Annotated in this window: 112 protein-coding genes and 1 pseudogene (1 of these 113 running past the window's edge); 51 read left to right on the plus strand and 62 right to left on the minus strand. The window is 70.3% G+C overall.

All coding sequences use genetic code 11. The features are described from left to right. The first annotated feature begins 56 nt into the window (after window positions 1–56). The gene (locus tag K1T35_RS17695; protein ID WP_220261227.1) at window positions 57–1391 is read left to right on the plus strand and encodes a hypothetical protein; all 1335 of its coding nucleotides are present in this window, start codon (window positions 57–59) and stop codon (window positions 1389–1391) included. 6 nt (window positions 1392–1397) lie between these two features. Next, window positions 1398–2291 carry an HAD family phosphatase gene (locus K1T35_RS17700; RefSeq protein ID WP_220261228.1) on the plus strand — a complete coding sequence of 298 codons (894 nt, stop codon included), beginning with the start codon at window positions 1398–1400 and terminating at the stop codon, window positions 2289–2291. A 7-nt stretch (window positions 2292–2298) separates the two neighbouring features. Here K1T35_RS17700 and K1T35_RS17705 read toward each other — a convergent pair whose 3' ends face one another. Next, window positions 2299–4017: a SulP family inorganic anion transporter gene (locus K1T35_RS17705; protein WP_220261229.1), complete on the minus strand. Its 1719-nt coding sequence runs from the start codon at window positions 4015–4017 to the stop codon at window positions 2299–2301. A gap of 210 nt (window positions 4018–4227) precedes the next feature. Here K1T35_RS17705 and K1T35_RS17710 point away from each other — a divergent pair, with 210 nt between their 5' ends. Together K1T35_RS17710 and K1T35_RS17715 are read left to right on the plus strand one after the other, a co-directional pair. Further along, entirely contained in the window at window positions 4228–6585 is a 2358-nt protein-coding gene (locus tag K1T35_RS17710; RefSeq protein ID WP_220261230.1) for an arylsulfatase, read from the plus strand. Between the two features lie 143 nt (window positions 6586–6728). After that, on the plus strand, window positions 6729–6935 hold the full coding sequence (locus tag K1T35_RS17715; RefSeq protein ID WP_220261231.1) for a hypothetical protein: 207 nt from the start codon (window positions 6729–6731) through the stop codon (window positions 6933–6935). Window positions 6936–6980: 45 nt separating this feature from the next. Here K1T35_RS17715 and K1T35_RS17720 read toward each other — a convergent pair whose 3' ends face one another. The 3 genes from K1T35_RS17720 to K1T35_RS17730 all read right to left on the minus strand — a co-directional run bounded on the left by K1T35_RS17720 (window position 6981) and on the right by K1T35_RS17730 (window position 8587). Next, window positions 6981–7385 (minus strand): hypothetical protein, encoded by a 405-nt coding sequence (locus K1T35_RS17720; RefSeq protein WP_220261232.1) that lies wholly within the window; start codon window positions 7383–7385, stop codon window positions 6981–6983. A gap of 161 nt (window positions 7386–7546) precedes the next feature. Continuing rightward, the gene (locus K1T35_RS17725; RefSeq protein WP_220261233.1) at window positions 7547–7990 is read right to left on the minus strand and encodes an SHOCT domain-containing protein; all 444 of its coding nucleotides are present in this window, start codon (window positions 7988–7990) and stop codon (window positions 7547–7549) included. Window positions 7991–8137: 147 nt separating this feature from the next. Next, entirely contained in the window at window positions 8138–8587 is a 450-nt protein-coding gene (locus K1T35_RS17730; protein ID WP_220261234.1) for a hypothetical protein, read from the minus strand. Window positions 8588–8868: 281 nt separating this feature from the next. On the opposite strand from K1T35_RS17730, the gene K1T35_RS17735 reads away from it, so the two are divergent. Next, window positions 8869–9393: an NUDIX domain-containing protein gene (locus tag K1T35_RS17735; RefSeq protein ID WP_220261235.1), complete on the plus strand. Its 525-nt coding sequence runs from the start codon at window positions 8869–8871 to the stop codon at window positions 9391–9393. A gap of 49 nt (window positions 9394–9442) precedes the next feature. Next, the gene (locus tag K1T35_RS17740) at window positions 9443–10885 is read left to right on the plus strand and encodes a DUF2252 domain-containing protein (protein ID WP_220261236.1); all 1443 of its coding nucleotides are present in this window, start codon (window positions 9443–9445) and stop codon (window positions 10883–10885) included. Here the strand turns inward: K1T35_RS17740 and K1T35_RS17745 are convergent. Further along, window positions 10825–13518: a LuxR C-terminal-related transcriptional regulator gene (locus K1T35_RS17745; RefSeq protein ID WP_220261237.1), complete on the minus strand. Its 2694-nt coding sequence runs from the start codon at window positions 13516–13518 to the stop codon at window positions 10825–10827. The two genes, K1T35_RS17740 and K1T35_RS17745, sit on opposite strands and share 61 nt — an antisense overlap. A 571-nt stretch (window positions 13519–14089) precedes the next feature. Between K1T35_RS17745 and K1T35_RS17750 the strand changes: the two genes are divergently transcribed. Next, window positions 14090–14296, plus strand: a complete 207-nt coding sequence (locus K1T35_RS17750) for a hypothetical protein (RefSeq protein WP_220261238.1) — start codon at window positions 14090–14092, stop codon at window positions 14294–14296. Window positions 14297–14502: 206 nt separating this feature from the next. Here K1T35_RS17750 and K1T35_RS17755 read toward each other — a convergent pair whose 3' ends face one another. After that, complete coding sequence (locus K1T35_RS17755) at window positions 14503–14766, minus strand: hypothetical protein (RefSeq protein ID WP_220261239.1); 264 nt, start codon at window positions 14764–14766, stop codon at window positions 14503–14505. Between the two features lie 212 nt (window positions 14767–14978). Here K1T35_RS17755 and K1T35_RS17760 point away from each other — a divergent pair, with 212 nt between their 5' ends. Further along, complete coding sequence (locus tag K1T35_RS17760; protein WP_220261240.1) at window positions 14979–15260, plus strand: hypothetical protein; 282 nt, start codon at window positions 14979–14981, stop codon at window positions 15258–15260. Window positions 15261–15270: 10 nt separating this feature from the next. Here the strand turns inward: K1T35_RS17760 and K1T35_RS17765 are convergent, their stop codons facing one another. Both K1T35_RS17765 and K1T35_RS17770 read right to left on the minus strand, forming a co-directional pair. Beyond that, complete coding sequence (locus tag K1T35_RS17765; protein WP_220261241.1) at window positions 15271–17865, minus strand: hypothetical protein; 2595 nt, start codon at window positions 17863–17865, stop codon at window positions 15271–15273. Window positions 17866–18283: 418 nt separating this feature from the next. Then, window positions 18284–18892 (minus strand): hypothetical protein, encoded by a 609-nt coding sequence (locus K1T35_RS17770; protein ID WP_220261242.1) that lies wholly within the window; start codon window positions 18890–18892, stop codon window positions 18284–18286. 370 nt (window positions 18893–19262) lie between these two features. Between K1T35_RS17770 and K1T35_RS17775 the strand changes: the two genes are divergently transcribed. Beyond that, window positions 19263–19730, plus strand: a complete 468-nt coding sequence (locus K1T35_RS17775; RefSeq protein WP_220261243.1) for a DUF6069 family protein — start codon at window positions 19263–19265, stop codon at window positions 19728–19730. Between the two features lie 107 nt (window positions 19731–19837). Next, window positions 19838–20455 (plus strand): HdeD family acid-resistance protein, encoded by a 618-nt coding sequence (locus K1T35_RS17780; protein WP_220261244.1) that lies wholly within the window; start codon window positions 19838–19840, stop codon window positions 20453–20455. A 190-nt stretch (window positions 20456–20645) separates the two neighbouring features. On the opposite strand, the gene K1T35_RS17790 is transcribed toward K1T35_RS17780, so the two are convergent. After that, window positions 20646–21038: a helix-turn-helix domain-containing protein gene (locus K1T35_RS17790; protein WP_220261245.1), complete on the minus strand. Its 393-nt coding sequence runs from the start codon at window positions 21036–21038 to the stop codon at window positions 20646–20648. A gap of 165 nt (window positions 21039–21203) precedes the next feature. Here K1T35_RS17790 and K1T35_RS17795 point away from each other — a divergent pair, with 165 nt between their 5' ends. Next, window positions 21204–23174, plus strand: coding sequence for a 3-oxoacyl-[acyl-carrier-protein] synthase III C-terminal domain-containing protein (locus tag K1T35_RS17795; protein ID WP_220261246.1), 1971 nt, complete (start codon window positions 21204–21206; stop codon window positions 23172–23174). A gap of 18 nt (window positions 23175–23192) precedes the next feature. Here the strand turns inward: K1T35_RS17795 and K1T35_RS17800 are convergent, their stop codons facing one another. The 12 genes and pseudogenes from K1T35_RS17800 to K1T35_RS17855 all read right to left on the minus strand — a co-directional run bounded on the left by K1T35_RS17800 (window position 23193) and on the right by K1T35_RS17855 (window position 38557). Continuing rightward, entirely contained in the window at window positions 23193–23930 is a 738-nt protein-coding gene (locus K1T35_RS17800; protein ID WP_370645399.1) for a response regulator, read from the minus strand. Between the two features lie 126 nt (window positions 23931–24056). Continuing rightward, window positions 24057–24932, minus strand: coding sequence for an acyl-CoA thioesterase II (locus tag K1T35_RS17805; protein WP_255622605.1), 876 nt, complete (start codon window positions 24930–24932; stop codon window positions 24057–24059). Window positions 24933–24961: 29 nt separating this feature from the next. Further along, window positions 24962–25879 (minus strand): annotated as a pseudogene (lipA, locus tag K1T35_RS17810) (lipoyl synthase); the annotation flags it as partial. After that, window positions 25876–26739 carry an IclR family transcriptional regulator gene (locus K1T35_RS17815; protein WP_220261249.1) on the minus strand — a complete coding sequence of 288 codons (864 nt, stop codon included), beginning with the start codon at window positions 26737–26739 and terminating at the stop codon, window positions 25876–25878. The pseudogene lipA and the gene K1T35_RS17815, both read right to left, overlap by 4 nt. A 9-nt stretch (window positions 26740–26748) precedes the next feature. Then, window positions 26749–27483: a beta-ketoacyl-ACP reductase gene (locus tag K1T35_RS17820; RefSeq protein WP_220261250.1), complete on the minus strand. Its 735-nt coding sequence runs from the start codon at window positions 27481–27483 to the stop codon at window positions 26749–26751. A 31-nt stretch (window positions 27484–27514) separates the two neighbouring features. Beyond that, complete coding sequence (locus K1T35_RS17825) at window positions 27515–28699, minus strand: acetyl-CoA C-acetyltransferase (RefSeq protein WP_220261251.1); 1185 nt, start codon at window positions 28697–28699, stop codon at window positions 27515–27517. A gap of 22 nt (window positions 28700–28721) precedes the next feature. Next, window positions 28722–30464: an NAD-dependent malic enzyme gene (locus K1T35_RS17830; protein ID WP_255622103.1), complete on the minus strand. Its 1743-nt coding sequence runs from the start codon at window positions 30462–30464 to the stop codon at window positions 28722–28724. After that, complete coding sequence (gene lpdA, locus K1T35_RS17835) at window positions 30461–32509, minus strand: dihydrolipoyl dehydrogenase (protein WP_370645401.1); 2049 nt, start codon at window positions 32507–32509, stop codon at window positions 30461–30463. The genes K1T35_RS17830 and lpdA overlap by 4 nt, the downstream gene beginning before the upstream one ends. Continuing rightward, the gene (gene aceF, locus K1T35_RS17840) at window positions 32506–33783 is read right to left on the minus strand and encodes a dihydrolipoyllysine-residue acetyltransferase (RefSeq protein ID WP_220261252.1); all 1278 of its coding nucleotides are present in this window, start codon (window positions 33781–33783) and stop codon (window positions 32506–32508) included. The genes lpdA and aceF overlap by 4 nt, the downstream gene beginning before the upstream one ends. A gap of 33 nt (window positions 33784–33816) precedes the next feature. Then, entirely contained in the window at window positions 33817–36498 is a 2682-nt protein-coding gene (gene aceE, locus K1T35_RS17845) for a pyruvate dehydrogenase (acetyl-transferring), homodimeric type (RefSeq protein WP_220261253.1), read from the minus strand. A gap of 54 nt (window positions 36499–36552) precedes the next feature. After that, window positions 36553–37935: a cation:dicarboxylate symporter family transporter gene (locus K1T35_RS17850; RefSeq protein WP_220261254.1), complete on the minus strand. Its 1383-nt coding sequence runs from the start codon at window positions 37933–37935 to the stop codon at window positions 36553–36555. A 226-nt stretch (window positions 37936–38161) separates the two neighbouring features. Next, window positions 38162–38557, minus strand: a complete 396-nt coding sequence (locus K1T35_RS17855; protein ID WP_220261255.1) for a hypothetical protein — start codon at window positions 38555–38557, stop codon at window positions 38162–38164. A gap of 196 nt (window positions 38558–38753) precedes the next feature. On the opposite strand from K1T35_RS17855, the gene K1T35_RS17860 reads away from it, so the two are divergent. Beyond that, window positions 38754–39968, plus strand: coding sequence for an alpha/beta fold hydrolase (locus K1T35_RS17860; protein WP_220261256.1), 1215 nt, complete (start codon window positions 38754–38756; stop codon window positions 39966–39968). Window positions 39969–40140: 172 nt separating this feature from the next. On the opposite strand, the gene K1T35_RS17865 is transcribed toward K1T35_RS17860, so the two are convergent. Then, window positions 40141–40761 carry a class I SAM-dependent methyltransferase gene (locus K1T35_RS17865; protein WP_220261257.1) on the minus strand — a complete coding sequence of 207 codons (621 nt, stop codon included), beginning with the start codon at window positions 40759–40761 and terminating at the stop codon, window positions 40141–40143. Window positions 40762–40927: 166 nt separating this feature from the next. Here K1T35_RS17865 and K1T35_RS17870 point away from each other — a divergent pair, with 166 nt between their 5' ends. Then, the gene (locus K1T35_RS17870; protein ID WP_220261258.1) at window positions 40928–41806 is read left to right on the plus strand and encodes an alpha/beta fold hydrolase; all 879 of its coding nucleotides are present in this window, start codon (window positions 40928–40930) and stop codon (window positions 41804–41806) included. 3 nt (window positions 41807–41809) lie between these two features. Here the strand turns inward: K1T35_RS17870 and K1T35_RS17875 are convergent, their stop codons facing one another. From K1T35_RS17875 to K1T35_RS17905, 7 genes are all read right to left on the minus strand, one after another. Continuing rightward, window positions 41810–42376 (minus strand): hypothetical protein, encoded by a 567-nt coding sequence (locus tag K1T35_RS17875; RefSeq protein WP_220261259.1) that lies wholly within the window; start codon window positions 42374–42376, stop codon window positions 41810–41812. Between the two features lie 33 nt (window positions 42377–42409). Then, window positions 42410–44134 (minus strand): alpha/beta hydrolase, encoded by a 1725-nt coding sequence (locus tag K1T35_RS17880; RefSeq protein WP_220261260.1) that lies wholly within the window; start codon window positions 44132–44134, stop codon window positions 42410–42412. A 75-nt stretch (window positions 44135–44209) separates the two neighbouring features. After that, the gene (locus K1T35_RS17885; protein WP_220261261.1) at window positions 44210–45565 is read right to left on the minus strand and encodes an NAD(P)/FAD-dependent oxidoreductase; all 1356 of its coding nucleotides are present in this window, start codon (window positions 45563–45565) and stop codon (window positions 44210–44212) included. 107 nt (window positions 45566–45672) lie between these two features. Further along, complete coding sequence (locus K1T35_RS17890) at window positions 45673–45960, minus strand: hypothetical protein (protein WP_220261262.1); 288 nt, start codon at window positions 45958–45960, stop codon at window positions 45673–45675. Between the two features lie 13 nt (window positions 45961–45973). Beyond that, window positions 45974–46342: a hypothetical protein gene (locus K1T35_RS17895; RefSeq protein WP_220261263.1), complete on the minus strand. Its 369-nt coding sequence runs from the start codon at window positions 46340–46342 to the stop codon at window positions 45974–45976. Window positions 46343–46467: 125 nt separating this feature from the next. Further along, entirely contained in the window at window positions 46468–47517 is a 1050-nt protein-coding gene (locus tag K1T35_RS17900) for a cytochrome d ubiquinol oxidase subunit II (protein WP_220261264.1), read from the minus strand. Next, window positions 47514–48872 carry a cytochrome ubiquinol oxidase subunit I gene (locus K1T35_RS17905; protein ID WP_255622110.1) on the minus strand — a complete coding sequence of 453 codons (1359 nt, stop codon included), beginning with the start codon at window positions 48870–48872 and terminating at the stop codon, window positions 47514–47516. Before K1T35_RS17905 ends, K1T35_RS17900 begins: the two co-directional genes overlap by 4 nt. Before the next feature lie 141 nt (window positions 48873–49013). On the opposite strand from K1T35_RS17905, the gene K1T35_RS17910 reads away from it, so the two are divergent. Further along, window positions 49014–49409 (plus strand): CopG family transcriptional regulator, encoded by a 396-nt coding sequence (locus tag K1T35_RS17910; RefSeq protein WP_255622112.1) that lies wholly within the window; start codon window positions 49014–49016, stop codon window positions 49407–49409. A gap of 20 nt (window positions 49410–49429) precedes the next feature. Next, the gene (locus K1T35_RS17915) at window positions 49430–50503 is read left to right on the plus strand and encodes a PHB depolymerase family esterase (protein WP_220261267.1); all 1074 of its coding nucleotides are present in this window, start codon (window positions 49430–49432) and stop codon (window positions 50501–50503) included. Between the two features lie 10 nt (window positions 50504–50513). Here K1T35_RS17915 and K1T35_RS17920 read toward each other — a convergent pair whose 3' ends face one another. The 3 genes from K1T35_RS17920 to K1T35_RS17930 all read right to left on the minus strand — a co-directional run bounded on the left by K1T35_RS17920 (window position 50514) and on the right by K1T35_RS17930 (window position 51757). Then, window positions 50514–50993 (minus strand): pyridoxamine 5'-phosphate oxidase family protein, encoded by a 480-nt coding sequence (locus tag K1T35_RS17920; RefSeq protein ID WP_220261268.1) that lies wholly within the window; start codon window positions 50991–50993, stop codon window positions 50514–50516. Window positions 50994–51039: 46 nt separating this feature from the next. Further along, window positions 51040–51192 (minus strand): hypothetical protein, encoded by a 153-nt coding sequence (locus tag K1T35_RS48920; RefSeq protein WP_255622115.1) that lies wholly within the window; start codon window positions 51190–51192, stop codon window positions 51040–51042. Window positions 51193–51280: 88 nt separating this feature from the next. Continuing rightward, window positions 51281–51757 (minus strand): helix-turn-helix domain-containing protein, encoded by a 477-nt coding sequence (locus K1T35_RS17930; RefSeq protein WP_220261269.1) that lies wholly within the window; start codon window positions 51755–51757, stop codon window positions 51281–51283. 252 nt (window positions 51758–52009) lie between these two features. Between K1T35_RS17930 and K1T35_RS17935 the strand changes: the two genes are divergently transcribed. Next, a complete protein-coding gene (locus K1T35_RS17935; RefSeq protein ID WP_370645511.1) occupies window positions 52010–53158 on the plus strand; it encodes an epoxide hydrolase family protein in 1149 nt (382 codons plus the stop codon). Between the two features lie 101 nt (window positions 53159–53259). Beyond that, on the plus strand, window positions 53260–53613 hold the full coding sequence (locus K1T35_RS17940; RefSeq protein ID WP_220261271.1) for a VOC family protein: 354 nt from the start codon (window positions 53260–53262) through the stop codon (window positions 53611–53613). A 339-nt stretch (window positions 53614–53952) separates the two neighbouring features. Here the strand turns inward: K1T35_RS17940 and K1T35_RS17945 are convergent, their stop codons facing one another. Both K1T35_RS17945 and K1T35_RS17950 read right to left on the minus strand, forming a co-directional pair. Further along, window positions 53953–55179 carry a hypothetical protein gene (locus K1T35_RS17945; protein ID WP_220261272.1) on the minus strand — a complete coding sequence of 409 codons (1227 nt, stop codon included), beginning with the start codon at window positions 55177–55179 and terminating at the stop codon, window positions 53953–53955. After that, window positions 55176–55781, minus strand: coding sequence for an RNA polymerase sigma factor (locus tag K1T35_RS17950; protein WP_220261273.1), 606 nt, complete (start codon window positions 55779–55781; stop codon window positions 55176–55178). The genes K1T35_RS17945 and K1T35_RS17950 overlap by 4 nt, the downstream gene beginning before the upstream one ends. A gap of 161 nt (window positions 55782–55942) precedes the next feature. On the opposite strand from K1T35_RS17950, the gene K1T35_RS17955 reads away from it, so the two are divergent. From K1T35_RS17955 to K1T35_RS17965, 3 genes are all read left to right on the plus strand, one after another. Beyond that, window positions 55943–56476 (plus strand): aldehyde dehydrogenase family protein, encoded by a 534-nt coding sequence (locus K1T35_RS17955; protein ID WP_220261274.1) that lies wholly within the window; start codon window positions 55943–55945, stop codon window positions 56474–56476. A gap of 328 nt (window positions 56477–56804) precedes the next feature. Beyond that, window positions 56805–57137 (plus strand): helix-turn-helix transcriptional regulator, encoded by a 333-nt coding sequence (locus K1T35_RS17960; RefSeq protein ID WP_255622120.1) that lies wholly within the window; start codon window positions 56805–56807, stop codon window positions 57135–57137. Further along, window positions 57134–57619 carry an SRPBCC family protein gene (locus K1T35_RS17965; RefSeq protein WP_220261275.1) on the plus strand — a complete coding sequence of 162 codons (486 nt, stop codon included), beginning with the start codon at window positions 57134–57136 and terminating at the stop codon, window positions 57617–57619. The genes K1T35_RS17960 and K1T35_RS17965 overlap by 4 nt, the downstream gene beginning before the upstream one ends. A gap of 329 nt (window positions 57620–57948) precedes the next feature. Here the strand turns inward: K1T35_RS17965 and K1T35_RS17970 are convergent, their stop codons facing one another. Beyond that, window positions 57949–58944 carry an N-acetyltransferase gene (locus K1T35_RS17970; protein WP_220261276.1) on the minus strand — a complete coding sequence of 332 codons (996 nt, stop codon included), beginning with the start codon at window positions 58942–58944 and terminating at the stop codon, window positions 57949–57951. Window positions 58945–59027: 83 nt separating this feature from the next. Between K1T35_RS17970 and K1T35_RS17975 the strand changes: the two genes are divergently transcribed. Then, window positions 59028–60404: an NAD(P)/FAD-dependent oxidoreductase gene (locus tag K1T35_RS17975; RefSeq protein WP_220261277.1), complete on the plus strand. Its 1377-nt coding sequence runs from the start codon at window positions 59028–59030 to the stop codon at window positions 60402–60404. A 101-nt stretch (window positions 60405–60505) separates the two neighbouring features. On the opposite strand, the gene K1T35_RS17980 is transcribed toward K1T35_RS17975, so the two are convergent. Further along, complete coding sequence (locus K1T35_RS17980; protein WP_220261278.1) at window positions 60506–61147, minus strand: hypothetical protein; 642 nt, start codon at window positions 61145–61147, stop codon at window positions 60506–60508. A 192-nt stretch (window positions 61148–61339) separates the two neighbouring features. Here K1T35_RS17980 and K1T35_RS17985 point away from each other — a divergent pair, with 192 nt between their 5' ends. Beyond that, on the plus strand, window positions 61340–62002 hold the full coding sequence (locus K1T35_RS17985) for a DUF3159 domain-containing protein (protein ID WP_220261279.1): 663 nt from the start codon (window positions 61340–61342) through the stop codon (window positions 62000–62002). A gap of 123 nt (window positions 62003–62125) precedes the next feature. Here the strand turns inward: K1T35_RS17985 and K1T35_RS17990 are convergent, their stop codons facing one another. The 5 genes from K1T35_RS17990 to K1T35_RS18010 form a co-directional block, all read right to left on the minus strand. Then, window positions 62126–63919: an alpha/beta fold hydrolase gene (locus K1T35_RS17990; RefSeq protein ID WP_220261280.1), complete on the minus strand. Its 1794-nt coding sequence runs from the start codon at window positions 63917–63919 to the stop codon at window positions 62126–62128. Between the two features lie 388 nt (window positions 63920–64307). Further along, window positions 64308–65018 carry an NADPH-dependent F420 reductase gene (locus K1T35_RS17995; RefSeq protein ID WP_255622124.1) on the minus strand — a complete coding sequence of 237 codons (711 nt, stop codon included), beginning with the start codon at window positions 65016–65018 and terminating at the stop codon, window positions 64308–64310. Next, on the minus strand, window positions 65015–66052 hold the full coding sequence (locus K1T35_RS18000; protein WP_220261281.1) for an LLM class flavin-dependent oxidoreductase: 1038 nt from the start codon (window positions 66050–66052) through the stop codon (window positions 65015–65017). The genes K1T35_RS17995 and K1T35_RS18000 overlap by 4 nt, the downstream gene beginning before the upstream one ends. A 153-nt stretch (window positions 66053–66205) precedes the next feature. Further along, window positions 66206–66391 carry a hypothetical protein gene (locus K1T35_RS18005; protein WP_220261282.1) on the minus strand — a complete coding sequence of 62 codons (186 nt, stop codon included), beginning with the start codon at window positions 66389–66391 and terminating at the stop codon, window positions 66206–66208. Next, on the minus strand, window positions 66388–66882 hold the full coding sequence (locus tag K1T35_RS18010) for a carboxymuconolactone decarboxylase family protein (protein WP_255622125.1): 495 nt from the start codon (window positions 66880–66882) through the stop codon (window positions 66388–66390). The genes K1T35_RS18005 and K1T35_RS18010 overlap by 4 nt, the downstream gene beginning before the upstream one ends. A 153-nt stretch (window positions 66883–67035) precedes the next feature. Here K1T35_RS18010 and K1T35_RS18015 point away from each other — a divergent pair, with 153 nt between their 5' ends. Beyond that, window positions 67036–67680 carry an SDR family NAD(P)-dependent oxidoreductase gene (locus tag K1T35_RS18015; RefSeq protein WP_255622126.1) on the plus strand — a complete coding sequence of 215 codons (645 nt, stop codon included), beginning with the start codon at window positions 67036–67038 and terminating at the stop codon, window positions 67678–67680. Window positions 67681–67830: 150 nt separating this feature from the next. Here the strand turns inward: K1T35_RS18015 and K1T35_RS18020 are convergent, their stop codons facing one another. Further along, window positions 67831–68742, minus strand: a complete 912-nt coding sequence (locus tag K1T35_RS18020) for an alpha/beta hydrolase (RefSeq protein WP_220261284.1) — start codon at window positions 68740–68742, stop codon at window positions 67831–67833. A 109-nt stretch (window positions 68743–68851) separates the two neighbouring features. Here K1T35_RS18020 and K1T35_RS18025 point away from each other — a divergent pair, with 109 nt between their 5' ends. Beyond that, window positions 68852–69268 carry a MarR family winged helix-turn-helix transcriptional regulator gene (locus tag K1T35_RS18025; protein ID WP_220261285.1) on the plus strand — a complete coding sequence of 139 codons (417 nt, stop codon included), beginning with the start codon at window positions 68852–68854 and terminating at the stop codon, window positions 69266–69268. A gap of 14 nt (window positions 69269–69282) precedes the next feature. On the opposite strand, the gene K1T35_RS18030 is transcribed toward K1T35_RS18025, so the two are convergent. Together K1T35_RS18030 and K1T35_RS49630 are read right to left on the minus strand one after the other, a co-directional pair. Then, the gene (locus tag K1T35_RS18030; RefSeq protein ID WP_255622127.1) at window positions 69283–71205 is read right to left on the minus strand and encodes a S9 family peptidase; all 1923 of its coding nucleotides are present in this window, start codon (window positions 71203–71205) and stop codon (window positions 69283–69285) included. 295 nt (window positions 71206–71500) lie between these two features. Beyond that, window positions 71501–71707: an alpha/beta fold hydrolase gene (locus K1T35_RS49630; RefSeq protein WP_304940858.1), complete on the minus strand. Its 207-nt coding sequence runs from the start codon at window positions 71705–71707 to the stop codon at window positions 71501–71503. Between the two features lie 81 nt (window positions 71708–71788). On the opposite strand from K1T35_RS49630, the gene K1T35_RS18040 reads away from it, so the two are divergent. Both K1T35_RS18040 and K1T35_RS18045 read left to right on the plus strand, forming a co-directional pair. Continuing rightward, window positions 71789–72625, plus strand: coding sequence for an NAD-binding protein (locus tag K1T35_RS18040; RefSeq protein WP_220261287.1), 837 nt, complete (start codon window positions 71789–71791; stop codon window positions 72623–72625). Next, a complete protein-coding gene (locus K1T35_RS18045) occupies window positions 72622–73347 on the plus strand; it encodes a MerR family transcriptional regulator (protein ID WP_220261288.1) in 726 nt (241 codons plus the stop codon). Before K1T35_RS18040 ends, K1T35_RS18045 begins: the two co-directional genes overlap by 4 nt. A 79-nt stretch (window positions 73348–73426) precedes the next feature. On the opposite strand, the gene K1T35_RS18050 is transcribed toward K1T35_RS18045, so the two are convergent. Then, window positions 73427–74173, minus strand: a complete 747-nt coding sequence (locus K1T35_RS18050; protein WP_220261289.1) for an SDR family NAD(P)-dependent oxidoreductase — start codon at window positions 74171–74173, stop codon at window positions 73427–73429. 59 nt (window positions 74174–74232) lie between these two features. Continuing rightward, window positions 74233–74970: an SDR family NAD(P)-dependent oxidoreductase gene (locus tag K1T35_RS18055; RefSeq protein WP_220261290.1), complete on the minus strand. Its 738-nt coding sequence runs from the start codon at window positions 74968–74970 to the stop codon at window positions 74233–74235. A 93-nt stretch (window positions 74971–75063) separates the two neighbouring features. Between K1T35_RS18055 and K1T35_RS18060 the strand changes: the two genes are divergently transcribed. Then, on the plus strand, window positions 75064–75672 hold the full coding sequence (locus K1T35_RS18060; protein WP_220261291.1) for a TetR/AcrR family transcriptional regulator: 609 nt from the start codon (window positions 75064–75066) through the stop codon (window positions 75670–75672). A gap of 38 nt (window positions 75673–75710) precedes the next feature. On the opposite strand, the gene K1T35_RS18065 is transcribed toward K1T35_RS18060, so the two are convergent. After that, window positions 75711–75944: a hypothetical protein gene (locus tag K1T35_RS18065; RefSeq protein WP_220261292.1), complete on the minus strand. Its 234-nt coding sequence runs from the start codon at window positions 75942–75944 to the stop codon at window positions 75711–75713. Window positions 75945–75958: 14 nt separating this feature from the next. Further along, window positions 75959–76120 carry a hypothetical protein gene (locus tag K1T35_RS18070; RefSeq protein ID WP_220261293.1) on the minus strand — a complete coding sequence of 54 codons (162 nt, stop codon included), beginning with the start codon at window positions 76118–76120 and terminating at the stop codon, window positions 75959–75961. Window positions 76121–76269: 149 nt separating this feature from the next. On the opposite strand from K1T35_RS18070, the gene K1T35_RS18075 reads away from it, so the two are divergent. From K1T35_RS18075 to K1T35_RS18090, 4 genes are all read left to right on the plus strand, one after another. After that, window positions 76270–76434 carry a hypothetical protein gene (locus K1T35_RS18075; protein ID WP_220261294.1) on the plus strand — a complete coding sequence of 55 codons (165 nt, stop codon included), beginning with the start codon at window positions 76270–76272 and terminating at the stop codon, window positions 76432–76434. Between the two features lie 224 nt (window positions 76435–76658). Further along, window positions 76659–77240: a DUF1772 domain-containing protein gene (locus tag K1T35_RS18080; protein WP_220261295.1), complete on the plus strand. Its 582-nt coding sequence runs from the start codon at window positions 76659–76661 to the stop codon at window positions 77238–77240. A gap of 29 nt (window positions 77241–77269) precedes the next feature. Beyond that, complete coding sequence (locus tag K1T35_RS18085) at window positions 77270–77491, plus strand: NAD(P)H-binding protein (RefSeq protein WP_220261296.1); 222 nt, start codon at window positions 77270–77272, stop codon at window positions 77489–77491. Window positions 77492–77512: 21 nt separating this feature from the next. Continuing rightward, on the plus strand, window positions 77513–78046 hold the full coding sequence (locus K1T35_RS18090) for a DoxX family protein (protein WP_220261297.1): 534 nt from the start codon (window positions 77513–77515) through the stop codon (window positions 78044–78046). Window positions 78047–79493: 1447 nt separating this feature from the next. On the opposite strand, the gene K1T35_RS18095 is transcribed toward K1T35_RS18090, so the two are convergent. Beyond that, window positions 79494–80072, minus strand: coding sequence for a phosphatase PAP2 family protein (locus K1T35_RS18095; RefSeq protein WP_220261298.1), 579 nt, complete (start codon window positions 80070–80072; stop codon window positions 79494–79496). A 340-nt stretch (window positions 80073–80412) separates the two neighbouring features. Between K1T35_RS18095 and K1T35_RS18100 the strand changes: the two genes are divergently transcribed. After that, window positions 80413–81219, plus strand: coding sequence for an SAM-dependent methyltransferase (locus K1T35_RS18100; RefSeq protein ID WP_220261299.1), 807 nt, complete (start codon window positions 80413–80415; stop codon window positions 81217–81219). A 164-nt stretch (window positions 81220–81383) separates the two neighbouring features. Here K1T35_RS18100 and K1T35_RS18105 read toward each other — a convergent pair whose 3' ends face one another. Both K1T35_RS18105 and K1T35_RS18110 read right to left on the minus strand, forming a co-directional pair. Further along, on the minus strand, window positions 81384–81767 hold the full coding sequence (locus K1T35_RS18105; RefSeq protein WP_220261300.1) for a DUF742 domain-containing protein: 384 nt from the start codon (window positions 81765–81767) through the stop codon (window positions 81384–81386). A gap of 28 nt (window positions 81768–81795) precedes the next feature. Then, on the minus strand, window positions 81796–83751 hold the full coding sequence (locus tag K1T35_RS18110; protein WP_220261301.1) for a sensor histidine kinase KdpD: 1956 nt from the start codon (window positions 83749–83751) through the stop codon (window positions 81796–81798). A 387-nt stretch (window positions 83752–84138) separates the two neighbouring features. Between K1T35_RS18110 and K1T35_RS18115 the strand changes: the two genes are divergently transcribed. From K1T35_RS18115 to K1T35_RS18125, 3 genes are read left to right on the plus strand one after another with little or no spacing between them, the layout of a single operon-like run. Beyond that, the gene (locus tag K1T35_RS18115) at window positions 84139–84954 is read left to right on the plus strand and encodes an oxidoreductase (RefSeq protein ID WP_220261302.1); all 816 of its coding nucleotides are present in this window, start codon (window positions 84139–84141) and stop codon (window positions 84952–84954) included. A gap of 50 nt (window positions 84955–85004) precedes the next feature. Beyond that, entirely contained in the window at window positions 85005–85676 is a 672-nt protein-coding gene (locus K1T35_RS18120) for a TetR/AcrR family transcriptional regulator (RefSeq protein WP_255622131.1), read from the plus strand. Next, a complete protein-coding gene (locus K1T35_RS18125; RefSeq protein ID WP_220261303.1) occupies window positions 85669–86577 on the plus strand; it encodes an alpha/beta hydrolase in 909 nt (302 codons plus the stop codon). Before K1T35_RS18120 ends, K1T35_RS18125 begins: the two co-directional genes overlap by 8 nt. Window positions 86578–86661: 84 nt before the next feature. Here the strand turns inward: K1T35_RS18125 and K1T35_RS18130 are convergent, their stop codons facing one another. Then, a complete protein-coding gene (locus K1T35_RS18130; RefSeq protein ID WP_220261304.1) occupies window positions 86662–87435 on the minus strand; it encodes a hypothetical protein in 774 nt (257 codons plus the stop codon). 245 nt (window positions 87436–87680) lie between these two features. On the opposite strand from K1T35_RS18130, the gene K1T35_RS18135 reads away from it, so the two are divergent. The 4 genes from K1T35_RS18135 to K1T35_RS18145 all read left to right on the plus strand — a co-directional run bounded on the left by K1T35_RS18135 (window position 87681) and on the right by K1T35_RS18145 (window position 90846). Beyond that, entirely contained in the window at window positions 87681–88325 is a 645-nt protein-coding gene (locus K1T35_RS18135; RefSeq protein ID WP_220261305.1) for a hypothetical protein, read from the plus strand. A gap of 580 nt (window positions 88326–88905) precedes the next feature. Continuing rightward, a complete protein-coding gene (locus tag K1T35_RS48925) occupies window positions 88906–89040 on the plus strand; it encodes a hypothetical protein (protein WP_255622133.1) in 135 nt (44 codons plus the stop codon). Window positions 89041–89366: 326 nt separating this feature from the next. Then, window positions 89367–90011, plus strand: coding sequence for a GPP34 family phosphoprotein (locus K1T35_RS18140; protein WP_220261306.1), 645 nt, complete (start codon window positions 89367–89369; stop codon window positions 90009–90011). A 10-nt stretch (window positions 90012–90021) separates the two neighbouring features. After that, window positions 90022–90846 (plus strand): tetratricopeptide repeat protein, encoded by an 825-nt coding sequence (locus tag K1T35_RS18145; RefSeq protein ID WP_220261307.1) that lies wholly within the window; start codon window positions 90022–90024, stop codon window positions 90844–90846. 27 nt (window positions 90847–90873) lie between these two features. Here the strand turns inward: K1T35_RS18145 and fabG are convergent, their stop codons facing one another. From fabG to K1T35_RS18165, 4 genes are read right to left on the minus strand one after another with little or no spacing between them, the layout of a single operon-like run. Then, window positions 90874–91653: a 3-oxoacyl-ACP reductase FabG gene (gene fabG, locus K1T35_RS18150; RefSeq protein WP_220261308.1), complete on the minus strand. Its 780-nt coding sequence runs from the start codon at window positions 91651–91653 to the stop codon at window positions 90874–90876. A gap of 6 nt (window positions 91654–91659) precedes the next feature. Beyond that, window positions 91660–92811 (minus strand): phosphotransferase enzyme family protein, encoded by a 1152-nt coding sequence (locus K1T35_RS18155; RefSeq protein WP_220261309.1) that lies wholly within the window; start codon window positions 92809–92811, stop codon window positions 91660–91662. Next, a complete protein-coding gene (locus K1T35_RS18160; RefSeq protein ID WP_220261310.1) occupies window positions 92808–94181 on the minus strand; it encodes an aldehyde dehydrogenase family protein in 1374 nt (457 codons plus the stop codon). Before K1T35_RS18160 ends, K1T35_RS18155 begins: the two co-directional genes overlap by 4 nt. Then, window positions 94178–95464 carry an aspartate aminotransferase family protein gene (locus K1T35_RS18165; RefSeq protein WP_220261311.1) on the minus strand — a complete coding sequence of 429 codons (1287 nt, stop codon included), beginning with the start codon at window positions 95462–95464 and terminating at the stop codon, window positions 94178–94180. The genes K1T35_RS18160 and K1T35_RS18165 overlap by 4 nt, the downstream gene beginning before the upstream one ends. A 349-nt stretch (window positions 95465–95813) precedes the next feature. Here K1T35_RS18165 and K1T35_RS18170 point away from each other — a divergent pair, with 349 nt between their 5' ends. Beyond that, entirely contained in the window at window positions 95814–97331 is a 1518-nt protein-coding gene (locus K1T35_RS18170; RefSeq protein ID WP_220261312.1) for an APC family permease, read from the plus strand. Window positions 97332–97380: 49 nt separating this feature from the next. Here the strand turns inward: K1T35_RS18170 and K1T35_RS18175 are convergent, their stop codons facing one another. From K1T35_RS18175 to K1T35_RS18185, 3 genes are all read right to left on the minus strand, one after another. Beyond that, window positions 97381–97779, minus strand: a complete 399-nt coding sequence (locus K1T35_RS18175) for a cupin domain-containing protein (RefSeq protein ID WP_220261313.1) — start codon at window positions 97777–97779, stop codon at window positions 97381–97383. 12 nt (window positions 97780–97791) lie between these two features. After that, window positions 97792–98637, minus strand: coding sequence for an aldo/keto reductase (locus K1T35_RS18180; protein ID WP_220262683.1), 846 nt, complete (start codon window positions 98635–98637; stop codon window positions 97792–97794). Between the two features lie 135 nt (window positions 98638–98772). Beyond that, entirely contained in the window at window positions 98773–99663 is an 891-nt protein-coding gene (locus K1T35_RS18185) for a helix-turn-helix transcriptional regulator (protein WP_220261314.1), read from the minus strand. Window positions 99664–99763: 100 nt separating this feature from the next. Between K1T35_RS18185 and K1T35_RS18190 the strand changes: the two genes are divergently transcribed. The 3 genes from K1T35_RS18190 (at window position 99764) to K1T35_RS18200 (ending at window position 102051) form a co-directional block, all read left to right on the plus strand. Then, window positions 99764–100156, plus strand: coding sequence for a DUF2255 family protein (locus tag K1T35_RS18190; protein WP_220261315.1), 393 nt, complete (start codon window positions 99764–99766; stop codon window positions 100154–100156). After that, window positions 100149–100589: a hypothetical protein gene (locus tag K1T35_RS18195; RefSeq protein WP_255622136.1), complete on the plus strand. Its 441-nt coding sequence runs from the start codon at window positions 100149–100151 to the stop codon at window positions 100587–100589. Before K1T35_RS18190 ends, K1T35_RS18195 begins: the two co-directional genes overlap by 8 nt. A 142-nt stretch (window positions 100590–100731) precedes the next feature. Beyond that, on the plus strand, window positions 100732–102051 hold the full coding sequence (locus tag K1T35_RS18200) for an FAD-dependent oxidoreductase (protein WP_220262685.1): 1320 nt from the start codon (window positions 100732–100734) through the stop codon (window positions 102049–102051). Window positions 102052–102110: 59 nt separating this feature from the next. Here K1T35_RS18200 and K1T35_RS18205 read toward each other — a convergent pair whose 3' ends face one another. Beyond that, complete coding sequence (locus K1T35_RS18205; protein WP_220261316.1) at window positions 102111–102704, minus strand: AAA family ATPase; 594 nt, start codon at window positions 102702–102704, stop codon at window positions 102111–102113. Further along, window positions 102701–103396, minus strand: coding sequence for a bifunctional 4-hydroxy-2-oxoglutarate aldolase/2-dehydro-3-deoxy-phosphogluconate aldolase (locus K1T35_RS18210; RefSeq protein ID WP_220261317.1), 696 nt, complete (start codon window positions 103394–103396; stop codon window positions 102701–102703). The genes K1T35_RS18205 and K1T35_RS18210 overlap by 4 nt, the downstream gene beginning before the upstream one ends. Between K1T35_RS18210 and K1T35_RS18215 the strand changes: the two genes are divergently transcribed. The 7 genes from K1T35_RS18215 (at window position 103395) to K1T35_RS18245 (ending at window position 110363) form a co-directional block, all read left to right on the plus strand. Continuing rightward, window positions 103395–104552 carry a Gfo/Idh/MocA family protein gene (locus K1T35_RS18215; RefSeq protein WP_255622138.1) on the plus strand — a complete coding sequence of 386 codons (1158 nt, stop codon included), beginning with the start codon at window positions 103395–103397 and terminating at the stop codon, window positions 104550–104552. The two genes, K1T35_RS18210 and K1T35_RS18215, sit on opposite strands and share 2 nt — an antisense overlap. After that, the gene (locus K1T35_RS18220) at window positions 104545–105531 is read left to right on the plus strand and encodes a LacI family DNA-binding transcriptional regulator (protein ID WP_220261319.1); all 987 of its coding nucleotides are present in this window, start codon (window positions 104545–104547) and stop codon (window positions 105529–105531) included. The genes K1T35_RS18215 and K1T35_RS18220 overlap by 8 nt, the downstream gene beginning before the upstream one ends. Then, window positions 105531–106100 carry a VOC family protein gene (locus K1T35_RS18225; protein WP_220261320.1) on the plus strand — a complete coding sequence of 190 codons (570 nt, stop codon included), beginning with the start codon at window positions 105531–105533 and terminating at the stop codon, window positions 106098–106100. Before K1T35_RS18220 ends, K1T35_RS18225 begins: the two co-directional genes overlap by 1 nt. 2 nt (window positions 106101–106102) lie before the next feature. After that, window positions 106103–107005: a sugar phosphate isomerase/epimerase gene (locus K1T35_RS18230; protein ID WP_220261321.1), complete on the plus strand. Its 903-nt coding sequence runs from the start codon at window positions 106103–106105 to the stop codon at window positions 107003–107005. Continuing rightward, on the plus strand, window positions 107002–108015 hold the full coding sequence (locus K1T35_RS18235) for a Gfo/Idh/MocA family protein (protein ID WP_220261322.1): 1014 nt from the start codon (window positions 107002–107004) through the stop codon (window positions 108013–108015). Before K1T35_RS18230 ends, K1T35_RS18235 begins: the two co-directional genes overlap by 4 nt. A 106-nt stretch (window positions 108016–108121) precedes the next feature. Then, window positions 108122–109543, plus strand: a complete 1422-nt coding sequence (locus K1T35_RS18240; protein WP_220261323.1) for an MFS transporter — start codon at window positions 108122–108124, stop codon at window positions 109541–109543. Between the two features lie 70 nt (window positions 109544–109613). Next, entirely contained in the window at window positions 109614–110363 is a 750-nt protein-coding gene (locus K1T35_RS18245) for an SDR family NAD(P)-dependent oxidoreductase (protein WP_220261324.1), read from the plus strand. A 33-nt stretch (window positions 110364–110396) separates the two neighbouring features. On the opposite strand, the gene K1T35_RS18250 is transcribed toward K1T35_RS18245, so the two are convergent. After that, entirely contained in the window at window positions 110397–110765 is a 369-nt protein-coding gene (locus K1T35_RS18250) for a helix-turn-helix domain-containing protein (RefSeq protein ID WP_255622141.1), read from the minus strand. A gap of 86 nt (window positions 110766–110851) precedes the next feature. On the opposite strand from K1T35_RS18250, the gene K1T35_RS18255 reads away from it, so the two are divergent. After that, window positions 110852–111133: the 5' portion of a nuclear transport factor 2 family protein gene (locus K1T35_RS18255; RefSeq protein ID WP_220261326.1), read on the plus strand. 129 nt of this gene lie beyond the right edge of the window; the window shows 282 of its 411 coding nt (coding positions 1–282); its start codon is at window positions 110852–110854; its stop codon lies beyond the right edge, outside the window.

A 111133-nucleotide genomic window follows, 5' to 3' on the forward strand; every position in this document is an offset into this window, starting at 1 on the left:
ACAAGGCGTCGACGGACGAGCGTCCAGCCGTCGTCGATGCTGCGGAGGTACCGGAGATGTCCCAGGTGCAGGGCCGCGAGATCCCGCCCGACGAGGTCCGGGCCGCGTTGACAACCGACGAACGCGCCGAGCTCGCGCGGTTGCGGGAGGAGAACTCGGCGCTGCGCACCCGGCCGCGCCCCCCGCGTCGGCGCATCCGCTGGCGGTCGGTGATCGCCGTCGTGCTGCTCGTCCTGGGCTGCGCGCTGGCGCCGGTGGCGCTCGTCGCGGTATGGACCGAGCAGGAGGTTTCCGACACCGACCAGTTCGTCGAGACCGTCGGGCCGCTGGCCGCTGATCCCGCGGTGCAGGAGGCCCTGACGAACCGGATCACGACCACGGTCTTCGAGCACGTCGACGTGCAGGCGCTGGCGAACGAGGCGATCGACGCGCTCGCGGTTCAGGGCCTGCCACCCCTGCTCGTGCAGCGGCTGCACGCCCTGACCCCGACGATTGCGGCGGCGACCACCAGCTTCGTGCGGGAGAAGGTGGGCGAGGTGGTGGCGAGCCCGCGCTTCGAGGCGGCGTGGGACCAGGCCGTTCGGGTGGCCCACCAGCAGGCCGTCACAGTGCTCTCGGGCGACAGCCGGGCGATCGCGGTGCAGGGCGACACCGTGTACCTGGATCTCGCGCCGTTCATCGACGCGGCGAAGGAGCGACTGAGCGCGGAGGGCCTGACCGCCGTCGACATGGTCCCCGAGGTGCACCCGACGATCGCGCTCGCTCCGGCCGACCAGCTGGTGCGCGCGCAGACGGCCTACAGCGCGCTGGGCTCCCTCGCGAGCGTGCTGCCGTGGATCACACTGCTGCTGCTTGCGGTGGGCGTGTACCTCGTGCGGGTGCGGATGCGGGCGGTGGTCGCCGCCGGCCTGGGCGTCGCGCTGGCGCTGGTCGTGCTCGCGGCCGGGCTGCTCGTGGCGCGCGGACTGCTGGTCGGTGCCGTCCCGCCGGCCGGAGCGCCGGCTGCCGCGTCGGGTTTCGACATCGTCGTGGGGTCCCTGCGCACCGCCGGGCGATCGCTGCTCGTCCTGGCCTTGGTCGTGGCACTGTGTGCCTTCCTGGCCGGCCCGGCGGCGACGGCCGTCGGCGTCCGCCGGTGGGCAGCCGGACTGCTGAACCGGATCCGGGTCGGCCCGTCCTCGACCGGCGCGATCGGCACCTGGGCCCACGCCCATGTGCGCGGCTTGCGGATCGGGGCGGTCGCACTCGCCGCGCTGGTGTTCGTCTTCCTCGACCAGCCCACCGGGGTCACGATCCTCATCATCGCCGCGGTGTTGCTCGGCGTGCTCGGAGTGATCGAGTTCCTGGGCCGTCCGGCTCCGGTGGCGTCCGCTCCGGGAACGGGGAGCTGACCGACGATGCTGCAGAGCTGGAACGACGGCCCTGCCAGGCAGGCCGTGCTGGAGTTCCTGCGGACGGTGACCGACGACGGGCCGGGCCGGGTGGTGGCGGCGGACCGCGTCGCCACGTTCGACAACGACGGCACGCTGTGGTGCGAGCAGCCGCTCCCTCCGCAGTTCGACTTCGTGCTGCGGCGGTGGGCGGCCACGGCTGCGGCCGATCCGTCGAAGAGGTACGTGGAGCCCTACCGGGCCGCCATCGAACGGGACGGGGAATGGTTGCGCGACTACGAGCACCACGTCCCCGAGCTGCTGCAGGGCATGGCAGAGGCGTTCACCGGCACGACGCCCGAGCGGTTCGAGGAGATCGTGCGGCGCTTCTTCGCCGAGGTCAGCCACCCCGACCTCGGGGTGCCCTACGAGCAGGTCTGCTACCAGCCGATGCGAGAGCTGCTGGACCTGCTGGCCGGGCACGAGTTCCGGGTGTTCATCGCCTCGGGTGGGGGCCGCGACTTCATGCGCGTGATCTCCGAACCGGTGTACGGCATCCTCCGCGAGCGCGTCATCGGCACGGCTCCCGACTACGAGTACCGCGACGGCCTGCTCTACCGGCTGCCGACCCTGCTCGGCGGGGTGGACGACGGTCCCGGCAAGCCGGTGCACATCTTCCACCAGATCGGTCGGCCTCCGCTGTTCGCGGCCGGCAATGCCGACGGGGACGTCGAGATGCTCCGCTCCGCGCGGTTCGCCCTCCTGGTCCACCACGACGACGCCAAACGCGAGTACGCCTACGACGCCAAGGCGGAGCGCGCACTCGCCACCGCCGCACGGGACGGATGGACGGTTGTCAGCATGCGGGATGACTGGGCGACGGTGTTCCCGACGGCACCCGTGGAGGCTGCGGCGACCTGAGCTGTGGTCAGCTCGTCATGGTCCGGTTCCGGCGCACGAAGTCGGCGGCGGCGTCGCGGATCTGGAAGTGGAAGGCGTCCGGTCCGAGCCGCTCGTCCAACCCGAGCCGGCGCATGGTGGTGCGGAGCGAGGTGCGCACGCGGGCGAGCACCATGCGCACTCCGCGATCGTCGAGAGCGTCGAGGAGCTCGTCGAGCGTCTCGGCTCCCGTGATGTCCATGTCGACGATGCCCTCGGCGTCGAGCACGACCTCGCGGACCGGTGGGTCGGACTCGTCGACGAGCCGGAGGACCTGCTCGCGCAGCACGTCGGCGTTGGCGAAGAAGAGCGGTGCGTCGAAGCGGTAGACGAGCAGGCCGGGGACGGTCCGGGTGCCGTCGTGGTTGTCGGTGCTGCGCCACATCGCGCGGCCGGCGACCCGGCCGAGCACAGCTGTGTGTGGCATGACCGCTCGCCGCAGTACCTCGAGCAGCGACACCGCGACCCCGACGCCGATGCCCGGCAGCACCCCGACGATCAGCACGCCCGCGGCGGTGACCGCCGCGAGCACGAAGTCGCTGCGGCGCACCCGCCACAGCCGGCGAAGGCCGGTGACGTCGATCATCCTGGCCGCCGCCGCGAGCACGACCGCGCCGAGCGCCGCCTGCGGCAGGAACCGGAACACCGGCGTCAGCACCACCAGCGTCAGGGCCGTGAGCCCGGCGGCAACCAGGTTCGCCATCTGCGACCGGGCGCCCGTGTCGGCCACCACGAAGCTGCGGGAGTCGCTCGCGTTGGCCGGGAAGCCCTGGAGCAGTCCCGATCCGGCGCACGACGCCGCGAGCCCGAGGAACTCGCGCCGGCCCGACACCCGCTCGCGGTCGCGCCGGGCAAGGGCACCGGCGGTGAGCACGCTGCTGGCGAACACGAGCACGGCGATGCTCGCGCCGGCCCCGAGCAGATCGACGACGTCGGCGGGGGTGATCCGAGGAAGCGTGGGGACGGGAACACCGGAGGGCACCGCGCCGATCACGGGCACCCGGCCCTCCCAGCCGGCGATGGCCACGACCGTGGTGGCCGATGCGATCGCGAGGAGGATGCCCGGAACCCGGGGTGCCCACCGGAGCAGCGCGACCACGACGACGAGGGTCGCGACGCCGATGAGTAGCGCCCACGGGTTCATCGCCGGGAGACCGGCCACCACCTCGGCAAGCTTCTGCCACCAGTGCACGCCCGGCGTCGAGACGGCGAAGATCTTGCCGAGCTGGCTGGCGCCGATCACGACTGCCGAGCCCGTCAGGTACCCGGCCAGCACGGGTGTGGACAGCAGCCGGGCCGCGACGGACAGCCGGAGCAGTGCGCCCAGCAGCAGGAACCCCGCCACGACGAGGGAGAGCAGCGCGGCGAGTGATTCCGCCCGCTCGGGCGCGTCCGCGACGAGGCCGCCGATGTACGCAGCGGTGACGATCGCGACCGCGGACTCCGGTCCGATGTGGACGTAGCGGCTGCCTCCCAGGAGCGGGTAGAGCAGCAGCGCACCGAGCGCGGTGTAGAGGCCGGTCACGGGCGACAGACCGGCGAGCTCGCCGTAGGCCAGCCCCTGCGGCACGAGTACCGCCCAGACCGCAAGTCCGGCGACGAGGTCGGGGCGCAGCCACGACCGCCGGTACTGCATCAGCTCGGCCGCACCGGGCAAGACGCGGTGCAGCCATGCCCGGGGGCGGGAGTCCGGCGCGCCGGCGCTCATCCGCCTACCGCCTTGGTGCCCGCGTCCACGCTGCCGACCGTGGACCACCGGCCTCGGGGCAGCACCACCTTCGGCGGATGACCCGGGCCGGAGCGCGCCGAAGGGCGGTGGCTAGGGCAATGGCCAGGGCATCACGGCGCGTCCGTCATCCGTCCCGGGTGATGTGGCTGGAGCCACCACTGGGCGACCGTCGACGGAAAGGAGGGTGTCATGACCCAGCCATTTCGCGGTGTGGTGAACCTGGACATTCGGGACTCGGTGCCGGACTGGGGGCCGTACCAGCAGCCAACAGCCCCGCCGGGCACGCCGAACGTGGTGTTCATCGTGCTCGACGATGTCGGGTTCGGCGCGTTGAGCTGTTACGGCGGAATGATCGAGACCCCGAACATCGACCGGATCGCGGACAACGGGCTCCGCTACACCCAGTGGCACACCACGGCGCTGTGCTCACCGACCCGCGCGTGTCTGTTGACCGGGCGCAACCACACGACGAACGGGATGGCCTGCATCACCGAGGGGGCGGTCGGCTTCCCGAACGGCAACGGCCACATCCCGCCGCAGTGCGCGACCCTGGCCGAGATGCTGATCGAACGCGGGTTCAGCACGGCGGCGGTCGGCAAATGGCATCTCACCGCCGAGGACGAGATGAACCTGGCCTCGACCAAGCGGAACTGGCCGGTCGGGCGCGGCTTCGAGCGCTTCTACGGGTTTCTCGGAGCCGAGACCAGCCAGTGGTATCCCGACCTGGTCCACGACAACCACCCGACGGATCCCCCCGCCACGCCGGAGCAGGGCTACCACCTCAGCGTCGACCTCACCGACAAGGCGATCGAGTTCATCGACGACGTCAAGGCGATCGCTCCGGACCGCCCGGTGTTCCTGTACTACGCGCCCGGTTGTGCGCACGCCCCGCACCACGTTCCGGGGGAGTGGGTGCAGCGGTACCGCGGCCGGTTCGACGTCGGCTACGAGCGGGCCCGGGAGACCATCCTGGCCAGGCAGAAGGAGTTGGGCGTCGTCCCGGCGGGCACGGACCTGCCGCCGATCAACCCGATCGGAACGGCGGACATCCGGAGCGGTCCGGACGATCTGCCGTTCCCGGCGCTGGACTACACGAAGCCATGGGCCGGCCTCTCCGCCGACGAGCAGCGGCTGTTCGCCCGGATGGCAGAGGTGTACGCCGGGTTCCTCTCCCACGCCGACGCGCAGATCGGGCGGCTGCTGGACTACCTGGCCGAGATCGGCCAGCTCGACAACACGATCATCATGCTGGTCTCGGACAACGGGGCCAGCGGGGAAGGCGGCCCGAACGGCTCCGTCAACGAGATGAAGTTCTTCAACGGGATCCCCGACGACATGGCCTCCAACATGGCCATGCTCGACGAGCTGGGTGGCCCGAAGACCTACAACCACTACCCGACCGGGTGGGCGATGGCGTTCAACACGCCGTTCAAGATGTGGAAGCGGTACTCCTTCAACGGCGGCACGTGCGACCCGTGCATCATCTCCTGGCCCGCGGGCATGGGCGGCCGGGGTGGGCTCCGAGACCAGTACCACCACGCCATCGACCTCGTGCCGACGGTGCTGGACTGCCTCGGGATCGCCCAACCCGACTCGGTCAAGGGATTCACCCAGGTGCCGGTCCAGGGCGTGAGCATGCGCTACAGCTTCGACACGGCCACCATCCCCACGGCCAGGAACACGCAGTTCTACTCGATGCTGGGCACCCGCGCGCTGTGGCACGACGGGTGGAAGGCCGTCACCACCCACCCGGCGATCAGCGGCTGGGGCCACTTCGCGCAGGACACATGGGAGCTCTACAACACCGAGACCGACCGCTCCGAGCTGCACGACATCGCCGCCGAGCATCCGGAGAAGCTCGCCGACCTGATCGGGCTGTGGTTCTACGAGGCCGGCGTCAACCACGCATTCCCGCTCGACGACCGGTCCGCCCTGGAAATCTTCCTCTCGCCCCGCCCGCAGCAGGTGGCCCCGCGCGCCCGCTACGTCTACCGGCCCGGCGGCGCCGAGATTCCCGAGTCGGTCGCGGTCAACCTCCGCAACCGGGCCTACACCATCGGTGCGCATGTGGACATTCCGCAGCCGGGCGCGCGGGGCGTGCTGTTCTCCCATGGCAGCCGGTTCGGCGGCCACGCGCTGTACGTCAAGGACAACCGGCTGTGCTACGTCTACAACTTCGTCGGACAGAACGAGCAGAAGATCGTTGCCACCGAGGATCTACCCATCGGTGAGAACCAGCTCCTGTCCGCCAGCTTCGACAAGTCCGGCGAGCAGCCCAAGGGCGTCGCGCAGGGAACCCTTTCCCTGTACTACGGCGACCGCCTCGTCGGCGAAGGGAAGATCCAGACCCAACCCGGCAAGTTCTCCCTCGCCGGTGAGGGCCTCAACGTCGGCCGCGACACCGGCGAGCCCGTCACCGCCGACTATCCAGGCACCGCGCCGTGGGCATTCAGCGGTGGCACCCTGCACCGCGTGGCCGTGGATGTCAGCGGGCAGCCCTACATCGACCTGGAACGCGAAGCGGCTGCCATGCTCGCCCGCGAATAGCTGCAGGGCGTTCACCCGCGCGCCGGGGCGATCTTCGGCCACTCCACCCGGGCCGGGCGATGTTCCGTTCGGCAGGCGGGCGCAGGGTGCCCGGGTGGCCGACGATCGATGTCGGCCGCCGGCCCGCGACCCGAGATGAGGCGATGGCGATGATGCACTACGAGTTCCGGGTGGAAGGTCGGCTGACGGACGAGGCCATGGCCGCGTTCGGCGACATGCGGATCACCGAGGTTCCACCGGAGACGGTCATCGACGGTGAGGTGCTCGACGAGTCGCACCTGCACGGCATCATCGTCCAGCTCCAGGCGCTCGGGATCACCGTGGTTGCGGCGCATCCGATTCCCGAGTAGCGGCGGTACCGATGTCGTGGTGAGGGTGCGGTCTTTCCAGGCTCGTCAGTGCAGGGCGTACTTCAGCCCGATGATGGCAACGCCGAGCAGGGCGGTCCCGGCCGCCCAGCCCAGAGCGGCAGCGACCGGGGCGCCGGAGCGGCGCGCGGCCTCGTAGCCGAGGCCGGCGAGCAACGCGGTGGACAGCCCCAGTGCCGCCAGCACCGCGTTCCGCAGCTCCGCACCGAGCGCCGACGCCGCGAGCAGCACGATCACCGGAGCGTAGGAGGACTGCAGCATCGGCCAACCGCGCCGCAGTGCAGCGACGACGCGGCTCCGGTCGGGTGCAGGCCCGTGCACTCCGGAGCCGAGTACCTCGGCGTAGCGCTCGGTCAGCCAGTAGACGAACAGCGTGGCGACGACGGCGATCACGACCTGGCCGAAAGAGCCGTGCAGGCTTGCAGCCACCATCACCGCAGACCCCACCACGGTGCCGTTGACGGCATCGGCCAGCTCCCGCTCGTCGGTCCACCTGGAGCGGAGCCGACCGACCGATCGCCGTACTGCTCCTCCGGCCTCGCTCGCACCGGCGCGCCGCTCATCGGCGGCACGCCGGTGTCGCGGTGGTTCCATCACGTGGTGGAGGCGGCCGCTTGCTGGTCGCGGCGCGCCTGAGCAGCCTGCACCGGGCCGTGGCTCAGTACCTTGGCCTTGGCCTGCTCGAACTCCTCGGCCGAGATCGTGCCCCGGTCTCGCAGGCCGGCGAGCTTGGTGAGTTCGTCGGCCGTGCTCGTCGTGCCGGCCCCGGCGGTCTCCCGGACGTACTGCCCGAACGCCTGCTCGTTGCGCTGGGCCTGAGCCCGAGCGCGCTCGTTCATCGAGCGGCCGCGAGCGATCAGGTAGACGAGGGCACCCAGCCAAGGCACAACGACCAAGAACAGGATCCAGAGCGCCTTGCCCCAGCCGGACAGCTCGTGGTCCCGGAAGATGTCGCCGAAAATCGAGATCAGCAGCCATATCCACGTGAAGAGAATCATGAACCAGAAGATGGATACGATCACGTCCCACAAAGGCATCTCGATCTCCTCGATCCGTGCCTGGGGCCACCGCTACAGGCGCGGGGGCCACCGCCGATCGGTCAACGGTCGGCCCCAGGCATCTGACAGGCATCACCCGCCGCAGATGAGCGAGCTGGTCCAGCGCCGGTCAGTCGTTCGTGGTCTTCAGTTCGTGCTCTTCAGCTCGCGCCCGTGCACCACGATGGCGTAGATCACGATGACGTCGATCGCGATGACGATGGTCGACCACACCGGGTACGCGGAGATGAAGACGAGGTTCAGGATTGCGCTGACCATCGCGATCGCGATACCGGCCACGCGGGCGAAGGTGTTGCCGACCATGAGCCCGAACCCGACGGCGACCGCGGCGGCGCCGAGGATGAGATGCGTCCAGCCCCAGGTGTTGTAGTCGACGTTCACCACGAGCCCATTGGGGCGAACCAGGTAGAACCCGTCGTTGAACAGCGCGACGAGCCCCTCGATCGCCTGGAAGAAGCCGAGCATGATCAGCATGATCCCGGCGAAGGCAACCCAGCCCGCCCAGCCGGTGACCTCCGTGTCTGGTGAGTAGTAGTCCTCGTGCGAGTTGCCGCTCGTACGGGAAATCTCTGTCATGACGTCTCCCTCGTAAGGCCGAACCCGCGTCGGCACGTGCCAGCTCGCCGCGACCGTCGACGACTGGATCGATCGTGGCCCCGGGTTCGCGACGAGACCTCACCTGCCTGGGGTGATGGCTGTCGGACGTCGAGATCGGCCGCACCGTGCTGCTCCCCGTCCCGAACTCACGTCCGGAGTGACTCTCACCCCCCGTGGGCGATGCCATCTGTCCCGCCCCTACGGAACCGTCGCTGGCGACCGCGACCGGCGGTCCGGGCACCGGGAGACGGGAGGTAGCGATGACGCGGACGGACGTGGCGGCTGGGAGCGGGCGGACCGGCCTCAGGGCCGTCCGGAGGGTGCATTTCCGTGACCCCGAGGCCCCGGCGGCCACCGTCGTGACGCCGTCGGTATTCGTTGCGGTTCGCGAGGAGCAGGGCCATCTGCTGCTGGTGAGACGCCGCGACAGCGGTGCGTGGGAGCTGCCCGGGGGCCGCGTCGATGTCGGGGAGAGCGCCGTCGAGGCGGCGGTGCGCGAGACGGCTGAGGAGGCGGGCCTGCGGGTGCGGATCACCGGGCTGGTCGGGTTGTTCACCGACCCGGCACACGTTGTCGAGGCGGCGATGGGCGACGAGATCCGCCAGCAGTTCGTGTTGTGCTTCCACGGCTGGGCCGTGTGGGGACGTCCCCACCCCGACGGGCACGAGACCATCGACGCCGCTTGGTTCGCCCCCGCCGCCGTCGAGGCGCTGACGCTCGAGCCCGGGGCCCGCCGGTGGATCCACCACGCGCTCGCCGGGGCGAGCGAGCCACACCTCGAATGAGCTCGTCGCCGATGAGCACGCAGTCCGCGGTGCCGAGGAGGAACCAGCGATGACCCAGGTGACACCGCGACGCGGCCGGTCCCGGCGGGCCGACGAGGGGCCCCGCCCGACCCGGGAACAGCGGGTGGCGCTGGGGAGGGCGGCCCGGGCGGAGGTGCCGAGGTCCAGCCACGCGGAGTTCACACCAGGGGCCCAACGGCCCGACCCGGTGACGTTGCTGGAGGGCCAAGGTGCCGCTCGCGTGCCTGAGCTCCTGCCCATCCGGTACGGGCGGATGGCCGTCTCCGCCTTCACCTACTTCCGGGGCGCCGCCCTGCCCATGGCGAACGATCTCGAGGGCACCCCGCGGACCGGGCTCACCGTCCAGGCCTGCGGCGACGCCCACCTGGCCAACTTCGGGCTGTTCGCCTCGCCCGAGCGGAAGCTCGTCTTCGACATCAACGACTTCGACGAGACCCTGCCCGGGCCGTGGGAGTGGGACGTCAAGCGGCTCGCCGCCAGTCTGGAGATCGCCGGGCGGGACAACGGGTTCGCCACCAAGGAACGCAGGGCGATCGTCCTTGCGGCGGTGTCGGCGTACCGCAGCGCGATGCGGGACTTCGCCGGGCGCACCTCGCTCGAGGTCTGGTATGCCCACATCGACGAGTCCGCCATTCAGAAAAGATTCGCTCGGGACCTCAGCGCGCAGCGCCGCCGCGTGCTCGCGCGCGGCCTCGCCAAGGCGAGGACCAAGGACAACCTGGGGGCGCTCGACCGCTTCGTCGGCGTCGACGGCGGACGGCCGCGGATCATCGGTGACCCGCCGCTGATCGTGCCCCTACGCGACCTCTCGGGCGTGGCGCTGGACCCGGCCGAGGCGGAGCGACAGCTGCGCGGCGTGCTCGACTCCTACCGGACGACGCTGGAACCGGAGCGGCGGGCGCTGCTGGACCAGTATCAGCTCGTGGACTTCGCCCGCAAGGTCGTCGGCGTCGGCAGCGTGGGCACCCGTTCCTGGATGGCGTTCCTCGTCGGCGACGACGAGCTTGACCCGCTGTTCCTGCAGGCCAAGGAGGCGGGCCCGTCGGTGTTGGAGGGGTTCGCCGGACGTAGCGAGTACGACAACGCGGGCCAGCGGGTCGTCGTCGGGCAGCGGCTCATGCAGGCGGTGAGTGACATCTTCCTCGGCTGGGTCCGCGTACAGGGGTTCGACGGACAGACCAGGGACTTCTACCTGCGGCAGCTGCGGGACTGGAAGGGCTCGGCCGAGATCGGCGAGATGGTCCCGACGGGCATGCGGGCGTACGGCGAGCTGTGCGGCTGGACCCTCGCCCGTGCGCACGCCCGCACCGGGGATCGCGTCGCGATCGCTGCCTACCTCGGCTCCGGTCCGGCATTCGATCAGGCCATCCGGGATTTCGCCGCCGTCTACGCCGACCGGAACGAGCGCGATCACCGGTCGCTGGTGGACGCCATCGCGTCCGGGCGGATCAGCGCCGAATCCGGCCTGTAGCTGCGTGCGGACACGTCGTCCCGCCGCACGCTCCTGAGCAGCCCGTGTTCGTGGGCGGACAGCACGGCCAGTCGCCTGCTGCTCACACCGAGCTTGGTGTAGATCGACCTCACGTGGCTCTTCACGGTGTTCACCGAGACGGTGAGGTCGGCGGCGATCTCATCCAGTGACAGGAGGGACGGGAGCAGCCCGAGCACCGTGAGCTCCCGCTCGCTCAGCAGGACCTGTCGTGTCCCATGACCTACGCCTGCGGCGAGCGCACGCTCCGCGAACGCGTCCGAGGCACCGAAGCTACCGTGCTGGTGCACGAGGAGCTCGCGGATGCCTGGCCCGGCGTGCGTGAACGGCCGGAGGGCGTCGAGCGGCTCGGCGAGGGCCAGGGCGCTCTGCAGGGCCCGGCGGGCGGCCGGTCGTTCTCCGGCGGTGACGGCGAGCGATGTCTCCAGCAGCCACGCTTCCACCAGGCTCTGGGGGAGCAGCGCAGTCGTGGCTCCCTCCAGCACCGGCCGGAGCAGCGACCGCGCGTGCTCGCCGCGGCTGCTCGCCGCATCGGCCCACGCACGCATCATCAGCAGCTCGCCATTCTCGCCGGTGCGGTTGGCCAACCAACCGAGTACTGTCCGCGCCGCCGCGGAGTGCCCGAGCAGCAGCGCCGCGTGGAACTCCAGCATCGCGAGCGCGGCAACCTGCTCCGGACCCGCCGGGAGGTCGCCGAACTCCGAGCGCGCCTGCTGCAGCTCGGCCAGCCCACCGGCCCTGTCTCCGCGGTCGAAGGACGCAGCACCATGAACGGCCTGCAGGGCGAACCTCAGCTGGGGAGGCGACGTTGCCGCACCCACCGCGAGGCCCTCGGTCGCGAGGCGCTCGGCCTCCGCGATCTCCGTTCGCAGGAGCGCGGAATAGGCCAGCATCGCCGTGGCGGCGCCGGACCACGCCGAGCACTCCCAGCCGTGTTCGACCGCGGCGGCAGCGGCCTCGATGCTCATCGTCCGCATCGTCTGGATGTCGCCCGTCGCGCCCGCAACGGCGCCCAGGAGGGCGAGGCACTGCATCGTCAGGTAGTCGAAGCCGTGGCTGCGGCTCAGGAGCAGCGCGGCTTCGAACTCCTCGCGTGCCCCGGCCCGGTCGTCCCTCTCGAGTCGAGCCGTGCCGCGGCTCAGTCGGGCGAGTGCCTCCAGCTCGGGTTCGACGGGCAGCTCGTCGATGACGCCGATGGCAGGGGAGGGCGAAGACGCGGCCGGTTCGACGACACCGGCGGTGAGCTGCTCGGCCACCGCGCGCAACACGGCCAGTTCAGCCGGGCCGTCGGCCGTCCACGACTGCCGGGCGCGGCGCAGATCCCCGCGAGCTGCAGGGAGCTCCCCGGCCTCGAGGTGGGCAACCGCCGAGGTCAGAGCCAGCCAGGGATCCGTGGCGACGGCCTGCCCGCCGGCGCTCGCGAGGGCGCGCCGCAGCGGCTCGTGGTCCCCGGCCAGGATCAGCGGAACGGCGAATCGGTGCAGCAGGTCTGCCAACAGCTCGGAGTCGTGGCTCTGCGCTGCGTGGTCAAGGGCTTGGACCGGTTCGGGCCGCCCCGCCCACCAGCGGGCGGCAACGCCGTGCAGCTCGGCTGCCCGCTTCAGCCCTTGTCGCCGGAGATCGGCGAGCAGGTGTGTGCGCAGGAGCTCCTGGACGGTGTAGGCATCGCGCTGCCGACCGATGGGCGACAGCAGGGAGGTCCGGTGCTCGAGCCCATCGAGCACGCTGCCGGCGTCCTCCCGCCCTGACAGCTCAGCGGCGAGCCCGGTCGGAACCAGTTCGCTGATGCTGATCACCCGCAGGAACTCCTGCACGTCCTCGGGCAGGTCGGAGAGGACCTCACCGACGAGATAGTCGGCGACGGAGCGTTCGTCGCCGGAGAACTGGGTCAGGAACCCGTCCCGATCCGTGGACGTGGCCACACCGAACGCGGCCAGGCGCAGCCCGGCCGCCCACCCCCCGGTGCGCTGGTGCAGGAGGGCGACCTGCGCGGGCACGAGGCACAGCCCCGACTTCTCGAGCAGCGCTGCCGTCTCGGGCAGTGAGAAGCGCAGCTGCGCGGCGCGCAGCTCGCGGAGCCGGCCCGCAAGGCGCAGCCGCGGAAGGGACAGCGGGGGATCGAGTCGGCTGGAGAGGACGAGCTGCATGCCGGCCGGGTGGCTCCGGGTCAAGATCTGGACGCCGTGCTGGGCCTCGGGATCGACCAGCTCGTGCACGTCGTCGAGGATCAACCGGATCGGTCGGGGCACTGCCTCGACGGCGTCGACGAGCTCCGCGAGGAACTCCGGCTGCGCATCCACCCGCCAGGCCCACCGGTCGTGCAGTCGACTGGAACCGGGGACCGATGGGCCTGCGGCGAGAGCTGCCACGATCGACGCCCACAACCTCCTCGGGTCGTTGTCGTCGCGGCCGAGGCTCACCCACGCGGTGTCCGCCGCCGTGCTCGCGCGCGACCAGTCCGCCAGCAGCAGAGTCTTGCCGTAACCGGCGGGGGCGCAGACGAGCGTCACGTCAGTGGTCGCGCCCGCATCGAGGGCCGCACGGAGAGCCGTCCGCACAACGAACCCCGGAGGAAGCGGCGGAATCGTGATCTTGGCGTGCGGAACGGGTGCCACGGCGATCAATCCCCCTCCGTTCGTCGGCCACCAAATGCTCGTGCGTTCGCCTCCTGCGGCGACCGGATTGGTCCACCCGGGAGGTCGGCAAAGGCATTTGGTCTATATGTGGAGTCCGGTCAGCCTATGGGCGGGGTCCGGGTCCAGGGCCTCCGGCCGAAGAGCAATCACGATAGGGTCATCGAGCGGCAGTGTCCAGGGCGCCGAACAGGCATGATCCGCCTCGAATGGGGGCTGAACGTAGCCTGGCCGGGCTCGTCCGGTGGGGAATACGTGGCGGGCCTGGAAGGTCCGTCCGTCCGTCCGTCGATTTCTCGACCCATGCTGGCCGCGGGTGCGGTCCAGCATCGAGATCCGATAATTCAACGCCGACTTCGTGCGGCCGGCGACACGAACATCAATTCGCTCCCGACGGGTACTGGCTGTCGACTTGAGACGATGGGGAATCGAGGCCTCGAACGGTCGAGCGGAACTCCCGCGCCCGCACTCATCCGGGCGGGGCGATGCCGGGTGGGATTCGCCGGGCGAGGCTGGGTGCGCCCGGCGCGGGCGAAAGGAGGCGAGGCCGACGATGGCTACCGCGCGGTACGAGGTCCGGGTGAACGGTCGCCTCTCGGAGCGTGCCCAAGGCGCGTTCTGCACGATGGACGTCCGTCCCGTCCCTCCACAGACGATCATGTTCGGGGAGCTGAGCGGGCAGTCCGACCTGTGTGATCTGCTCGCGCTCTGCAGCGCCATGGGGCTGGAGGTGGTCTCCCTGCAGCGTTTGCCGGGCTGACCGTGACTCGCTTCCATTCCGACTGCTGGGCGGTCACCCGCAGTGGATGAGGCGGTGGAGCCGGCATCGGATGCATGGGACGTGCTGGCGGAGATTCCCAACGGCTCGGCGGCGGCGCTGGTCCTGCTCGAGCGCAGGAGGCAGCGGAGCTGCACGCTCTCGAGACGCCCGCCGTCGGCGCCACGTCCGACGGGGCCGGTCCACCGTCAGTCCGCGAACCAGACCTCCGCGAGGTCCGCGGTGGCGAGACCCTGCTCGTGAGCAATCCGCGCGAGCGCCTCCGCCAGTCCGAGTGACAGCGCCACAGTGAAGTCGCAGAGTCCGGCCGGGCCCTCGTCCCGGGCGATCTGGTCCACCAGATTCCGCAGGACGGCCAGTCCTCGTTCGTAGCTGTGGTCGTCGGACAGCAATGCGCGCATGGCCTCGAGCACGTTCCGTTGGGAATGCGCTTCTGGGGGCGGGTGACTCACGCTCGTGCTCCTCGAGCCGACGGCGAGGGCGCCATGCCGCCCTCTCCCGGGTGGCCGTGGTGACTCTAGTCCGCGTGGATGAGCTGTTCTCCACCCCTCTGGACGGATGAGGACTCCGTTCGTGGGTACCCTGGGCCAGAGGTCCCGGAGCCGCGGAGTTGCGGCCACACGGTCGGAGCTAAGCCTAGGGTCGGGCCGCGGAGGAGCACCGCGTGAACGAGGACAGGACGGGCCGAGGCGAATCCGTCGACCTCTATACCCGAAGGCGGGCCTACGAGCTGGTACGAGCCGTGCTGTCCCACGACAACGACCAGGAGCAAGGAATATCCGCGGCGCGCAGCGTCGCTGCTGCCGTGCTCGCCGAGGCCGGAACCGACAGCGTGGCCGACGTCGCCGTCGATCTGTCGATGAGGCTCGCGTCTGCACTCGAACGGATCGCGGCCGACCAGGGGTTGGCCGCGGTCGACCTCGCCGAAGTGTGGTTCGTGGACTGAGCGCGACAGTTCAGCGGAGAATGCCGCGCTCGAAGGCCGCCGTCACCGCGGTCCGCCTGCTGCTCACCCTGAGCTTGCGGTAGATCATCCGCAGCCGAGCCTGCGCCTCATCGATCGGGACGTCCAGCTCGTCGGCGATCTGCTCCATCGACAGCGGTGACGAGAGCAGCGCGATCACCCGTCGCTCAGCAGCGTCGAGACGTGTGATCCGTCGATCTTGACGATGTCCTGCGGCGAGTGCTCGCGCTGCGAACGGCTCGGCCGCGGCGGAGCGGGCGATGTGGCTGCCGAGTAACTCGCGGGCTTCTGCCTCGGCCAGTGCGAACGGCCGTACGACGTCCAGCGACGCGCCTGAGGAGAGGGCGGTCCGCAGCGCGTGTCTTGCGGTGCGCACCTCGCCACCGGCGACGTCGATGCTGGCCTCCACCAGCAGCGCCTCGACGAAGGTGTGCGGCAGGACCGAGGGGACGGTGCCGGCGAGGATGGGCTCCACATCCGCTCGGGCGGACTGGCTCCGCCCAGCCGACAGCTCGTCCCATGCCCGCATGAGCAGCACTTCTCCCGGCATGCCAATGCGGTCGGAGAGCCAGTCGGCGACGGCGCGGGCGTCGTCCGGCCGGCCGAGCACGACCGCGGCGTGGTGTTCCAGCACCGCCAGTGAGGCTGCCTGCTCGGCGCTCAACGGGATCGCACCGAAGTCGGCCCTCGCTTGCTGCATCTGCTGCAGCCCCTCGTGATGCCGACCCGAGTCGAAGAGCGCTGCGCCGTGCACGGCCCGCAGTGCACACTCCAGGCGCGGCCGGAGCGCGGTCCCGCCTCGCTGCAGCCCTTCACTCGCGTAGCGGCGCGCCTCGGCCGGCTCTGCCCGCATCAGTGCGGAGTAGGCGAGCATCCATCGAGCGGTGGCCGACCAGGGCGACCGATCCCATCCGCGAGCGGCCGCAACCTCGAGTGCTCCGGTCGCGGCGGCCGTCATCGCCCGGTAGTTCCCAGCGACACCCGCGACCCCGGCGAGCAGCGCCGAGCACTGCATCTCGAGGTAGCGGAAGCCGTGCCGGCGGGCGAGCTCGAGCGCGTCCTCCAGCGCCGCGGAGGCCGCCGTCGGGTCAGCGTCGGTGAGCAAGCGCCGGCCGCCGACGCTCACGAGAGCCAGAGCACGCCACTCCGGGGCGTCGAACCGTCTCTGCTCCTCGTCGAGTGGGTGGGGATCGGCCGCGAGGTCGGCAGCGGATGCCGAGTCGAACAGTTCGGCGATGGAGCGGAGGACTGCGAGCCGGGGGTCGGGCTCGGTGGGGAACAGCTCGCCGGCGCGCCGGAGGTCGGCCTCGGCCCCCTTCGCGTCCCCGTCCTCGATGCGGATCAGCGCGGAGCACAGTGTGAGCCACGGATCGTCGGCGACGACTCGTTCGCCGAGTTCGGACAGTGCCCGGCGAAGCTCGCGGTGGTGGCCGGTCGCCATGAGCGCCGCCGCGCACCGATGCACCAGTTCGACGAGCAGTCGGTCGTCGGCTGCCCGGACGGCGTGGGCCGTCGCGGCGACGGGATCGCCCTGCGCCATCCACCATCGCGCCGCCCGGGCGTGGAGATCCGCATGCTCCTCCGTCGGCCTCGAATGCTCGGCCCGCAGGAGCGCCGCCACCAGCGGGTGGACGGTGAACGGCGCGGCAGTTGTGCGGACCGGCACGACGAGCCCTGTCTCATGGGCCAGCCGGTCCAGGAGCGGGCCTGCGTCCCGTCGGCCTGTGAGAGCGGCCGCCAACGCGGCGGGAATCGGTCCGCCAATGCTGATGGCCGACAGCACCTCCCGATCAGCGCCCGGGAGTGTGGCGAGAAGCTCGCCGACGAGGAAGTCGGCAGTTGGGCGAGTGTTCGTCGCGAACCGCTGCAGGAACTCGTGCGGATCGGCGCCGCCGCGCAGGGCGGCACCGCTCAGACGGATACCCTCGGGCGAGCCGTGGGTGCTGCCGTGTACCTCGTTGACCTGCGCAGGAGTCAGTCGAAGGCCCAAGCGGCGCAGGAGCGCACCGGCCTCCTCCACGGTGAAGCGCAGCTGGTCGACGCGAACCTCGCGCAGGTTGCCTCCGGATCGAAGCTCGCCCAGCGACAGCGGCGAGTCCGAGCGACTGCACACCAGCAGGCGCAGCCCGGCAGGCCGGGCGACCAGGAGCGACTCCAGACCCTTCAGCGTGGCTGGAGCGACGAGTTCGTGGACGTCGTGGAGGACCAGCGTGATCCGCACTGGCAGTGCGTCGATCGCCTCGACGACATCGGTCACGAACCCGGACCTGGCCCACGACGCGGGTGCCGCGCGGCAGAGCTCGTGGAGCCCGCTGTCCGCGGGCACGACGCGGCAGGCCTCGATGGCACTGAGGACAGTCAGCCAGAATCGGGCCGGGTCGTCGTCGGCCCGGTGAACGTCGGCCCAGGCGACCGCGGTACCCGCCGCGTCCGCAGACCGGGCCCAGTGCGCCAGCAGCGCGGTCTTACCGAATCCGGCCGGGGCGCAGACGAGCACTGCCCGGTCACCGCCGTCGTCATCCAGCGCGGCGAGCAGCCGTGGGCGAGGAACGAACGGCTCCGGGAGTACCGGAACCGACCTGCTCACGTCCGCAATCGGCACAATGCCCCCCTCCGGTCCCCCCGGGTTTCGCGTCAGGAAGAGTCGCTCCGATCGGAACGACCTGGGCTCCTCCCGTCGGTATGAAGCATGGACGATCGACTAAGGGGATACGGAGCTCCTTCCGTCGTGCACCGCATCGCGCCCGGCGTCTGCGTCGAGCGTGAGGTGGACAACCCACGCCGCGGGGCGCTTACCAGGCAGTCGGAGTGCACCTCCCGGGCAGCGCCAAGGGGACCGCCGCCCGCGGAAACGCCGTGCCGTCGCCATGGCCCCCTGCTGCGCTAGGGACGACCGAGTCAACTCGCGCCGCGACACGACGGCTAGAGCCATTCGTACTCTCCGCGCCAGGCCCACTCGGCGCAGTCCCGCGCTACGGCTGCTGATGCAGTTGTCGGGCGGTTCGCTACGCGCCGACACCGGGCGCCTGTCTGGCAGCCAGCAGCTCGACGAGCCGCGTGCCTGCGTAGCGGTCGCCGGCGTCGGCGAGCGCCTGCAGTTCGGCGACGGACGTGTGATCGCCGCGTTCGATGAGTAGGCGGACCAGCAGGGTCGCGGCGTAGCTGTTGCCGGCTTCCGCGCGGGCGCGAAGCTCCGTAGCCGCCTGCTCGTCGCCCTGGTAGAAGAGCAGCCCTACCAGTTGCTCTTCGGCATAGCCGTTACCGGCCTCGGCGTAGGTTCGCAGTTCCGGCACGGCCTCCGGATCGCCGGGGTCAATCAGCCACTCGACCACCAGGTCCTGCGCATAGCGATCCCCTCTGTGCGCTCGTGCCCGCACCGCCTGGGCCGTCTCAGGATCGCTCATCGCGACCAGGACCTCGGTCGCGTACTCGTCGCCGTGACCGGCGAGAGCCCTCAGTCCCGCCATGGCCTCGTCATCACCCCGGTCGACCAGTAGCTCGACCCGCCGTTCCGCTGCTGTCTCCTCCTCGAACTCGCGGATTCGCCCTCGGCGGCCTCCGCGCTCTTCCTGGGGGTTTGTCCGACTCGCCATCAAGTGGTCAGCCTTCGGCACCCTGGAACAGTGCGGATCACCTGCGCGAGGTGATTTGGCCCCGCCGCATGTCTCGGACGGGTTCGCCGAGCGCGCGCTCACCGCGGGTCGTCGCCGCGCGCGGCAGCGGCAGACGATCCTCAGCAAACGGGAGCTCACCGTGCTCAGGCTGCTCCCGCCGCTGTTGTCGCGGGACGAGATCGCCGACGACCTCGCACGGCCTGCTCACGACCAGCCTGCGCCAAGGATGACGGACGGACTGCGGTTTGGCGGTCACCCTCATCAGGTGAGGTGCTCGCAAGCCTCGGTGCCTAGCGTCCGGCCGACCCAGATCCCGTGAGACGGCGGGGTGGGAAGCCGCGCGACGTCGCACTACTGGGACGGAGGAACGATGAGCCCACCGGATAGGCGAGCCGAGCCGCGGGTCTTCGTCAACTCTGCCCGACTCTGGTCCGGCGGAGTGGCGACCGCGGTCGTGGCCGCGCTCGTCGCGCTGGTCGGCGTGCTGATCGGCAACGGCGCCCTGGACCTGAACATGACCGTGCCACCGCTGCTGCCGCTAGGCGGCTCGTTCGCCGTGAACTACGCGATCACCGCGGCCGTACTGGCGCTGGCCGCCACCGGGCTCGCACACCTGCTTGCGGTGACAGCGCCGCGTCCACACTCGTTCTTCGCCTGGATCGTCGGGCTCGCGACCGTGGTGGGGGTCGTGCTGCCGTTCGCCATCGGCGGCACGCTGAGCGGGAGCGTGGCGACTGCCGTCGTCGACCTCGTCATCGGTCTGTGCATCCTCAGCCTCATCTCGTCCGTCCTGTCGAGGACGACCCGGATCGGGTGGGGCAGCGAATTGACCGGCTGACAATGCCGACACTCGTACGGCCTGAATGCGCCGCGTCACCCGGTTCGGGCGAGGCGGACCGGGTCGCCGCAGTGGACGGCTCACGGCGACGACGGCCAGGAGGAGCCATGAGCGCACACGCGCCGGACGAAACAGCGGCGGTGCGGGGTCTCTCGCAGATCGCGGATTCGCCGGGCCTGCTGCTCGGCTCCGGAGCGCTGAGCGTCCTCATCGGCGTGCTCGTCCTCGCGTGGCCCGGCGCCACGATCGTGGTCATCGCGTGGCTGTTCGCGGTGCAACTGCTCGTCGCCGGCATGTTGCAGCTGGTGTCGGCCTTCTCGGCCGGCCGCGGACCCGGAGCTCGCGTGCTGTCCGTGATGCTCGGGGCGTTGTCGATCCTGGTCGGGTTGCTGTGCCTGCGGTCGACGTTGCAGACCGCGCTGCTCCTCGGGCTGGTCATCGGGGCGTTGTGGGTGGTGCAGGGCGTCGCCGGTGTCGTGAACGCCATCGGCTCGGAACGAGGGGCGGAACGCGGCTGGGGGATCGCCTCCGGCGTCCTGTCGGTGATCGGCGGTGCCGTCGTACTGGTCTATCCGGGCACGAGCCTCGCCGTTCTGACCTGGCTGTTCGGGATCGTGCTCGTGGTACTCGGCGCCGTGCTCGTCATGCAGGGCTTCGCGGCTCGACGCGCCTATACCGCTGACCCGGAGCAGGCCGGCGCGAACCCGGCGGGATCCGGCCCCTGAAGGAGGCACGCGCGGCGGGCTCGCCGTCCAATCCCACGACATCCGGGGCACGCTGCTGTAGTTGTGGTCGGAGTGCCAGATGTCGCCGTCCCAGACCCCCGAGCAGCGCCGGAGCTTCGTGATGCTGCAGATGTGACGATCGATCCCCGTCGCCCTGCTGCATCACCGCGTTCGCCGCCTGGCCGACGAGTCAGTCGCCCTTGACGAAGCTGTGGTAGACGCTCAGCAGAGCCGCCCGCTGTTCCGCTGACAGGCGCGGATCTGACCGGATGGCCTCCTCGGTGCTGCTGGCGCTCGGCGAAGCGGAGGTCGGTGACCCGGTGGCCCAGCCGGCCTGCCCGAGCAACTGCTCGGTGGACAGCTGCAGCGCGTCCGCGATCTTCTGCAGCACCTTGAGCGAGGGCTGGTGGAGCCCGCGCTCGACTTGACTCAGGTAGGCGTTGGACACGCTCGTCATCGCTGCCATCTCGCGCAGCGACAGCTTCGCGAGCTGGCGCTGTGCCCGGATGAACTCGCCAAGGGCGTTCATCGAGGCCGACCACCCGACCTCACGGGGGTCGGGGTCCTCACCGGCGGAGCTCATGCCTCCATCATGACGCCAGACGTTCGCCGGAACGGCACCGCATGGCCCAGAGGGGGCCTCACCGTGGCAGCAGGGGCGCGGGCACTGGCCGTCCCCCGCTCGCCGGTTGTGCGGCGGAGGGTATGGCGAGTTGGGTGGGACCGGCTACCGGCGAGGAGGTCTGCGGTGAAGCCGTTCGTCCTGAACCGGCACGGGCGGATCGTGATCCCGGCGACCTTCCTCGGTGCGCTCGACTTCTCCGCGATCGACACGCTCGAGCAGCTGACGAGCGTGATCGGGCGGGACTTCGAGGCGAAGGCGCCGACCGGCGCGGACATCCTCGCCCGCATCGAGTCCGCGGCCTACCCGAATCGGTTCGCGCTGCTGCGTGACCTCGGGCAGAACCTGTATTGGGTCAACCGATACGCGCTGCCGATGCTCGACAAACGCCCAACCCGCTGGCGCGACCTGCCGCGGGGGCGCGCCGACGTGTTCCTGCCCCTGCTCACGCCGTGGGAGGACGGCGATCGGAAGGTCGCGGCGGTGGAGCGCGCCTACGCCGAGCTACCCGCAGCGTGGGACACCGGGGCGGAGGATCGGATCTTCGCGCTGCTCTTCGACGTCTTCCGGCACAAGCGCCACCACGCCACCGAGCTGCCCCCGATCCCACTGACCGTCGCCGAGATGCTGGCCACGCCGGAGGCGCTGACCCTCGTCCTGCCCCACCACGACCCCGACTACCGGGTGTTCGGGCTCGACGAGATCATCGACGCCGCCGAGGACGTGCCCGAGCTCGAGGCGCTCACGCGGTGGGCGATGGTGCTGCACAACCAGCACCCCTGGGAACGGGCGGAGGCCGCGCTGCGCCCGGTCGGCGAGATCCGGGACGACGAGTTCGTGATCGCCCTGCATCCGCGTGACCGCGAGGTGGCGGCGTTCATCGATCGGGTGCGGGCGGCCGCGCGGCCGCGCCGGCCGCCATCGGTCGAGGCGGCGAGCGCGCCGCCCGTCGAGGCGCGGCCGCCTGTCCGGCCCTATCCGCCCCTGCGGGTGCGCGAGGTGTTCGGTGTGCTGCCGCGGCTCGAGGCGTTGTCCGTCGTTCGGGGGGAGCACATCTGCACGAACGCCGACGTCATCCGCAGCTCCAGCTTCTCCTGGTCGCCGATGAGCGCCGAGGAGATCAGAGCGAAGACCGGGATCGAGCAGCGGCGCTACTCCGTCCGCAGGATCGAGGAGCTGGCGTTCGATGCGGCGCAGGTGGCGTTGTCGCACGCGGGGCGGGCGCCGGAGGACATCGGCGCGGTGATCGTCGCCACCTGCACGAGCGACCGGCTGATCCCGTCGATCGCGTGCTGGCTCTCCGGCGAGCTGGGGATGCTGCAGACCCACGCGTCGGTCGATCTGGTCGCGGCCTGCGCCGGCCTGCCCTACGGCCTCGCGGAGGCGGTCCGGCTGCTGCAGGAGGTGCAGCGTCCGGTGCTGCTGGTCTGCGCCGAGAAGTTCTCCGACAAGATCGGCGCGATCCGGACGTCGCGCATGATCTTCGGTGACGGCGCGTCCGCGATCGTCGTCGGGCCTGCGGAGCCGGGCTCGGCCGGCGACGTGCACGTGCTGCAGACCTACGCCGGTGGGCCAGCGAGTGAGGTCAACTCGATCATCTGGCCGAACCCGGCGTTCGACAACGACGTCACCGTCTACGGCCCCGAGGTCAAGTCGCTGGTTCGGCGCTACCTGGACCAGATGATCTCCGAGCTCGGGGAGCAGCGCGACCCGGACGCGCCCGGCCGGTCGGTGCTGGACGGCATCGAGCTGATCGTCCCGCACCAGGCGAACAAGACGATGGTCGTGGACCTCGCCCGCAAAGCGGGCCTGGCCGCGGAGCAGCTCTACTTCAACATCGCCACTATGGGCAACGTGTCCGCCGCGAGCATCCCCATCGCATTGCACGACGCCGTCCGCGACGGCGTGATCCCCCGCCCGACCAGGGTGTTCGCCCCCGGTTTCGGTGCCGGCGCCGTTGGGGGCTATGCCGTCATGACGGTCGACCCTGCGATCGTTGCCCCAGAGTTCGAGACAGGCGCGGTGGCGGTGTCCCACCCGCTGCGGGCACCGGCGACGACCACGAGCGAGGATGTCCGCGTCGCGTTCGGCGAGTGACGGCGCGACGGTCAGTCGTCAGAGTGGTCGGTCCTGATCCACCCGCGGCTCGTGTCGTTCGGCCGGCTCGCCGTGATCGGATGGACGCAACCGGTACTCCATCTCCGGACGACCTGCGCCTCCATACCGAGCGCCGCGGACGACGATTCCGCATGCGTGGAGGTACTCGAGGTAGCGGCGCGCTGTGACGCGCGAGGTACCCGACGAGTCCGCGACCTCCACCGCAGACGCGCCGGTGGCGGGCCCTGCCTGCTCCAGTGCCGATACGACCGCGCGCAACGACTCGGGGCTGATGCCCTTGGGGAGGTCGTCGCCACCGATACCACCACGAGGCCCGCGCAGCAGTTGATCGATCTCGTGCTGGGCGAGACGGTGTTCGTCCTCGGGCAGCGCCGACCGGTACCGGTGATAACGCTCGAGCCTCTGCCGAACGGTCGCGAAGGTGAAGGGTTTGAGCAGGTACTGGGTTGCCCCGAAGGACGCGGCAGCCCGTACGACGGACAGGTCACGAGCGCGGGTCACGGCGACGACGTCGGCCATGTTGCCGGTCCAGCGCATCCGGCGGAGTACTTCCAGACCAGACATGTCCGGCAGATAGATGTCCATCATGACCAGGTCCACTCGGTCGCTCGACAACCGCTGCAGGGCTTCGGCGCCGGTCCGGACGTACCCCGCCACAGCGAAGCCCTTCACCTGCTCGACGTACCGCACGAGTGCCTCACCGGCAGTGGGCTCGTCCTCCACGACCAGAACCATGATCACTTCTGGCCTCCCTCGTCGTCCTGCACAATCCTCCGCCACGGAGGGCAGCAGGGCGACCCCGGCTGGCGGGAATCGGGGATGGGGGCACGCCCGACCAGCTCGCACGGCTGGTGGCCTCGATCAGATTCTGCGCTCCCGGATGAGCCCTTCTTGGACAACCGATATCGCCAGGTGACCGTCGCGACGGTAGATGTGGCCGCGCGCCAGACCCCGGGCCCCTGACGACGCGGGTGCCTCCTGCACGTAGAGCAGCCAGTCGTCGGCACGGAACGGCGCGTGGAACCACATGGCGTGGTCGAGGCTCGCTCCCGTGACGGTGTCCTCGGCCCATGCCAGGCGCTGGGCGAGCAGCACGGAGTCGAGCAGCGTCATGTCGCTTGCGTAGGCCGCGGCACACACGTGCAGCAGGGGATCGTCCGGCAGCGGACCGGACGCGCGCATCCAGACCATCGTGCTGGTGTCGGTCGGCGCCTCCGGGTCACGCGCCGCCCACGGTGGGTCGCCGATGTAGCGCACCTCGATCGGCCGCGGCCGGAGCCAGCGGGCCGGAACCCGATCACCGAACTCGCGGAGGCGCTCCTGCCACAAGGGCACGCTCTCGGGAGGTGGTGCGTCCGGCATCGTGAACTGGTGCTCGGCGCCGTCCTCGACGATGTGGAACGACGCGGACAGCGTGAAGATCGCACGCCCGTGCTGAACGGCAACGACGCGGCGGGTGCTGAAGGAGCGCCCGTCACGGATCCGGTCGACGGTGTAGACGATCGGGATGCTGGGATCCCCGGGACGCAGGAAGTAGGCGTGCAGCGAATGCACCGGGCGCCCCTCCGGCACCGTGCGGCCCGCCGCGACAAGTGCCTGGCCTGCGACCTGACCCCCGAACACACGCTGGAGGTCCTCGTCGGGACTCAGTCCCCGGAAGATGTCCACCTCGAGTTGTTCGAGGCTGAGGATGTCCGTGATCAGCGGTGGCGGCTGTTCGTCCACGAGTTCGTCGATCTCGTGCGCTGTCCCGGTCACCGGGGAACCCTCCTGGCCTGAGCTTGGGCGTAGAGCCGGCCGGCCCGGTAGGACGAGCGCACCAGCGGCCCGGCCATCACGCCCGCGAAGCCGATCTCCTCGGCGGTCTTCGAGTGCTCGACGAACTCCTCGGGCTTGACCCAGCGCTCCACCGGGTGGTGGCGGGCGGAGGGGCGCAGGTACTGGGTGATCGTGATGATCTCGCAGCCGGCTTCGTGCAGGTCGTGCAGCGCGGCGGTGACCTCGTCGGGGGTCTCGCCCATGCCGAGGATCAGGTTCGACTTGGTGACCAGTCCCGCCGACCGCGCCTTGGTGATTACCTGCAGGGAGCGGTCGTAGCGGAACGCGGGACGGATCCGCTTGAAGATCCGCGGCACCGTCTCGAGGTTGTGCGCGAGCACCTCGGGGTGTGCGCCGAACACCTCGGCGAGCTGGTCGTCCTTCGAGTTGAAGTCGGGGATCAGCAGCTCGACGCCGGTGCCGGGGTTGAGTTTGTGGATCTGGCGGACGGTCTCGGCGTAGAGCCACGCACCGCCGTCCTCGAGGTCGTCGCGGGCGACGCCGGTGACGGTGGAGTAGCGCAGCCCCATGGTGCGCACGGATTCGGCGACGCGCCGGGGCTCGTCGCGGTCGAGCTCGGCGGGCTTGCCGGTGTCGATCTGGCAGAAGTCGCAGCGGCGGGTGCATTGCTCGCCCCCGATGAGGAAGGTGGCCTCCCGGTCCTCCCAGCATTCGTAGATGTTGGGGCAGCCGGCCTCCTCGCACACGGTGTGCAGGCCGCCGGAGCGTACGAGCGATTTGAGCTCGGTGTACTGGGGTCCGGTGCGGGCCTTCGTACGGATCCACGGCGGCTTGCGCTCGATCGGGGTCTCGCTGTTGCGGACCTCCAAGCGCAGCAGCTTGCGACCGGACGCCGTGCTACTCATCCGGCCGCCTCCGGTTCGCTCCAGCTCAACGCCGCGCTCGTCGGATCGGCACGCCACCGCAGCGGCGACGGGCCTGACCCGGTGGGCAGGGCCCCCTGGGTCGAGGCGAGCTGGCGGGACAGGCCGCGCGCGGCGACGACCAGGAGGGGACGGGCGTCGTGCAGTGCGTGCTCGAGGTCGTCGACCGCGAGCTCGAGCGCCCCCACGACACCGCCTTGGGGGCCGAACACCGGCACGGCGACAGCGCACTCACCCTTTCGCAGTTCCCATCGAGAGGTGGCCATTCCCTTCCTCCTGGCCGCCGCGAGAGCCGCGTGCAACTGCCACACCGTGGTGAGCGTCTGCGGTGTGTACGAGGGGAGCCCGCGATCGGCCACCTCCTGCACGACAGGCGGCGGAGCATGCGCCAGCAATGCCTTGCCCAGGGCGGTGGCGTGCGCCGGCAGGATCGCCAGGCCCGACGAACACCGAGCGCCTCCCGGGCCGGCAGCACGCTCGAGGTAGGAGACGCCGAGCTCGTTCCACACCCCGAACCGTGCTCTGGACCCGGATGCGATCCCCAGGTCCTCCAGGACCAGGCTCACCTGCGAACGTGCGTGCGCGGCCCGTTCCCACGACCCGACGAGACCTCGCAGCGCGCGGCAGACCGTGTAGGCGCCGTCGCCGTTGCGCACCAGGAGCCGGCCTTCGACGAGCTCGCCCAGTAGCCGGTGGGTCGTGGAAACGGGGAGACCCGTCCGGCGTGCGACGTCGGTCAACGTCAGGCCGGGTCCACCGGAGACCTCCAGCACGATGGCGGCGATCTTTCCCGAGGCGGAGCGCCGCCGCCCGGTGACGGCGCTCCCCGCCTCAGGCCTCATGCCGTGGCCTCACATGTACTGCCCGCCGTTGACGGAGTAGACCTGCCCCGTGATGAAGGCGGATTCCGGATCGGCGAGGAACTCGACGACCCGCGCGACCTCGTCGGCGTCGCCGAGGCGTCCCACCGGGATCTTGGCGACGACCTTGTCCAGGGCCTCCTTCGGGACGGCGGCGACCATCTCGGTGGCGATGTAGCCGGGGGCCACCGAGTTGACGGTGATGCCCTTGCGGGCGGTCTCCTGGGCGAGGCTCATCGTCAGCCCGAACAGGCCGGACTTCGCCGCGGCGTAGTTGGCCTGCCCGATGTTGCCGGACTCGCCGATGATCGAGCTGATGTTGATGATCCGGCCGGAACCGCGGTCGAGCATGTGCTGCAGCACCGCTCGGATCAGGTAGAACGCCCCTGAGAGGTTGACGTGGACGACCCGGTCCCAGTCCTCCACCGACATCTTGCGCACGGTCTTGTCCGCGGTGATGCCGGCGTTGTTGACCAGGATGTCGAGGCGACCGTGGGTCTCGCAGACCTCTCTGATCACCCGCTCGCAGTCCTCGTGGGACCCGATGTTGCCCTGGTGCGCCGTGGAGCCGGGGTGCTGCTCGCAGAAGCGGTCCGCCGCCTCCTTGTCCCGGGAGTAGCCGGCCGCCACCGTCACGCCCCGCGCGGCGAGCCGATCGCTGATCGCCGCACCGATGCCCCGGATCCCACCGGTCACGAGCGCGACCTGCCCCGTCATGTCTGCCATGGAAGAGTCCTTTCGGGTTGGTGGTTCCGGGTCAGGACGACACGCGCAGGACGAGGGCCTCGCCCTGGCCGCCGCCGCCGCACAGGCCGGCGGCGCCGACCCCGCCGCCGCGGCGGCCGAGCTCGAGCGCCAGGTGCAGGGCGAGGCGGGCGCCGGATGCCCCGACCGGGTGGCCCATGGCGATCGCTCCGCCGTTGACGTTGACGATGTCGGGGCTGATGCCGAGGTCGCGCATCGACTGGATGGCCACCGATGCGAACGCCTCGTTGATCTCGAACAGGTCCACGTCGCCCGGCGCGAGGCCTTCGCGCCCGAGCGCCTTCGCGATCGCGTTGGAGGGCTGGGACAGCAGCGACGGGTCCGGGCCTGCGACGACGCCGTGGGCGCCGATCTCGGCGAGGATCGGGGCGCCGAGCTCCTCGGCCTTGGCCCGGCTCATGACGATGACGGCGGCGGCGCCGTCGGAGATCTGGGAGGCCGAGCCCGCGGTGACGGTGCCGTCGGCCGCGAACGCCGGACGGAGCTTCGCCAGGCTCTGGGCGGTGGTGTCGGCGCGCACGCCCTCGTCCTCGCTGACCACCAGGGGGTCGCCCCTGCGCTGCGGCACCTCGACCTTGACGATCTCGTCCTCGAACAGACCGTTCTTCCCGGCGGCGGTGGCGCGCTGGTGCGACATCGCCGCGAACTCGTCCTGCTCCTCGCGGGTGAGGTTCTTCGCCTTGTTGTAGTAGTCGGTCGCGGCGCCCATGCCGAGCTCGTCGAACGCGCAGAACAGGGCGTCGTGCGCGGTCGCGTCGATCAGCTTGGCGTCGCCGTAGCGGTAGCCGGAGCGCGCGCCCGGCTGCAGGTACGGGCCGCTCGTCATGGACTCCATGCCGCCCGCCACGACCACGTCGAACTCGCCGTAGCCGATGAGCTGGTCGGCCATCGCGATCGCGTTCAGCCCGGACAGGCACACCTTGTTGACGGTGAGCGCGGGTACGGACATCGGGATGCCGCCCTTGACGGCGGCCTGCCGGGCGGTGATCTGACCCGCGCCAGCCTGGATGACGTGACCCATGATCACGTAGTCGACCTGGTCGCCGCTGATCCCGGCCCTGCTCATGGCCTCCTTGATCGCGAAGCCGCCCAGATCCATGGCAGAGAAGTTCTTCAGCGCCCCGGAGAGCTTCCCGATCGGGGTGCGGGCACCGCCGACGATGACTGATCCTGACATGACGAACCTTCCTGCTGGGTCTTCAGATGACTTCGATGCGCGGGTACTCGGGCCGCCACATGGCCTCGTGCACCTGCTGGATCGGATCGGTGACCGGTTTCTGCGCGACCCCGTCCTCGGTAGCGGCGACGGCGACCGCGACCCCGACGGCGGCCGACACCTGGCGGAGGTCGTCCACCGGCGGCAGCAGTGGGGAACCGGGCCTGGTGGCGTCGGAGAGCGACGCGACGGCGTCGGCGACCGCGGCCAGCATCCGGTCGGTGATCCGGCTGGCGCGCGCAACGGTGACCCCGAGCCCGAGGCCGGGGAAGACGAGCGCATTGTTGGCCTGGCCGATCTGATAGCGCACGTCGCCGTGCGGCACCGGATCGAACGGGCTCCCGGTGGCGATCAGTGCTCGGCCGTCGGTCCACCGGATGAGGTCCTCGGGCACGGCCTCGCAGTTGGACGTGGGGTTCGACAGCGGCATGATGATCGGCCGCGTCACGTGCTGGGCCATCTCGCGGACGATGGCCTCGGTGAACGCACCACCCTGGGTCGAGGTCCCGATCAGCATCGTCGGGCGGGCCCGCGCGACGACGTCGGCCAGCCTGATGCCGTCGGAGCCCGGGCTCGCCCATCCGGCGACCTCGGCGGTCGGACGGGCGTAGGGGACCTGGAAGTCGTACAGCTTGTCGGCGCGGTCCTCGGTGAGCAGGCCGGACCGGCCCAGCGCCCAGAACCGCCGGGTGGCCTCCTCGTGGGAGAGCCCCTCCCGGACCATCTGATCACGCATCACGTCGGCGATGCCGATGCCGGCGGTGCCGGCGCCGTGGATGACCACGCGCTGGTCACGCAATCGGGTTCCGGACGCCTTCACGGCCGCGACGGCCCCGGCCAGCACGACGGCCGCGGTGCCCTGGATGTCGTCGTTGAAGGTGCAGACCTGGTTGGCGTACCGCTCCAGGATGCGGCGCGCGTTGCTGGTGCCGAAGTCCTCCCAGTGCAGCATCGCGTGCGGGAAGAGCTTCGTGACCGCGGTGACGTACGCGTCGATCAGGTCGTCGTAGCGCTGGTCGCGCACGCGGGCGTGCCGCACGCCGAGGTACATGTCGTCGTTGAGCAGCTGGAGGTTGTCGGTGCCCACGTCCAGCACCACCGGGAGCACCCGCCGCGGATGGATGCCCGCCGCCGCGGTGTAGAGCGCGAGCTTCCCGATGGAGATCTCGATGCCGCCGATTCCCTGGTCGCCGATGCCGAGGATGCCCTCGGAGTCGGTGGCGACGAGCAGGTCGACGTCGTCGGGGCCCAGCCCTGCATTGACCAGCGAGGCCTCGACGTCCTCCGGGTGGTCGACGGACAGGTAGACGGCCCTGCGCGGCCGGCGGAACTCGTTGCTGAACCGCTGGATCGCAAGCCCGACGGTCGGCGTGTAGACGACGGGCAGCATCTCCGAGATGTGCTCCGACAGCAGCCGGTAGAACAGCACCTCGTTGCGGTCCCGCAGGTTGGCCAGGTACACCCAGCGGCGCAGGTCGGTCGTCTGCGCCTTGTACTGCGCGTAGACCCGCCGGAGCTGGCCGTCGAGGGTCGAGACGCCCGTGGGCAGCAGCCCGACGAGCCCGAGCTGGTGGCGTTCCTCGTTCGTGAACGCGGTGCCCCGGTTGATGGTCGGCGAGGAGAGCACGGCCGTTCCCCTCGCGCGGACGCGGGCGACGATCCCCTCGTCGGTCCGTACGAGCTCGTAGGCGTCCTCGGCCATGTCCTTCCCTCCCGGGCGGGTCACTTCTTCGGCTTCTTCGGCATGTACAGGTCGGTGATCGTTCCTTCGAACGCCTCGGCCGCCATGGCGACGGTCTCCGACAAGGTCGGGTGCGGGTGGATCGTGAGCCCGATGTCGGCGGCATCCGCGCCCAGCTCGATGGCCAGCGCCGCCTCGGCGATGAGGTCGCCCGCATTGGGGCCGACGATCCCGCAGCCGATCAGGCGGCCCGTGGACTCGTCGAACAGGACCTTGGTCATCCCCTCGTCGCGCCCGAGCGACAGCGACCGGCCGCTGGCCATCCACGGGAAGACGCCCTTGCCGTACTTGACTCCCGCAGCCTTGGCCTCGTTCTCCGTGACGCCGACCCAGGCGACCTCAGGGTCGGTGTAGGCGACCGACGGGATGACGGTCGCGTCGAAGTAGCTGTTGTGGCCCGCGGTGACCTCGGCGGCGACCTTGCCCTCGTGCGTGGCCTTGTGCGCCAGCATCGGCTGTCCGACGACGTCGCCGATCGCGAAGATGTGCGGCAGGTTGGTGCGCAGCTGCTTGTCGACCTTGATGAAGCCCCGCTCGTCGACCAGCACTCCCGCGTTCTCGGCGCCGATCACCCGGCCGTTGGGCCGACGCCCGACGGCGACGAGGACCTTGTCGAACACGGCGGTCTCCGGGGCGGTGCCGCCCTCGAAGCGCACGGTGAGCCCGTCCGGTCCCGCCTCGACGGCGGTCACCTTGGTCTTCAGCCAGATGGCCTCGTACTGCTTGGTGATCCGCTTGGTCAGCGGCTTGACGATGTCGGCGTCCGCACCGGGGATCAGCTGGTCCATGAGCTCGACGACGCTCACCTTCGAGCCCAGCTCGTGGTAGACGGTGGCCATCTCCAGCCCGATGATCCCGCCGCCGAGCACGAGCAGCCGCTCCGGAACCCCGTCGAGCTCCAATGCGCCGGTGGAGTCGATCACCCGCGGGTCGTCGTGCGGGACGAACGGCAGCGTCACCGGCTCCGACCCGGCCGCGATGATCGCCTGGTCGAAGCTCACGGTCTTCGTCGAGCCGTCCGCGGCGGTCACCTCGACCTGGTTCATCGAGGTGAAGACGCCGGTCCCGACCATCGTGGTGACCTTGCGTTGCTTCGCAAGGCCGGTCAGGCCCCCGGTCAGCCGGGAGACCACGCCGTCCTTCCAGCTCCGCAGCGCGTCGACGTCGATCGTCGGGGCGGTGAACGACACGCCGTGCGCCGACATCTCCTTGGTCTCGGCGATCACCTTCGCCGCGTGCAGCAGCGCCTTCGACGGGATGCAGCCCACGTTGAGGCAGACCCCGCCCATCGGGCCCCGGCTGTCGACGAGGACGACCTGTTTGCCCAGGTCGGCCGCCCGGAAGGCCGCGGTGTAGCCGCCCGGACCGGCCCCGAGCACGAGGACCTCGGCGTGGACGTCGCCGCGCGCCGTGGACGGCGGGCGCGCGGCCGGTGCCGCGACCTCGGCGACCGGCGCCCGCTCCCCGGTCTGCAGGTCGAGGATCGGAGTACCGGCGGAGACCGTGTCGCCGACTCCCACCTTGACCGCGGCCACGGTGCCCGCCGCCGGAGCGGGGACGTCCATGGTCGCCTTGTCGGACTCCAGCGTGAGCAACGGATCCTCGGCGGCCACGGTGTCGCCCACGGCGACGTGCACCTCGATCACCGGCACGTTGTCGAAGCTGCCGATGTCGGGGACCGTGACCTCGATCTGGTCGTACACCCCGCTGGGCGAGCCCCAGTCGGCCGGACCTTGCGCCTGGGGATGTCCGCCTTCGTGCACGCGCTCCTTCGGCGGCGTACCCGGCGCCCCGGCGGCGTCGATCACCACGATGACGCTGCCCTGGGACAGCTGGTCGCCCACCGCGACCCGCAGCTCGGCGACCGTGCCGGCGACCGGCGCCGGCACGTCCATCGTCGCCTTGTCCGACTCGAGCGTGATCAGCGGGTCGTCGACGGCGACGACATCGCCGGGCGCGACGTGGATCTCGATCACCGGCACGTCGTTGAAATCGCCGATGTCCGGAACCTGGATCTCCTGGGAGGTCACAGCAGCAGCCTCCGGTCGTCCTCCAGCAGATGGCACAGGTGCCGGGTGAACCGGGCGGCGAGCGCCCCGTCGATCACCCGGTGGTCGTAGGACACCGCGAGCGGCAGGATGTTGCGCGGCACGAACTCCGTGCCGTTCCAGACCGGCTTCATGGCCGACCGGACCACGCCGAGGATGGCGACCTCCGGCGCGTTGACGATCGGGGTGAACCCGGTGCCGCCGATGCCGCCGAGGCTGGAGATCGTGAACGTGCCGCCCTGCATGTCGCCGGGGGCGAGCTTGCCGTCGCGGGCCTTGGCCGAGATCGAGCCGAACTCGCGGGACAGCTCGATGATCCCCTTGCGGTCGGCGTCCTTCACGACCGGGACGACCAGGCCGTCCGGGGTGTCCACCGCGATGCCGATGTTGTAGTAGCCCTTGAGGATCAGGCTGTCCTTCTCCGGCGCCAGCGAGCTGTTGAACTCCGGGAACTTCTTCAGCGCGGCCACGCACGCCTTGACCAGGAACGCCAGCAACGTCACGCGGTAGGGGTCCTTCTCGCCCTTCGCGGCGGTGTCGAGCTCCTTGCGGTAGCGGTCGAGCTCGGTGATATCGGCCTCGTCGTGGTGGGTCACGTGCGGGACGTTCAGCCATGACCGGTGCAGGAACGGCCCGGAGACCTTCTTGATCCGGCTCAAGGGCTTCGTCTCGACCGGACCGAACTTCGAGAAGTCTTGGGCGGGGATCTCCGGGATTCCCGTCCCCGCGGCCGCGGGCGCCGCGGCCGGCGCCGCTGCCGGGCCCTTCATGAACGCCAGCAGGTCCTGCTTGGTGATCCGGCCCTTCGGGCCGGTGGCGCCGACCTCGGCGAGGTCGATGCCCAGCTCGCGGGCCATCCGCCGCACGCTCGGCCCCGCGTGCATGCCGGGCGGGGCGCCGCCCGGGGCCGCGGGCGGCGCTGCGGGTGACGCGGGTGCCGCGACCGGTGCTCGAGCCGCCGCAGGCGGCGGTTCCTGCTGCTCCACCAGCGACGGTGGGGTGGTGACCGCCCCGTCCCCGGGCTGCAGGAGCAGGATCGGGCTGCCCTCGCTCACTGTGTCGCCGACCTTGACCAGCACCTCGGCCACCGACCCCGATGCGGGCGCGGGGACGTCCATGGTGGCCTTGTCCGACTCCAGGGTGACCAGCGGATCTTCGGCGTTGACCTTGTCGCCCGGATTGACGTGTACCTCGATGATGGGGACGTCGTCGAAACTGCCGATGTCCGGCACCTTGACCTCGGTCGGGGCTGTCATGTTTTCGGCTCCTCCTCGATCTGAACCGGGTCGTCAGGCGCGCGCGGGCTCGGTCTTGTCCGGGTCGATGCCGTACTTGGCGATGGCATCGGCGGCGGTGGACGCCGGGACGGTGCCGTCCGCCGCAAGCGACGAGAGCGCAGCGAGGACGACGTGGTGGCGGTCGACCTCGAAGTGGCTGCGCAGGGCGCGCCGGTAGTCCGACCGGCCGAATCCGTCGGTGCCCAGCACGGTGTAGCGCCGCTGCACATCGGGGCGGATCTGCTCGGCATAGGCGCGCATGTAGTCGGTGGCGGCGACCACCGGCCCGTCCGGGCGCCCGCCGAGCGACTCTTCGACGAAGCTCCGCCGCGGTTCCTCGGTGGGGTGCAGCATGTTCCACCGCGTCGCGGCGATGCCGTCGCGGCCGAGCTCGGTGAAGCTGGGGCAGCTCCAGACGTCGGCGGCGACGCCGAAGTCCTGCTCGAGCAGCTCGGCGGCCGCGATCACCTCGCGCAGGATCGTGCCGCTGCCGAGCAGCTGTACCCGCGGGGCCGTCTTACGTCCCTTTTTCGCGGCCTGCCCCTCCCGGAACAGGTACATCCCCCGCAGGATGCCTTCCCGAACCTCGTCCTCCCGGCCCTCCGGCATGCCGGGGTGCGGGTAGTTCTCGTTCATGACGGTGAGGTAGTAGAAGACGTCCTCCTGCTCGGCGTACATGCGCCGCAGGCCGTCCTGGACGATCACCGCGACCTCGTGGCCGAAGGTCGGGTCGTAGGAGACGCAGTTGGGGATGGTGGCCGACAGCAGGTGGCTGTGGCCGTCCTCGTGCTGGAGCCCCTCCCCGTTGAGCGTGGTGCGCCCCGCGGTGCCGCCGACGAGGAACCCGCGGGCCCGGGAGTCGCCTGCCGCCCAGGCCAGGTCGCCAACCCGCTGGAACCCGAACATCGAGTAGTAGACGTAGAAGGGGATCATCGGCGTATCGGACACGCTGTAGGAGGTGGCCGCCGCGATCCAGGAGGACATCGCCCCCGCCTCGTTGATCCCCTCCTGGAGGACCTGGCCGGACTTGTCCTCCTTGTAGAACATCAGCTGCTTCGCGTCCTCGGGCTGGTAGAGCTGCCCGACCTGGGAGAAGATCCCGAACTGGCGGAACATCCCCTCCATCCCGAAGGTGCGTGACTCGTCGGGGACGATCGGCACGATGTGACGGCCGATCGCCTTGTCCCGCAGCAGCGTGGTCAGGACCCGGACGAACGCCATGGTCGTGGAGATCTCGCGATCGCCGGTGGGTTTGAGCACGGCGTCGAACGCTGACAGCTCCGGCACCGGAAGGGGCCGGGACGTCCGGCGGCGGGCGGGCAGCGAGCCGCCCAGCGCGGCCCGCCGCTCCTGCAGGTAGGCCTGTTCCCGGCTGCCCTCGGGCAGCTTCACGAACGGCACCTCGGCGATGCGCTCGTCGGGCACGTCGATGCCGAAGCGGTCGCGGAACGCGCGCAGCACGTCCTCGCCCATCTTCTTCTGCTGGTGCGTGATGTTCTGGCCCTCGCCGGCCTCGCCCATCCCGTAGCCCTTGACCGTCTTGGCCAGGATCACCGTCGGCTGGTCGGTGTGGTGCACCGCCGAGTGGTACGCGGCGTAGACCTTCGACGGGTCGTGCCCGCCGCGGGTGAGGGCCCAGATCTGGTCGTCGGACATGTCGGCGACCAGGTCGAGCAGCTCGGGATACTTGCCGAAGAAGTGCTGGCGGACGTAGGCGCCGTTCTTGGACTTGAAGTCCTGGTACTCGCCGTCGACGCACTCCTCCATGCGCTTCAGCAGCAGCCCGGACTTGTCCGCCGCGATCAGCGGGTCCCAGCTGGAGCCCCAGATCACCTTCAGCACGTTCCACCCGGCGCCGCGGAAAATGCCCTCCAGCTCCTGGATGATCTTCCCGTTGCCGCGGACCGGGCCGTCGAGGCGCTGCAGGTTGCAGTTCACGACGAAGATCAGGTTGTCGAGCCGCTCCCGGCCGGCCAGCGAGATGGCGCCCAGCGACTCCGGCTCGTCCATCTCGCCGTCGCCGAGGAACGCCCACACGTGCCGGTTGGCGGTCTCGGCCAGCCCGCGGTTCTGCAGGTACTTGAGGAACCGCGCCTGGTAGATCGCCATCAGCGGGCCGAGCCCCATCGACACCGTGGGGAACTGCCAGTAGTCGGGCATCAGCCACGGGTGCGGGTACGACGACAACCCGCCACCGCCGACCTCCTGCCGGAAGCGCAGCAGCTGCTCCTCGGACAGCCGGCCTTCCAGGAAGGAGCGGGCATAGATGCCGGGGGAGGAGTGTCCCTGTACGAACACCAGGTCGCCGCCGTGCCCGTCGGACGGGGCGTGCCAGAAGTGCTGGAACCCCGTGTCGTAGAGGGTGGCGGCCGACTGGAAGCTCGCGATGTGCCCGCCGAGCTCCGAGGACTCCTTGTTGGCCCGCAGCACGATCGCCACCGCGTTCCATCGGACGAGCGAGCGGATCCGGTGCTCGATCTCGCGGTCACCCGGGTGCCGCGGCTCCTTGTGCGGCGGGATCGTGTTCAGGTAGGGCGTGTTCGCCGAGTACGGGACCGGCGCGCCGCCCCGACGGGCCTCGCCGATCAGCTCCTCGAGCAGGAACCCCGCGCGGTCCGCTCCCTCGAACTCCAGCACCGAGTCGAACGCGTCGCGCCACTCGCGGGTCTCCACCGGATCCAGATCGCCGAGCATCTGCTGTCTCTTCCCCTTCTGCGAACCCCGAGGGCGTGCGGATCGAGTCGTGTGTCAGGCGTGGTGTGCTCCCTCGCCGTGATGAGCGGCGACCGGGTGCCCCGGCAGCGCGCGTTCGTGCAGCTCGGGCGGCTCCTCGTCGTCGATCATGGTCATCTCGTCGAACGGGTCCTCGCCGCTGAGCACGCGGTTGGCCTGATCCGGGTCGAACTCGCCGACCCACTTGCCGATCAGCACGGTGGCGACGGCGTTGCCGGAGAAGTTGGTGACCGCGCGGGCCTCGGACATGAACCGGTCGATGCCGACGATCAGTCCGACGCCCTCGACGAGGTCGGGGCGGTGGGCGCCGAGACCGCCCGCGAGGGTGGCCAGGCCGGCGCCGGTGACACCCGCGGCACCCTTCGACGCGATGATCATGAAGAGCAGCAGGGAGATCTGCTCGCCGATCGACAGCGGCGTGCCCATCGCCTCGGCGATGAACAGCGAGGCCATCGTGAGGTAGATCGCCGTCCCGTCCAGGTTGAACGAGTAGCCGGTGGGCACCGTGATGCCGACGACCGGCCGGGAGACGCCGAGGTGCTCCATCTTCGCGATCAGCCGCGGCAACGCCGACTCCGACGACGAGGTGGAGACGATGAGCAGGTACTCGCGGGTCAGGTAGCGGATCAACGAGAAGATGCTCATCCCGGCGCCGAAGCGCAGGATCACGCCGAGGACGACGACGATGAAGATCAGACAGGTGATGTAGAAGGCGAGCATGATCTGCCCGAGTGCGGCGAGGGCGGCCCAGCCGGTCTCGCCGACCACCGCCGCGATGGCGCCGAAGGCGCCGATCGGCGCCAGCCACATGATCATCGAGAGGACCCGGAACACGAGCCGCTCGAAGTGCTTGATGCCGCGCAGGATCGCCTGGCCGGACTGGCCGAGGGCCTGCACGGCGAACCCGATGAGCAGCGCCACGAACAGGGTCTGGAGCACGGACTCCCCGACCAGGGGCGACACCAGCGTGGTCGGGATGATCCCCAGCAGGAACTCGGTGGTCGACTCCGCCTCCGCCGCGGGCGCGTTCCCGCGAATCGCGGCGAGGTTCATGCCCGCCCCCGGCTCGAGCAGGTTGCCGACGATCAGCCCGATGACCAGGGCGAACGTCGACATGACGATGAAGTAGAGCAACGCCAACCCGCCGACCTTGCCGACCTTCGCCGCCTGGCGGATCGAGCCGACGCCGAGCACGATCGTGCAGAAGATGACCGGGCTGATCATCATCTTGATCAGGTTGACGAACCCGGTGCCGACCGGCTTGAGCGCCTTCCCCACGTCCGGCGCCAGGATGCCGACGGCGATGCCGAGGACCACCGCGACGATCACGGCGACGTAGAGGTAGTGGGTGCGATCACGCCGCGCTGAGGCGTGCTGGGCGGTGGCTGAATCGGACATGAGCCCTAGCCCTCCCGGAACCGACGACCTTGTCGGTGTTGCGTAACGAAGCCGTAACTCCGGGAAGCATGCGCTGGCGTGTGGCGCAGGTCACGATTGTGTTCATTCTGTCCACGCGGCAGACGGGTGGTCCTCGGCGCGGAGCGGCCCACCGAAACGCCGACGACCCCGCAGGCCGGTTGGCCTTCGGGGTCGTCGGGGTCTTGCGGTGCGGTTGTGCTGTGCGTCAGCTCTTGGTGCGCGGCGCGCGGGCCGGCTTGGCGGCCTCGGTGCTCGCCTCGGTCGCCTCCGCCACGTTCTCGGCGGCCTCCACCGTCTGCGCCGAGACCTTCCGCGCGGTGCGCACGGCCTGCTCGGTGACGGCCTCGGTGGCCTGGGCGCTCGCATTCAGAACGGTGTGTGCGAGCTGGCGCTGGGCGGCCAGCACCTTCTCGGCCGCGTCGAAGGCCTGGTCGACGCTGCTGTCGACGAAGGCGCGCAGGTCGGGCAGCTTGTCCGGGCCGCCGGCCGCGAACGAGCCAGTGGCACTCTGCACGGCGTCGGCCCATGTGCGGACGGCAGTGGCGACCGCCTCCTGACCGCGGCGGGTCAGGTCCAGGATCTGCTCGGTCGGTGCGGTCATCGGTTCTCACTCCCATGGATTGGCGATGCGATAACCAAACTAGGCACGAGCGTTAAGTATGTCAATCAGCGCTGGTCGTGACGCTCGTCTCGGCGCCGCTGGCCGAGCCAGCAGTTGCGCAGCCGAATCCGCGCCTTACCGTTACCGGCGGGTAGGCGCGACCACGGGGGTCGCGGCCGGCACCAGGAGGTCGTCCATGACCAGCTCCCCTCCGCGCTCCCACACCCAGCACATGGCGTTCCTCGCCGGAGCGGCCGCGGTCAACGCGGTGCACAGCCTCGCCGAGATCACCCGCGCGAGCGGCAACCTGTTCGCGGGCACGCTCGCAGGCACGGCGACCCGCGCCGCCCACCCGGTCGGCCTTGTCACCCACGGCGTCCGGTGGGTGGGCACCATGGCGCAGCGCCGGCAGCCCGAGTGGCACCTGCCGCACCGCACCGTGCTCCGTACGCCGTTCGCGCACGTCCACGACTTCTCGCCCGCAGGCGCCGACCATGGTGTCGTGCCGACGCTCGTGCTGCCCCCGCAGGCCGGCCACTCCTCGCACGTGGTCGACTTCGCTCCCGGCCAGAGCCAGCTCGCCGTGATCCTCGACGCCGGCCTCACCCGGCTGTACGCCATGGAATGGCGGGCCGCCACCGCTGAGACCCGGGATGTGACGATCACCGACTACCTCGATGTCGTGGATCGCGCGATCGTGCTGGCCGGTGGGCGGGTCAACCTCGTCGGCGACTGCCAGGGCGGCTGGCTCGCGGCCATCTACGCCGCGCTGCACCCCGAGCGGGTCCACACGCTGACCCTCGCAGGCGCTCCGATCGACTTCCACGCAGGCGAGTCGGTGATCGCCGCATCCACCAGGGTTCTCACGCATGGGCTGGGCATGGCGCCCTACCGCGCCCTGGTGGCCCTGAACGGCGGCAACATGTCCGGCCGCGCGGTGCTCGCGAACTTCATCGCGATGCAGCCGCAGGCGGAGATCGGGCGCCAGCTGCAGCTGCTCGCGCACCTCGACGACCCCGCGCACGTCGAGCGCTACCGGGTGTTCGAGGACTGGTTCAAGCACACCCAGGACATCCCCGGCGCGTTCTACCTGTGGCTCGTCGAGCACCTGTTCCACGGCAACGAGCTGATCGACGGGCGGCTCATCGTCGCCGGCTGTCGCGCCGATCTCGCGAACATCACCTGCCCGCTGTTCCTGCTCGCCGGCGCCCGTGACCACATCACCCCGCCACCGCAGCTCTTCGCCGCAGCAGATGTGGTGGGCACCCCGCCGAGTGACGTCGTGCAGCGGACCGCGGAGGGCGGGCACCTCGGGCTGTTCACCGGCAGCCGGGCGCTGGAGGACGACTGGCCGGTCCTGATGGCCGACGTGTACGCCCACAGCACCAGCGGGCTGGCGCGCGGGGCCTAGATGCGTCCGGTGGTCGAGTAGGGCCGGCGCCCAGCTCTCCCGGTGGTCGAGTAGGGCCGGCGCTCCAGCGCCGGCCCGTATCGAGACCACCACCCCGTAGACCGGCATGTGGTCTCGATACGCGCCGGCCCTGGCGGGCCGGCGCTACTCGACCACCGGAAGAGGGCCGGCGCTACTCGACCCGCGGGTAGACGGACCCACCGGCATCCCAGCCTCCGCCCATGGCGACCTCGTTCACCACGAGGTCGGGCACCCGTTCGGCGAGCAGGGTCCACGGCCTGTCGAACCCGGCGAAGTCGCGGACGTACGGGGTGTGCAGCGCGAGCACCCCGGCGTTCACGGCGAACGCCCATGGCGGCGCCCACTTGCCCCCTCCCGCGGCGACCCCGCGGCGGACGTGCGCGAGAACGTGATCGAGCGCCGCGGCGGATTGGATGATGTCGTGCACGGCGCAGAACAGGGCATGATCGACCGTCGGCAGCTCGGCGTCCTCGATCGCGGATTCGACGAGCTCCACGTTGCGCCAACCGCGTGCCGACGCCCGCTCGGCGGCGAGCGCGAGCATCTCCGGTGAGGCGTCAACGCCCACGACCGCGCCAGCGGGACCGACCCGCTCCAGCAGGAACGGGAAGCACAGGCCCGTGCCGCAACCGACGTCGAGCACCACGTCACCCTGCTGCAGGGGCAGCCACTCGACGATGCGCCGCCGGTAGGTGTCGAACCCCCTCGTCCTCGAGTCGTAGAGCGGAGCCTCATTGCTGTACGCGGGCGCGACAGAACCGGTCCCGGGCATGGATCACCTCGGATACGAGATTGGGGACCGGCCCATGGTGGTCGGCGCCGCCCTTGAACGGAACCCCGTGGCGCGATTCCCGGCAGCAGGGTTTCGCCGGAAGATCACGCCGGGTAACAAGGATGAAATGCTCGGCGACATCCGGGCACCAGCCCAGGAGGTCGCCGTGGACCGGAGCAGCCCGACGGCCCTGCCCCCGGTTCGGACGCGCGTGCTGGACCTCCCGGGGCGCGGCCGCACGGTCGTCGAGGACGCCCCCGGTCCGCCCGGTGCCCCCACGCTCGTCCTCCTGCACGGGGTGACGCTCACGGCGGAGCTCAACTGGGGCGGGATCGTCGAACCGCTCCGCGCCGGCTACCGCGTCGTCATGTTCGACCTCCGCGGGCACGGGAAGGGCGTCCGCACCTCGGACTTCCGGCTGGAGGACTGCGCGGACGACGTCGCCGCCGTGGCCGCGGAGCTCGGCATCGAACGGCTGATCGCGGTGGGCTACTCGATGGGAGGGCTCGTCGCGCAGCTGCTGTGGCGTCGCCACCCCGGGCTCGTCTCGGGGCTCGTCCTCTGTTCGACCGCGCGCAACGTCTCCGGATCGCCCTGGGAACGGACCACAGCGCTCACCCTCCCGTTCCTGGTGGCCGGGGCGGCATGGATGCCTGCCCTGCACGTCCTGCGCGCCGACGTGATCGGCGCAGGGCTGCTCGACCACGGGATCGATCCGGCCGACCGGCGGTGGGCGCTGTCGCAGATGCGGCGGACCAGCCTGCTCGACGCCCTCGCGGCCGTGCGGTCGGTGGCGGTCTTCACGTCCCACGCCTGGATCGGCAGCGTCGACGTGCCGTCCGCGGTGGTCGTAACCCGGCACGACCGCGTGGTTCACCCACGCCGCCAGCACAAGCTCGCGCTGGCGCTGCCCGGCAGCACGGTGGTGGAGATCGACGGCGGCCACGACGTGTTCCTCGAGGCACCCGCCCGCCTCGCCGCCGCCGTCGAGGCGGCATGCGTCGCGGTGAGTGCGGGTGCGGGCGACCGGGCCGTCGGCGCGTGACCACTAGCTCTCCGCGCTGATCAACCCGAGGACCTCGGCCCGCCAGTCCGTGTAGGACTCGTCGGTGTCCGCGGCGGCGAGCGCCTCCCACCTCGGGTTGCGGCCGAGGGCGGTCAGCGCGATCTCCTTCGCCGACGAGGTCGGGCTCAGCACGTCGACCCGCAACCCGTCCGGGGCGTCTGCCCGTGCGGCGTGGCCGAGGACCCGTACCAGTGCCCTGCGGGCCGTGGCTTCGTCCTCCGTGGAGACCTCCGGCGGCAACGCGCCCGTGACGAACGTGATCCGCGCGTTCGGCACGAGGGACGGCAGCACGGCAGCGACCGCGGTGAACCTGGCGAGGATCCCTCCGGAGATGTAGTGGCGGACCCGCTCGACGGCGCTGTCCCCCTCCACCGTGAACTTCGCCGGCAGCTGGACGTACCCGTCGAACGCACGTGGGCCTGCGTCGGCGCAGACCTGGGGGAGCGCGGCGACATCGTCGACCTCGACGGCCTCCGCCCCCTCCGCGCGGAGCGCGGCGGCGAGATCTGCGGCCAGTTCGGCCTTTCCGGAGACCAGGAAGCGGGGCATGGGCGTCCTTTCGACGGAGCCGGTCGGCGCCGGTCAGGTCAGGATGTAGGTGCCCGGGCCGTCGCCCAGAACAGGGTGGGTCGTGCTGCCCATGGCCGGCGGGTTCTGCAGCGGGCCGGAGTGCTCGTCGGACCAGCGGGCCCAGTCGTCCCACCAGGAGCCGCTGCGGCGCTCGGCCCCGCTGCGCCACGCCGCGGCCGTCGGGGGTGCCTGCTCGCCCTCGGCCACCTGGTACCACGCCTTCGGCCCGGGCGGGTTGACGATGCCGGCGATGTGCCCGCCGCTGCTGAGCACGAACCGCACGGTGCCGCTGACCAGGCCGGTGGTCTTGTACGACGCCTCCCACGGCACGATGTGGTCGTTGATCGCGCTGACGACGTAGGTCGGGGACTTGATCGCGCTGAGGTCGATCACGCGCCCTCCCACCTGCAGCGTGCCCGCGGCCAGCTTGTTCTCGACATAGAAGTTGCGCAGGTAGAACGCGTGCATCGCGGCGGGCATGCGGGTGCTGTCGGCGTTCCAGGACAGGATGTCGAACGCCGGCGGGTCCTGGCCCATCAGCCAGTTGGACACCACGTAGTTGAAGATGAGGTCGTTGGCGCGCAGGACGTCGAACGTGCCGGCCATCGACCGGCCCTCGAGCACACCCGAGCGGCGCATCTTCCGCTCCAACCGGTCCACCGTGCGCCGGTCGGTGAACGTGCCCAGCGCGCCGGGCTCGCTGTAGTCGAGCATGGTGTTGAGCAGCGTCAGGGTGCCGATCCGGGACTCACCGGCCTGGCGCAGGTACGCGTCGGTGATCGCGGTGAGGGCGCCGCCGAGGCAGAGCCCTGCCATGTCGATGGTCTCGGCCCCGGTGATCTCCTGGATGACGTCGAGCGCGGTGTGCGGGCCGTGCACGAGGTAGTCGTCCATCGAGACGCCGGACATCTCTGCCGACGGGTTCCGGTAGCTGATCGCGAACACCGTGCGGCCGTGCTGCACCGCCCACTCGATGAAGCTGCGCCCGGGGGACAGGTCCATGACGTAGTACTTGTTGATCCAGGGCGGGCTGCACAGCAGCGGTGTGGCGCGCACCTGCTCCGTCTGCGGTTCGTACTGCAGCAGCTCCATCAGGTCGTTGCGGTAGACCACACGCGACGGCGTGATCGCGAGGTCGCGCCCGACCTGGAACGCCGCGGCGTCCACCTGGCGGGGGCGGCCCTCGTTGTTGACCAGGTCGTCGACGAAGTTGCGTAGGCCCTTGGCCAGGCTCGCCCCTGCCGTGTCGTAGGCCCGCTTCAGCGCCGCCGGGTTCGTCAGGAGGAAGTTCGTCGGCGCGAGGGCGTCGAGCAGCAGATCGGTGGCCATCGCGGCCTTGCGGGCGGTGTCGTCGTCCAGTCCTGCGGTGCCGACGACGTCACGGGCGAACCTGCAGGCCGCGAGGTAGGTCTGCCGCACGGTGAAGTAGGCGGGGCTGGCCGACCATGCGGGGTCGGCGAAGCGTCGGTCCTTCGCGTCGACCGGCAGCGGCGGCTCGGCCTCGGTTCCCAGCCAGCGGGTAGCGGCCACCAGCGGGATCCGCGTGAGATCCCCCATGAGCCGCAAGGCGGCGCCCGCCGGACCGACCGGGCGGGCAAGGCTCGCCGCCACGGCGCGGGTGAGCGCTTCGCCGAAGCCGGCGGCATCCAGGTCCTCGAAAAGATCCGATTCCGGACCCAGCACGCTCGCGGCGCGCTCGGCGACGTCCAGTGGCGACGTGGGCAGCTCCTCGGCCATACCCCATCGTCTCGTCAGATCCTCGGCGCCTGCTACTCCTCCCGCTGGCCGGAAACATCGACGGTGATCCGCCCGCTACCCCGCCCGGTGAACCGGCGGCCGGATCGCCGGGGGAGTGGGAGCCTCCCGGTGCGCCTGCTCGTGCGCCTCCTCGAAGGTGATGAGCCGGTGTCCGCGGTTCTTGGACAGCACCATCCCCCGCATCCAGGTGTAGAGCGTCCCCAGTCGATTGCCCCAGCCGATCAGGTACAGGACGTGAACCATGGCCCACATGACGTAGGCGAGCCACCCCGTGACCTTCATGCCGAACGCGTCGGCGACGGCGGAGTTGTAGCCGATGGTGGCCATGCTGCCCTTGTCGAGGTAGCGGAAGGGCGTGATCTTCTCGTCGCCCGCGAGCCGGGCCTTGATCACCTTCCCGACGTACTTGCCCTCCTGCATCGCAGGCTGCGCCACGCCGGGTAGCCCGTTCAGCGACACCATGTCGCCGATCGCGAACACCTCGGGGTGTCCGGGCAGCGTGCAGTCGGGGTTCACCGCGATCCGCCCGGCCCGATCGGTCTCCGCGCCTGCCCGCTCGGCGAGCATGCGGGCGAGCGGTGAGGCCTGCACGCCCGCCGCCCAGATGTGGGTGTGCGTGCGGATCATCTCCTCGACGCCGTCGGAGCCCCGCACCGTGACCGACTCGTCATCCATCGCGACAGCGAGCGTGCCGGTGCGGATCTCCACTCCCATCTTCTCCAGGCGGCGGTGCGTGTAGCGCTGCAGCTTCGGCGCGAACGGGGGCAGCACGGCGGGCGCACCCTCGAGCAGCAGGATCCGCGCCTCTGTCGTGTCCACCGACCGGTAGTCGCGGGGCAACACCATGTGGGCGAGCTCCGCGACCTGACCCGCGAGCTCGACGCCGGTGGGGCCCGCGCCGATCACCACGAACGTGAGCCACTCGGCCCGTTCCCGCGGGTCGGTGACGATCTCCGCCATCTCGAACGCGGAGAGGATGTGGTCGCGCAGGAGCCGCGCGTCCTCGATCGTCTTCATCCCGGGCGCGAACTCGGCCCAATCGTCGCGGCCGAAGTAGGAGTGCGTCGCGCCGGCCGCGACGACGAGCGTGTCGTAGGGCAGCTCGAGCATCCGCCCGTCAGGGCCCTCGGCCAGCACCACCCGCCGCTCCAGGTCGAGCTCGCGGACGCACGCGAGCAGCGCGCGGGCGTTGCGCTGCTTGGAGATCACGCTGCGCAGCGAGGGCGCGATCAGGCCGGGCGGCAGGATCCCGGCCGCGACCTGGTAGAGCAACGGCTGGAACAGGTGGTGGTTGGTCCGGTCGACCACCGTGACGTCCACGTCCGCGTGCTCGAGCGCGCGCACGGCGTTCAGCCCGCCGAAGCCGCCGCCGACGACCACCACCCGGTGCCGACCAGTGCGCGTCGTCACGGGGCCACCTCCCGTCTCCGGTGTGCGACCACCCGCGAGTCGTACCGAGCCATCGTCGTACCGCCCTGCCGGCGACGGGACGGCTTCCTGCCCGGCGGAAGGCCGGATCAGCTCTTGAGCTGCTCCCGCAGACTCGTGAAGAACACCTCCGACGTCTCCCGGACGAAGTTGGCGTGGGTGGTCGCGAGCGTCGCCGCCCAGTCCGCCCCGGTCCCCTTAGCCCCCTTCGCGGCCTGCTCCTCGAGGTCGAGCATGTTCTTGAGAACGCGCTCGTAGCCCTCGAGCCAGGCAAGGCCGTTCTTCTTGGCTTGATCGACGACCTGCTCGCTGAGCTCGCGAACACGCTTCGCGGCGGCCTCCATGTCGCGGGCGGCGTCCGATCCGGGCTCGCTCATGCCGGTACTCCTCTCATCCTTCTGTTCCGTGCCTCCGCGGTTGCGAAGGCGGTCTGTCACGGGGAGGCGACCAGAAGCCGCCGAGCGCGCGCTCCAGCTCGGACCAGGTCCTCGTCCACTCCTGCAGCGGGCGCAGGCTCGCCTCCAGAGCGCCGAGCTGCTCGTCGAACGTGGCGAGCTGCGCCTGCAGGGCCCGCACCTGCGTGCGACGGGCCGCGAGGTCGTCGAGGACGGCCTCGATCTGCCGGGCGGAAGCGGCGGCCGGTGAGCCGGACAGGTCCGGCAGCACCGGCGTGGGCATCGAACCGGCCGCGGCGGTCCAGCCACTCATCACGCGGTCGGCGGCCTCCCGCAGCGCCTTGGCGAGTTCCACGGCGTCCACGCGAACCTCCGATCGAGGGCCGGGGTGGGTGCATCAAGGGGCTACCCTGACCCTGGTCGCCTGCAACTGGCGGAGTTCCCGCTCTGCGGAACCGCTGTGCCCACCCCGACGAAGCTGATCACCAGCTAGGCGGCGCCCGTTCGCCGGAGCGGCGCCGATCCAGGGTGCTCCGGATGCGCGCGCTGGAAGAGCACGTAGAGGTAGATCAGCGCGGGCACGAGTACGACGCCGCCGACCACCAGGGCGACGAGCATCGCCACGAGCGTCGGTGTGCCGCGGGCCGCCTGGTCGATCGTGAGCGCGGGCGGAAGTACGTACGGGTACTGCGCCGCGGCCCAGCCGACGAGAACCGTGGCCACCGCGAGCGCCGAGGCGAGCCGTGCGAGGACGAAGCGGCGCACGGCGAGCAGCCCGATCGCGGCGACGCCAGCCAGCACCGACACGACGAGCACCGGCAGAGCCCTTCCGGTCAACCCGTCGAACAGCGCAGGCGCGTCGGCGCGCAGCACGAGCAGGCCGCCGAGCCCGACCGCCCCGGTCACGGCCGCCGCGACGAGCGCGCGGGCGCGGAACTGGTCGGCGAGGTCGGGCGCCCCTTCCCGGCGAGCGTCGCCGCAGAGGAACACTGCCGCCAGGTACGCGCAGACCAGCACCGCCATGGCGCCACCGAGCGTCGACGTCGGGTTGAGCCACGACGTGACCACGTCACCGGCCGCGATGCCCGGCGGCACCCGCCCGGATGCGACGCCGCCGACGACCGCGCCCAGGAAGAACGGCGTGACCAGCGACGACAGCGCGAACGCGGCACCGAAGAAGCGGCGCATGGGAAGGGTCGTGACGCTCTTGCGGAACGCGAACGCCGCGCCCCTGGCGATCATCCCGAAGGCGGCGAGCGTCAGCGGGATGTACAACGTGGTGACGACGGCGGCGAACGCGCCGGAGAACGCCGTCCACAGCACGACGAGCACGAAGATCAGCCAGACGTGGTTGGCCTCCCACACCGGTCCGAGGGAGTGCTCGATGAGCTCGCGCTGGCGCCGCCCGCGTCGGGTGCCGCCCGCCAGGAGGTCCCAGATGCCGGCGCCGAAGTCGGCTCCGCCGAAGAGGCCGTAGGCGATCAGCCCGACGAACATGACGCCGAGCAACACCTCGGGCAGCACCGAGTCCGGGGTCATCCGACCCGGGCCTCGACGTCCTGCGGTGCGGGCGTGTCGTGTCTCCCGGCGAGCCGGCGCAGGACGATCACCGTGAACACCGTGAGCACGGCGTAGATCGCCACGACGGCGAACAGGCCGAGGTAAAGGCCGGGGGCCGGGCTCACCGCGTCGGCGGTCCGCATGATCCCGTAGACGATCCAGGGCTGCCTGCCCACTTCGGTGGTGATCCAGCCCGCCTGCATCGCGACGACGGCGGCGACCCCCGAGACCGCCACCGCGCGCAGGAACCAGGCAGTTGCGGGGATGCGTCTGCGCCGCCACCACACCAGGCCGAACCACGCGGCGAGCGCCAGCAGCGCCGAGCCGATGCCGACCATCGCGTTGTAGGCGAGGTGCACGACGTTCACCGGCGGCCGCTGGTCCGGCGGGACCTCCTCAAGCCCCGGCACCACCCCGTTCGGATCATGGTGGATGAGCAGCGAGAGCCCGTACGGGATCTCCAGCGCGTAGTGCAGCTCGTCGTCGACATAGATCCCACCGAGGGAGAGCCCGGCGCCCGCCTTCGTCTCGTACAGCGCCTCCATCGCGGCGAGCTTGGCCGGCTGGTTGGCCGCCACGGTGTTCGCGATCCAGTCGCCGACACCGATCTGCACGGGCGTGGCGATCGCGGCCACCGTCAGCGGGATGAGCAGGCCGAAGCGGTGGTAGCGGTCGCGCCGCCCGCGCAGCATCCCGACCGCGTACACGGACGCCACCAGGAACCCGGTGACCATGAACGCGGCCAGCCACATGTGCACGAACTGCGGCCACGTGGACGGCCCGAACATCGCGGCCCACGGCCGGGCGTCGACGACGTTCCCGGCGGCGTCGAGCCGGAAGCCGGTCGGGTTGTTCATCCAGGCGTTCGCGGAGATGACGAAGAACGCGCCCGCGATCCCGGAGACGATCATCGGGACGGCGCTGAGCATGTGGGCCCGCGGCGACATCCGATCCCAGCCGAAGAGGTAGATGCCGACGAAGATCGCCTCGATGAAGAAGGCGAAGCCCTCCAACACGAAGGGGAAGCCGAACACCTCGCCGAAGCGGTCCATCAGCCCGGGCCAGAGGATGCCCATCTCGAACGACAGCAGGGTTCCCGACACCGCTCCCGCCGCGAACAGCACGCCCATCGCCTTCGCCCAGGTGTGCGCGAGCTCGGTGAGCGTGGGGTTGCCGCGCCGGTAACCGCGCCACTCCGCGAACACGACGATCGCCGGGAAGGCGATGCCGAAGCAGGCGAAGACGATGTGCCAGCCGAGGGACAGCGCCATCTGCAGGCGTGCCGGGAAGAGGTTCTCCGCCGCGCCTGCCAGCACGAGTTCCACGGCGTCCACGCGAACCTCCCATCGAGGGCCCGGGGTGCGTGCAGGTTGGGATCTACCCTGATCCCGGTCGATCCTAACTGGCGGAGTTCCCGCTCGATGGAACCACCGCCATCCCTTGCCCATCCCACGGGATGGTGCCAGGCTGGTGGCGTGGCCGAGGTGGACCGGAGCGAGAAGATCACCATCAACGTGGGGCTCGTCGACCTCGGGCAGATCGATCTCCTCGTCGAAGAGGGCTTCTACGCCAACCGCACGGACTTCATCCGCACGGCTATCCGGCGCCAGCTCGAGAGCCGATCGGATGCCGTGGCCGACACGGTCGCGCGCAGGACCCTGACCCTCGGGACGCGGCATCTCAGGCGCAGCGAGCTCGAGCAGCTCCGTGACACCGGTCGCATGATCGAGCTCCGCGTCCTGGGGCTCGCTACCGTGGCCGATGACGTCGATCCCGAGCTCGCGCTGGCAACGATCGCGTCGGTCGAGGTCCTCGGGGCGTTCCGCGCCCCGCGTGCCGTCAGGGCCGCGCTCGCCGCGCGCATCGTCTGACCCCACGCGAGAGGACCGTCATGGACCCCGACAAGAGCGCTGGCATGGCTTCGGCGCTGCGGCTCACCCGTGAAGGACGCCTGAAGGAAGCGGTCGACGTCATCCAGCGCACCCTCGGCGGGCCCGTCCCGCCGCCGACCGGGGCCGCGCAGCCTGGGACCGGGCCGCCGCCGACCGCCGCTCCCGAACCGCCCTGGCTGGCGACCCGCCTGCGCCGGCGTCTCTCCCGGGATCGCCCCGGAGCCGGGACGCAGCGCCTGACTCACACCGAGGCGGCCGGTACCCGCACCTTCGACCTCTACGTCCCGAGCCGCCCGGTCCGCGGGCCCCTGCCGCTCGTGGTCATGCTGCACGGCGGCTCGCAGGACGCCGCGGACTTCGCCGCAGGCACCCGGATGAACGACCTCGCCGAGCGGCACGGACTGCTCGTGGCCTACCCCGAGCAGTCGAAGGCCGCCAACAACGGCGGCTTCTGGAACTGGTTCTCCCCTCGGGACCAGAGCGCCGGATCCGGTGAGCCGTCCATCCTCGCCGGGCTCACCCGGAGGGTCGTCGCCGAGCACGGCGCCGACCCGGATCGGGTCTATGTGGCGGGTCTCTCGGCGGGCGGCGCCATGGCCGCGGTGATGGCCGCCACCTACCCGGACCTGTACGCCGCGGTCGGGGTCCACTCGGGCGTTGCCTACCGAGCCGCCCGCGACGTGGGCTCTGCGCTCGTCGCCATGCGCACGGGTGGCACGCCCGGCCCGGGTGGCGACGTGCCGCTGATCGTCTTCCACGGCGACGCCGACACCCGCGTGGCCCCGATCAACGCGCAGCGCCTCGTCGCGGCCCGGGTCGCCGCGGCGGGCACGACGTGCAGCACATCGGAGAGTGCCCGCCCTTCCGAAGCCGGCCGCCGGCCTTACACACGCACCGTTGTCCGTGACGCGAACGGCACGGTCGTCGCCGAGTCCTGGCTCGTCCACGGCTCGGGGCACGCCTGGTCTGGCGGCGCGCCCGACGGCTCCCACACCGACCCGGACGGCCCCGACGCCTCGGCGGAGATGGTCCGGTTCTTCCTCGACCACTCGAGGGACGGAACTGGATCCTGATTCTCGGGACTTACTGCGCCTTGATCAGTTCCTCCACGTAGCCCGGAAGACGGGTCTCGAAATCTATGATTTTGGCCCAGGTTGGCGTGATGCGGATGAGTGCCATCTGCTTGTAGAGGCCACGTGCTCCGGCTTCCCATTCCGGCATGCGCTCATTGCCAACAAATCGCCGTGCGGACTCGATGAATTCGTCAGGTACGCCATCGACGGTCTCGAGTGTCGCCTCGCCCCGTACCAGGAGGATGTTCGGCGGAAAGTCTTCAGTGTCGATCGTCAACGCCACCTTCGGGTTGACGGAGAGGGCTTTCACCTTCGGGGCGTTAGGAGGGGAAGCCATGACGAAGACGTCGCCGTTCCAGATGTAGCCGATAGGGACGACCCGTGGTGAGCCGTCCTTCGCCGTGTAGGCAAGGCGAGCGTGAATTGGCGCTTGGATCAGTGTTCGTGCCACCCGATCATTCATGAGCTCACGGGCCTCTGTCTGGTTCATATGAATCCCCTTGCGTTCCTTGCGACGATGTATCGCGTCGACAATTTCAGTGATAACCCTGAGAATTTCCGCGTCGGCGGCGCTGGATCGTCTCGGCGATGCGCTTGCCCGTCGGCGTACCCTCGGCGAGCAGGGTGCGGACCAGCGCCAGGCCGATCCCCTTGCTGCCACCGGTGACGATTGCCGTCTTCCCGGTCAATTTGCAGATCCACTATTTCTCTCCTTTCAAGGGCCGCAACGAGAGTTGTGGAGGGCTGAGGCAACGGATCTCCGAATGGCGCCGGAGGTCAGGCGTTCCGGGGTATGCGTTCGGGGGGCATGCCGGGGCCGATCGTCGCCTGGATCTCGGCCGGGTCGTCGACGCGACCGCAGTGGGGGCACGCCGTCTGATGGCTGATCCCAGCGCCGCACACCGAGTGGGTGTAGAGGATCGGTGGCTCCCCGTCGGTCGCCCACCGGTCGCCCCACGCGGAGAGGGCGACGAGTGCGGGCGCGAGGGCGCGCCCCTTGTCGGTCAGCAGGTACTCGTACAGCGCAGGCTGCTCGGAGTACCTGTGGCGGCGCATGATCCCGGTCTCGACGAAGCCGTCGAGGCGAGTCTTGAGGATGTTGGTCGCGATGCCGAGGCTGCGCTGGAAGTCGCTGTAGCGGGTGGCCCCCGCGAACAGGGCGTCGCGCACGATCAGCAGACTCCAGCGTTCGCCGATCACCTCCAGGGAGCGGGCGATCGAACACACCTGTGAGTCGTAGGACTTCCCCAGCATGCTCCCAGCCTACCGGCGGGACTTGCGTCATGAAAGCGGCTTCCCTAGGTTCACTTGCATGACGCAAGCTGACGGGACCCGGCCAAGGCGCTGGAGCGCGAGCACGCCGCCATCGCCGGCTCCGCCGGTACGCAGACCTGCTGCTGCGACGGCTCGCCCGCCGAGGCGAGCCCGGCGAGGACGACCACACCCCCGCCGGTCCTCGATCGCCCGCTCCCACGAAGGACAGCTACCCGCATGAGAACCGGAACGGTGCAGATTCGCGACTTCGAGGTAGAGATCACCGGCGCGCAGATCGCCGATCTGCGCGACCGCCTGGCCCGTACCCGCTGGCCGGAGCCGGAGACAGTGGACGACTGGACGCAGGGCATCCCACTGAGCTACACGCGTGAGCTGTGCGAGTACTGGGCGAACGAGTACGACATGCAGCGGTTGGCCGCTCGGCTGAACGCGTTCCCGCAGTTCCACGCCACAATCGGCGGTCTAGGTATCCACTTCCTGCATGTTCGCTCCCCGCACGAGAAAGCTCGTCCGCTGATCATGACACACGGCTGGCCGGGCTCGGTCGTGGAATTCCTCGACGTGATCGGCCCCCTTACCGACCCCGAGGCGCACGGCGGCTCAGCGGCCGACGCGTTCCATGTGGTGATCCCCGCGCTGCCCGGATTCGGATTCAGCGACAAGCCGTCCCGGACCGGTACCGGGATCGAGCGGATCGCCAGCACCTGGCACGAGTTGATGGGCCACCTCGGATACCCGCGTTACTACGCGCAAGGCGGTGACTGGGGCTCGGCGGTGACCACCGCAATGGCCGTACGAGCCCCCAATGGCCTGCTGGGGGTGCACCTGAACGTCGCGCTGGTCTCACCGGAGGCGCTCCATCAGCTTGGCGAGCCGACCGAGCAGGAGCAGGAGATGCTCGCCAGGGCGCAGCGATTCTGGGCCGAGGAGAACGGCTACTCCGCCGAGCAGGCCACCCGTCCGCAGACGATCGGGTACCCGCTCGCCGACTCCCCGGTCGGCCAGCTTGCTTGGGTCGTGGAGAAGTTCTACGCCTGGACCGACTGCGACGGTCACCCGGAGAAGGCCGTGTCGCGGGACAACCTGCTGGACAACGTCATGATGTACTGGCTGACGAACAGCGCCGCCTCATCAGCCCGGATGTACTGGGAGAACGCCCAGTACCTCAACGCTGAGCCTGCACGACCGGTGCGGATCCCAACCGCCTACACGCAGTTCCCCGAGGAGATCTTCGCGTTCAGCGAGCGTTGGCTGAGGACGCGGTTCAGCGACCTGCGCTACTACCACGCCGCCGCGCGTGGCGGGCACTTCGCGGCCTTCGAACAGCCCGAGATCTTCGCCCGTGAGGTTCGCACCGGCATCGCGTCACTGGTGGCGTGAAGTGAATCGATTGCGGTAGGCCGCTCACCACTCCGACCATGCAGGTCCGACAAAGCGCGAGGGTGAGTACCGCAGTTCGCATACCGACAAGGAGAACTGAAATGACCACATCCAAGCCCCGCAGCATCCTTCTCGGCACGACCCAGCCTGCGGAACTGCGTGACTGGTACCGCAGGGCGATTGCACCGGGACATGAGGGGGACGGGCCCATCGATCTCGGCGGGTTCCTGCTGGTCATCGAGAAGCGTGCCGACGTAGCCGCGAAGAACAACGAGCCAGGCCGAATGATCCTCAACTTCCACGTCGACGACTTCGACGCCGTCGAGGCGCAGCTTCGGGCGGCAGGCGTGCAGTGGCTGGTTCCTGTCGCGGATCGCCCCTCCGGCCGCTTCGGGACATTCGCCGATCCGGATGGGAACTACCTCCAGATCATCCAGTTCAAGAAGGACGCCTGAGCGTGCCTATGTGACCGCGGTGTCGGCGTGATCACTGTGGGCTGACCAGCACCACCACCCGCACCGCCGCCACCTCGTCCGTCCCCACGGTCGCAGGCCGATCCCGGCGTCCGGGTTCGCGACCCTCACGGTGGCTGGGATCGCAAGGTGGCTTTGCCCCGGGTCAACCGGAGCAAAGTCACCTTGCTGTGGGTGCTGGACCGGGGCATGGACACTCCCGGACCGCGCGGGGTGCGCCGCAACGCCCTGCCGTCGAGGCTCATGCCGATCGACGTTGAGCCGCCATCGACGGCGGGATGCTGGCCGCGTTGCCGAACTGGCCCGGTCGCCGGCGGATCCTCACGGGACCGGCAGCGGCGTCGCGGCCCCGCCGATGTACGGGAGCACGTCCACCGCGCCGTCGTCGCGTATGTCGCCGGGATAAGTGCTGCGCAGCATGCAGAGTGCGAGGCCGTCTTGGAGCGTGCACGGGGCTGCGGGAGCGACCGAACCGGGCCGCGGCCCGGGCCTGGCAGCGATCTCGAGCCGCTCGACGTCCGGTGCGACTGTCATCAGCACGACGATCAACACGTCGGGACCGTCGGTGCTGTACTTGCGGTCGGCGGTGACGATGCGCGTATCGGTGACCGGTGCGTCCGCGAGGGTGTTCCCGCCGGAGACCGGTCCCCCCGGGCCGTCGTAGCAGTACGTGGCCCAGCTCCCGGCGACGCGACCGACGAGAGCACGCGGAGTGTGCTCCCGCGCCTCCTGGCGCAGGACCATCTCCTGTTGCTGAGGCGGTGCGTACTTCGTCGCGGGCAGTGCGGCGCGCACGCAGTCCTCCAACGGCTGGCCCGGCGTCGGCTCACCCGTCCCCAACCGGTCCCTCACCTCGATCGGGGGAGAGCCGGGATCGGGGATCGGTCCGTCGTACGAGCCGTGGACGACGAGGCGCCGGCTCGACCAGTCCACTTCGTCCGGACCCGAGCGGATGGACAGGATCTGATACGGCTCCGTCGACGTCCGCTCCTGCCCATCGTCGCGGTCCGCCTCGACCGGCAGCCGCTGCGGGTTGAACAGGACGAGCTGCCACGAGCTGAGGCCGGCCACTTGGACCCCACCCGCCGGTCGTCCGCCCACGGTCGTGAGTCGGAGTCCGTACGCGTCGGTGTCGCAGACGAACGAGCCGTTGATGGCCAGAGTCACGCCACCCCAGAAGCCGTGCCAGTCTCGCTTCACGACGTCGGTCACCCGCCACTCCGCCGTCGGCGGGTACTCGGTCCGGTGCTCGGATGCGTTGACCGCCGCGGCGCAGCGGTTGATCGCCTCGTCGAGGTCGTCGTCGCCGATGCGGGCGGGCGGTCCGGAGACCGGCTGGTCGGCGGGACCGTGGTCGTGCGTGTCCGTGCCCGAGCTGGTGATGGCGACCGCCGAGCTGACCGCCAGCGTCAGCACCACGGCCGCCGCGGCGACCAGTGGGGCGAGGCGTCGGCGAGGGGCGGCGGTCCCGTCCAGGACGGTGCGCAGCACGCGCTCGCGCACCTCGGCCGGCAACGGTGGGGCGGGCGGGAGCTGCAGCTCGTTCATCGGACCTCCTCGGGCAGGACGCTGCGCAGGGTCGTGCGGGCGCGGTGGATGCGGGAACGCAGCGTCGGCTCGGATACCCCCAGGACCCGAGCCGCCTCCACGTAAGGGACTTCTGCGACCAGGCACAGCGCGACGGCCTCGCGCTGCTTCGCCGGGAGCGCGTCGATGGCGGCGAGGACGCGGTGCACGCGTCGGCGGTCGTCCAGCGATGCCACGACCGCATCGGAGTGGTCGACGGCGTGCGGCTCGGGGCCGACCCGCCGGAAGAGCCGGTACCCGCGGTGCATGCGCCGCCTCTCCGTGCGTGCCTCGTTGCCTGCGACCGCCAGCAGCCACGGCCGCAGCGAGTTGCCGACGAATTGCACCTCACCGCGGCGTCGCCAGGTGGTCAGGAACGTCGCAGCGAGAACGTCCTCGGCCGCCGTCGGGGAGCTGGTCAACCGGTGGGCGTGACGCCACACCGCGTCGGCGTGCCGGTGGTACAGCTCGGTGAACGCCTCCCGGTCATCGGCTTGGGCCGCTGCCCACAGTGCGTCCTCCCCACCGGCGTCCTCCTCGCCCGGAGGCGCGGCTGCGCGCGATGCACCCTCACTGGTCGTCATGACCGGATATGGCCGGCGCCGACCTGCGCGTTGCGCTGGTCGCTCCAGAGTCTTGAAGAAACGTCGGGAGCGTCCGTCGGCGCGGTCGCGGCTCGGGCGCTGAAGAAGGCCGTCCTGGAGCTGGGCGGATCCGACCCGTTCGTGGTCCTGACGATGCCGATGTGGCCCTGGCCGCGCGGATGGCGGTGCAATCGCGCTTCCTCAACAGCGGCCAGAGCTGCCTTGCCGCGAAGCGGTTCATCGTCGCCGACGCCGCCGCCGGGCTGCGGGTCGGCGACCCGCACGACCCCGCCACCGAGGTCGGTCCGCTCGCGCGGGTGGAGCAGGCCGAGGCCCTGCAGCGCCGGGTCGACGAGGCCGTGGCCGCCGCCGCCACCGTGCTCACCGGGCGCAAGCAGACCGCAGGCGACAGCGCCTTCTTCGCGCCCACCGTGCTGATCGGCGTCACGCCGGACATGGTCGTCTTCCGCGAGGAGACCTTTGGGCCGGTCGCCGCCGTCGTCCGCGCAGCCGACGACGACGAGGCCGCCCGGCTGGCGGACGACAGCCGCCACGGCCTCGGCGCCAGCGTCTGGTCCGCGGACGCCGAGCGGGCACTGGCCGTGGGGCGGCGGATCACGTCCGGTGCGCTGTTTCGTAATCGACCTCAACAAGCACCGGGCGACGACGTCCTGCTGACCGCGTTGCACGGGTGACGGGTCGCGTCCCTCCGACTCGCCGGTGCAACGCACAGGCACCCGCGGTGGGGATGGCGAGCTAACACTGAGCGCGATCGCAGCGAAACAGACGGTTAGCGTGAGTGCTAGCCGCCCCACAAGCGCTGCCTCGCGCCAGCGGTCCGACCTCCACAGAGCGCTGCTGTCTGCGGGGGTCGGGCCGCTCCTGCAGGCGACCCTGCCCGCTGCGGACCGGGTACGGCGTCGTCCGCATCTACTGCGAAGGTGACGTCGTAGATCGACTCGCAACACTTAGGGGTTGACCTAAGTGATGTCCGTCCGCATACTTAGGCATGTGCCTAAGCGAATGGGCGAGGGGGTGGATCTGGGCGGCGTGTTCCACGCGCTGTCGGACCCCACCCGTCGCCGGGTCGTCGAACGCCTCGGGCAGGGGCCCGCGACGACCAGCGACCTGGCCCGCTCGTTCGACATGGCACTGCCGTCGTTCACCCAGCACCTGGGCGTCCTGGAGCGCTCCGGCCTGGTGACGTCGGAGAAGAAGGGACGCGTGCGGACCTATCGGCTTGCGCCCCAGCCGCTCGAGGACATGGCGTCCTGGCTCGCTGCCCAGCGCGCCCTGTGGACCCGGCGCCTCGACCAACTCGATGCTTTTCTCTACGACCTGAAGGAGCAGCAATGACCGTCTACACCGTCAACCCCGAGCTCGACCTCGTGCTGGAGCGCAACGTCGACGTCGCGCCCGACCTGGTCTGGCGGGCCTGGACCACTCCCGAGCTGCTCGTGCAGTGGTTCGCCCCGAAGCCCTGGACCACCACGTCCTGCGAGATGGACCTGCAGCCTGGTGGCAGGTGCAACACCACCATGCGCTCGCCCGAGGGCGACGAGTACCCGAATACGGGCTGCATCCTGGCAGTCGAGGAGGGAACCCGGCTGGTCTTCACCTCGGCGATGGGCGAAGGCTTCCGCCCGCAGATCGTCGAGGGCGGCTTCCCGTTCACCGCCGTGATCAGCATCGAGCCCGACGGCAACGGCGGCACGAAGTACACCGCCACGGCGATCCACGCCGACTCATCGGCGAAGAAGCAGCACGAGGAGATGGGCTTCATCGAGGGCTGGGGCGCGGCGCTGGACCAGCTGGTGGAGGTCGCGAAGTCCCTCTAGTGCTCCGGTCGCGGAGACCATGATGCTCGTCCTGAGCCGACCGCCGGAGTGCTGCGCGTGCCCTGCGTCGTCGGTGGCAGTAGCACGGCCCGGCGCCGCGGCCGCAGCGACTGTCCGGGGGCGGCGTAACCCAGCGCCGCCGGCCGGGCTCGATGCGGCAGCGTTGGGCGCGGCTTGCGCGGGAAGGGGGTCAGGTGGGCGGTACGGCCTCCAGCGCCGACGCCGAGAGCCGGCTCCGCAGCCCTTGGTGACATCGGCCTGCGGCCTCAGTGCGGGCGTGATGTTGCTGGCCAGTAGCAGCCTGCACCGGCCCCGCTCGACCAGGATTGTCAGCCGGCGGTGGTGTCGTAGACCAGCGCCGAGTAGTTGGGGTGGCGGCTCAGCCACCAGGTGATGTATGGGCAGAGGGCGATGACGCGGCGCCTGCCGTCGGCCCGGATGTCGTCGAGCGCCGTACGGACCAGCGCGTCGGCCACACCGGAGTCGTCGAAGCCCCGGTCGACCTCGGTGCGGATCAGCACCATCAGCCCCTCGGTGCGCTCGTAGGCCAGGTGTCCGGCGTCTCGGCCGTCCACCGAGGCCTCGTAGCGCTGCCGGGTCGGGTTGTGCGTGGTGCGTACCTCCGGCGTTCGGTCGGGGACCGGCCCTCTCTGCGGGTCGAGGAGCGTCGCGGAGACCACCTGCACCAGCCACGCGCCGTACTCGTGAGGTGCCCAGTCGCGGGCGTCGACGAGCAGCTGCAGGAGCCGGGAGTTGATCAGCGCCCAGCAGATGTCTGCGGCTCGTTCGATGGACAGGTCGGCGCGCAGGGCGCCGGCTTCGGCCAGGTGTGTGACGAAGGCGGTGGCGCCGTCCAGGGTTTCGCGGTGGATCAGGTCTTGCAGGGCACGGGCGTCGGCGTCGGCGTCGGCTGCCGCGAGGACGACGACTCCCAGCGGCGATGCCCGAGAAAGGACGTCCACCGCCATGTCGACCCACATCCGGACCATGCGCCGCGGGTTGCGCTCGGCGATGATCGCCCGCACGGCGGGACGCTCGGACATGGGGATGGGTTCGTCATCACCGGCGAGGAGCCAGTCCCACGCCTCCTTGAGTAGTGCCCCTTTACCCCCGACGGACGCGAACACCGTCTTGCGGCCGACCCCTGCCCGCTCGGCGACCGCATCGATGGTGGTCGCCGCGTACCCCCGCTCGATGAACAGCTCGGCCGCGGCGGTGACGATCGCGCGCCGGGTGGCACGGGCCTGGTCGGCGCGGACCGCCGAGGAGTACGCCGAGGGGGTCCTGTCCGTTGCCGGTCCGGACGCGTCGCGGACGTCCACCATTCAACCTCCTTGACCGCGCCCCACCTTGAGGACACTATGAGTGTCGTCAATACACTACCGGTTCGGTAGCGGGCGGGAGCGCCATGCGGGTCGTGGTCATCGGAGCCGGTCCGGCTGGGCTGCTCGTGGGCAGTGCCCTCGCCGGCCGAGGTCACGAGGTCGTAGCCGTCGAGCGTGACGCCGGGCCGCCGCCGCACGGGCACTGGGCCCGCCGCGGGGTGATGCAGTTCCACCACGCGCACGGTTTTCGCCCGCAGGTGGCCGAGGTTCTCGAGGAGGTGTGGCCCGGTGCGCTCGGCGCGTGGCTGGCGCTCGGCGCGGAGGCGATCACCTTCGATATCCCTGGTGCCGGGCGGGTACCGGCTGGGCACCGCTCTCGCCGGGAGACCTTCGAGCGGGCGCTCCGGGAGGCTTCGGCCGGCCTACCGGGCCTGTCGATCCGCCAAGGCCACGTGGACGCCCTGTGCCGCGCGGGAGGACGGGTCACCGGCGTCGATGTCGACGGCGGAAGGCTCGAGGCCGACCTCGTGATCGACGCGTCCGGGCGGGCAGGACGCGCCGCCTCCGCGGTACGCGCCCCGTCGACCGTCGGCGGTCTGTGCGGCATGGCATACGTCGACCGCCTCTACCGCCTCCGCGCCGGGGCCGAGCCCGGTCCGATGGCCAACCCCCTCGCATGGCAGGGCGACTTCGACGGCTACCAGACCATCGTCTTCCTGCACGAACGCGGCTACTTCTCGGTTCTCCTGGTCCGGCCGACGTCCGACACGGCCCTGAAGGCTCTGCGACACGAGGCCGCGTTCGAGGCTGCCTGCCGAGCGATCCCGGGACTCGCCGAGTGGACCGATCCGGACCGGGCAGTCCCGGTCACCGGCGTCCTCCCGGGCGGCCCACTCCGCAACGCCTATCGCGGGCAGCGCGGCACCGACGGACGGACGGCCGTGCCCGGCTTCGTGAGCGTCGGCGACGCGGTCGCGACCACTACCCCGACCTTCGGTCGCGGCGTGGCCACGACGTTCCTCCAGTGCCGGCAGCTGCTCGCCCTGCTCGACACCGAAACCGACCCCCGCCTGGTTGGGGAGCCGTTCGACGCGTGGTGCCAGGACACCATGCTGCCGTGGGTGCTCGACCACGTCCACATGGACGGTGACCTCGTCCGACGCTGGCAGGGTGGCGATGTCGACCTGTCCCGGCGGCTGCCGTCAGACCTGATCCTGTCCGCCGCCGCGGTGGACCCGCGTATCGGCCAAGCGAGCCCGGGATACCTGACCATGCGCGTCATGCCATCTTGCCTCGACTCGGTCGAGCCGTTGGCACGCGCCGTCTACCAGTCCGGCTGGCGGCGGCCCTACAGCCCCGGCCCGACCCGCGACGAGCTCGTCGACATCACCGGGTTCGCCCTGGCCGAGAACGGAACGGCGCCCCCTCTGGCCGCCTCGCGCCGGACGTTGACGACGTAGAAGGTGATCGGCGCCTCCATGCCGCCGCTGAGGATCGCCGTCAGCCCGTTGCTGACAGCGACGACGACGAAGTAGCCGGCCAGCCAGGGGTCGGTCGAGGGTCAGTCCGCCATCCAGGTGCTCTTGAGCCGCAGCGCGCGGTCGACGGCGGCGAGGGCCACGGCGACGGCGAGCGCGGTGGTTGCCCAGACGGGCAGGCGGATCGGCGAGGTGAACGTGCCGACGTGCTGGGCGATGACCTCGATGCGGGTTATCTGCTCCGCGACCGCCGACAGCGTGCCCACGAACCCCACTAGCAGCACGACGAGACCTACGGCGCCGATAACCGCGCTGGTGCCGGGGAACCGTTGCTCGAACCGCGCCCGCCGCCCCTCCAGGGAGCGCGGATCCGGGCGCAGCACCCGCTCGCGGCCGTCGTTGGTGACATGGTGCATGCGCTTGACGCCGTACTGGCTGACGGCGACCTCGATGACGCCGCCGGGCACCGGGAAGGTCGCCGGCAGGTTGGCTGCCAGCACCTGGACGCCGTCTCGGTAGAGCGCGGCAGGGCGCTTGGCCGACGAGCTGTCGCGGAGGTGGTGGACGTCGACGTCGTAGCGGTGCGGGCGCCCAGACTCGTCGGGCAGCTCCAAGGCGAACAGCGAGCGGGACAGGAGGTGCCAGAACCGGAACGGTTGCAGCCGGCTGCCGTCGCCGGGCTTGGCTCTCGACAGCTGCCAGCGCCGCTTGTACCTCTTGAACATCGTTCCTCCACAGGGGTGCAGCGACCGTCGAGCGGACAGGGGACAGGGGACGACTCCGGTGGTCGTCGTCCGGAAGGGGACACCGTGCCGTCGCGGCAGGGTCAACCCGCGTGGTGCGGACCACAGCGGCTTGAGTGTGCCGCGACGGCACGGCCTTCCCTGGGGGCCACACCACGCGACCCAGGAGGACACATGACCGCGACCGACCCCTACCGCGGCCCGGCCGGGGAGGAGCCGGGCGGCCCGGCATCCGCCCCCGGACCGCAGCCGACGCTGCTCGAGCAGATGGGCGGCCCGATGGGGTTCGTCTACTCCGCCGTCCCCGTCGTCGTGTTCGTGGCGGCGAACGCGTTCCTGTCCCTGACCATGACGATCATCGTGTCGGTCGCCGTTGGGCTGGCCATCACTGGCTACCGGCTCCTGCGCGGGGAGCGGTTCAGCCTGGCGGCCGGAGGGCTGCTCGGGCTCGCCCTCGCCATCGGCATCGTGGCCCTGACCGGGTCGGCGCGGGACTTCTTCGTCGTCGGCATCTGGACGTACTTCGTGGCGTTCGTCGTCGCGCTGGGCTCGGTGCTGGCCCGCCGGCCGCTGAGCGGCGTCGTGTGGAACCTCGTGCACGGCAACACCTACGACTGGCGGGCCGACCGTCGCGTCCTGCGCGCTCACGATGTCGCCACCCTCGCCGCAGCGGCGGTCTCCGGCGCCCGGTTCGGCGTGCAGCAGTGGCTCTACGTCAGCGACGAGACCGGCTTGCTGGGCGTCGCCCGGATCGCGATGGGCTGGCCGCTGACCATCCTGGCCGCGCTGGTCGTCGTCTGGGCGTGGCGGCGCAGCAGCAAGCGGCTGCTGCGATGACCAGCTCGACGCCCCGACCGTTCCGCTTCGGCGTCACAACGACAGGCATCGCGTCCCGGGCCGCCTGGCAGGCTCCGCGAGGCGATGACAACGATGAAGGCCTCCTGGTCCGGAGTTCGTCGCCTAATGGCGGCCTCCGAGGTGTTCGGCGAAGTGCCGTTCGATCGCCCGGTTGAGCCGCATGCGGTTCTCGGGGTTGCCGAAGCCGTGGCCCTCGTCGTCGGCGACGAGGTAGGTGACCGGCACCCCGCGCTCGCGCAGCGAGGCGACGATGTTGTCGGACTCGGCCCGGACGACGCGGACGTCGTTGGCGCCCTGGGCCACCAGCAGCGGCGTGCGGATCTTGTCGACCATCGTGATCGGAGAGCGGGCCCGCATGTCGGCCTCCTGCTCGGGGATCTCGGGGTCGCCGACGTAGCGGTACCAGCCGTTGACGTTGTACGCCCGGGTGAACGGCGGCAGGGTGCGCAGGAAGTTCGCCAGGTCGGAGATGCCGACGTAGTCGACGGCGGCGGCGAACCGGTCCGGGGTGAGGGTGACGCCGACGAGAGCGGGGTAGCCGCCGTAGGAGCCGCCGTAGATCCCGACGCGGTCCGGGTCGGCGTAACCGTGGGCGATCGCCCAGTCGACGGCGTCGATCAGGTCGTCGTGCATCGCGCGGCCGATCTCGCCGATCGCGGCGGTGAGGTGGTGGCGGCCGTGGCCGGTGGAGCCGCGGAAGTTCACCTGGAGCACGGCGTAGCCGCGGTTGGCGAGGAACTGGACGTCGGGGCTGTAGCCCCAGCTGTCGTGCATCCAGGGCCCGCCGTGCACCAGCAGCACCAGCGGCAGCGACCGTGGCTCGACCCGGACCGGGAGGGTCAGGTAGCCGCGCAGCGGCAGGCCGTCGCGGGCGCGGAACCCGACGGGGGTCATCGGGGCCAGCGCGGCGGGGTCGAGGTCGGGGTAGGCCCGCCACAGCAGGCGGGCCTCGCCGGTGGTGTGGTCGTAGAGCCAGGCGACGCCGGGGGCGCGGTCGTGCATGAAGGTGGCGACCCAGCGCCGGCCCGCCTCGTCGGAGGACAGCGTGACCAGCACCCCGTCGGACAGCTCGGCCAGAGCGGCGTACACGTCGGCGAAGTCCGGGTCGATCACCTCGATGTGCGGGCGGTCGGCGACGAACCGGGCAGCGAGCACTTCCCCGGTGGCGCGGCTGGTGTAGACCACGGGCGGCAGCACGCCGGGCGCCATCGCCCCGGTGATGTCCAGATCGTGCCCCTCGACGGCCGCGACGACGGTCTCCTCGCCCGTCGCGCGGTCGATGCGCACCAGCCGCAGGTCGTCGCCGCCGGCGAACGACCCCACCAGCAGGCCCTCGCCGTCGCCGTCGACAAGTTGGGGATGCACGCCCACGGGGTGCTCGGCGTCGCCCATCCGGTGCAGCAACCGCCGCTGCCCGTCGGGGTCGATGGCCGAGAACTCGACCGTGCCGTCAGTGGCCAATGCGGAGTGGAACGCCGGCGCGCCGTCCCGATCGAACAGGACGTTACCGGTCGGGTCGTCCTGCTCGTGGTGCAGCGTGGTCTCCCCGGTGGCGACGTCGATGCGGAACACGTCGAAGTACAGCGGTCGCCGGTTCATCGCCACCAGCACCGTCCCCGGCACGGGCGGGAACGGTTCGGTGTCCTGCTGGTAGAGCAGCCACCGAGGGTCGTCGGTCCAGTGGTAGGTCGTGATGCCACGGCGGGTGTCGCCGGTGACGCGCACGGCGCCGACGTGGTCGTCGGCGATGCCGCGCACCCACACCTGCCGGCGGCCGTCGTGCGGGGCCAGGTAGGCGATCCGGGTGCCGTCGGGCGAGAGCGACGGGTTCGCGAACAGCGGGTCGGCGAAGAACTCCTCGAGGGCGATCAGATCGGGCGGCGGCACGGACGTCATGAGGCTCACCGAACACCGTGCCGCTGCGGCACGGTCAACCCGCGCTGGTGTGCCGGCCGTCTCGGCGAGTCGTGGCGGACAGCGCTGTGGTCGCGGCACTCCGGCTCGCGCGACCACGCGAACCGGCCGGCAGGGCGCCCGTGTCAAGAGCAGCCCGATGACGGGCGCGAGGCCTCACCGGCGGGAGTCGTCACATCCCGTGGTGAGGAAGCAGGCCAGCACCAGGCGCTCGGCGGGCCGGTCATTCGGCCGGCTCGTCGTCGCGGGGCTGATCATCGGTTCTCACATCCTCCTGATGGGCGGAAGCGCCGGACCGTCATCGCCCGAGGGCCACCGAGCGGGCACCTCCCGTGCGGACAGGACCTCGACCCCGGCGGTGCTGGGTCCTTCAGGCGGCTTCGTCGGACCCCGCCGAGCGGGCTCGCGCGACGGTGCGGCCGCGCGGGGAGTCGGGGAAACGCTCGAGCATGGCGCGGACCTCGTCGGCGTCGACGTTCGCGCCGAACAGGTCGGCGCCGGGCTCGAAGCGGACGCCTTCGGCGAGCGGGCCTGCGATGACGGGGTCGAAGCCGAGCGCGTCGACGAGCTGGGCGACGGCGGCGACATCGGCGGCATCATCGCCTGCGATGGCGAGCGCTTTGCGTCCGGGCGTTGCGGCGGGGCGGGCTTCGTCCTCGAGGTCGTGGTAGCCCATGTGGTTGAACGCCTTCACCACACGGGCTCCGGGCAGGAAGGCCTGCACGATCTCGCTGGAGGAGGTGCGCAGGTCGGTGAGGTCGTCGCGGATGCCGTCTGTCTCCCACCAGTAGTTCATCGCGTCGACGACGAGCTTGCCGCGCAGCGCGTCGGCGGGGATGGTGCGGTGCTTGCCGAGGGGGAGGGCGAGGATCACGACGTCGGCCTGCTCGGCCGCCTCGGCGGCGGTCGTGGCGGTCGCCCCGGGGGTGACGACCTCGACGATGAGCGCGATCTTCGCGGGGTCGCCCGAGCCGGCGACGAGCACGCGGTAGCCCACGGCGACGGCGAGCCGCGCGAGCACGGTGCCGACCTTGCCGGCCCCCAGGATCGCGACGGTGGTGTTCATGACGGTGGTGTTCACGTCGTCTCGGCGAGGATGTCGTGGACCATCGGGATGACCTTGGAGCCGTAGAGCTCGACACTCCGCAGGCGGGCGCTCGTCGGCTGCGAGCCGCTGGTGTAGATCATGTCGAACCGGCCGACGCCGAGTGTGCGGACGGACCGGGCGATCTTGCGGGCGACGGTCTCCGGGGAGCCGACGTACATCGAGCCGTGCTCGAGTTCAGCGGCGTAATCCTCCCGGCGCAGCGGTGGCCAGCCGCGCAGGGCGCCGATGCGGTCGTGGAGGACCTTGTAGCGGGGGTAGTGGAGCTGCTTGGCCTCGTCGTCGGTGTCGGCGATGAATCCGGGTGAGTGCATGCCGACGGGCCACGCGGTGGTGCCGAGGCGGTCGGTGGCGCGGTGGTAGAGCTCGATGAGCGGCGTGAACCGCGCGGGCGGGCCGCCGATGATGGCGAGCATGAGCGGCAGGCCGTGGCGGGCGGTGCGGATGATCGACTGTGGTGAACCGCCGACGCCGACCCAGGTGGTCAGGCGTCCGGAGTCGGTCTTGGGGTACACGTCGGCGTGCTCGAGAGCGGCGCGCACGGTGCCGCTCCAGGTGACCGGCTTCTCGTCGAGGAGCTGGACGAACAGTTCGAGCTTCTCCTCGAAGAGGACCTCGTAGTCGACGAGGTCGTAACCGAACAGGGGGAACGACTCGGTGAACGAACCGCGCCCGAGGATCACCTCGGCGCGGCCCGAGGAGATCGCGTCGAGGGTGGCGAAGCGTTGGAAGACGCGCACGGGGTCGTCGGAGCTCAGCACGGTGACGCCGGAGCCCAGTCGGATCCGGGAGGTGCGGGCGGCGATGCCGGCGAGCACGGTCTCGGGCGTGGAGATCGAGTAGTCGGGTCGGTGGTGCTCACCGAGCGAAATGGAATCGACGCCGAGCTCGTCGGCGAGGGTCGCCTCGGTGACGACCTGGCGGATCGCCTCGGCGTGGGAGACGAGGGCGCCGGAGTCGTCTTCGGGCACGTCACCGAAGGTGCCGAGGCCGATCGCGAGGTCGCTCATCGGGTTGCTCCTGATGTCTTTGTCATGGCGTGCAAGCTCAGTCCTGGTAGACGCATCCACAACTACTCGTCTTTTGATGATGCGTCAACATAGCCGCTGAGCTGGGATGTAGGGGAACCGACTTGAACGGTCAACACATACCCGCGTGGCGCCCTACTCGCGCGGGAGCAACCTGGTGTTCGGCAGCGGCGGAGCGGGCAGCGGCGGCAGCTGGTCCGGTGGGAAGGTGGCCGTGCAGGGTCCGCGTCTCGGCGGACGCGGCTCGAGGACCTCGGCCGCCGTGCACGCCTGCCCGCCGTCCAGGACCTCCAGGTCGGGCCGGGGGTCGAGGTTCGTCATCGGACGACCTTCCCATCGCTGTCGCGGGGACGGACCGGATGCCTGCTGAGGATCGAGATCCGGTTGAACGCGTTGATCGTGGCCGCCACCCACTCGGCCGCGACGAAGGCCTCCTCGCCGAGGACCGACCGGGCGCCGAGCAGGTCGGCCTCCGCCTCGTCGGTCACGGGGAGCACGGTCGCGGCCTCCGCCACAGCGAGCACCGCCCGCTCCCGTTCGTCGAACAGCCCGGCCTCCCGCCACGCGGGCAACAGGTCCAGCTTCTGCTGCCCGATCCCCGCCTGCCGCGCTTGACGGGAGTGCAGGTCCAGGCAGAACGCACAGGCGTTGAGCTGCGACGCGCGGACCTTGATCAGCTCGCCCTCCTGCGCCGAGAGGCCCCGTGCCGAGGCCGCGTCCCGGATCGCCGACGAGAACGCCTGCGCGGCCTGCCAGGCCTCGGGCATCACCTCGTCCAGCGCCGGACGCATCGTCTCCCCCTCGCCCCGCACCTGCCACCTTCCCGACGCCGACCCCCGTCGTTCTACCACCCGCGATCCGCCGCCTCGACGACGTCGTCCGCGATCGCGCGGTCGTGCCTCATGCCCCGCCCCGTGCCGCGCGCGCCACCATCCGCGAGGCGGGGCTCATCGAGTCTCTCCAGGATGTCGTCCGTCCGGAGGACGGTGCTCGACGAGATGCAGCGGGGCCGGCGATGTTCCGCCGGCCCTGCCGCTGTGCCGGGCGCCTGCGATGACCTGGACCGGCTCTACGAGGCGGTCCGGGCGCGAGGCAAGGGTTTGGACGTGCTTGTGGCGAACGCGGCGGTCGGTGCGTTCGTGACACTGGAGCAGACCACCGAGGAGCACTTCGACCAGACCTTCGCGGTCAACGTCCGAGGCACGCTGTTCACCGTGCAGAAGGCGTTGCCGCTGCTCAACGACGGAGCCTCGATCGTCCTGGTCGGTTCGACCGCCGGCGACCGTGGAGTAGCGGCGTTCGGCGCGTACGCGGCGTCGAAGGCGGCCGTCCGGTCCTTCGCGCGGACGTGGTCCAACGAGCTCAAGGACCGTGGCATCCGGGTCAACGTGGTGTCGCCGGCATGGATCGAGACTCCCGGGGGCACCGCCGCTTTCGGCGACGAGGAGACCGCTCGGGCCGTCAAGGAGAATGTCGCGGCGACCGTGGCCAGGGGGCGGATGGGTCAGCCTGAGGAGGCCGCCGCAGTCGTGGCCTTCCTGGCCTCGGAACAGAGCAGCTACGTCGTCGGCGCGAACTTCTACGTTGACGGAGGCGCGAACCAGATCTGAGCAGGCACCACACGGTGGTGGCATCTGAAGCGTCCCAGGTAAGAGCTCGAGGTGCGGGGTGCCGCTCGTCGCACCCACGCCACCGTCGACCTGCCGGTCTGGACAAGCCTCACCCGCAGCGATCTCACAGTGATCGGTGAATTCCCGAGGTCAGAGGTTGTCCGAGTAGAAGGTGGCGAGCCGGTCGACGGCGGCGTCGACGTACTCCGGCACGTCGTACATCTCGTAGTGGCCGGCGCCCTCGATCACCATGAGGTCGACCGGGTTGGGTGCCAGCTTCCAGAGTTGCATGCCGGACTCGTAGGAGCCGGTGTTGCCGATGCGTCCGGCGACGATGACCTGCAGCGGCTGGGTCATGAGCTGGTCGACCAGGTGGTACGCGTCGTAGCCAAGGAGCAGCGGGTCACTGCGCGAGAGGCGGCGGTTGGTCGAGTGTTCGTGCCTCCCGCGCTCGGTGCGGTAGAACGTGATCGCCTGGGTCGTGTCGATGTCGGTCAGCCCGGCCGCTGCGGCCTCTTCCAACGTGTCGGGCAGCCAGTTCACGCGGGTCAGCTCACCGGAGCGGGTCTCGTCGGTGCGCGCGGCGGCCAAGGCATCGAGCGCCGCCACCGGGCCGTCCGCATGGCGGCGGGACGACGCGCCCATGTTGACCGGGACGACCGTGGCGACCGCCTTGATGCGGTGGTCCGTGCGAGCGGTGTGCACCGCGTAGCCGCCGCCTGCGCAGATGCCGAGGACGCCGATGCGTTCCGGGTCGATGCCGGGGATCGTGCCGAGTGCGTCGATCGCGTAGGAGATGTCCTCACCGCGGCGGTACGGGTCTTCGAGGTCGCGGGGCTCGCCTCCGCTCTGGCCCTGGTGGGAGGGGTCGAACACGAGCGCCGCGATGCCCCGCGCAGCGAGGCGGGATGCGTAGTTCGCGCCGATCTGCTCCTTCACGCTGCTGCCGGGCGTGGAGAGCACGACGGCGCGCAACGCCGCCGCGTCGTCGATGTCGTCGGGCAGGTGGAGGTCGGCCGCGAGCTCGATCGGCCCGCGCGGGATCGCGATGTGCTGGAGCATCCGGTGGCACCTTCCGCGTAGAGTCTGTTCGGAAGCCGATCAGTTCGACACTTCGTTAGTACAGATCCGAACTAGTTAAGAACCGTACCACCCGGACGAGGGGGCTCGCGTGTCGGTCGACGCCGCGCAGCTGTGGACGCTGAACCACCGCCTGCTGAACGTCGTGCTGCACGCCTGCGGCACCGAACTGGCCGAACTCGGGCTCGAGACGAAGGAGTTCTTCGTGCTCGCCGAGGTGACCGCGTCGCCGTACCCGGCCGATCTCGCGGCGACGCTGATGATCCCCAAGGCGAGCGTGACTGCCTACGTGCGGAACCTCGTCGCGAAGGGGTTCATGCGACGCGAGATCGACGACGCGGACCTGCGGCGGCACCGGCTCGTGCTGACCGCCGACGGCGAGGCGGCGCGGGACCGTGCGCTCGCAGCGCTCGCGACGGAGTTCGACCGCAGGTTGGCGAGGATTGCGCCTCGCGATCGCACCGAGCTGCAACGGATCCTCCTGGCCTTGCTCGAGCCCGCGCAGTAGCTCACCCTTTCGAGCTACCCCGGGGAAGCGCGGCGGCCGCCGAGGTGCTCGGCGAGGTGCCGTTCGATGGCGCGGTGCAGCAGGATCAGGTTCTCCGGGTTCTCGAAGCCGTGGCCCTCGTCGTCGGCGACGATGTACTCCACCGGCACGCCGCGCTCACGCAGCGGCGCGACGATGTTGTCCGACTCGGCCTGCACGACGCGGACGTCGTTGGCGCCCTGCGCGACGAGCAGCGGCGTGGTGATCCGGTCGACCATGGTGATCGGCGAGCGCCGCCGCATGTCGGCCAGCTGCGCTGGGTCGTCGGGGTCGCCGACGTAGCGGACCCAGTTGTTGGTCATGTTCGCGCGGACGAACGGGGGGAGCGTGGCCAGGAAGTTGGCCAGGTCGGAGATGCCGACGTAGTCGACGGCCGCGGCGAACTTGTCCGGGGTGACGGTGACGCCGACGAGTGCGGCATAGCCGCCATAGGAGCCACCGGCGATGGCGAGGCGCTCCGGGTCGGCATAGCCCTGCGCGACGGCCCAGTTGACGGCGTCGATGAGGTCGTCGTGCATCTTCCCGGCGAACTCACCGATCGCCGCGGTGATGTGCCGGCGCCCGTACCCGGTGGAGCCGCGGAAGTTGACCTGGAGCACGGCGTAGCCGCGGTTGGCGAGGAACTGCACCGACCGGTTGTGTCCCCAGGTGTCGTGCATCCACGGTCCGCCGTGTACCAGCAGCACCAGCGGCAGGTTCTCCGGCGGGACGCTGACGGGCAGGGTCAGGAACCCGTGCAGCGGGAGGCCGTCGCGGGCCGGCAAGTCGACCGCGGTCATCGGCGCGAGGTCCGCCGGATCGAGGTGCGGGTTGCCGCGGAACAGCGGGCGGCTCTCCCCTGTGGCGTGGTCGTAGAACCATGTTGTGCCCGGCTCCCGGTCGTGGATGAAGGAGGCGATCCAGCGCCGCTCGCTCAGGTCGGAGGTCACGGTGTCCAGCACGCCGTCGGAGAGCTTCTCCAGCGCGGCCTGGACCTCGGCGAAGTGCGGGTCGAGCGGCACGATGTGGGGGCGGTCGCCGGTGAAGCGGGCGGCGATGACCTCGCCGGTGCGCCGGCTGACGAAGACGGTCGGTGGCAGGGTGTCGGAGGCAGCGCTGAGGGTGTCCAGGCTGTGCCCGTCCACGGCAGCGACCACCGTCTGCTCGCCGGTCTCGCGGTCAATGCGCAGCAGCTGCAGGTCGTCGGAGTCCTGGTAGTCGCCGAGCAGCGCGCCGGTGCCGTCCGGCAGCGGGGCCAGGAAGAGGCCCATCGGATGTTCCGCGCCGCCGGCGCGATGCAGGAGCCGCAGCTCCCCGGTAGCGGGGTCGGCGGCCGAGATCTCGTAGGTGCCGTCGGCGTCCTTCGCCATGTGCCAGGTCGCCCGTCCGGTCCGGTCGACGAAGAAGGTGTCCGCCGGGTCGGTCCGCTCCACGAGCGGGGTGGTCCCGCCGGTGGCGACGTCGATCCTGAACACGTCGACGAACAGCGGGCGGGGGTTCATCCAGGCGATGACGGTGCCGGGCACCGTGGTCTCCGGGTTGACGGCGAACACGCGGGACTCGGCGGCCAGCGGCGTCAGGTCGACGGCGGGGGAGTCCGGTGCCCCGAGGTCGACGCGGTACAGGTGCCACTCCTCGTTGCCGTCAGTGTCCTGCAGGTAGAGCATGAAGCGGGGGTCATCGGTCCAGTAGTAGGTGGTGATCCCGCGTCGGCTGTCGGACGTGACCGGGACGGCGTCGAAGTGGTCCTGATCGATGCCGCGCACCCAGACGTTGCGCCGCCCGCGGTGCGGTGCCAGGTAGGCCACCCGGGTGCCGTCCGGGGAGATCGACGCGGATGCGAACTCCGGGTCGGCGAAGAAGGTTTCGACGTCGATCAGCGCCGGTCGCTGGTCGTCCGGTCGTCCGGTCGTGGTCACGCTGCACTCCGCTCGACTCTGTTGCACGTTCCGACAGCGATGCAACAGCATGCCGTTGGGGCACACTCAAGCCCGACGCTCCGGCGTCAGCTCGACGCACTGCCGTGCCGACCGGGGCTGGTCGGCTCGGCCGGGCGCTGCCCTGGTCAGGGTGTTGGTATGGATGGTCATGGTGCTCCTCCGTTGTGGGACCGTCGTGCGGCGCAGGCCGAACGGCCACACCGCGGGGCTTCTCCGGCGGGCCACGGTGCCGTCGCGTCGGTCCGGTCACCGTGGCCGCGTCCGCGTGGTCGGATCAGCTCGCGAGGAAGCCGAGCAGCGTCCGGTTGAACTCCTCGGCGTGTGTGGCGTTGAGGCCGTGCGGCCCGCCCTCGATCAGCGCCAATGTCGAGCCCTTGATGGACTCGTGGGCGCGCTTGCCGGAGACCTCGAACGGGACGATCGCGTCGGCGTCGCCGTGGATCACCAGGGTGGGGATCCCGGCGTCGGAGACCTTCTGCACGTCGTCGCGGAAGTCGGTGCGCCCGAACGCGGTGATGCAGTCCAGGGTGCCCTTCGGTGAGGCGAACTCGGCGATCGCGCGGTGGTAGAGGCGGTTCGGCTCGCTGATCAGGTCGGTTCGTGCCGCGACCTCTTCGTCTCCGTCGGCATGCTGCTCGATCTCGGGTTCCTCGTCACGAACCTGCCGCTGGTGCTCGGCGCTGCCGCCGTCGTCCTCGTCGTCAAGATGTCGACCACCGCCGCGGCGCTGCTCCCGCTCCGGGTCGGGTGGCGTCCCGCGCTGGCCACCGGCCTGCTGCTCGGGCAGGTCGGCGAGTTCTCCTTCGTCCTGCTCACCGTCGGCGCAGCGGCCGGGCTCAGTCCGGCCGGGGTCGGCGAGGACGGCGCGCAGGCCTTCGTCGCCACCACCGTGGTGCTGATGATCGCCACACCGCTGCTCGCGGCCGCGGGCCGGGCACTGTCCGCGTCGGCCCCGATGTCGATGCCCTCCGCCGAAGCTGTCACGCCGGCCACCGAACTGTCCCGCACCGACCACGTGGTGCTGATCGGCTGGGGCGACACCACCATCCGGCTCGGCCGCGAGCTGCAGGGCCGTGGGATCGACGTCGTGATGACCACGCTCAATCCGGACGGGGCCGCTCGCGCCGAGGCTGCCGGGCTTCCGGTGGTCCGCGGTGACGCGCTGCACCAGCACGTGCTGCGCGAGGCCGGCGTCCCCGACGCCCAGATCGTCGTGCTCGCCGAGGACACCTCCGAACCCCTCGCCCGGGTCGCCACGATCGTTCGTGGTCTCATCGTCAAGCGGCGCGGGGCGCGGTGCGGTCGAGCTCGGCAACCGCAGGGCGACCGACCGCACCGCCGCTGGGCGCCCCGATCGTTGACCATGCCGCTACGGCACGGTGTGCAATGGGTGCCATGACCTGGAGCACTCGTGAACTCGCCGAACTGGCCGGTACCAGCCTGCGCGCGGTTCGGCACTACCACGAGGTCGGGCTGCTCCCCGTGCCCGAGCGGCACTCCAACGGCTACAAGCAGTACGGCGTCAGCCACCTCGTCCGGCTGCTGCGCGTCAAGCGCCTGGTCGACCTCGGGTTCTCGCTGTCCCAGATCGCCGCCTTGGGCGACGACGACCACCACCCGGCCGAGGCGTTGCGCGCCCTCGACGCCGAGCTGGCCGCCACCATCGAGCGCCTGCAGCGGGCGCGCATGGAGCTCGGGTTGATCCTGCGGCACCACGCCCCGGCCGACCTGCCCGCCGACATCGCTCCGGCGGCCGGCGCGGCGGGAATGTCGGAGGCCGACCGGTCGATGGTGCTCGTCATGAGCCGGGTGATGGGGCCCGAGCAGGCCAGTGCGTACGCCGAGATGCTGCACTCCGTGCCGACCGACCCGACCGACGGCGAGTTCGACTCGCTGCCCGTCGACGCCGACGAGGCGACGCGGCAGAACCTGGCCGAGCGCCTGGTCCCGTACATCCGCCGGATCCGGGAGGATCACCCGGCCGCGATGGCGCTGGACGTCGACGCCCCGCGCGGCGCGCGCTTCGTCGCCGAGACGGCGGCCGCCGCCCTGCAGGAGCTCTACAACCCGGCCCAGCGGGACGTCATCCGCCGGGTCGGCGCGCTCCTGGCGGACAGCTGAGGGGGACTGCGCACTACGAGCCCAGATCCGCGAGCTCGTCTGTGAATGCCGGTGGGACCGTCCGCCACCCAAGGCTGGATCAGAACTGGTGCTCGCCGCCGTCGATGTCCAGGTTCGCACCGTAAATGAAGCTGCTGTCGGCAGAGGCGAGGAAGGCGACCGCGCCCGCCACTTCCTCCGGGCGTCCGAGGCGTCCGATGGGGACTCCCTCGGCGAGCCCCGCCTTGAAGGCCTCCGCCTCCTCCGGGCCGAGGACCCGGTCGACGGCCGGGGTCTCGATCGAGCCGGGCGAGATCGAGTTCACCCGGATGCCGCGACCCTTCAGCTCGTTCGCCCAGGTCCGGGCGAGCGACCGGACCGCGGCCTTCGAGGCCGCGTAAAGGCCGAAGTTCTCCCATCCGTCGTCGGCGCGGATGGACCCGTTGAGGATGACCGACGCGCCCTCGTTGAGCAGCGGCAGAGCCTTCTGGACCGAGAGCAACGTGCCCCGGACGTTGGTGCCGAAGTTCTGCTCGTAGTCCTCGTTGGTCGCCTTCTCGAGCGGCGCGAACCAGCCGCTGCCCGCGTTGGCGAACAGAACATCGAGGCCGCGGCCGCGGGCGCGGACCGCGTCGTACAGCCGATCCAGGTCGGCCGCCTTCGCGATGTCGCCCGTGACGGCGGTGGCCGCCGGCCCGATGGCGGCCGCGGCCGCGTCGAGCTCGGTCTCGCGGCGACCGGTCAGAAACACGTGCGCCCCCTCGGCCGCCAACCGCTGCGCGGCGGCCAGCCCGATCCCGCTGCTGGCGCCGGTGACCACGGCCGTCTTCCCGTCGAGCTTCCCCATGCTGAGTGCTCCTCCGTGTTGCGTGTCGTACGTATCGATCGGCGTTTCTCTGGACCCGGTCAGATCTGGTTCATCCCGCCGTCGACGTAGAGGTTGGCGCCGTGGACGAAGCTGCTCTGCGTCGAGGCGAGGAAGACCACCGAGGCGGCGATCTCGTCCGGGGCGGCGATCCGCCTGGCGGGCACGGCGGTCGCGACCACCGCCTTCATCTCGTCGGCGCGCTCGCCGAAGACCTCGAACAACGGGGTGTCGACCGGGCCCGGCGAGACCACGTTGACCCGGATGCCGCGACCGACGAGCTCGTTGGCCCAGGTGCGCCCGTAGGCCCGCACGGCTGCCTTGGACGCCCCGTAGGCGCCGAAGCGCTCGTCGCCGCGCTCGGCGCTGGTGGAGGCGGTCAGGATCACCGAGGCGCCGTCGTTGAGCAGCGGAAGGGCCTTCTGCACCGTGAGGAAGGTGCCTTTGACGTTGATGTCGAAGATCCGGTCGTGGTTCTCCTCCGTCAGCTCGTCCAGTCGCGCGAGGTGCTGGATGGCTGCGTTGGCGAACAGCACGTCCAGGCCCTTCCCGCGCTCCCGCACCCGCTCGTACAGGCGGTCCACATCGGCCGCGACGCTGACGTCACCGGGCACCGCTGTGGCGTTGCCGATTTCGGCCGCGGCCTTCTCCAGCTCGGTCTCGCGTCGCCCGGTGATGAACACGTGTGCGCCCTCGGTGGCGAGTCGCTCCGCGGTCGCCAGGCCGATCCCGGTGCTGCCACCGGTCACCACCGCCGTCTTGCCGTCGAACTGTCCCATCGAGCTCTGACCTCTCCATACTTAAGCACTGACCGGTACAGAACGAACGTAGCACGGAACCGGCCGGCCGCGGATGGGACTAGGCTCGACGTCATGACGGGTGCCCGGAGGGCGACGATCGGCCGGCCGCGGGAGTTCGACGTGGACGAGGCCCTCGAGCGCGCGATGCGGGTGTTCTGGGAGCAGGGCTACGAGGGGGCCAGTCTCACCGACCTGACTGCGGCGATGGGTATCACCCGCACGAGCATGTACGCGGCCTTCGGCAACAAGGAGGACCTGTTCCGGAAGGCGGTGGAGCGCTACTCCGCCGGGCCGGCCGCCTATGCGACGCGCGCGCTCGAGGAGCCGACCGCCCGGGCGGTGGCCACGGCGTTCCTGCACGGTTCGGTCGACACCACCACCGGCCCTGAGCGACCGTCCGGGTGCCTCACCGTGCAGGGGGCGCTGGCCGCCGCGCCCGCGGACCGGGCCGCCCAGGATCTCCTGGCCGACGTCCGCAACGACGCCTGCGCCCGCCTGGAGGACAGGTTCCGGCGAGCCCGCGACGAGGGCGACCTGCCGCCGACGTCCGACCCCGGACTGCTGGCCCGGTTCCTCATGACCGTGTCGGGCGGGATCGCTGTCCAGGCCGCGGGCGGCGCCGGTCGCGACGAGTTGCGCAAGGTCGCCGACGCCGCCCTACGGAACTGGCCGCCCGCCTGACGAGCGTCCGGGAGCCTCGTCGCGGGCATCGGTTGCGATCAGGGGTCCGTGGCGGAGACGTTCATCCTGGGCATCTCGTAGGTGAGTTTGCCGCCGCCCTTGATCTCCTTGGCGCCGGTGGTGGTGTGACCCATGGCTGCGAGCGCGGACTCGGGGACCCCGACCGGTGTACCTGTGGCGGTCCATCCGACCACGAAGTAGCACATGTCGAGCTCATTGATGCAGAGGAGCGGGTAGGCCTGCGGGGTGGCGATGAGCGGGTCGTCGGGCAACGTCAGGCTCCGATTCAGGCGGCGACGGCGAGGGTGATGGTGTCCCGGGTCGTGCGGATTGCGTCGCCGATGGGGGAGGTTCCGACGACGTTCGCGGCGCCCGCAACGACAAGAGTCAGCTCGATGAACGACACGGCCGGCTGGGTCTGCTGGTTCACGACGTGTCCGGATTCCATGCCGCGTCGGTCGTCGGGTCGCCGAGGAGCGCGAGCCTGAGTCCTCGCGAATCGGTGGTGGACCCGTGCCAGCCGGCCGGATGCTCGTTGCGGGGCGGCCGGTTTCGACGACGCGTCATGGCCGGTTTCGAGCTCGGACTCGCCTCGGCGTGGTCGGCCTGCCCACCGTGATCGCCACGTTCGGCCCGCTTGACGTCGGCGCGTCCGACCTGGCGCCCGAGACGTTCCTCCCCGCCGACGAGGACAGCGCCGCCCTGCTCCGCGAGCTGGCGGCCACCCGGCTCGAACCGCAGCATGGCGGTCCACCCCGGTAGGTCCGGCATGGAGGGTCCCCTTCCGCGAAGGTGCCCCGCGTCCGCGCACCCCGCGTCGGTCAGTGCACCTCGGTCTGCTGCGAGCGCGCCCTCAGCGTCCCCTCAGTCGGGCAGTCCTCCAGAAGCTATCGAACACATATAGTACGTGTTCGATAGTAACCGAAGGAAGGGGATTCCATGATCGTGCTCGCGGGCCCGCCCGGTACCGGGAGCTGAGCCGAAGAATGATCGTTCTCATCATCGCGGCGGTGTCCGCGGCATTCGGACTCCGGAAGAGGATCGCCATCGCCGGTTCCGGAATCGTGCGAACCGCGCATCTCGCAGCCCTGCTCTTCGGTGGTCTCTTCGGCGGGCTGCTGCTCGCCGTGCTCGTCATCGAACTGACCCTGCGGGGCGCCGATGCCTCGGTGTACACCCAGGTCCGGCATGTCGCGTTCGGCGGACTGGGCGTTCCCGTCTCCGCCACCCTGCTGCCGGCGTTGGTCGCCACTGTGTTCCTCGTGATCGCGAACCGGAAGAGAGGGCGCACCTTCTGGCTGATGCTGACCGCACTCGTCCTGCTCGTGACGGCGTTCGCCATCTCGCTGCTGATCAATCTCCCCATCAACACAGAACAGATGGCCTGGGTCGTGCAGGCGCCCCCCGTGGATTGGGCGAGCGTGCGTGATCGCTGGCAGCTCTCGCACGTGGCCCGGACCGTCGCGACCGTGGTCGCGCTCGGATTCCTCAGCGCGGCCGCATTGCACACCTCATCGCCCGGCCATCACGAAAGCAGCACGCGGGTAGGCGCGCAATTGTCGAGATAACCCGCCGCGACCGCCGGGAAAGGTCCTCCATGCATCTCACGATCGTCGGCGCAACAGGAGGCATCGGCCGCCACCTCGTCGACCAAGCGCTCGCGGCCGGACACACGGTCACCGCTGTCGTCCGCAACCCCAGGAACCTCGAACGCAACGTCCGACACATGCGGCTCTCACGTGCAGACGCAGCGCACCTCATGCTTCGGGCGCTCGCTGAACCGTCGACCATCGGTCATTCAATCGCCGTCGCCTACTAATCGTTGACATGGGAGATCATCATGCTCGAGATCATGCTGTGGATTGCTCAGGGATTCCTCGCTCTCTTCTTCTTCGCCGCCGGCCTGCCCAAGGTGATCGGACGGGGTATCGACCGCTGGGCCGGCTTCGATGACCTTCCGCGGGGACTCGTGATCATCATCGGCCTGTCGGAAGTCGTCGGGGCCGTCGCCCTCTGGCTCCCGTCGCTCATCGGCACCTTCGAGTGGACGACCCCGCTCGCGGCCATCGGGATCGCGGTCATCTCGCTCATGGCCAGCGGCTTCCACATCCGAGCCGCCGCGACAGCGGAGCGCGGTGATCCGCGGACCGAATGGCTTTGTGCCGTCGAGACCGCGCTCTGGGCCTCCCTCGCCGGCTCGATCGCCATCGGTCGCTGGGCGGGGATCTCGAGCGGACCCTCCCTTCCGTCCGAGACCCTGATCGTCGCAATCGCAGTCATCATCCCCGCGACCATCGTCAACCTCGTTCTTGTCGCGAGGCGACCCGTCGCGCCACGGACCCCCGACGCGACGAACGGCACACTCGTCGGTTAGTACTACAGCTCGACTTCGTGATCTTGCTGGTCGAGGCGGGGGACGTGGACTGCCACCGCGCGACGGGTGGTGCGGCGCTGGTGCCCGGTCCCGTTTGCCGGTGGCCGCGCCCACGGTCCGCAGTACCGGTTGCTCATGGCTGTGCCGGCAGCCATGAGCACCCGCTACTCGCGATCTTCGCTTGCATGATCCGGAGTTTCGGGTGCTCATGGTTGTGGGGGCAGCCGTGGACAACCGGTAGTTCGGATCATGCCCGCGGCCGGTCGAGCGGCCGGGGTGGCGCGATCGTGTCGGTCCGTCGGGTCGAGTCTGGTCGGGCGGCTGCCGGTGGGCGCGCCGTTCCCGGCCCGGGCCACCCGGCGCCCGCCCCGTGAGCTGGGCCTCGGCGGTGGTTCCTCCCGTTCACCTCGACCCCGTCACCTTGTGGGGGTGGGTGGGTTGGGTGCACTACCGAACCCTGGGGTTGCGTGGGCGGCCGTCCCCGACTGGGGGGCACGCCCGTTCTCGACGAGACCACCGCGGGTTGGGTGCCACGCAACCGGCTGTGGTCCCGACCCCCTCCACACCCAGCCCTCTCCCGGATGATCGAGGCGAGACCACACCGGGACGGGCAGCCCAGCCCAACGCTTGCAGAACGATTCGATCATCCAGCCGACCGAGGCGATCCAGCGCACTCATCCCGTACACGGTCGAACCCTCGCGCGGCATTGGGACCGTGACCAACGGAAGCGGAGGTTGCCTTCGCCGGGTGGGACGCGCAGCAGGAATCCGCCGCTTCTCTCCGCGCATCCCTGCGCCGGGCACGATCGGGGCGATGACAGAACCCGTCATGCGAACCACCCCAGGCAGGGACAGACCGGGCGATGAGGCGACCGACGGTGGTAGAAGGCGGCGGCCCAGGCGGTGATCAGCGGTTCGGCGCGAAACCCGACGCCCCACGTCGGGAAAGGCGCCAAGCTGACGATCACAGGCCCTCGCCGGACCGGCCCGGCCCGTGTCGCCGGTGCGCTCGTTCTCGGGTGGCGCGCCCGGTCGACGGGGTGGCTGGCCGGTGACGAGGTGCGTCGACCGGCACGGGTTGCACCGGTGTCGGCGGCTCCGCCGTGCCGAGATGCTCCCCAGCCCTGCGATCAGAAGAACGATCACAAGTCCGGCTGTAGTGTTAGGGGCGACGAGGGTGCCGTTCGCACCTGACTCGCCCCCGCACCGGATCGTCGTCGTGTAGGCGAAGGGGCGACGCGTGCGCTGAGGGGTTCCGTCCCTGAAGGCGGATCGTCGAGATCAGGGCTGTAGGCCGGCACGATGAAGCACGGGCGGACGGCCAGTCGGACCGGATCTCGGCGTGTTGCTCGGCGTTACGTGACCGTGCCCGCTGACGTCGGCATCGTGGGACCTGCGGGCGCACCAACGGGCTCCATCGCACGTGACCGTGCCGCCCGTCTCTCACTCAGGAGCTGGATGAGCGGGGAGGGAGCGATGTGGTCAGTGTTTCGGGCAGTCGGTGCGCGGCCTCGCCGACGACAACACCCAGCAAAGCACCGAAGACGACGTCGCTCGGCCAGTGTGCCCAGGTGCGAATCCGGGAGTACGCCACCGCCAGCGCCAGCGGGGCGATTCCAAAGCCTACCCAGCGGCTACGGCGCGCCAATGCTGTCGTGAAGGCGATCGCAACGGAGGTATGGGACGACGGGAACGACGGCGAGGTGGGCTTGCGCAGCAGAGCCTGATACGCCGGCAGCTGGTCGGCCGCAGGGCGTTGCCGGGGGAGCAGGCGGCTCAACAGATGCGCGGTCGCGCTGGCCAGCACGACCGCGACGGCCCCGTCGCGGGCGCATTGACGAAGCCGGCCCGGACGGGCAGCCATGACCGCGGCGATCGCCAACCACAATCCGCCCCCGTATGCCAGAGCACTGACCCCCGTCACGCCGGCCGGCGGTTGGTCGGTCGACAACGGCAGGCGGCGCCGCACAGCATGGGCCTCGAGCCGGTTCAGCCGGCCGAACAGCCTCCGCCACCAGGACCGCACAAAGCCAGGGTATGCAGCCGATACGCATCTCGCCGGACGACCGCCGGGGATGTGTCGGTGGCCGGCGCCGCGCGGCACCGGGCCTGTGCGTGCGCCGGATCGTGGTCACCACCGCCGTGGTCAGCGGCGGGCTTGAGCAGCGCCGCGGAGGGCCCGCGGCATGCCGCGCGCGACATCCGCGGACCGGCCTCATATGCGGCCGGCGGCGCCGCCGCCGGGCTAATCGCTGCTGGAGGCCGGTGCGTTTTGATCGACGGCCGAACGCGACCGGGTTGGGCCGGCCCAGGTGTAACTTGGCCGCCGCCGGGAACGGGCGACGAGCCGAGGAGGACGCGCTGCGATGGGTGAGCCGAACACACCACCGGTGGTGATTGACACGACGATCCCCCAGGCGGCGCGGTTCTGGGACTTCCTGCTCGGCGGCAAGGACAACTACTCGGTCGACCGCGAGGTCGGGCGGCAGGTGCTCGGGATCTTCCCGCAGCTGATCGACTCCGCGCGGGCGGACCGAGGATTCCTGGTCCGCGCCGTCACGCACCTCGTGCGCGACGCCGGCATCCGGCAGCTGCTGGACATCGGCACCGGCCTGCCGACGGTCAACAACACGCACCAGGTCGCACAGGCGATCGCCCCGGAGTCCCGCATCGTGTACGTCGATAACGACCCGATGGTGCTGGCGCACGCGCGCGCTCTGCTCGTCTCCACCCCCGAGGGAGCCACTCAGTACCTGCACGCCGACGTGCGCGACTGGGAGACGATCCTGCGGGACGCAGCCGGCGCCCTCGACCTCACGCGCCCGGTGGCGCTCATGCTGCTGGGGATCATCAACTACGTGCTCGACGACGATGTCGCCCACGGCATCGTCGCCGGCCTCGTGGACGCCCTGCCCTCGGGCAGCTACCTGGCGATGTCCCATCCGACGGCCGAGGTGCACGCCGAGGCGATGGCGGAGTCGGTTGCCTATTACAACGCCAGCGGTGCACCCCCGATCAGGACCCGCAGCCGGGTGGAGCTCACCCGCTTCTTCGACGGCCTCGAGCTGCTCGACCCCGGCGTGGTGTCCTGCTCGTTGTGGCGTCCCGACCCGAGCGAGCTGGGGGACCCCGTCGAGGTCACCCAGTACTGCGGCGTCGCGCGGAAGCCCTGACGGGAATCAGGACCCGGCCTGCCGGCGTCGGTCGGCAACCGGCTGCTGCGGGCCGCGGCTCATCGAGCCGGACGACCGCGACGCCGATCAGCACAGCCGACCCTGCGCCGGACGGACGAGCTCGGCCGCGTCCAGCCGCCTGCGGCGCGGTACGTCGACCTGGCTCAGTGGGCACGCAGACCCGCGAGAAGGCGGGTGAGCACGGCCTCGGTCGGTCGCCCGTCCGCGCACGCCGGCGATGGGGCGTGCACAACGAGATAACCGCCGCCGACGAGGTCGCCCACGAGCACGCGCGCCACGGTCAGCGGCACGCTGAGCGCGGCGGCGATCTCGGCCAGCGATACAGGTCGGTGGGCCATCTCGACGATCGTGCGGTACTCGCGCTCGAGACTCCGGTCCCAGCCGGCCCGTTCGGTCGCGGTGACGAGAGACTCCAGCGCGAGCTCGCGGCCGGTCGCGCGGGTTCGTCCGCCCGTGACGGCGTAGATCGGGATGACCCGCCGCGGCCTCTCGCGCGCGGCATGCCGCGGGGATTTCGCTCCGGACAACGTTCCCACCTGCCCTTCACCGTTACTCCTACTCGGGGGCGGAACCGGGCCCGGTGGTAGGTGCGGCCGGATCGAACCACGCGCTGTTGCCGTTGGACGGGAACGCGGGGCTCGACGCGCGCAGCTCCGTGACCAGGTGGGACTGCGGCACGCGACGTTGCAGGGTGCGCACCTCCGGTTCGGCGCCCTCGACTCCCACCGGCTCGGAACGCTGCGCCGGAACCACTGCGTTGGCGGCGAGGGTCTCGGGCGCCACCCACATGTTGGGCACTGTGTCATTGGCCCCGAGCCGAACCTGATGATCACCACGTCGACCCGGCTCGTACTCGAACAGGTCCGCAGGCAATGCGATCACCGCGGTGATGCCCGAGCCGGGGGTCGGGGAGAGCGAGACCCGGATGCCGTGGCGGGCGCCGAGCCGGGCGACGACATGGAAGCCGAGACGCTGCGCGACGGCCAGGTCGATGTCGGGGGCCTCGGCCAGGATGAAGTTGGCAGTCGCGAGGTCCTCTGCGGTCATCCCGATACCCCAGTCCTCGATGATGAGCAGCAGGCCGCCGGCTCGGCTCTGGTCGCGCAGCAAGCTGATTCGCACCCGACTGTCAGGTGGAGAGAAGCGCACCGCGTTCTCGGTGAGCTCTGCGATCAGGTGCGTAGTGTCGGTGACGCTGTGGCCGGCGATGGCCGGGCGGTCGTCGACGAGCACCGACACCCGCTCGAGGTCCTCGGTCTCGGCGATGGCGGCGCGCACGACATCGTGAAGTGGCACGGGCTCCCGCCAGACCCGCGCAGGCTGCTCGCCGGACAGCACCAGCAGGCTCTCGGCGTTGCGCTGCACCCGCGTGGCCAGGTGGTCGAGCGTGAACAGCTCGGCGAGCGCGTCTGGATCCTGCTCCGACTCCTCGAGCTGGTTGATGATCTCCAGCTGCCGGTAGAGCATGCTCTGGTTGCGCCGGGCCAGGTTCACCAGCAGGTCGGAGGCGAACTGCCGCCGGTAGATCTCGGATTGGGCGAGCTGCTGCTGGAGGGCGTCCTTCTCCCGTTGCGAGTCCTCGGTGATGCGCCAGAACAGGGCCATCCCCACGCAGGCGAGGAGCACCGCGACCCCGTGGATCAGGGACCACAGCCAGGGGTTCGCCTGTGCCGACGCGTGGTTGAAGATCAGCGTCTGCTGCCAGGCCGACCCCACGCCGTGGCTCGCCACCGTGAAGAGCACGTTGAACAGGAACGGCACCCAGTCCTGGTACAGCGCGATGAAGCCGATGATGACGAAGAAGTGGAAATGGGCCTCGATCGTGCCGCCGGTCAGCACGACCAGCGCCGCCGAGCTGTAGACGAGCCCACCGCTGACGAACAGCGAGGCCGCCCGCCGGTGCTGGCCCAGCAGCCAGCCGAGCAGCAGGCACGCGGCCGGGACCGCCACCGCGAGCAGCACGACGACCGGCGGCGCGCGGAGTACCAGGCCGAACAGGCCGAGCCCGAACTCGTGCCCGACGAGCACGTACAGCAGGAGCCGGTGCCGTCGTTGCCAGTCGGGCTCGGCCAGGTGGTAGCCGTGGGGCAAGAGAGCGACGAGGGAACCACGGATCGAGCGACGCATGCGCGTCCTCCACAGTGGAGCGACAGGGCACGCCGAAGCGCAGAGCAGGACAGAACGGCGAGCCGAAGTGTGCTGGCATTTGTCGAATTGCGGGGGGAGCTGCGATCGACCGGTGACAGACGCTAGCGCGTGCGGCAGCAGCAGGCCATGCTTCATGCATTCAGCAAGCTGGCATTCGTCCGCTTGCCAGAAATGGTCACGGCAAGTGCCGGGAAAACGCTGCCCGTTGAGCCGCACGGGTGAATTGGTCAGACCATCGCCGGCCCGGCTTCTCGACCTGCGCGATATACCGCCACCGTTGACTTCGGTGTCAGGGTGCTCGCACCACCAGGCACACATGAAAACGTTTCGGGTCAGCCCGAAATGTTCGTAGCGGTCGCTCATGGTCCAGTCAGTCGCGGCGTACCGATGGCGGCTTGAACGGGCTGTCGGTCTCCTGGTCTGGCCCGGCGGTTCGGAGTGCGCGTAGGTACTGGCGCAGGATCTGGACTCCGCCGGTGTAGCCACGGTCGAGCGGGCTCCGCCGCCGTCCGGTCTCGGCAGATGACCTCTACGCCGGGATGATCGTCAAGCCACGCGGTCAGGACCGACGTGCGGCGGGCGTGCCGCGACGCCAGCCCAGGTAGCGGCTCGGCGAAGGTCCACCGAGCACGCGCGCGCCCCGCCCTCCTTGAGAGTACGACCATAATTTAATTTCTGGAAGGCCTTGCCCCGTGACTGTCGACCTCGCTATGGTCGTACGAACGTAATCTCAACCATCGGGAGCCAGTCATGACAGCAACCCAGCAGGTCGCGCTCGTAACAGGCGCGACCTCAGGCATCGGCAAGGCGGCAGCGATCGCACTGGCCGCCGCGGGCTTCGAGGTGATCGGAACCGGCCGCAACACCGCACGAGCCACCCCGCCCGCCGGCGTGACCTACCTCGACCTCGACGTGACCAGCGACGAATCGGTCGCCTCAGCGGTCAAGCAGGTGATCGACCGGTTCGGGCGCATCGACGTCCTGGTCAACAACGCCGGCGTCGGCTCAACCGGCGCAGCCGAGGAGTTCTCGATCACCCAGACGCAGGATGTCTTCGACATCAACGTCTACGGCGTCATGCGGATGACCAAGGCGGTCCTGCCGCACATGCGGGCGCAACGGCAGGGACGCATCGTCAACGTCTCGTCCCTCAGCGGGTTCGTGCCCAGCCCGTTCATGACCCTCTACGTCTCGACCAAGCACGCGGTCGAGGGCTACTCCCAGTCGCTGGATCACGAGGTCCGCGAGCACGGCGTCCGGGTCCTGCTCGTCGAGCCCGGCCCGATCAACACCCCGTTCGCGGGCCACAGCGTGGAGGCCGACACCCCCATGCCGCTCTACGCGGCGGGACGGCGCAACTACGACGAGGTGCTGGCGAAGAACCTCACCAGCGGCGACGACCCCGCCGTCGTCGCCAAGGTGATCGTCGCGGCGGCCACCGACCGCAACCCGAAACTACGGCGCACCGCCGGCACGACCGCCCGGACCATCAACGCGGTGCACCGCGTCGCCCCGGCCAGGATCTTCGACCGCGTCATCCGCAGGTTCAACCGGATGCCCAACTGACGCGTGATGTCCTGGCCAAGGCGGTATCGGGATCGTCAGTCCCGGCGGAGATGAACGAACGCATGGTGCGGTACACGAAAGAACACAAGCAGGAGACAAGGCAGCGGATCATCGCGACGGCCGGCCGACGGCTCAAGCGGGACGGCATCGACGGCTCCGGAGTCGCGACGCTCATGAAGGACGCGGGCCTGACCAACGGCGCCTTCTACGCCCACTTCGCGTCCAAGGACAGCCTCGTCGTCACCGCGATCGCCAACGAACTGGACACACTGCACGCGAACATCGTCGAGCAGGCGGCCCCCGGCGCGGCCGGCCTCGAACAGATCGTGCGTTGGTACCTGTCGGCCGACCACCGGGACGATCCCGTCGACGGCTGCCCCAACGCCGCCTTGCTCGACGAGATCGCGCGCGGCGACGACGCAATCAGGCAGGCGTATACCCAGGGTGTGCTTGTCGTCATCGACGGCCTCGCCGCCCGCATGGCACCCGAGGATCCGCTCTCAGCTCGCGTGAAAGCGCTCAGCCTCCTCGGCCTGATGGCCGGGACGCTACAGCTCTCCCGCGCCTTGACCGACCGACAGCTCTCCGACGACCTCCTGGAGCAGGGACTCCGCAATGCCTTGGCCCTGGTGGACGCCGAGCTCAGACCCAAGACCGACACTTCCGCACACGAGCCGGCACATCCGGCTACGTCGCCCTCCCGTCAGGAAAACGATGACTGAGCAACCGTTCAACCCGCAGCTGCGGGCGGCGCGATTCCTTCCCCGCACCATCATCACCGCCCGAACGCTTCCCACTCTCCGGCTCCTCACGAAGCTCACCGGGAGCGCTCGGCGGCCGGATGCGCAGATCGTCTCCGTGGACACCGACGTGTCGGTACACGTCTTCCGGCCGGCTTCGGCCCGGCCTCGGACGCCGGCGCTGCTGTGGATCCACGGCGGCGGAATGGTGCTCGGCGACGCGGCGCAGGACAGCCGGTTCTGCCGCCGGGTCGCCGAGCAGCTCGACATCGTCGTCGTCTCGGTGGAGTACCGGCTCGCACCCGAGCACCCGTTCCCGACGCCGCTGGAAGACTGCTATACCGCGCTGCGCTGGCTCGCCCGCCAGGCCGACGTCGACCCCGCCCGCATCGCCGTCGGCGGCGCCAGCGCCGGCGGAGGTCTGGCCGCCGCGTTGGCGCTGCTGGCGAAGGAACGTGGCGAGATCCGTCCGGTCCTGCAGCTGCTGTCCTACCCGATGTTGGACGACCGGACCACTATCCGCACCGACATCGACCCGCGGTCGCTACGCGTGTGGAGCCCGCACAGCAACCGGTTCGGCTGGCGCGCCTACGTCGGCCCCGCCACCGCGGACGGCAGCGTGCCCCCGCTGGCCGCGCCGGCCCGCTACGAGGACCTCTCCGGCCTTCCGCCCGCCTGGATCGGCGTCGGCACCAACGACCTGTTCCACGACGAGGACGTCACCTACGCCCGGCGGCTGCAGCAGGTCGGCGTCGACTGCACCCTGCACGTAGTGCCCGGCGCTTACCACAACTTCGACTCCATCGAACCGAAAACCGCCCTCTCCCGGGCCTTCGTCGAGGCCCAGACCACCGCACTGGACGAAGCACTCAACGGCGGCTGAACGGACGAACCGACGATCCGGCCGGTTCGTGGGCGAACGAGGAAGTCAGAACTCGAGCCCGACGGCACGGGCGCACGGTCACGATCAGTGGCCGGCAGCCTGATCTGCAGGCCGAGCTGGTCCGCGAGCATGCTGCCGGGAGCGGGAGTACCTCATGCGGGCGAGTTCGGCGTTGTTCCGAGCCTCGTTTCCGCCGAAGAAGACCGAGCCGGACCGATTGCCCCGCCACAGCTGTGGCCGCCAGCGCTGCACGGCCTCGTCGATCGGGAACTCCTGCCCGAGGGTGTCGCCGATGTGCACGATCCACCTCTGCTTCTCGCCGGGAGCGGTGCGGCTCCCGAGGCTCCAGGCCCCGTACAACTCCGGATGGCGCGCCACGGCATCGGGGTTCGCTGGGTACAGCTCCAGCCAGATCGGTACCGAGACGGCAGCGTCGGCCCCGACTGTGGCGCGCAGGCGCGCCCCGCGCCGCTTGCTGCGGAGTGCGACCTCGTTCGTCATGACGCCCACCCCGGAGAGCTCGGTCCAGGCCAGACGCACGAGGGCGCGGCCACGTCGCGGCAGCACCCGGATCCCCTCGTGGTCCACCACCAGCCTCGTGGGTGCCCGCCGGCGGACGACCACCGCCAAGGCGACAACGAGCACGACCACCAGGCCACCGGCGCCGGCCATCAGCCGGACAGCCATCTCCTCCGGCCCGGCGACGAACGAGGCCAGACATCCCGCAGCGAACAGCAGGGCGAGCGCGACGCTGATCCACCGCATGACGAGGCCGGAGCCGGTGCGGGAGGTGAGGTCGATCTCGTTGGACGCCACGCCACGGTGAAGCCCCTGAGTGGTCCTACCGATGCCGGCCATGTCTCTCCTTCTGCGGGTGAGCGGTTGCCGCCGCGCCATACGGGTGTCTGCGCCGTGGGAGGGAGGCTCGCAGCCGACCCGGCCGCCGGTGAAGGAAGAGTTCTTCCGCATGGAGCACGCCTCACAGTCACGCGAACGCCGATCGACGAGTCCCTGCCACAGAGGCGCCGTCGAGGCGATGCGACCGCGAGGAATCCGAAAGTCTCGTCGATAGGCTTGGTTGCAGGGACGACCGGGGGGTTGCGATGGCTGCTGGACGCGTGCTCGAACGACGACGTGGGCGACACCGGGCGGGGATCGCGTTCCTCGCGCTGATCGCCGTCCTGCTCGGCGGGTGCGCCGGCGGCAACCCATTGCAGACGGCGATCGCCATGTCGGGACGCCTCGCTGAGGACGGCTTCCGCGACACCAACGTCAACCTGAATTCGACCAACGGCCGCGACATCGTTGTCGTGTCGGCCTCGGGGCACGATTCGCTCAGCGGGGGGCCCGCCTTCATCAGGGCGGGCGAGCTCGTGTGGACCCAGCTCCCGCTGCGGTTCGACGAGATGCGGATCGAGATCGGGAACGACGCGACCGAGGCCAGTCGGCAGCAGCTCGAGACGTCGTTCGGCCCGCGCGATCCGGCGATGGACGAGCAGACCATCGGCGGTGCGATCGGAGGCGCCTTCGCCACCATCGGCATCATCGCACTGGTCGTGATACTGGTCGTGATCACGGCGGCGGTGCTGCTCACGCTGTGGCTCGTGCGCCGTTCGGGGCGGCGCCGGGCGGCGGCCCCGCCGTGGCCGCCCGGCCCGCCCTACGGCGGTCCGCCGCCGTGGCAGCCGGGCCCGCCGCCCGGCTACGGTCCGCCGCCTGCGGGTCCGGCCGGCCCGCCGCCGCGCTGAGCGGGCAACGCCGGGGAACAGCCCGCCGTGGACGCAGCACCGGCGGCGCAGATGCCGGGGCCGTCATGTTGAGCGACAAGCGATCTTATGACAGGTCAACTGGAGCGCGGGCCGCACGGGGGGAGAGGTGCGTCCTACGACTGCATTGACCGACTTGGGTGGAGCAAATGTGGAGCACCGCATTGCGCCGAGCGGGTCCGAACGACGAAGGGGTGCGTCGTACTGCACCGCGCCAAGCGGGAGATTCTCTGTTTCCGAAGGCCGGTGCGATCCGTTGACCGTACTGGGGGTCGCGGGTTCAAATCCTGTCGTCCCGACGGCACGGGCAAGGCTCGGTGAGTTGATGTTCTCGCAGCTCACCAGGCCTTGTCTGGCCGGACATGATCTTGTGCGTGATCTGCACCGCATCTCGTTCAGGACCCATCTGGGACTCGCGAAGATGTAGCGACAGGACAGCTGCCGCTTCGGTGACCGACTGCCGGCCCGGGTGCAGGCAGCGGACGCCATTTCGTGCGGTGCGGATCTGATTCGAGTTCTTCGCCTGGAGCAGGATCAGCGAGAGAGCGAAAACAGGGGAACGATGTTGGAGCTCGAGCCCATCCACGCGCCCGCAAGGGCCGCCGCTCGCCCGTTCGCCGTTGCCTCCACGGTTCTGCTGACCGGGCTGCTGCCGCGCCCGACCTCCTACCGCAGGATCATGGAGATCAGCCGGTGAGGTGCCGGCCCACGGTTCGTTGTCTGATGAGTTCGCCTGGCTCCGGGCTCGGCCCGGTCCGTCGTCGCCCCGGGTCTCGAAGGTGTTGCCTACGGGTAACTTTTGCACGGTCTCGAGATCGCCCGGCCTGACGCCCTGCCATCGGCGTGATCCGGTGCGAATGACGACGGGCTCCACGTCTGAACCGGTGCAAGGTTCTACGACTTGTCGACCCTACGTTCGATCGCTGTCAGATCCGCGAATGAAACGCTTTACGCAATGCTGCGTTGAAATGCCAAGGGCCGGGCTGTCGGCGACGGGACCTCTTCGCTATTGTGATCCACGCTATGAAGCAGACAACGAAGTTGTCGTGCCAGCTCTTCCTGCTCCTCCACGACCCGTTCACGGGGAAGGGGGAGGTCAGCCAGGAGCTGTTGGAGTGCGGGGTATCCGCTGCCGAACTCGCCGACCTCGTCATCGGTCGACGGATCGGGATCATCGACGACCACGTGGTGATGGCGGACCCGGTCCAGGCCGGGCCTACCGACCGGGTCGGTGACTACGTCCTCGGATGTGTTGCCGATCAACAGAAGTCCTACACCGTGCGCACGTGGGTGGGTTCCCTGGGCGAGGCCGTCACCGACCTCGTCGTGCGGGAGCTCGTCGACGAGGGAGTGGTGCGGCACCAGCGGGGGTCGCTGGGACTGCGCGGTCGCAAGCCGGACCGATTCCCGGCGATGGATCTGTTGCGGGCCAGCAGCTCGCGCAACCGGGTGCGGCACATGCTCACCCATCCTGCCGAGTTCGACTTGGCCGGCGCGACCGTCGCGTCGATGGTCGGCGCATTGGGCGCCGAGCGGGTTTTCGAGGTCCACGATGCGCGAGACGTGCTCAAAGAGTTGAACACCTACCTGCCGCCGGCGCTGCAGGCGGTGGTGGCCGGATTGGCAGCGGCGGTCGCCGCCGCATCGGTGGCGTTGGGCGGCCGGTGAGTGACCACAGATGACATCCGCCGGCGGCGGTCTCGATGGAGGCCGGTTCAAAGGTTCGGCCTTTCTCGCCCAGAGTGCTGCCCTCCACCAGGCCCTCGGCGGGGCTCCGCAACACAGCTCGGCCGTCCGCTGGCTGGAGCTGGCGGAACGCAACGCCGCCGGGGTTGATCTCGTTCATCAGGATCGGGCGGACGAGGCCGTCGAGGCCTTCCACGATGTGGTCGCCGACTGCGCGGGAGTGCTCGGGCCACAGCACCCGGACACGCTCGTCGCCGCCGGGAACATGGCGGTCGCCCACGCGTGCGCCGGCCGGCTGGCGGCAGCGCTGGGCATGCTCGAGGTGAATCTCGCCGCTCGGGTCGCGGTGTTCGGGGACGGGCATCCGCGCACGCTGGACGCGCGGGACGCGCTGGGCACCGTGCTGCGGCTCTCCGGACGCACGGCCGACGCGGTGGCCGTGCACTCGCGGGTCGCGCACCAGCGGGCTCTCGCCCTCGGCCCCAGCCACCCCGACACCCTCGTGTCCCGCCTGGGGCTGGCTCTCGACGGCGCGGAAGCGGGCGACCTCGGCCCGGCCTCCGCGGCGCTGGACCAGCTCCTCCACGACGCCGAAGCGATCTTCGGGCCTCGTGACTACCTGACCACGGTCGTCCGGGCGGCGGCCGCGGACATCGCCCTCGCACTCGGCCGGGTCGACCATGCCGTGACTCAGCTGCAGCTGGCCTACTCGGCTACGGAGTCGGTACGCGGGCCGGCCCACCCCGACACCGTGGCCCTGCAGGCGGAACTCGCCGACGCGGTGGCCATCCAGTCGGCCTCCCGGCCCGGCCCGTAGCCGGCCGGCCGGGGTCGCATCTCGAGGTCACATCTCGTCGAGGGCCATCAGCGACTCGGGAAGGACCTGGCCGCCGTCGACGACGAGGCACTGACCGGTGATGTACGCGGCCTCCTCCGTCGCGAAGAACAGAGCGGCGTTTCCGATGTCGGCCGGCGTGCCCAGCCTGCGCTGGGGGATCGATCGGGCCATCTGGTCGAGGTAGTCCTGCCCGAGGTCCTCGAGCCCCTCCGTGACGATGTTGCCCGGCAGCACGGCGTTGATGGTGACGCCTCGCAGGGCCAGTTCCATGGCCGCCGTGCGGATGAACCCGAGCTGGCCGGCCTTGCTGGCGCCGTAGTGGGACCAGCCGGGGTAGCCCGTGATCGGCCCGGTGATCGAGGACGTGACCACGATCCGGCCCCGGCCCGACTCGGTCAGCGCGGGCAGGCAGGCCTGGACCGCGAACACCGTGCCCTTGAGGTTGGTGGCCAGCACCTCGTCCAGATCCGCCGGCTTCATGTCCTCCAGCCGGGCGGAGGGAAAGACGCCCGCGTTGGCGCACAGCACGTCGATGCCGCCGTGCCGGGCGAGCGCGGTGCGCGCCATCTCGTCGCACTGCTCGCGGTCCCGGACGTCGCACACCACGGCCGACGCCTCGCCCCCTGCCTTCGTCAACTCCGCGACGGTCGAGGCGAGCGCGTCCTCGTCGCGGCCCACGACCAGTACCCGGGCGCCGGCTGCGGCGAACACGCCCGCGATGCCGCGGCCGATGCCCCGGCTCGCTCCGGTGACGACGACCGAACGGCCGGCGATCGAGGTGAACATCAAGCATCAACTCCGTCGAAGGTTCGTCTGGGTGTGGTCGTGGGGTTGTCCGGGTGCACGAGTGGCCGGGCGTAGCGACTGCCCGGCCGACTGCAGGTAGCGCCGCGCGAGCATGCAGGAGTCCGCGGTGTAGCCCGGCCCGATCTCCCGGCACTCGCGGGAGTGCGCGTGCGAACCCATCCAGGCCACCAGCATCAGCCTGCGCATCATCACGAAGGTGGCGAGCATCTGCTCGTCGGCCGGGTCGAGCGGCTCCACCGTGCGGTAGCCGCGCAGCCAGGCGGCCTGCCACTCGGGCAGTCGAGGGTCGTGTTCGACGAAGCTGACAGCGGCCGCGAAGTCGTACAGGAACCAGGAGAAGCCGCAGTCGTCGAAGTCGATCACGTGCAGCCGGTCACCGTCGACGAGCAGGTTCGCCGCTCGCAGATCGGCGTGGATCAAGCCGAAGCGATCCGGGGATGTCCCGTAGTCGGCGAGCCGGTCGCGCACCAACTCGGCGGCCGGAGCGAGTACGGCCCGCTCGGCATCGCCGACGCCGATGCCGTCCTGCCAGCGCCCCCACCTTGCGCTCGCGCCCAGTGAGTTCGGCCAGTCCCATGAGAACCTCGAGAAGCCGGCCGGACGGCGCCACGCGCGCGAGTGGCGGTGCAGCCGAGCCGTGATGGCGCCGAGCGCAGCGAAGATCTCCGCGCCGAGCAGCGTCCCATCCGGTTCGACGCCTGGGACGACCGTGAACAGCACGGCGTGTCGGGCGGTGCCATCAACCTCGACCGTGACCACGCGGTCGTCGTCCCGCGTGAGCACCACCGACGGTGTCGAGATGCCGGCGTCCGTGCCGAGAGCGCCCATCCAGTCCAACTCGGACTCGATCGCTGCCCGGTCGTGGTACTCGGCCCGGTGCACCCGCAGGATGCCGCTGCGACCCGTCCCGGGATCGTCGATCCGGTACGTCGCGTTCTCCGAGAGGTTGATCAGTCGCATGGTCCGCTGTGCGGACAGCCCGTATCTGCCGAGCGCGGCCTCGGCGACCCGGTCGTCGCCCCGGGCGGCCGCCTCGTCTTCGATCGCGTTGTCTTCGATCGCGTTGTCTTCGATCGCGTTGTCTTCGATCGCGTTGTCTTCGATCGCGTTGTCTTCGATCGCGTTGTCCTCGGTCACTGCACGCCCTCCCGTGCATTGGATGCAACCGGGTACGGCGGGACGGGACCGCGCTCGGCCACCCGGGTTTCCGTCGTGGTGAGGTGTGCGATCAGCTCGGGCCGTGTGCCGGTCGACGTGACGCTTGTCCAGCGCAGCAGCTCCTCGGGCCGAATCCCGGGCGACGGCAGGCCGGCGACGGTCATGCCGGCCGCGACGGCCCCGGCGAGCCCGGCGTCCCCGTCGGGGCCCGCGGTCGTGCCGGCGTTCACCACGACGCGGCCAACCGGGACCTCGGTGCAGAACCGCGCGATCACGGCCGGATCGGTCGAGTGCACGGCTGCGGCGAGCCCGGGGCCGGCGCGCACCACGGATCGGGCCGCTGCCACGCCCCGCATGACGTCGGGCACCCGCACCATGCCGAGCACCGGCGCGCACGTCCCGCGCACGAGCGTTTCCTCGGGGACGACGAGATCGAACGGCGCGACGAGGACGCGGGTCGCGGGGTCGACGCGGATTCCGGCGCGGTGGGCGATCCATACGGCGTCCCGCCCGGCGGCTTCCGCGGCGAGCGCCCCGTCCGGGAACAGGTACCGGCGGAGCTGCCCGGCCGCCGCGCCGTCGAGCACCGCGGCACCGTGGCGGCCGAGTTCGGCCGTGACGGGCTCGGCGACCCCATCCGTGACGACCAGCACCGACTCGGTGCCGCCGACCAGTGCGTTGTCGAACGACACGCTCTCCACGAGCTGCGCGGCCACCGCCGCGGGGTCGACCGCCGCGTCGACGAGGACCGGCACGCCGCCTGCGGCCGGGGCGGTACCGGGGGATGTCACGACGAGGTCGAGGCGTCCATCGATCAGGAGGTCGGCGGTGGGCGGCGCGCTCTGCTCGACGAGGCACTGGATCACGCCGTCCGGGGCGCCGGCCGCGACCGCCGACGTCGCCAGCATGCGGACGCCCTCGGCGCAGCTGGGCTCCCCGGCCGGGCACCGGATGACGATCGCATTGCGGGTCATCAGCGCGAACAACGTCGCGACGCAGCCATGGGCGAACGCGAGGTGGGCGGGCAGGAGCGACAACACGACCCCCACCGGCCGGGGAACCTCGACGCGTGCCCCCGACGGATCCATGCGCGGGCTCAGGAGATCCGCCTCGCGGAGCTCATTCGCGGCGTTCGCGCAGGCCGTATGGGTCCGGGTCCGGTCGGTCACGACCCCGCGACCCGATTCCGCCACCGCTGCCTCGGCGAGCCGGCGGGCGTTCGTCTGCGCCGCGGCGGCCACGGCGGACACGATGCGCGCGACATCGGTGGCGGGGTAGCGCTGGTAGGCCCGGGCCGCCCAGCGTGCATGGCCGAGCACGTGCTCGATGGTCGACACCTGCCCCGTCACGCGGTGCCCTGTCCCACGGGTGCGGCGCGGCGTGCGGCGCGGGACACCCCAACGGCCACCCGGTCCAGGAGCTCCTCGACCAGGTCAGGGGTCATCAGGATGCCGGGCTTGAACTGGAGCACCCGCGGATCGAGGGAGGAGAAGATCGCCCACACGCCCACCTCGTAGAGCTCGCGCATGACGTGCTTGGCGCCCTCGGGATGGTCGAACTCCAGGCCCAGCACGACCCCGTCCTGGCGGATGCCGGTGAACCAGCCCGGGTGGTCGTCGCGGATCGCCCGCAGTCCGGTGCCGACGGCGTCGGCGATGTAGTGCACCGTCGAGCGCACCTCGGGTCGCAGCGTGATCTCCAGTGTCGCGAGCGCGGCGATGCAGCCCAGCTCGGCACCGCCGAAGGTGGACATGTGCCCGAACCCGTCTTCGCGTAGCCACGCCCCCGCTCGCTCGCTCAGCAGCACCGCCGCGATCGGGTACACGCCCCCCGACAAGCCCTTGCCGGTGACCAGGATGTCGGGCTCGACACCGTGCTTCGTGATGCCCCACAGCTCCCCGGTGCGCATCAGGCCGGTCTGCACCTCGTCGGCGATGTACAGCGCGTCGTACCGCTCGCAGAGCGCCTTGACCCCCGCGAGATAGCCCGGCTCCGCGAGCGGGAAGCCGTAGGTGGCCCGGATCGTCTCCATCACCACCGCCGCGACGTCCCCGGGGCGCAACGCGTGCTCCATCGCCTCGAGGTCGTTGAACGGTACCTGCCGGAACTCCTCGGGGCGGTCGGCGAGGAACAGCTTGGAGAACCGCTCGTCGCCGGTCGCGACGGCGAGTCCGGTGTGGCCGTGGTAGGCCTTCATGACCGAGACGATCCCGCGCCTGCCCGTGGCGTGCCGGGCACTCTTCAGTGCGATGTCGACGGCCTCGCCACCGCCCGAGGCGTACGCGACCTTCGTCAGCGTCGCCGGGGCGCTGCGCACCAGCGCCTCCGCGAGCGCGGTGCGGGCGAGCGACGGGAAGTGGTGGTTGCCGATGTCGAAGCGACCCATCGCCGCGGTGACCGCGCCCATCACCTCCGGGTTGCGGTGACCGAGGTTGTAGGTCCCTCCGTTGAGGTGCACATCGATCAGCCGTCTGCCATCCATGTCCCAGAACAGATAACCCTCTCGGCGGTCGATCACCAGATCGATGCCGCTGCCGACCCAGAACGCCGTCTTGTCGGGATTCCAGTACTCCGCGGCACGTTCCAGCAGCTCAGCCTTGGAGCCGAACCGCACGAGATCGTCGACCTCCATCGCCCTCCCCGATGCGCCGGCGCCGGCGCAGATGCAGCCGGTGTCGATCCAGCCGCGGGCAGCCTGTCGGGAGTCCCCGCAAGTGTCAACCATGGCCAATGGAAAGCGTTTCAGCGGTGAAAAGCGTTTCAGTGGCCATTGCGTGCTCACGCCGTGAGCGGGCCACCTCAAATGAACGGCCCTGGCCCGAACGCGAGAAAAGTTAGGCCTTGTGGTCCACCCGAAGATCCGTGATCATGTGCTTCACTCGGCGCGCGTTCCTCAGTGGACATATCACACGAGAGTGGAGACCATGCCTGCAGCGAATTCCGGACCGGTGATTCGGAGCACGCACGCCGGAGTACAACGCTTGAAGCCGAACGCGATCGGTCTCGTGGCGGTTGTCTTCATGGCCGTCGCCACGGCGGCTCCGATCACCGCGATGGTGGGCAACGTGCCGATCGCGGTCGGCTTCGGCAACGGCGCCTACGCGCCGGCGGGCTACCTGGTTGCCACCATCGTCCTGAGCCTGTTCGCGCTGGGCTACTCGGCCATGGCCCGTCACATCACCGCGACGGGGGCGTTCTACGGGTTCATCTCCTACGGGCTCGGCCGCGTGATCGGCATGGGGGCCGGCGCGCTCACCACGCTCGCGTACGTGGTGTTCGAAGCCTCGCTGGTGGGGATCTTCTCGTTCTTCGCGAGCAGCTTCGCCTCCACCCACCTCGGCCTCGAGGTGTCCTGGATCTGGTTCGCCCTGCTCATGCTGTTGATCAACGCGCTGGCGACCTACTTCAAGATCAACATGGCGGCCGGCGTCCTCGGGGTCTTCCTCGTGGCCGAGATCGTCATGCTGGCTTTGCTGGTGCTGGGTGTGCTGTTCGCAGGCGGTGGTCCGGAGGGGTGGTCGCTGCAGTCGCTCAACCCGCTCAACGCCTTCCAGAACCTGGAGGGCACCGTGCCGGACCCGAACAACGCCGGTGCGGTCCTTGCCGTCGCCGGTTCCGCTGGGATCGGCTTGTTCTTCGCCTTCTGGTCGTGGGTCGGCTTCGAGTCCGCCGCCATGTACGGCGAGGAGTCGCGCAACCCGACGAAGCTCATCCCCCGCGCCACGATGCTGTCCGTCGTCGGCATCGGCATCTTCTACGTGATCGTGTCCTGGGCCGCGATCGTCGGCACCGGCCCGGACCGAGCGGTCGCGCTCGCCCAGGACAGCGCCACCGCGGGGCAGATCTTCTTCGGCCCTCTGCAGCAGAACGTGGGCAGCTGGGCCGCAGTCCCGTTCGAGTTCTTCCTGATGACCGGCTCGCTCGCGTGCGGCATGGCGTTCCACAACTGCGCCGCGCGCTACCTCTACGCCATCGGCCGCGAGGACCCCCTGCCCGGACTGGGCCGCACCCTCGGAGCTTCGCACCCCCGGCACGGCTCGCCCTACATCGCCGGTTTCGTCCAGTCGGGTATCGCAGCGATCATCGTGCTCTGGTTCTTCGCCACCGATCGGGATCCCTACGGGCAGCTGTACGCACTCATGGCCCTGCTCGGAACGACCGCAATCCTCGTCGTCCAGGCCCTCGCCGCTTTCGCGTGCATCGCCTACTTCCACTTCCACCGCAACCGCCCCGCCGACGCGCACTGGTTCACCACCTTCCTCGCTCCCCTGATCGGCGGAGTGGGCATGATCTACGTTATCTGGCTGCTCATCGTCAACCGCGACTTCGCGGCGGGCGCTGCCGCGAGCGACATCGTATTCGCGCTGTCCCCGTGGATCGTCGCCATCGTCGGAATCGGCGGCATCGCGTTCGCATTGGTGATGCGCAAGTACGTGCCCAGCAGGTACGAGATCATTGGTCGCGTCGTGCTCGATGTCCGGGAGCGGGACCAGACCTGAGATCTGCGGGTGGAGGCCTCCCCCGGTGTGTTCTCCTCGGCGGACGCCGTCAGGCTAGGTAGTCGTCGGCGGTGACGTGCTCGAGCCAGGTCGTGGTCGTGGCCGGGTCGTCGGCGTTGTCCAGCATCGCCAGGTGTTCCATGAAGGAGTCGGGGGCGGCGCCGTGCCAGTGCTCCTCGCCGGGCGGGCAGTAGACGGTCTGCCCGGCGTGCAGCTCGACCTTGTCGCCGCCGCGGGACTGCACCCAGGCGATTCCCTGGGTGACGTGCAGCGTCTGCCCCAGGGCGTGGGAGTGCCACGCGGTGCGGGCTCCGGGCGCGAATCGCACCTTCGCCACGGTCATGCGCTGGCCGTCGTCGCGGGGGGAGGCGATCGGGTCCAGCCAGACGTCGCCTGTGAACCGTTCGGGCGGGTTCTTGGTGGTCGGGGTGCCGGGGATGAGCTGCATGTCCGGTACTCGTCAGGCCTCTGGGATGTCGCGGCCGAAGGTCTCCCGGGTGATCTCCTTGGGGTCCGGGCCACCGCGCACGCCGGTGTCGAGGGCGTCGATCGCGCCCAGCTGGTCGGCGGTGAGCTCGAAGTCGAAGACGTCGAAGTTCTCCGCGATCCGCGGGGGCGTGACGGACTTCGGGATGGCCTGGCGCCCCTGCTGCAGGTGCCAGCGCAGCATCACCTGGGCGGGCGTTTTGCCGTGCGCCGCCGCGATCTCGCCGATGGTCGGGTCCTGCAGAGTGCTGCCGTGGGGGCCGCCGCGGTAGAAGGTGATGCCGCCGATCGGCGACCACGCCTGGGAGAGGATCCCGTGCTCGGAGTCCACCGCAAGGAGCTCGGACTGGCGGAAGTACGGGTGCACCTCGATCTGGTTGACCGCCGGCACCACGGACGTCTCCTCCAGGAGCCGCGCGAGGTGGTCGGGCATGAAGTTGCTGACCCCGATTGCGCGGACCTTGCCGTCGGCCAGGAGCGTCTCCAGCGCCTTGTACGCGTTGATCGTGAGGTCGAACTCGCCGGGTAGGGCCTGGTGCAGGATCAGCAGGTCGATCTGGTCGATTCCGAGCTTGCCCGCGCTCTTGTCGAAGGCGTGGAGCGTCTCGTCGTAGCCGTAGTCGCTGATCCAGATCTTCGTCTCGACGAAGATCTCGGAGCGATCGAGACCCGAGCGGCGGATGGCCTCGCCGACCTCTCGTTCGTTGAAGTACGCCGCGGCGGTGTCGATGTGGCGGTAGCCGGTGGCGAGCGCCGTCTCGACTGCCGCGACCGTCTCGTCCGGAGCCGTCTGGAAGACGCCGAACCCGAGGGCCGGCATCTCGACGCCGTTGTTCAGCGTGAATGCAGGAGTCGTCACGGCTCCGACGCTAGGTGCCGCCCGTGCCGGGTGGGAGTGCCTGCCGAGCCAGGTACTGCCAGTCCCTCCCACGGTGGGGTGACGCGCGCAGGTTCGTCAGGTCCGGTCGGCGGTCGCCGGTGTCACATCCATGAGCTCTCCGGTGGCGGCCCAGCTGGCGAGCATCTTGAGCGCGTCGGCGCTGGGGCTGCCCGGGGTGGCGGTGTAGACGTTGAGGAACAGGCCCGGCTCCGACGGCAGTTCCATCGACTCGAAGTTCAGGTCGAGCTCACCGACGACCGGGTGACGGAGCCGTTTCCGGCCACTCCGGTGGAACTGCACGTCGTGGGAGGCCCAGCGCTGCCGGAAGATCTCGCTTCGCGTCGAGAGCTCGCCGATCAGCGTGATCAGTTCCGGGTCGTTCGGGTTGCGGCCGGCCTCCAGGCGAAGCATCGCGGCGGCGTCGCTCGCAACCCGTTCCCAGTCGACGAAGAACTCGGGTGCCGCGGCGTCGAGATAGACGAACCGGGCTGTGTTCGCCGGCCGGCGGGGGTCGGCGAGGACGGGCGCATAGAGGGCGCGGGCGAACCGGTTCATCGCCATGATGTCGTGGCGGCCGTTGCGCACCCATGCGGGCGCGTCGGTGATGGCGTCGAGTACCTGCTGGATGGCGGGGCGCACGGTGGTCGGGGTCGTCCGGCGCCGACGAGGGCTCGTGCCGGCGGTGCGCGCGAGCGTGAAGAGATGCTCGCGCTCGGCCTCGTCGAGCTGCAGCGCGTGGGCCAGCGCGTCCAGCACGCTCTCGGAGGCGCCGGAGAGGTTTCCCCGTTCCATCCGGACGTAGTAGTCGACGGAGACGCCGGCGAGCATGGCGACCTCTTCGCGGCGCAGCCCCTCGACGCGGCGGTTGCCGCCGTACGCGGGCAGGCCGGCCTGCTCCGGGGTGATGCGCGCTCGTCGCGAGCTGAGGAACTCGCGAACCTCGGCGCGGTGGTCGATCTGGCCCATGTACGCAGGGTAAGTGCGCCGTCGCGACCGAGGGAGGCACTGCCGTTACCCGGAACGGGCGGGACTCCCGCGGCGGCCCGGAGGGCCGTTGACTGGAACCATGATGAGCACCAACGGCTGGACCACCGACGAGCTCCGTCGGATCGGCGGTGCGACCGAGCTTCAGGTCGCGTCGTACCGGCCGGACGGCACGCTGCGCCCGTACGTCACGATCTGGACCGTCGCTACCGGAGACCGGGTCTACGTTCGGTCCGCGTATGGCGCGGACAACCCGTGGTTCCGCCGGGCACTTGCCAGCGGCCGTGGCCGCATCCGGGCGGGCGGGGTCGAGCGTGACGTCGAGTTCATCCGCCCGGACGCGGGCGACCCGGTGCACGGGGATGTCGATGTGGCCTATCACGCCAAGTACGACCGGTACGGCCCGGCCATTGTCGGCTCCGTCACCGGTGACATCGCCTCCCACACCACGCTGCGGCTGGACCCGCGTGACTGACCGTCCGGATCGGCGCGGGTTCCTCCGTGCCGGAGCTGCCACCGCGATGGGCCTTGTGGGAGGCGGATGGCTGATTGGCTGCGGCGCCGAGACGCCTCCGGACGCGACCCCGGCGCCGCCGCCCACCTCACCGACCGGGGTTGCAGCGCGTGTCCTGCTCGCCTACTTCTCGCGCGCAGGCGAGAACTACCACTACGGCGGGCGGACGTACCTGGAGGTCGGCAACACCGTCACCTATGCCGTGAGCGGGCTGGGCCGGGCGGCGGAGGTGTACGCATGGGCCTGCTCCGGCGCGACCGTGGGGGAGGGGCTCGCCGTTCGCGGCGAAGAGGTGCGTCAGGCGGACGCCGCCGTATCGGCGTGGCTCCGGCGCGTCGGTCTCCTGGAGGAACAGTCGTCGAGCAACAGCTCCGCACCGGCGGAGGGGCGGTGATCATCGCGCTGTGGGGCGTGGGCTCGCCGCGAACGACAGCCGTGACCGACATTACTTAGGTGAGGCTTACCTTTCCGATACGGTGGCATCCGTGCTGACGACGGAACGGGGTGGGCAGGTGCGAACGCTGCGGGTGGCGGTCATCGGAGCGGGGCCCGCGGGGATCTACACGGCCGACACCTTGCTGAAGGCGGACCGGCCGGTCGAGGTCGACGTCTTCGAGCGGCTGCCGGCGCCGTTCGGGCTGGTCCGCTACGGGGTGGCACCGGACCATCCGCGCATCAAGCAGGTCGTTCACGCCCTCCACCGGGTGCTCGACCAGCCGGGGGTACGGCTGTTCGGCAACACCCGCTACGGCATCGACGTCACGCTCGCCGACCTGCGCGAGCACTACGACGCCGTCGTCGTGGCCACCGGCTGCGAGCGGGACCGCGACCTCGACATCCCAGGCATCGACCTGCCCGGCAGCCACGGTGCTGCCTCGTTCGTCTCCTGGTACGACGGGCATCCGGACGTGCCGCGGAGCTGGCCCCTGGATGCCGAACGGGTCGCCGTGATCGGGGCGGGCAACGTCGCGCTCGACGTGGCGCGGGTGCTCGCGAAGCACGTGGACGACATGATGGCCACGGAGATCCCGGACAACGTCGGGCAGGTGCTCGCCCGGAACCGCGCCACCGACGTGCACGTGTTCGCTCGCCGCGGGATCGCCCAGGCCCGCTTCACCCCGCTGGAGCTGCGTGAGCTCGATCATGTGCCGGGACTGGAAATCGTGGTCGATCCCGCCGACGTCGAGCTCGACGAGGCGTCTGTGGCGGCGGTGCGGTCGAACAAGCAGACGCAGATGGTGGTGCGGACACTGCAGGGCTGGGCCCTGCGGGACCGACGTGATCGGCCGCGCCGGCTGCACCTGCACTTCTTCCACCGCCCGGTCGCGGTGCTCGGCAGTGATCGCGTCACCGGAGTGCGTTTCGAGCGCACCGAGCTCGACGGCACCGGTGGCGTGCGTGGGACCGGCCTGTTCACCGAGCACCCGGTCGAGGCCCTCTACCGTGCTGTCGGCTACACCGGCAGCCATCTGGAAGGGCTCCCGTTCGACCACGATGGGGGTGTGCTCGTCCACGACGCGGGCCGTGTCCTCGGTCTCGACGGCTCGCTGATGTCGGGTGTGTACGCCGTCGGCTGGATCAAGCGCGGGCCGGTCGGCCTGATCGGGCACACGAAGGGCTGCGCGCTGGAGACGGTCGGCAGCCTGCTCGCCGACGTCGACGGGCTGGTGGCGGCGCCGCGTCGTGATCCGGCGGCGATCGAGGAGCTGCTCGAGGTCCGCGGAGTCGACTACACGACGTGGGACGGCTGGTTGCGGCTGGACAAGCACGAGCGGCAGGTGGGCGAGGAACGGGGCCGCGACCGGATGAAGGTCGTGCCTCGCGAGGAGATGGTGGCGATCTCCCGCGCGGGCTGAACGGCTTCGGTGCGGTAGGTCAGGCTGTGAGCTCCTCCCAGCGTGCTCGCCCGCTGGGACTACGTCATGCGCTTTCCAGATCGAGCCTGGTTGCTTCGCTTGTCCAAGGGCGACTCAGCCTCATTTGCGTCGTTGGAGAATTCCGATAGACGAACGCCTTTCCAGGCGCATGGTCGCCCTCCGTGCGTCGCCCAGTACTCGCCCCAGTGGGCGAGCTTCTTGCGGTCCCGCTCGAGGCCGCGCTCCCGCAGGCGCTGCTGAAGTGTCGCAGGGGAGGCGCGGATGCGGATCACCTCGACGTCGACGGGCGGCCAGTCGAAGCGCTCCGCGGCCGCGGTGATGAAGTTGGGATCGGAGAGGTACGGGCTGAACGGTGCGTCGATGACGACGGGGCGGCCGATGCGGAGGTTGGCCCCGGCGACGTCGAGGAGCGAGTCGTACTCGAGGGGCAGGATGCGTTCGCGGTAGAACGCGTTCGACTCGCGGTCGCCGGGGTCGTAGCCGGCCGCCAGCAGGGCGGCCTCGACGAAGCGGGCGCTCATCGCATCCTTGTCGAGGTAGGCGGCGGCGTACTCGCGGGCGAGGCGCTGGGCGATCGTCGATTTGCCGGAGCCGGCCGTGCCGATGACGATGCGGAGGGTCGGTTCGGTCATCGGCGCGCGTCCCGCACTGCTGCCAGAAAGTCGTGGGCAGCGGCGGTGACCCGGGCGAAGTCACCGTCGGGTTGCCACGCCTTGGTGACGGCGCTGCCCACGCCGACGCCGGCGACGCCGGCCGCGAACCACTCTGCGACGTTCCCCGTCGTCACGCCGCCCGCGGGCATGATCGGCAGGTGCGCCAGAGGCGCGAGCACGGCCTTTGCGTACGGGATGCCGGCGCCTTCCGTGGGGAACAGCTTGAGGATGTCCGCGCCCGCCTCGGCCGACTCGAGGAGCTCCGTCGGGGTGAACGCCCCGCTGATCGTGGGCACCTGGTAGCGGTTCGCGACGCGGATCATCTCGGGGTTCAGCTGAGGGCTGACCAGGAAACGCGCGCCGGCCCGGATGCACTCGTACGCGGCGTGGCCATCGAGCACGGTCCCCGCCCCCACCGCGACGCCATCCGACGCGTACCGCGCGTCCAGTCGCCGAACGAGATCGACGGCTCCCGGGATGGACAGCGTGATCTCGAGCGCGCGGAACCCGCCTTCGATCGCGGCGTGCGCGACGCGCTCGGCGATGTCGGCGTCCGGCAGCCGAACGATGAGGACGGCACCGGACTCTTCGATCGTGCGCAGCGTCGCGAGCTTCGTGAACATGCCTGCCCCCTCTGGGCCGAGAAAGACCTGCTTGACGGACTGTCGCATGCTCTCTAGGGTCGCTGCAACCGATCTCAGCAACCGATCTCAGCAATCGATCTCAGAGGGAGTGCGCAGTGGATCCTCACCTTCTCCAAGCGCGTCCCGAGGGTGCTGTGCGGTTCCCCCGACGGGTTGCCGACGCCCTGCTCACGGCCGACCGGGCCAGTGCGGCGGTGTCGGCGTGAGCCGCGCGCGCACTGTCGTTCTGGGCGCGTCGCACTGGCACGTCCCTCTGTACGCAGCGACGATCGCCGAGGTGCACAGTGTCGTCGGGATTTCGGACGACGACCCCGAACGGGTGCGCGACCTCGCCCAGCTGTGGGGCAGTCCGGTCGAAGCCGACTGGTGCCGGCTGCTGGACCTGCGGGACGTCGAGCTCGCGTACGTTTTCGGCCCGCACGACCGCATGGCCGAGATGTGCCGGGCACTGATCGAGCGGCGGATCCCGTTCGTCGTCGAGAAGCCGCTCGGTACCTCGCTCGACCAGCTACAGGGGGTGCGGCGCGCCGCAGAGGAGGCGCGTGTCCCGGCCACCGTGCCGCTGATACAGCGTGGCGGTCCCGCGGACACCTGGCTCGCGAAGGCGGGGCGACTGGTGTACCAGCGGCTCTCGTTCATCGCCGGTCCGCCGGAGCGCTACGACCGCAACGGCAACCCCTGGATGCTCGACCCCGAACGTACCGGCGGAGGCTGCCTCGCCAACCTGGGTCCGCACTTCGCTGACCTCTTCCTGCAGCGCAGCGCCCACACGAACGCCGACGTCGTCGCGAGGCTGTCGTCCACCCTGCACGCGAGAAGGATCGAGGACCACGCGACCCTCGTCCTGACCACAGCGGACGGTCGCGAGGCGATCATCGAGGTGGGATACGCGTTCCCGCACTCGGAGCTGAAGCGTTACTGCAGCTACTCGTCCGCGGGCGAGGCTGGATTCGCCTCCATCGACTCGGACGGATCGGCCACCTTCACGACGCTCGATGGCCACACCGAGAGAGCCGTCATCGACGTGGACAGCGACCCTCTCCATGATCCGTTCGTGCGGCAGGTCGCGCGCACACTCGGCGAGGGCTTCCGCGGGTTGCCCACGCTAGGTGAGCTGGAGGACGCCATGCGGATCATCTGGCGTGCCTACGAGGCCGATGAAGCAGGGGGACACCATGGCTGATCTCAGCATCGACGTCGTCGCGAAGGCAGCGGGCGTGCACCGTTCGACCGTCTCGCGCGCCTTCTCCCGGCCGGAGGCGGTCAAGGCGGAGACACGCGAGCACGTCCTGCGCGTCGCGGAGGAGCTCGGGTACACGATGAGCCCGCTCGCCCAGGCGCTGCGCCGGAAGACGAGCACGTTCGTCCCCCTGATCGTGCCGGACATCATCAACCCGTTCTACGCCGAGCTCGCCAAGACGATGACGCAGGCTGCGGGCGACCGCGGCTATCAGCTGGTGCTGTGCGTCACGAACGGCGACACGGTGCAGACCGCCGGCTACCTGACCGCGATGCAGTCGCTCTACGCGCCGTTCGGCATCGTCGCGCCGTCCACGCGGCTGGACATCGATTCGCTGACGCAGTTCGACTTCGGGCAGCGCGTGGTCGTCATCGACCGCGTGGACGAGCACGCGACCGTGCCGAGCGTCACCGTCGACAACCGCCGCGGCATCGAACTCGCCTTCGAACATCTGCGCTCGCTCGGCCACCGCAGGATCGGCTACGTCTCGGGTATCTCGGGCACGCACACCGCCCAAGACCGCATCGACGCGTACCGCGACCTGGTCGACGGTGACCCGATCGTCCTCGACAGCGGCGCCGACACCGAGGCGGGCGAGCGCGCGGCCGCACAGTTCGTCGCGATGACCGACCGGCCGACGGCGATCATCGCAGCGAAGGACATGGTCGCGTTCGGCCTGATCTCCGCGCTGGCGGTCCAGGGCATCCGCGTCCCGACGGACGTCTCGGTCGTCGGTTTCGACGGGCTCAGCCTGGGCGCGCGCTTCAACCCCGCCCTGAGCACGGTCCGCCAGCCGATCGCCGACATGGGCAGCATCGCGATCGACCTCGCCGAGAAGAAGGCAGCGGACGGATCGGTCGATCACGTCGTCCTGGAGCCGGAACTGCTGGTGCGGGCCTCCACCGCCGGGCCGAGCACATGATGGCGGGCACCGACAGCGAGCTGTCCCGGATCCCCGGCGTCCGGTACGCCGACCACGTCGCGTTCACCGTGCCCGACCTGGACGAGGCCGTCCGGTTCTTCGTCCAGGCGCTGGGGGCGGAGGAGCTGTACCGCTCCGCCCGAGGACCGGATGCGGAGTTCATGCCCGAGAACTTCGCCGTGCCGGAGGATGCGCGCCTCACGCTCGCGATGCTGCGCATGCCGCCCAACCTCAACGTCGAGCTGTTCGAGTGGAGCAGCTCCGACCGCCGCACCGAGCACCCGCGGCACAGCGACGCCGGCGGGCACCACGTGTGCTTCGTGGTGGACGACGTGGACGAGGCGGTCGCGGTGCTCCGCGACATCCCGGGCGTGCGCGTGCTCGGCGACCGCAAGGAGGTCGCAGGCGACAGCCCCCGCGTCGCGGGCAACCGATGGACCTACTTCCTCACGCCGTGGGGACTGCTCATGGAGATCGTCGACCGTTCGAGGGTGGCCGACCCGCCATCCCTGGTCGGCCCCGCCGACTGGCGCGCGGCGGCAGACGACGCCGCGGGAAAGGACCAGTGACGATGCGGCTTGCAGGCCACACCCTCGGAACCCCGGAGCAGACCGTCCCGGAGGCGCTCGCGCTGTTCGAGGCCGCCGGGCTCGACGCCGCCGAGGTGATCTACCAGGACGGCTACCGCTCGGGACTGCCGCTGCGCGACCGGCGCTGCGCCGAGGAGGCCCGGCGGGTGTCCGAAGGGCTGGGTGTCCCGATCGTCGGGATGACGCCGTACACGACGGGGATCAACGCGCTCGACGAGGGGGAGTGGCGGACGGCGGTCGACGAGTTCCGCGGCGCGATCGAGATCGCGCAGATCGTCGGCGCCGACCGGGTCCGCGTCTACGCGGGGTCGTGGCGTCCGGGCGACCGGGACCACGGGGTCCACTGGAAGCGAATGGTTGCGGCCCTGCGCACGCTGGCGCCGGAAGCGTCGGACGCCGGGGTACGCCTCTGCGTCGAGAACCACTTCGGGACCATGACCCAGTCGGCGGCCGAGACGGCGCGGCTGGTGCGCGAGGTGAACCACGCCGCGGTACGGGTCCTCTACGACCAGGCCAACCTGACGTTCACCCACGACGAGCCGTACGAGGAGGCGCTGCGCATCCAGGGTGACCTGGTCGGTCACGTGCACGTGAAGGACCTTGTGTTCACCGACCCGGAGGCGCCGTTCCAGGCGTCCGAGACCGCGCGCGTCGCGCCGTCCGAGCGCGCGGTGCGGTCGCGCGTCGTCGGCGACGGCGTCGTGCCATGGGGCGGCATCCTCTCGTCCCTTTCCGCGCTCGGCTACGACGACGTCCTCTCGCTCGAGTACGAGTACCGCTGGCACCCGGAGGACCTGCCCGAGCCGGTTGTCGGCTTCGCGCGGTCCGCGGCGGCGCTCCGCGCCGTTCTTGCCCGGCCATCCGTCGCGGAGGGTGCGCGGTGAGCGCGCAGACCCGCGTGGGCATCGTCGGCGCGGGAAACATCGCCTCCATCGCGCAGCTGCCGACGCTGGTCGAGCGGGACGACGTGGAGCTCGCGGCACTCGTGTCGCGCCGCCCGGACCCTGGATCGCTGATGCGACGTTGGGGCTTCGGCGCCGCCTACCGGACGGTCGAGGACATGCTCGCGGCCGAGGACCTGGACGCGGTCTTCGTGCTGACCCCGCGTTCGGAGCATGCGCTTGCCGTCGACGCCTGCCTGCAGCGTGACGTGGACGTCTTCTGCGAGAAGCCACTCGCGCCGTCCGCCGACGAAGCAGAGCGCCTGGCTGACCTCGCCGACGAGCGCGGCCGCATCCTGATGGTCGACTTCAATCGCCGCTACGCCCCTGTGTACGTGGCCGGGCGCGAGACCTTCGGGCCGGCCGGTGCCACGTTCTGCGTCGCCCAGAAGAACCGGCCGGGGTCGGAGTACCGCGCGACGTTCGAGAACGCCATCCACATGATCGACCTGCTGCGCTGGTACTGCGGCGGCGAGGCCGTCGAGGTGACCGCGCACGCCGCGGGCGACGATCCGTGGGAGGAGGACGGGGTCGCAGCGGTCATCCGCTTCGACTCCGGCAGTACCGGCGTGCTGGTGGCAGCACGGACGGCCGGCGCATGGAATGAGAAGCTCGACGCCTACGGCGGCGGGCGTTCCGCCGAGGTGCGGGCGCCGGGGTCCGTTGCGATCACCGTCGATGGCGTGACCACGACCCGTGACCTCAGCTCGGAGGCGTTCGGCTGGGCAACCGCCACGGAGACTCTCGGCTTCGCCGAAGCGGTGCACCACTTCCTCGACCGCACGGCGGATCGCCGGCCGCCCTTGACCTCCGGGCGCGACGCCGTCGCCACACAAACGCTGCTCGACCGCATCCTCGAGGCCGCGGGGCTGCCGATCGACGAGCAAGAAGGCCGCCAGTGGGCAAGCCACGCGACGAACGCGGTCCAGCGATCGGATTCCCTGATCTCGTAGCGGATGGGCCAGGGCCCACGCACACGCACCGTCTCGGGTGTCCGAAATATCTCAACATCCGGTGACGCCTTTCCGTCCAGCAAAACGTCAGAGTACGGAGGCCTCAATGACGAACTCCATAGACCCACTCGACACTCCGATCCCTTCGGAGCTTCCTGAAGCGCCCGATCGCCGTAAGCGCCCCGTCAACTTGGTGGCAGGCACGATCGGCCACTTCGTGGAATGGTACGACTGGTACATCTACGGACTGCTGGCGGCGGTGTTCTCGGCCCAAATTTTCCCGAGCCACTCAGCCTTCGCATCCCTGGTCGCGGCGCTGCTCACCTATGCGATCGGGTTCGTAATTCGGCCCTTCAGTGGAATCATCATCTCCCCACTGGCCGACCGCTACGGCCGACGGGCCGTCCTGACACTGTCCGTCTCCGGGATGGCGCTAGGGTCCCTGATCATCGCCCTCACCCCTCCATTTGCGACGATCGGCTACGCAGCGCCGATTCTCTTCCTGTTCGCACGCATTCTTCAAGGGATCTCGGCCGGCAGTGAGCAGCAGAGCGCCATCTCGTTCATGGTCGAACACGCTCCCCCGAACAGGAGGGGCCTGTTCGGTTCCTTCTCCAACATGGCCAGCGGTCTCGCGACCCTCGCAGCGACCGGCTCCGCCGCGATCGTGACGGCATCCTTTGCTCCGGACGAGCTCGCCGCATGGGGTTGGCGCATCCCCTTCCTCGTGGGCGGCGTCCTCGGCGTGGTCGGTCTTCTCTTGCGGCTCGGCGCAGACGAGACCCCTGAGTTCGAGGCAAGTGTTCTCGTCGATCGAAAGTCCGCGCCGGCGCGTCTGTGGGCCCTGCTCCGGGAACACCCGAAGGCCCTGCTGCAGACAGCCGCGCTGTCTGCCCCCGCCGTGGCCTACTACACCTGGGCCACCTTCCTCCCCACCTACGCCAACCTGACCACCGGCCGGGACCAGGCCTCCACCCTGGCCGGGAGCGTCATCGGACTCGTTTTGCTCGTCATCATCGTGCCGATTTGCGGTGCGCTTTCAGATCGACTTGGCCGACGGAAGATCTTTCCAATCGTCGGTGCCATCGGCATGATCGTGCTCTTCTACCCCTTGCTCCTGCTGCTGAACCAGCCAGGATTCGGCGTATACGTTATCGTTGCCGCATCCGGCTGGGTGGTTCTCGGCATCTGGCAGGCGGTTTATCCGACCATTCAGGCCGAGCTTTTCCCGGCCGCTGTGCGGGTATCCGGCATCGGTTTCTCACATCAGATCGTGATCGCCGTCTTCGGTGGTACCGCGCCACTGATAGCCGCCGCTTTCGTCGGCGCGGGACATCCTATGTACGTCGCCATCTACATGATCGCCATCATCGCCGTCTGCCTCGTCGTCTACTTCACCCTCCCGGAGACCGGCAGTCGGGTCGAGCGTGCCACCGTATCCCTGCATGACCCGGAGGTGCTGGAGGGCGAGCACGTGGCCATCAGTACCGTGTCGGCCGCGAGCCAGGCGAAGCGTTCCCGGCCGTAGGCGTTCCTCTCCTCGGAAGAGGGCATCCTCGATCGGCGTGGGTCAGCCACGCCATGAGTGGGAAGATCATATGAGCCTCGAAGAGCAAGTGGTTCTGGTGACCGGATCGAGCGGTGGAATCGGCGACGCAGTTGTCGAGGCGCTCTCAGCCGCAAGTGCCGTCATCATCGGCGCCGACCGCGCCCCCAAAAAGGACCAGGCGCTGGCGGCCTTCTTCCCGCTGGACGTCACCTCTGAACAGCAATGCGCGGGTGTCGTCCAGGATATCACAAGGAAGTACGGCCGCATCGATGTCCTCATTCATGCAGCGGGAGTCCTGGGTGCCACGCCGGACCCGATGGAGACGACGACGGAAGAGTTCGAGTCCATCATGCGGATCAACTCCTCCGGAACGTACTCGATGGTTCGTGAGGCGGCACGGTCAATGATCGGTTCCGGCACTGCCGGCGCGATCGTCATCCTCTCCTCGGTGGCGGCCAAAGAGGCGCGCCGCAACTACCTGCCCTATAACGCAAGCAAACTCGCTGTGCTTCACATCATGTGGTCGTTCGCCGAGATACTCGGTCCCAACGGCATCTCCGTCAACGCGGTCGCGCCAGGCCCGGTCAACACTGCCATGTGGACACAATTCGCTGAGGGCTCTGGCCCGGACGCAGCCGCCAACCGGGCTCAGCGGGCCGCGCAACTGCCCATGCGCCGGTTCGCCGAACCCGATGAAGTCGCCCGCGCCATCCTTTTTCTGGCCGACCCGGATAACCGATACATCACGGGCGTAACACTCGATGTGGCAGGGGGAGCGCACCTTGGTATGGGAACCTGACGCAGCATCGGCGTTCTCGTTCGCCCGCGCGGATCAGTCACGCGCGTCGTAGGCGTCCCGCGCCTCGAGCACCTCGGCGATGTGTTCCTCGGCCCAGCGGCTCAACGCCAGCAGGGGAGTGTGCAGCGTGCGTCCCAGCGTTGTCAGTTCGTACTCGACCCTGGGGGGCATCTCGGCGTACACGTGCCGCGCGACGAGCCCGTCGCGTTCGAGATCCCGAAGCGTCTCGGTGAGGACCTTCCCGCTGATCCCCTCGACCGCGGTGCGCAGGTCGCCGAAGCGCAGCGTGCCCCTACCGAGCACGACCACCACCATCGCCGTCCACTTGTTGGCGATGCGGGCGAGCGACGTGCGGGACGGGCACGTCGACACGAGCACGTTCCAGTCCGGCTGCTGTGGCACGCGGCACATCCGTCCATTGGTTACGTTGAGGTAAATGGTTACCGATGGTGAGTATAGGGCGCGACCAGGAAGAACTCGACAAGGAGATGACCACAGTGGACACCACTGCCCCGCTCGCCGTCGCCCGCCGGTACTTCGATGCACTGTCGGCGAAGGACTTCGCCACGGTCGCGGCCATGTTCGCCGACGACATCGTGTGGCACCAGCCCGGTGACAACCGCTTCTCCGGCACCCATCGCGGCAGCGCCGCGGTGGGCGAGATGATCGGCGGCATGATGGCCGTCAGCGAGGGCACGTTCGCGCTCTCGGCGACCGCAGCGCCGATGGTCAACGGCACGGTGGTGGCGGCTCTCGTCCACTTCAGCGGC

This window comes from Pseudonocardia sp. DSM 110487, from assembly GCF_019468565.1.
Classification (GTDB): domain Bacteria; phylum Actinomycetota; class Actinomycetes; order Mycobacteriales; family Pseudonocardiaceae; genus Pseudonocardia.

Excerpts from the sequence above, each read along its gene's own strand:
- K1T35_RS17940 (WP_220261271.1), top strand. The coding sequence starts at position 53,260 with ATGACCACATCCAAGCCCCGCAGCATCCTTCTCGGCACGACCCAGCCT.
- K1T35_RS17890 (WP_220261262.1), bottom strand. The coding sequence starts at position 45,960 with ATGAGCGAGCCCGGATCGGACGCCGCCCGCGACATGGAGGCCGCCGCG.
- K1T35_RS17815 (WP_220261249.1), bottom strand. The coding sequence starts at position 26,739 with ATGAGGCCTGAGGCGGGGAGCGCCGTCACCGGGCGGCGGCGCTCCGCC.
- K1T35_RS18230 (WP_220261321.1), top strand. The coding sequence starts at position 106,103 with ATGCGGCTTGCAGGCCACACCCTCGGAACCCCGGAGCAGACCGTCCCG.
- K1T35_RS17975 (WP_220261277.1), top strand. The coding sequence starts at position 59,028 with ATGCGGGTCGTGGTCATCGGAGCCGGTCCGGCTGGGCTGCTCGTGGGC.
- K1T35_RS18080 (WP_220261295.1), top strand. The coding sequence starts at position 76,659 with ATGATCGTTCTCATCATCGCGGCGGTGTCCGCGGCATTCGGACTCCGG.
- fabG (WP_220261308.1), bottom strand. The coding sequence starts at position 91,653 with ATGTTCACCTCGATCGCCGGCCGTTCGGTCGTCGTCACCGGAGCGAGC.
- K1T35_RS17965 (WP_220261275.1), top strand. The coding sequence starts at position 57,134 with ATGACCGTCTACACCGTCAACCCCGAGCTCGACCTCGTGCTGGAGCGC.
- K1T35_RS18110 (WP_220261301.1), bottom strand. The coding sequence starts at position 83,751 with ATGAGCGACCGCTACGAACATTTCGGGCTGACCCGAAACGTTTTCATG.
- K1T35_RS17855 (WP_220261255.1), bottom strand. The coding sequence starts at position 38,557 with ATGACCGCACCGACCGAGCAGATCCTGGACCTGACCCGCCGCGGTCAG.
- K1T35_RS17725 (WP_220261233.1), bottom strand. The coding sequence starts at position 7,990 with ATGCCTTTGTGGGACGTGATCGTATCCATCTTCTGGTTCATGATTCTC.
- K1T35_RS18225 (WP_220261320.1), top strand. The coding sequence starts at position 105,531 with ATGGCGGGCACCGACAGCGAGCTGTCCCGGATCCCCGGCGTCCGGTAC.
- K1T35_RS18115 (WP_220261302.1), top strand. The coding sequence starts at position 84,139 with ATGACAGCAACCCAGCAGGTCGCGCTCGTAACAGGCGCGACCTCAGGC.
- K1T35_RS18120 (WP_255622131.1), top strand. The coding sequence starts at position 85,005 with ATGAACGAACGCATGGTGCGGTACACGAAAGAACACAAGCAGGAGACA.
- K1T35_RS18070 (WP_220261293.1), bottom strand. The coding sequence starts at position 76,120 with ATGGAATCCGGACACGTCGTGAACCAGCAGACCCAGCCGGCCGTGTCG.
- K1T35_RS18045 (WP_220261288.1), top strand. The coding sequence starts at position 72,622 with ATGACCTGGAGCACTCGTGAACTCGCCGAACTGGCCGGTACCAGCCTG.
- K1T35_RS18000 (WP_220261281.1), bottom strand. The coding sequence starts at position 66,052 with ATGAGCGACCTCGCGATCGGCCTCGGCACCTTCGGTGACGTGCCCGAA.
- K1T35_RS18090 (WP_220261297.1), top strand. The coding sequence starts at position 77,513 with ATGCTCGAGATCATGCTGTGGATTGCTCAGGGATTCCTCGCTCTCTTC.
- K1T35_RS18165 (WP_220261311.1), bottom strand. The coding sequence starts at position 95,464 with ATGGAGGTCGACGATCTCGTGCGGTTCGGCTCCAAGGCTGAGCTGCTG.
- K1T35_RS17915 (WP_220261267.1), top strand. The coding sequence starts at position 49,430 with ATGGACCCCGACAAGAGCGCTGGCATGGCTTCGGCGCTGCGGCTCACC.
- K1T35_RS18135 (WP_220261305.1), top strand. The coding sequence starts at position 87,681 with ATGGCTGCTGGACGCGTGCTCGAACGACGACGTGGGCGACACCGGGCG.
- K1T35_RS17825 (WP_220261251.1), bottom strand. The coding sequence starts at position 28,699 with ATGTCAGGATCAGTCATCGTCGGCGGTGCCCGCACCCCGATCGGGAAG.
- K1T35_RS18055 (WP_220261290.1), bottom strand. The coding sequence starts at position 74,970 with ATGGGACAGTTCGACGGCAAGACGGCGGTGGTGACCGGTGGCAGCACC.
- K1T35_RS17880 (WP_220261260.1), bottom strand. The coding sequence starts at position 44,134 with ATGGCCGAGGAGCTGCCCACGTCGCCACTGGACGTCGCCGAGCGCGCC.
- K1T35_RS18145 (WP_220261307.1), top strand. The coding sequence starts at position 90,022 with ATGACATCCGCCGGCGGCGGTCTCGATGGAGGCCGGTTCAAAGGTTCG.
- K1T35_RS18205 (WP_220261316.1), bottom strand. The coding sequence starts at position 102,704 with ATGACCGAACCGACCCTCCGCATCGTCATCGGCACGGCCGGCTCCGGC.
- K1T35_RS18125 (WP_220261303.1), top strand. The coding sequence starts at position 85,669 with ATGACTGAGCAACCGTTCAACCCGCAGCTGCGGGCGGCGCGATTCCTT.
- K1T35_RS17710 (WP_220261230.1), top strand. The coding sequence starts at position 4,228 with ATGACCCAGCCATTTCGCGGTGTGGTGAACCTGGACATTCGGGACTCG.
- K1T35_RS18015 (WP_255622126.1), top strand. The coding sequence starts at position 67,036 with ATGTCGTCCGTCCGGAGGACGGTGCTCGACGAGATGCAGCGGGGCCGG.
- K1T35_RS18245 (WP_220261324.1), top strand. The coding sequence starts at position 109,614 with ATGAGCCTCGAAGAGCAAGTGGTTCTGGTGACCGGATCGAGCGGTGGA.
- K1T35_RS17740 (WP_220261236.1), top strand. The coding sequence starts at position 9,443 with ATGACCCAGGTGACACCGCGACGCGGCCGGTCCCGGCGGGCCGACGAG.
- K1T35_RS17780 (WP_220261244.1), top strand. The coding sequence starts at position 19,838 with ATGAGCGCACACGCGCCGGACGAAACAGCGGCGGTGCGGGGTCTCTCG.
- aceE (WP_220261253.1), bottom strand. The coding sequence starts at position 36,498 with ATGCTCGGCGATCTGGATCCGGTGGAGACCCGCGAGTGGCGCGACGCG.
- K1T35_RS18210 (WP_220261317.1), bottom strand. The coding sequence starts at position 103,396 with ATGCGACAGTCCGTCAAGCAGGTCTTTCTCGGCCCAGAGGGGGCAGGC.
- K1T35_RS18020 (WP_220261284.1), bottom strand. The coding sequence starts at position 68,742 with ATGCTCCAGCACATCGCGATCCCGCGCGGGCCGATCGAGCTCGCGGCC.
- K1T35_RS18240 (WP_220261323.1), top strand. The coding sequence starts at position 108,122 with ATGACGAACTCCATAGACCCACTCGACACTCCGATCCCTTCGGAGCTT.
- K1T35_RS18005 (WP_220261282.1), bottom strand. The coding sequence starts at position 66,391 with ATGACGAACCTCGACCCCCGGCCCGACCTGGAGGTCCTGGACGGCGGG.
- K1T35_RS17705 (WP_220261229.1), bottom strand. The coding sequence starts at position 4,017 with ATGAGCGCCGGCGCGCCGGACTCCCGCCCCCGGGCATGGCTGCACCGC.
- K1T35_RS17875 (WP_220261259.1), bottom strand. The coding sequence starts at position 42,376 with ATGCCCCGCTTCCTGGTCTCCGGAAAGGCCGAACTGGCCGCAGATCTC.
- K1T35_RS17730 (WP_220261234.1), bottom strand. The coding sequence starts at position 8,587 with ATGACAGAGATTTCCCGTACGAGCGGCAACTCGCACGAGGACTACTAC.
- K1T35_RS18180 (WP_220262683.1), bottom strand. The coding sequence starts at position 98,637 with ATGCCGGCCCTCGGGTTCGGCGTCTTCCAGACGGCTCCGGACGAGACG.
- K1T35_RS17990 (WP_220261280.1), bottom strand. The coding sequence starts at position 63,919 with ATGACGTCCGTGCCGCCGCCCGATCTGATCGCCCTCGAGGAGTTCTTC.
- K1T35_RS17720 (WP_220261232.1), bottom strand. The coding sequence starts at position 7,385 with ATGGTGGCTGCAAGCCTGCACGGCTCTTTCGGCCAGGTCGTGATCGCC.
- K1T35_RS17800 (WP_370645399.1), bottom strand. The coding sequence starts at position 23,930 with ATGGTTCTGGTCGTGGAGGACGAGCCCACTGCCGGTGAGGCACTCGTG.
- K1T35_RS18050 (WP_220261289.1), bottom strand. The coding sequence starts at position 74,173 with ATGGGGAAGCTCGACGGGAAGACGGCCGTGGTCACCGGCGCCAGCAGC.
- K1T35_RS17900 (WP_220261264.1), bottom strand. The coding sequence starts at position 47,517 with ATGACCCCGGACTCGGTGCTGCCCGAGGTGTTGCTCGGCGTCATGTTC.
- K1T35_RS17775 (WP_220261243.1), top strand. The coding sequence starts at position 19,263 with ATGAGCCCACCGGATAGGCGAGCCGAGCCGCGGGTCTTCGTCAACTCT.
- K1T35_RS18220 (WP_220261319.1), top strand. The coding sequence starts at position 104,545 with ATGGCTGATCTCAGCATCGACGTCGTCGCGAAGGCAGCGGGCGTGCAC.
- K1T35_RS17930 (WP_220261269.1), bottom strand. The coding sequence starts at position 51,757 with ATGCTGGGGAAGTCCTACGACTCACAGGTGTGTTCGATCGCCCGCTCC.
- K1T35_RS18185 (WP_220261314.1), bottom strand. The coding sequence starts at position 99,663 with ATGGGCCAGATCGACCACCGCGCCGAGGTTCGCGAGTTCCTCAGCTCG.
- K1T35_RS17695 (WP_220261227.1), top strand. The coding sequence starts at position 57 with ATGTCCCAGGTGCAGGGCCGCGAGATCCCGCCCGACGAGGTCCGGGCC.
- K1T35_RS17790 (WP_220261245.1), bottom strand. The coding sequence starts at position 21,038 with ATGAGCTCCGCCGGTGAGGACCCCGACCCCCGTGAGGTCGGGTGGTCG.
- K1T35_RS17850 (WP_220261254.1), bottom strand. The coding sequence starts at position 37,935 with ATGTCCGATTCAGCCACCGCCCAGCACGCCTCAGCGCGGCGTGATCGC.
- K1T35_RS18100 (WP_220261299.1), top strand. The coding sequence starts at position 80,413 with ATGGGTGAGCCGAACACACCACCGGTGGTGATTGACACGACGATCCCC.
- K1T35_RS17715 (WP_220261231.1), top strand. The coding sequence starts at position 6,729 with ATGGCGATGATGCACTACGAGTTCCGGGTGGAAGGTCGGCTGACGGAC.
- K1T35_RS17960 (WP_255622120.1), top strand. The coding sequence starts at position 56,805 with ATGGGCGAGGGGGTGGATCTGGGCGGCGTGTTCCACGCGCTGTCGGAC.
- K1T35_RS17980 (WP_220261278.1), bottom strand. The coding sequence starts at position 61,147 with ATGTTCAAGAGGTACAAGCGGCGCTGGCAGCTGTCGAGAGCCAAGCCC.
- K1T35_RS17970 (WP_220261276.1), bottom strand. The coding sequence starts at position 58,944 with ATGGTGGACGTCCGCGACGCGTCCGGACCGGCAACGGACAGGACCCCC.
- K1T35_RS17865 (WP_220261257.1), bottom strand. The coding sequence starts at position 40,761 with ATGCCCGGGACCGGTTCTGTCGCGCCCGCGTACAGCAATGAGGCTCCG.
- K1T35_RS18060 (WP_220261291.1), top strand. The coding sequence starts at position 75,064 with ATGACGGGTGCCCGGAGGGCGACGATCGGCCGGCCGCGGGAGTTCGAC.
- K1T35_RS17945 (WP_220261272.1), bottom strand. The coding sequence starts at position 55,179 with ATGAACGAGCTGCAGCTCCCGCCCGCCCCACCGTTGCCGGCCGAGGTG.
- K1T35_RS18190 (WP_220261315.1), top strand. The coding sequence starts at position 99,764 with ATGATGAGCACCAACGGCTGGACCACCGACGAGCTCCGTCGGATCGGC.
- K1T35_RS48925 (WP_255622133.1), top strand. The coding sequence starts at position 88,906 with ATGTTGGAGCTCGAGCCCATCCACGCGCCCGCAAGGGCCGCCGCTCGC.
- K1T35_RS18085 (WP_220261296.1), top strand. The coding sequence starts at position 77,270 with ATGCATCTCACGATCGTCGGCGCAACAGGAGGCATCGGCCGCCACCTC.
- K1T35_RS17700 (WP_220261228.1), top strand. The coding sequence starts at position 1,398 with ATGCTGCAGAGCTGGAACGACGGCCCTGCCAGGCAGGCCGTGCTGGAG.
- K1T35_RS17735 (WP_220261235.1), top strand. The coding sequence starts at position 8,869 with ATGACGCGGACGGACGTGGCGGCTGGGAGCGGGCGGACCGGCCTCAGG.
- K1T35_RS18140 (WP_220261306.1), top strand. The coding sequence starts at position 89,367 with ATGAAGCAGACAACGAAGTTGTCGTGCCAGCTCTTCCTGCTCCTCCAC.
- K1T35_RS18215 (WP_255622138.1), top strand. The coding sequence starts at position 103,395 with ATGCTCTCTAGGGTCGCTGCAACCGATCTCAGCAACCGATCTCAGCAA.
- K1T35_RS17920 (WP_220261268.1), bottom strand. The coding sequence starts at position 50,993 with ATGAACCAGACAGAGGCCCGTGAGCTCATGAATGATCGGGTGGCACGA.
- K1T35_RS17820 (WP_220261250.1), bottom strand. The coding sequence starts at position 27,483 with ATGGCAGACATGACGGGGCAGGTCGCGCTCGTGACCGGTGGGATCCGG.
- K1T35_RS17985 (WP_220261279.1), top strand. The coding sequence starts at position 61,340 with ATGACCGCGACCGACCCCTACCGCGGCCCGGCCGGGGAGGAGCCGGGC.
- K1T35_RS18130 (WP_220261304.1), bottom strand. The coding sequence starts at position 87,435 with ATGGCCGGCATCGGTAGGACCACTCAGGGGCTTCACCGTGGCGTGGCG.
- aceF (WP_220261252.1), bottom strand. The coding sequence starts at position 33,783 with ATGACAGCCCCGACCGAGGTCAAGGTGCCGGACATCGGCAGTTTCGAC.
- K1T35_RS17860 (WP_220261256.1), top strand. The coding sequence starts at position 38,754 with ATGACCAGCTCCCCTCCGCGCTCCCACACCCAGCACATGGCGTTCCTC.
- K1T35_RS17950 (WP_220261273.1), bottom strand. The coding sequence starts at position 55,781 with ATGACGACCAGTGAGGGTGCATCGCGCGCAGCCGCGCCTCCGGGCGAG.
- K1T35_RS17750 (WP_220261238.1), top strand. The coding sequence starts at position 14,090 with ATGGCTACCGCGCGGTACGAGGTCCGGGTGAACGGTCGCCTCTCGGAG.
- K1T35_RS18175 (WP_220261313.1), bottom strand. The coding sequence starts at position 97,779 with ATGCAGCTCATCCCCGGCACCCCGACCACCAAGAACCCGCCCGAACGG.